111 protein-coding genes and 1 riboswitch (2 of these 112 running past the window's edge) are annotated in these 112563 nt (G+C 66.0%); of the genes, 51 read left to right on the top strand and 60 right to left on the bottom strand.

Annotation, left to right across the window (positions count from 1 at the left end; genetic code table 11):
- Nucleotides 1-209 carry the 3' end of an NAD-dependent succinate-semialdehyde dehydrogenase gene (locus H0A72_RS11510; protein ID WP_180155364.1) on the top strand. 1258 nt of this gene lie to the left of the window's left edge, so only the last 209 of its 1467 coding nucleotides appear in the window; its start codon lies beyond the left edge, outside the window; the stop codon is at nt 207-209.
- Between the two features lie 45 nt (nt 210-254).
- Here the strand turns inward: H0A72_RS11510 and pdxR are convergent, their stop codons facing one another.
- The gene (pdxR, locus tag H0A72_RS11505) at nt 255-1811 is read right to left on the bottom strand and encodes a MocR-like pyridoxine biosynthesis transcription factor PdxR (protein WP_180155361.1); all 1557 of its coding nucleotides are present in this window, start codon (nt 1809-1811) and stop codon (nt 255-257) included.
- 109 nt (nt 1812-1920) lie between these two features.
- On the opposite strand from pdxR, the gene H0A72_RS11500 reads away from it, so the two are divergent.
- From H0A72_RS11500 to H0A72_RS11455, 10 genes are all read left to right on the top strand, one after another.
- The gene (locus H0A72_RS11500; RefSeq protein ID WP_281389283.1) at nt 1921-3222 is read left to right on the top strand and encodes an ArgE/DapE family deacylase; all 1302 of its coding nucleotides are present in this window, start codon (nt 1921-1923) and stop codon (nt 3220-3222) included.
- A gap of 86 nt (nt 3223-3308) precedes the next feature.
- On the top strand, nt 3309-4877 hold the full coding sequence (locus H0A72_RS11495; RefSeq protein WP_180155357.1) for an ABC transporter substrate-binding protein: 1569 nt from the start codon (nt 3309-3311) through the stop codon (nt 4875-4877).
- 78 nt (nt 4878-4955) lie between these two features.
- Entirely contained in the window at nt 4956-5960 is a 1005-nt protein-coding gene (locus tag H0A72_RS11490; protein ID WP_180155355.1) for an ABC transporter permease, read from the top strand.
- Complete coding sequence (locus tag H0A72_RS11485; protein WP_180155554.1) at nt 5960-6799, top strand: ABC transporter permease; 840 nt, start codon at nt 5960-5962, stop codon at nt 6797-6799. Before H0A72_RS11490 ends, H0A72_RS11485 begins: the two co-directional genes overlap by 1 nt.
- A gap of 10 nt (nt 6800-6809) precedes the next feature.
- On the top strand, nt 6810-8441 hold the full coding sequence (locus tag H0A72_RS11480; RefSeq protein ID WP_180155353.1) for a dipeptide ABC transporter ATP-binding protein: 1632 nt from the start codon (nt 6810-6812) through the stop codon (nt 8439-8441).
- Nucleotides 8442-8494: 53 nt separating this feature from the next.
- On the top strand, nt 8495-8782 hold the full coding sequence (locus H0A72_RS11475; RefSeq protein ID WP_180155351.1) for a cupin domain-containing protein: 288 nt from the start codon (nt 8495-8497) through the stop codon (nt 8780-8782).
- A gap of 12 nt (nt 8783-8794) precedes the next feature.
- Entirely contained in the window at nt 8795-9856 is a 1062-nt protein-coding gene (locus H0A72_RS11470) for a histone deacetylase family protein (RefSeq protein WP_180155349.1), read from the top strand.
- A gap of 35 nt (nt 9857-9891) precedes the next feature.
- Nucleotides 9892-11154, top strand: coding sequence for a Zn-dependent hydrolase (locus H0A72_RS11465; RefSeq protein WP_180155347.1), 1263 nt, complete (start codon nt 9892-9894; stop codon nt 11152-11154).
- Nucleotides 11155-11158: 4 nt separating this feature from the next.
- Complete coding sequence (locus H0A72_RS11460; RefSeq protein ID WP_180155345.1) at nt 11159-12058, top strand: DMT family transporter; 900 nt, start codon at nt 11159-11161, stop codon at nt 12056-12058.
- Nucleotides 12059-12078: 20 nt separating this feature from the next.
- Nucleotides 12079-13575, top strand: a complete 1497-nt coding sequence (locus tag H0A72_RS11455; RefSeq protein ID WP_180155343.1) for an aldehyde dehydrogenase — start codon at nt 12079-12081, stop codon at nt 13573-13575.
- A gap of 45 nt (nt 13576-13620) precedes the next feature.
- Here the strand turns inward: H0A72_RS11455 and H0A72_RS11450 are convergent, their stop codons facing one another.
- From H0A72_RS11450 to H0A72_RS11425, 6 genes are all read right to left on the bottom strand, one after another.
- A complete protein-coding gene (locus H0A72_RS11450) occupies nt 13621-14553 on the bottom strand; it encodes an NAD(P)-dependent oxidoreductase (RefSeq protein WP_180155341.1) in 933 nt (310 codons plus the stop codon).
- Nucleotides 14554-14607: 54 nt separating this feature from the next.
- A complete protein-coding gene (locus H0A72_RS11445) occupies nt 14608-16311 on the bottom strand; it encodes a thiamine pyrophosphate-binding protein (protein WP_180155339.1) in 1704 nt (567 codons plus the stop codon).
- Nucleotides 16312-16329: 18 nt separating this feature from the next.
- Nucleotides 16330-17118: an aldolase/citrate lyase family protein gene (locus tag H0A72_RS11440; protein WP_180155338.1), complete on the bottom strand. Its 789-nt coding sequence runs from the start codon at nt 17116-17118 to the stop codon at nt 16330-16332.
- Between the two features lie 34 nt (nt 17119-17152).
- A complete protein-coding gene (locus tag H0A72_RS11435) occupies nt 17153-17875 on the bottom strand; it encodes a FadR/GntR family transcriptional regulator (RefSeq protein WP_180155336.1) in 723 nt (240 codons plus the stop codon).
- Between the two features lie 125 nt (nt 17876-18000).
- Entirely contained in the window at nt 18001-19506 is a 1506-nt protein-coding gene (locus tag H0A72_RS11430; RefSeq protein WP_180155334.1) for a tripartite tricarboxylate transporter permease, read from the bottom strand.
- 10 nt (nt 19507-19516) lie between these two features.
- Entirely contained in the window at nt 19517-19972 is a 456-nt protein-coding gene (locus H0A72_RS11425; protein WP_180155332.1) for a tripartite tricarboxylate transporter TctB family protein, read from the bottom strand.
- 243 nt (nt 19973-20215) lie between these two features.
- Between H0A72_RS11425 and H0A72_RS11420 the strand changes: the two genes are divergently transcribed.
- On the top strand, nt 20216-20914 hold the full coding sequence (locus H0A72_RS11420; RefSeq protein WP_180155330.1) for a response regulator transcription factor: 699 nt from the start codon (nt 20216-20218) through the stop codon (nt 20912-20914).
- Complete coding sequence (locus H0A72_RS11415; protein ID WP_180155327.1) at nt 20911-22299, top strand: sensor histidine kinase; 1389 nt, start codon at nt 20911-20913, stop codon at nt 22297-22299. The genes H0A72_RS11420 and H0A72_RS11415 overlap by 4 nt, the downstream gene beginning before the upstream one ends.
- 28 nt (nt 22300-22327) lie before the next feature.
- Here the strand turns inward: H0A72_RS11415 and H0A72_RS11410 are convergent, their stop codons facing one another.
- From H0A72_RS11410 to H0A72_RS11385, 6 genes are read right to left on the bottom strand one after another with little or no spacing between them, the layout of a single operon-like run.
- On the bottom strand, nt 22328-23305 hold the full coding sequence (locus tag H0A72_RS11410) for a Bug family tripartite tricarboxylate transporter substrate binding protein (RefSeq protein WP_180155325.1): 978 nt from the start codon (nt 23303-23305) through the stop codon (nt 22328-22330).
- A gap of 28 nt (nt 23306-23333) precedes the next feature.
- On the bottom strand, nt 23334-24284 hold the full coding sequence (locus tag H0A72_RS11405) for an SMP-30/gluconolactonase/LRE family protein (protein WP_180155323.1): 951 nt from the start codon (nt 24282-24284) through the stop codon (nt 23334-23336).
- Nucleotides 24268-25068: an SDR family NAD(P)-dependent oxidoreductase gene (locus H0A72_RS11400; protein WP_180155321.1), complete on the bottom strand. Its 801-nt coding sequence runs from the start codon at nt 25066-25068 to the stop codon at nt 24268-24270. Before H0A72_RS11400 ends, H0A72_RS11405 begins: the two co-directional genes overlap by 17 nt.
- On the bottom strand, nt 25069-25635 hold the full coding sequence (locus tag H0A72_RS11395; RefSeq protein ID WP_180155319.1) for a carboxymuconolactone decarboxylase family protein: 567 nt from the start codon (nt 25633-25635) through the stop codon (nt 25069-25071).
- A gap of 1 nt (nt 25636) precedes the next feature.
- Complete coding sequence (locus tag H0A72_RS22165; RefSeq protein ID WP_246436937.1) at nt 25637-26233, bottom strand: DUF4286 family protein; 597 nt, start codon at nt 26231-26233, stop codon at nt 25637-25639.
- The gene (locus H0A72_RS11385) at nt 26230-27156 is read right to left on the bottom strand and encodes an amidohydrolase family protein (RefSeq protein WP_180155317.1); all 927 of its coding nucleotides are present in this window, start codon (nt 27154-27156) and stop codon (nt 26230-26232) included. The genes H0A72_RS22165 and H0A72_RS11385 overlap by 4 nt, the downstream gene beginning before the upstream one ends.
- An 83-nt stretch (nt 27157-27239) precedes the next feature.
- On the opposite strand from H0A72_RS11385, the gene H0A72_RS11380 reads away from it, so the two are divergent.
- Complete coding sequence (locus H0A72_RS11380) at nt 27240-28139, top strand: LysR family transcriptional regulator (RefSeq protein ID WP_180155315.1); 900 nt, start codon at nt 27240-27242, stop codon at nt 28137-28139.
- 10 nt (nt 28140-28149) lie between these two features.
- Here H0A72_RS11380 and H0A72_RS11375 read toward each other — a convergent pair whose 3' ends face one another.
- The 4 genes from H0A72_RS11375 to apaG are packed head-to-tail and all read right to left on the bottom strand — an operon-like array spanning nt 28150 to nt 31832.
- On the bottom strand, nt 28150-28971 hold the full coding sequence (locus H0A72_RS11375) for a DsbC family protein (protein WP_180155313.1): 822 nt from the start codon (nt 28969-28971) through the stop codon (nt 28150-28152).
- Between the two features lie 13 nt (nt 28972-28984).
- Entirely contained in the window at nt 28985-30157 is a 1173-nt protein-coding gene (locus tag H0A72_RS11370; RefSeq protein ID WP_180155311.1) for an FAD-dependent monooxygenase, read from the bottom strand.
- Complete coding sequence (gene mltA / locus H0A72_RS11365) at nt 30154-31443, bottom strand: murein transglycosylase A (RefSeq protein WP_180155309.1); 1290 nt, start codon at nt 31441-31443, stop codon at nt 30154-30156. Before mltA ends, H0A72_RS11370 begins: the two co-directional genes overlap by 4 nt.
- Before the next feature lie 14 nt (nt 31444-31457).
- The gene (gene apaG, locus H0A72_RS11360; protein WP_180155306.1) at nt 31458-31832 is read right to left on the bottom strand and encodes a Co2+/Mg2+ efflux protein ApaG; all 375 of its coding nucleotides are present in this window, start codon (nt 31830-31832) and stop codon (nt 31458-31460) included.
- A gap of 89 nt (nt 31833-31921) precedes the next feature.
- Between apaG and rpe the strand changes: the two genes are divergently transcribed.
- The gene (gene rpe / locus H0A72_RS11355; RefSeq protein ID WP_180155305.1) at nt 31922-32644 is read left to right on the top strand and encodes a ribulose-phosphate 3-epimerase; all 723 of its coding nucleotides are present in this window, start codon (nt 31922-31924) and stop codon (nt 32642-32644) included.
- 22 nt (nt 32645-32666) lie between these two features.
- On the opposite strand, the gene H0A72_RS11350 is transcribed toward rpe, so the two are convergent.
- Nucleotides 32667-34559 (bottom strand): GGDEF domain-containing protein, encoded by a 1893-nt coding sequence (locus tag H0A72_RS11350; protein ID WP_246436938.1) that lies wholly within the window; start codon nt 34557-34559, stop codon nt 32667-32669.
- 153 nt (nt 34560-34712) lie between these two features.
- Here H0A72_RS11350 and H0A72_RS11345 point away from each other — a divergent pair, with 153 nt between their 5' ends.
- The 10 genes from H0A72_RS11345 to H0A72_RS11300 all read left to right on the top strand — a co-directional run bounded on the left by H0A72_RS11345 (nt 34713) and on the right by H0A72_RS11300 (nt 45132).
- Nucleotides 34713-35384, top strand: a complete 672-nt coding sequence (locus H0A72_RS11345) for a phosphoglycolate phosphatase (RefSeq protein WP_180155303.1) — start codon at nt 34713-34715, stop codon at nt 35382-35384.
- Between the two features lie 250 nt (nt 35385-35634).
- On the top strand, nt 35635-37155 hold the full coding sequence (gene trpE / locus H0A72_RS11340) for an anthranilate synthase component I (protein WP_180155300.1): 1521 nt from the start codon (nt 35635-35637) through the stop codon (nt 37153-37155).
- A 31-nt stretch (nt 37156-37186) separates the two neighbouring features.
- Nucleotides 37187-37750 carry an anthranilate synthase component II gene (locus tag H0A72_RS11335; protein ID WP_180155298.1) on the top strand — a complete coding sequence of 188 codons (564 nt, stop codon included), beginning with the start codon at nt 37187-37189 and terminating at the stop codon, nt 37748-37750.
- A 31-nt stretch (nt 37751-37781) separates the two neighbouring features.
- On the top strand, nt 37782-38816 hold the full coding sequence (gene trpD, locus H0A72_RS11330) for an anthranilate phosphoribosyltransferase (RefSeq protein ID WP_180155296.1): 1035 nt from the start codon (nt 37782-37784) through the stop codon (nt 38814-38816).
- Nucleotides 38813-39607, top strand: coding sequence for an indole-3-glycerol phosphate synthase TrpC (trpC, locus tag H0A72_RS11325; RefSeq protein ID WP_180155294.1), 795 nt, complete (start codon nt 38813-38815; stop codon nt 39605-39607). The genes trpD and trpC overlap by 4 nt, the downstream gene beginning before the upstream one ends.
- Nucleotides 39608-39632: 25 nt before the next feature.
- The gene (gene pap / locus H0A72_RS11320; RefSeq protein ID WP_180155292.1) at nt 39633-41114 is read left to right on the top strand and encodes a polyphosphate:AMP phosphotransferase; all 1482 of its coding nucleotides are present in this window, start codon (nt 39633-39635) and stop codon (nt 41112-41114) included.
- Nucleotides 41111-41584: an HIT family protein gene (locus tag H0A72_RS11315; RefSeq protein WP_180155290.1), complete on the top strand. Its 474-nt coding sequence runs from the start codon at nt 41111-41113 to the stop codon at nt 41582-41584. Before pap ends, H0A72_RS11315 begins: the two co-directional genes overlap by 4 nt.
- Before the next feature lie 363 nt (nt 41585-41947).
- Complete coding sequence (locus H0A72_RS11310) at nt 41948-43567, top strand: DEAD/DEAH box helicase (RefSeq protein ID WP_180155288.1); 1620 nt, start codon at nt 41948-41950, stop codon at nt 43565-43567.
- 219 nt (nt 43568-43786) lie between these two features.
- A complete protein-coding gene (locus H0A72_RS11305) occupies nt 43787-43954 on the top strand; it encodes a hypothetical protein (protein ID WP_180155286.1) in 168 nt (55 codons plus the stop codon).
- Nucleotides 43951-45132, top strand: a complete 1182-nt coding sequence (locus H0A72_RS11300) for a class I SAM-dependent methyltransferase (RefSeq protein ID WP_180155284.1) — start codon at nt 43951-43953, stop codon at nt 45130-45132. The genes H0A72_RS11305 and H0A72_RS11300 overlap by 4 nt, the downstream gene beginning before the upstream one ends.
- On the opposite strand, the gene H0A72_RS11295 is transcribed toward H0A72_RS11300, so the two are convergent.
- Both H0A72_RS11295 and H0A72_RS11290 read right to left on the bottom strand, forming a co-directional pair.
- Nucleotides 45127-46269 (bottom strand): tRNA nucleotidyltransferase/poly(A) polymerase-related protein, encoded by a 1143-nt coding sequence (locus H0A72_RS11295; protein ID WP_343060176.1) that lies wholly within the window; start codon nt 46267-46269, stop codon nt 45127-45129. The genes H0A72_RS11300 and H0A72_RS11295 overlap by 6 nt on opposite strands.
- On the bottom strand, nt 46266-48428 hold the full coding sequence (locus H0A72_RS11290) for a lytic transglycosylase domain-containing protein (protein WP_180155282.1): 2163 nt from the start codon (nt 48426-48428) through the stop codon (nt 46266-46268). The genes H0A72_RS11295 and H0A72_RS11290 overlap by 4 nt, the downstream gene beginning before the upstream one ends.
- Nucleotides 48429-48456: 28 nt before the next feature.
- Here H0A72_RS11290 and H0A72_RS11285 point away from each other — a divergent pair, with 28 nt between their 5' ends.
- Nucleotides 48457-49086 carry a 5-formyltetrahydrofolate cyclo-ligase gene (locus H0A72_RS11285; protein WP_180155280.1) on the top strand — a complete coding sequence of 210 codons (630 nt, stop codon included), beginning with the start codon at nt 48457-48459 and terminating at the stop codon, nt 49084-49086.
- Nucleotides 49087-49177: 91 nt separating this feature from the next.
- Here the strand turns inward: H0A72_RS11285 and metF are convergent, their stop codons facing one another.
- The 5 genes from metF to metK form a co-directional block, all read right to left on the bottom strand.
- Complete coding sequence (gene metF / locus H0A72_RS11280; RefSeq protein ID WP_180155278.1) at nt 49178-50059, bottom strand: methylenetetrahydrofolate reductase [NAD(P)H]; 882 nt, start codon at nt 50057-50059, stop codon at nt 49178-49180.
- A complete protein-coding gene (locus H0A72_RS11275) occupies nt 50056-50394 on the bottom strand; it encodes a phage holin family protein (protein WP_180155276.1) in 339 nt (112 codons plus the stop codon). Before H0A72_RS11275 ends, metF begins: the two co-directional genes overlap by 4 nt.
- 23 nt (nt 50395-50417) lie before the next feature.
- Entirely contained in the window at nt 50418-51836 is a 1419-nt protein-coding gene (gene ahcY / locus H0A72_RS11270) for an adenosylhomocysteinase (protein WP_180155274.1), read from the bottom strand.
- Between the two features lie 70 nt (nt 51837-51906).
- A riboswitch (S-adenosyl-L-homocysteine riboswitch) is annotated at nt 51907-51992 on the bottom strand.
- 34 nt (nt 51993-52026) lie between these two features.
- The gene (locus tag H0A72_RS11265) at nt 52027-52248 is read right to left on the bottom strand and encodes a DUF1289 domain-containing protein (RefSeq protein WP_180155272.1); all 222 of its coding nucleotides are present in this window, start codon (nt 52246-52248) and stop codon (nt 52027-52029) included.
- A gap of 1 nt (nt 52249) precedes the next feature.
- Entirely contained in the window at nt 52250-53413 is a 1164-nt protein-coding gene (gene metK / locus H0A72_RS11260; RefSeq protein WP_180155548.1) for a methionine adenosyltransferase, read from the bottom strand.
- Nucleotides 53414-53658: 245 nt separating this feature from the next.
- Here metK and H0A72_RS11255 point away from each other — a divergent pair, with 245 nt between their 5' ends.
- From H0A72_RS11255 to xerC, 5 genes are read left to right on the top strand one after another with little or no spacing between them, the layout of a single operon-like run.
- Nucleotides 53659-54513 (top strand): lysophospholipid acyltransferase family protein, encoded by an 855-nt coding sequence (locus H0A72_RS11255; protein ID WP_180155270.1) that lies wholly within the window; start codon nt 53659-53661, stop codon nt 54511-54513.
- Nucleotides 54510-55400 carry a lysophospholipid acyltransferase family protein gene (locus tag H0A72_RS11250; RefSeq protein WP_180155268.1) on the top strand — a complete coding sequence of 297 codons (891 nt, stop codon included), beginning with the start codon at nt 54510-54512 and terminating at the stop codon, nt 55398-55400. The genes H0A72_RS11255 and H0A72_RS11250 overlap by 4 nt, the downstream gene beginning before the upstream one ends.
- Before the next feature lie 49 nt (nt 55401-55449).
- On the top strand, nt 55450-56343 hold the full coding sequence (dapF, locus tag H0A72_RS11245; RefSeq protein WP_180155546.1) for a diaminopimelate epimerase: 894 nt from the start codon (nt 55450-55452) through the stop codon (nt 56341-56343).
- Nucleotides 56340-57029, top strand: a complete 690-nt coding sequence (locus tag H0A72_RS11240; protein WP_180155266.1) for a DUF484 family protein — start codon at nt 56340-56342, stop codon at nt 57027-57029. The genes dapF and H0A72_RS11240 overlap by 4 nt, the downstream gene beginning before the upstream one ends.
- Complete coding sequence (gene xerC / locus H0A72_RS11235) at nt 57020-57994, top strand: tyrosine recombinase XerC (RefSeq protein ID WP_246436953.1); 975 nt, start codon at nt 57020-57022, stop codon at nt 57992-57994. Before H0A72_RS11240 ends, xerC begins: the two co-directional genes overlap by 10 nt.
- Before the next feature lie 75 nt (nt 57995-58069).
- On the opposite strand, the gene H0A72_RS11230 is transcribed toward xerC, so the two are convergent.
- Genes H0A72_RS11230 through H0A72_RS11220 form a run of 3 tightly spaced genes read right to left on the bottom strand, consistent with a single transcriptional unit; the run spans nt 58070 to nt 60755 of the window.
- Nucleotides 58070-59131 carry a metal ABC transporter solute-binding protein, Zn/Mn family gene (locus tag H0A72_RS11230; protein ID WP_180155262.1) on the bottom strand — a complete coding sequence of 354 codons (1062 nt, stop codon included), beginning with the start codon at nt 59129-59131 and terminating at the stop codon, nt 58070-58072.
- A complete protein-coding gene (locus H0A72_RS11225; RefSeq protein WP_180155544.1) occupies nt 59131-59982 on the bottom strand; it encodes a metal ABC transporter permease in 852 nt (283 codons plus the stop codon). The genes H0A72_RS11230 and H0A72_RS11225 overlap by 1 nt, the downstream gene beginning before the upstream one ends.
- Nucleotides 59983-60029: 47 nt before the next feature.
- Nucleotides 60030-60755, bottom strand: coding sequence for a metal ABC transporter ATP-binding protein (locus tag H0A72_RS11220; RefSeq protein ID WP_180155260.1), 726 nt, complete (start codon nt 60753-60755; stop codon nt 60030-60032).
- A 243-nt stretch (nt 60756-60998) separates the two neighbouring features.
- Between H0A72_RS11220 and H0A72_RS11215 the strand changes: the two genes are divergently transcribed.
- The 5 genes from H0A72_RS11215 to hslU all read left to right on the top strand — a co-directional run bounded on the left by H0A72_RS11215 (nt 60999) and on the right by hslU (nt 65217).
- On the top strand, nt 60999-61463 hold the full coding sequence (locus tag H0A72_RS11215; protein WP_180155258.1) for a Fur family transcriptional regulator: 465 nt from the start codon (nt 60999-61001) through the stop codon (nt 61461-61463).
- Nucleotides 61464-61558: 95 nt separating this feature from the next.
- Nucleotides 61559-62641, top strand: a complete 1083-nt coding sequence (locus H0A72_RS11210; RefSeq protein WP_180155256.1) for a CobW family GTP-binding protein — start codon at nt 61559-61561, stop codon at nt 62639-62641.
- Nucleotides 62642-62716: 75 nt separating this feature from the next.
- Nucleotides 62717-63160 carry an RNA polymerase-binding protein DksA gene (gene dksA, locus H0A72_RS11205; RefSeq protein WP_180155254.1) on the top strand — a complete coding sequence of 148 codons (444 nt, stop codon included), beginning with the start codon at nt 62717-62719 and terminating at the stop codon, nt 63158-63160.
- 175 nt (nt 63161-63335) lie between these two features.
- Nucleotides 63336-63869 (top strand): ATP-dependent protease subunit HslV, encoded by a 534-nt coding sequence (gene hslV, locus H0A72_RS11200; RefSeq protein ID WP_180155252.1) that lies wholly within the window; start codon nt 63336-63338, stop codon nt 63867-63869.
- Between the two features lie 16 nt (nt 63870-63885).
- The gene (hslU, locus tag H0A72_RS11195; RefSeq protein ID WP_180155250.1) at nt 63886-65217 is read left to right on the top strand and encodes an ATP-dependent protease ATPase subunit HslU; all 1332 of its coding nucleotides are present in this window, start codon (nt 63886-63888) and stop codon (nt 65215-65217) included.
- Between the two features lie 54 nt (nt 65218-65271).
- On the opposite strand, the gene H0A72_RS11190 is transcribed toward hslU, so the two are convergent.
- Entirely contained in the window at nt 65272-65574 is a 303-nt protein-coding gene (locus H0A72_RS11190) for a copper-binding protein (RefSeq protein ID WP_180155248.1), read from the bottom strand.
- A gap of 40 nt (nt 65575-65614) precedes the next feature.
- Between H0A72_RS11190 and H0A72_RS11185 the strand changes: the two genes are divergently transcribed.
- Together H0A72_RS11185 and H0A72_RS11180 are read left to right on the top strand one after the other, a co-directional pair.
- Nucleotides 65615-66130 (top strand): GNAT family N-acetyltransferase, encoded by a 516-nt coding sequence (locus H0A72_RS11185; RefSeq protein WP_425502514.1) that lies wholly within the window; start codon nt 65615-65617, stop codon nt 66128-66130.
- An 18-nt stretch (nt 66131-66148) separates the two neighbouring features.
- Entirely contained in the window at nt 66149-66679 is a 531-nt protein-coding gene (locus tag H0A72_RS11180; RefSeq protein WP_180155246.1) for a cob(I)yrinic acid a,c-diamide adenosyltransferase, read from the top strand.
- 55 nt (nt 66680-66734) lie between these two features.
- Here the strand turns inward: H0A72_RS11180 and H0A72_RS11175 are convergent, their stop codons facing one another.
- Nucleotides 66735-67259 carry a carboxymuconolactone decarboxylase family protein gene (locus tag H0A72_RS11175; protein WP_180155244.1) on the bottom strand — a complete coding sequence of 175 codons (525 nt, stop codon included), beginning with the start codon at nt 67257-67259 and terminating at the stop codon, nt 66735-66737.
- A gap of 22 nt (nt 67260-67281) precedes the next feature.
- Nucleotides 67282-68607 carry an aspartate aminotransferase family protein gene (locus H0A72_RS11170; RefSeq protein ID WP_180155242.1) on the bottom strand — a complete coding sequence of 442 codons (1326 nt, stop codon included), beginning with the start codon at nt 68605-68607 and terminating at the stop codon, nt 67282-67284.
- Nucleotides 68608-68762: 155 nt separating this feature from the next.
- Between H0A72_RS11170 and H0A72_RS11165 the strand changes: the two genes are divergently transcribed.
- Entirely contained in the window at nt 68763-69656 is an 894-nt protein-coding gene (locus H0A72_RS11165) for a MurR/RpiR family transcriptional regulator (protein WP_343060177.1), read from the top strand.
- Nucleotides 69657-69735: 79 nt separating this feature from the next.
- Here H0A72_RS11165 and H0A72_RS11160 read toward each other — a convergent pair whose 3' ends face one another.
- The 8 genes from H0A72_RS11160 to nirK all read right to left on the bottom strand — a co-directional run bounded on the left by H0A72_RS11160 (nt 69736) and on the right by nirK (nt 79303).
- The gene (locus H0A72_RS11160) at nt 69736-70938 is read right to left on the bottom strand and encodes an MFS transporter (protein ID WP_180155240.1); all 1203 of its coding nucleotides are present in this window, start codon (nt 70936-70938) and stop codon (nt 69736-69738) included.
- A 192-nt stretch (nt 70939-71130) separates the two neighbouring features.
- The gene (locus tag H0A72_RS11155) at nt 71131-71991 is read right to left on the bottom strand and encodes an N-formylglutamate amidohydrolase (RefSeq protein ID WP_180155238.1); all 861 of its coding nucleotides are present in this window, start codon (nt 71989-71991) and stop codon (nt 71131-71133) included.
- 97 nt (nt 71992-72088) lie between these two features.
- A complete protein-coding gene (locus H0A72_RS11150; RefSeq protein WP_180155236.1) occupies nt 72089-73141 on the bottom strand; it encodes an ABC transporter ATP-binding protein in 1053 nt (350 codons plus the stop codon).
- On the bottom strand, nt 73138-74163 hold the full coding sequence (locus tag H0A72_RS11145) for an ABC transporter ATP-binding protein (protein WP_180155234.1): 1026 nt from the start codon (nt 74161-74163) through the stop codon (nt 73138-73140). The genes H0A72_RS11150 and H0A72_RS11145 overlap by 4 nt, the downstream gene beginning before the upstream one ends.
- Nucleotides 74164-74171: 8 nt before the next feature.
- Nucleotides 74172-75077, bottom strand: a complete 906-nt coding sequence (locus H0A72_RS11140; RefSeq protein ID WP_180155538.1) for an ABC transporter permease — start codon at nt 75075-75077, stop codon at nt 74172-74174.
- 29 nt (nt 75078-75106) lie between these two features.
- Nucleotides 75107-76078: an ABC transporter permease subunit gene (locus H0A72_RS11135; RefSeq protein ID WP_180155232.1), complete on the bottom strand. Its 972-nt coding sequence runs from the start codon at nt 76076-76078 to the stop codon at nt 75107-75109.
- A 15-nt stretch (nt 76079-76093) separates the two neighbouring features.
- Nucleotides 76094-77677: an ABC transporter substrate-binding protein gene (locus H0A72_RS11130; RefSeq protein WP_180155230.1), complete on the bottom strand. Its 1584-nt coding sequence runs from the start codon at nt 77675-77677 to the stop codon at nt 76094-76096.
- Between the two features lie 156 nt (nt 77678-77833).
- Entirely contained in the window at nt 77834-79303 is a 1470-nt protein-coding gene (gene nirK / locus H0A72_RS11125) for a copper-containing nitrite reductase (protein WP_180155229.1), read from the bottom strand.
- Nucleotides 79304-79572: 269 nt separating this feature from the next.
- On the opposite strand from nirK, the gene H0A72_RS11120 reads away from it, so the two are divergent.
- The gene (locus H0A72_RS11120) at nt 79573-80316 is read left to right on the top strand and encodes a Crp/Fnr family transcriptional regulator (RefSeq protein WP_180155227.1); all 744 of its coding nucleotides are present in this window, start codon (nt 79573-79575) and stop codon (nt 80314-80316) included.
- A gap of 4 nt (nt 80317-80320) precedes the next feature.
- Here H0A72_RS11120 and H0A72_RS11115 read toward each other — a convergent pair whose 3' ends face one another.
- The 8 genes from H0A72_RS11115 to H0A72_RS11080 all read right to left on the bottom strand — a co-directional run bounded on the left by H0A72_RS11115 (nt 80321) and on the right by H0A72_RS11080 (nt 87098).
- Complete coding sequence (locus H0A72_RS11115; protein ID WP_180155225.1) at nt 80321-81229, bottom strand: formylglycine-generating enzyme family protein; 909 nt, start codon at nt 81227-81229, stop codon at nt 80321-80323.
- Between the two features lie 146 nt (nt 81230-81375).
- The gene (gene lipA, locus H0A72_RS11110) at nt 81376-82371 is read right to left on the bottom strand and encodes a lipoyl synthase (RefSeq protein ID WP_180155223.1); all 996 of its coding nucleotides are present in this window, start codon (nt 82369-82371) and stop codon (nt 81376-81378) included.
- Between the two features lie 165 nt (nt 82372-82536).
- Entirely contained in the window at nt 82537-83322 is a 786-nt protein-coding gene (locus H0A72_RS11105; RefSeq protein ID WP_180155221.1) for an enoyl-CoA hydratase, read from the bottom strand.
- Nucleotides 83323-83335: 13 nt separating this feature from the next.
- A complete protein-coding gene (gene lipB / locus H0A72_RS11100; RefSeq protein ID WP_180155219.1) occupies nt 83336-83983 on the bottom strand; it encodes a lipoyl(octanoyl) transferase LipB in 648 nt (215 codons plus the stop codon).
- 7 nt (nt 83984-83990) lie between these two features.
- On the bottom strand, nt 83991-84266 hold the full coding sequence (locus tag H0A72_RS11095) for a DUF493 family protein (protein ID WP_180155217.1): 276 nt from the start codon (nt 84264-84266) through the stop codon (nt 83991-83993).
- Between the two features lie 5 nt (nt 84267-84271).
- Nucleotides 84272-85135, bottom strand: a complete 864-nt coding sequence (locus tag H0A72_RS11090; protein ID WP_180155215.1) for a D-amino acid aminotransferase — start codon at nt 85133-85135, stop codon at nt 84272-84274.
- Between the two features lie 42 nt (nt 85136-85177).
- On the bottom strand, nt 85178-86422 hold the full coding sequence (locus H0A72_RS11085; RefSeq protein ID WP_180155213.1) for a D-alanyl-D-alanine carboxypeptidase family protein: 1245 nt from the start codon (nt 86420-86422) through the stop codon (nt 85178-85180).
- 31 nt (nt 86423-86453) lie between these two features.
- Nucleotides 86454-87098, bottom strand: coding sequence for an alpha/beta hydrolase (locus H0A72_RS11080; protein WP_180155211.1), 645 nt, complete (start codon nt 87096-87098; stop codon nt 86454-86456).
- A 71-nt stretch (nt 87099-87169) separates the two neighbouring features.
- Between H0A72_RS11080 and H0A72_RS11075 the strand changes: the two genes are divergently transcribed.
- Together H0A72_RS11075 and H0A72_RS11070 are read left to right on the top strand one after the other, a co-directional pair.
- Nucleotides 87170-88045 carry a biotin--[acetyl-CoA-carboxylase] ligase gene (locus H0A72_RS11075; RefSeq protein WP_180155209.1) on the top strand — a complete coding sequence of 292 codons (876 nt, stop codon included), beginning with the start codon at nt 87170-87172 and terminating at the stop codon, nt 88043-88045.
- Entirely contained in the window at nt 88045-88878 is an 834-nt protein-coding gene (locus H0A72_RS11070; protein WP_180155207.1) for a type III pantothenate kinase, read from the top strand. The genes H0A72_RS11075 and H0A72_RS11070 overlap by 1 nt, the downstream gene beginning before the upstream one ends.
- Here the strand turns inward: H0A72_RS11070 and H0A72_RS11065 are convergent.
- Entirely contained in the window at nt 88857-89045 is a 189-nt protein-coding gene (locus H0A72_RS11065) for a hypothetical protein (RefSeq protein WP_180155205.1), read from the bottom strand. The two genes, H0A72_RS11070 and H0A72_RS11065, sit on opposite strands and share 22 nt — an antisense overlap.
- Before the next feature lie 9 nt (nt 89046-89054).
- Nucleotides 89055-90116 carry a LacI family DNA-binding transcriptional regulator gene (locus H0A72_RS11060; protein WP_180155203.1) on the bottom strand — a complete coding sequence of 354 codons (1062 nt, stop codon included), beginning with the start codon at nt 90114-90116 and terminating at the stop codon, nt 89055-89057.
- A 177-nt stretch (nt 90117-90293) separates the two neighbouring features.
- Here H0A72_RS11060 and H0A72_RS11055 point away from each other — a divergent pair, with 177 nt between their 5' ends.
- Genes H0A72_RS11055 through H0A72_RS11030 form a run of 6 tightly spaced genes read left to right on the top strand, consistent with a single transcriptional unit; the run spans nt 90294 to nt 97204 of the window.
- Nucleotides 90294-91724: an ABC transporter substrate-binding protein gene (locus tag H0A72_RS11055; RefSeq protein ID WP_180155201.1), complete on the top strand. Its 1431-nt coding sequence runs from the start codon at nt 90294-90296 to the stop codon at nt 91722-91724.
- 7 nt (nt 91725-91731) lie between these two features.
- Nucleotides 91732-92676: a carbohydrate ABC transporter permease gene (locus H0A72_RS11050; protein WP_180155199.1), complete on the top strand. Its 945-nt coding sequence runs from the start codon at nt 91732-91734 to the stop codon at nt 92674-92676.
- The gene (locus tag H0A72_RS11045) at nt 92673-93506 is read left to right on the top strand and encodes a carbohydrate ABC transporter permease (RefSeq protein WP_180155197.1); all 834 of its coding nucleotides are present in this window, start codon (nt 92673-92675) and stop codon (nt 93504-93506) included. Before H0A72_RS11050 ends, H0A72_RS11045 begins: the two co-directional genes overlap by 4 nt.
- Nucleotides 93503-94567 carry an ABC transporter ATP-binding protein gene (locus tag H0A72_RS11040; RefSeq protein WP_180155195.1) on the top strand — a complete coding sequence of 355 codons (1065 nt, stop codon included), beginning with the start codon at nt 93503-93505 and terminating at the stop codon, nt 94565-94567. The genes H0A72_RS11045 and H0A72_RS11040 overlap by 4 nt, the downstream gene beginning before the upstream one ends.
- 40 nt (nt 94568-94607) lie before the next feature.
- Entirely contained in the window at nt 94608-96245 is a 1638-nt protein-coding gene (locus H0A72_RS11035) for an arylsulfatase (RefSeq protein ID WP_180155193.1), read from the top strand.
- Nucleotides 96242-97204 (top strand): formylglycine-generating enzyme family protein, encoded by a 963-nt coding sequence (locus H0A72_RS11030; protein WP_218953273.1) that lies wholly within the window; start codon nt 96242-96244, stop codon nt 97202-97204. Before H0A72_RS11035 ends, H0A72_RS11030 begins: the two co-directional genes overlap by 4 nt.
- 7 nt (nt 97205-97211) lie before the next feature.
- On the opposite strand, the gene H0A72_RS11025 is transcribed toward H0A72_RS11030, so the two are convergent.
- Entirely contained in the window at nt 97212-97859 is a 648-nt protein-coding gene (locus H0A72_RS11025; RefSeq protein WP_180155191.1) for an FCD domain-containing protein, read from the bottom strand.
- 270 nt (nt 97860-98129) lie between these two features.
- Here H0A72_RS11025 and galU point away from each other — a divergent pair, with 270 nt between their 5' ends.
- Nucleotides 98130-98966, top strand: coding sequence for a UTP--glucose-1-phosphate uridylyltransferase GalU (gene galU / locus H0A72_RS11020; protein ID WP_180155189.1), 837 nt, complete (start codon nt 98130-98132; stop codon nt 98964-98966).
- On the opposite strand, the gene H0A72_RS11015 is transcribed toward galU, so the two are convergent.
- The 4 genes from H0A72_RS11015 to H0A72_RS11000 form a co-directional block, all read right to left on the bottom strand.
- Nucleotides 98917-100287 (bottom strand): 3-deoxy-D-manno-octulosonic acid transferase, encoded by a 1371-nt coding sequence (locus H0A72_RS11015; RefSeq protein WP_180155187.1) that lies wholly within the window; start codon nt 100285-100287, stop codon nt 98917-98919. The two genes, galU and H0A72_RS11015, sit on opposite strands and share 50 nt — an antisense overlap.
- Nucleotides 100288-100375: 88 nt before the next feature.
- Nucleotides 100376-101362, bottom strand: a complete 987-nt coding sequence (gene waaC / locus H0A72_RS11010; protein ID WP_180155185.1) for a lipopolysaccharide heptosyltransferase I — start codon at nt 101360-101362, stop codon at nt 100376-100378.
- A 54-nt stretch (nt 101363-101416) separates the two neighbouring features.
- The gene (locus tag H0A72_RS11005) at nt 101417-102322 is read right to left on the bottom strand and encodes a DMT family transporter (protein ID WP_180155183.1); all 906 of its coding nucleotides are present in this window, start codon (nt 102320-102322) and stop codon (nt 101417-101419) included.
- Nucleotides 102322-102843, bottom strand: a complete 522-nt coding sequence (locus tag H0A72_RS11000; RefSeq protein ID WP_180155182.1) for a gamma carbonic anhydrase family protein — start codon at nt 102841-102843, stop codon at nt 102322-102324. The genes H0A72_RS11005 and H0A72_RS11000 overlap by 1 nt, the downstream gene beginning before the upstream one ends.
- Before the next feature lie 173 nt (nt 102844-103016).
- Between H0A72_RS11000 and H0A72_RS10995 the strand changes: the two genes are divergently transcribed.
- A complete protein-coding gene (locus tag H0A72_RS10995; protein WP_180155179.1) occupies nt 103017-103229 on the top strand; it encodes a hypothetical protein in 213 nt (70 codons plus the stop codon).
- A 9-nt stretch (nt 103230-103238) separates the two neighbouring features.
- Here the strand turns inward: H0A72_RS10995 and H0A72_RS10990 are convergent, their stop codons facing one another.
- From H0A72_RS10990 to H0A72_RS10965, 6 genes are all read right to left on the bottom strand, one after another.
- Nucleotides 103239-104672: a TolC family outer membrane protein gene (locus H0A72_RS10990; RefSeq protein ID WP_180155177.1), complete on the bottom strand. Its 1434-nt coding sequence runs from the start codon at nt 104670-104672 to the stop codon at nt 103239-103241.
- Nucleotides 104673-104676: 4 nt separating this feature from the next.
- Complete coding sequence (locus H0A72_RS10985) at nt 104677-106023, bottom strand: HlyD family type I secretion periplasmic adaptor subunit (RefSeq protein WP_180155174.1); 1347 nt, start codon at nt 106021-106023, stop codon at nt 104677-104679.
- A gap of 2 nt (nt 106024-106025) precedes the next feature.
- The gene (locus H0A72_RS10980; protein WP_180155172.1) at nt 106026-107780 is read right to left on the bottom strand and encodes a type I secretion system permease/ATPase; all 1755 of its coding nucleotides are present in this window, start codon (nt 107778-107780) and stop codon (nt 106026-106028) included.
- 215 nt (nt 107781-107995) lie between these two features.
- Nucleotides 107996-108775, bottom strand: a complete 780-nt coding sequence (locus H0A72_RS10975; protein ID WP_180155170.1) for a SapC family protein — start codon at nt 108773-108775, stop codon at nt 107996-107998.
- 296 nt (nt 108776-109071) lie between these two features.
- Nucleotides 109072-110616 (bottom strand): FAD/NAD(P)-binding protein, encoded by a 1545-nt coding sequence (locus tag H0A72_RS10970; protein WP_180155168.1) that lies wholly within the window; start codon nt 110614-110616, stop codon nt 109072-109074.
- Nucleotides 110617-110671: 55 nt separating this feature from the next.
- Nucleotides 110672-111640, bottom strand: coding sequence for a Bug family tripartite tricarboxylate transporter substrate binding protein (locus H0A72_RS10965; RefSeq protein WP_180155166.1), 969 nt, complete (start codon nt 111638-111640; stop codon nt 110672-110674).
- Nucleotides 111641-111794: 154 nt separating this feature from the next.
- Between H0A72_RS10965 and H0A72_RS10960 the strand changes: the two genes are divergently transcribed.
- Nucleotides 111795-112563, top strand: the 5' portion of a protein-coding gene (locus H0A72_RS10960; RefSeq protein ID WP_180155164.1) for an IclR family transcriptional regulator domain-containing protein. 2 nt of this gene lie beyond the right edge of the window; only the first 769 of its 771 coding nucleotides appear in the window; it begins with the start codon at nt 111795-111797; its stop codon straddles the right edge of the window (only 1 of its three bases is visible, at nt 112563).

Raw genomic sequence — 112563 nt, 5'->3', positions numbered from 1 at the left:
CGTATTTCTATACGCGCGACTACGCCCGCATCTGGCGCGTGTCCGAAGGCCTGGAATACGGCATCGTGGGCATCAACACCGGCATCATCTCCAACGAAGTCGGCCCCTTCGGCGGCGTCAAGCAGTCCGGCCTGGGCCGGGAAGGCTCCAAGTACGGGATCGATGAATACCTGGAACTGAAGTATCTGTGCATCGACCTCGGCGCCTAGGCGCCGCGCCCGTTGCGTGGCCGGGCGCCGGCCCGGCCCGCCGCCTCATGCGCCGCTCCAGGCGCCTTCGTTGATCATGTTGCTGCTGGGCCTGCGAGGCTGCTGCTGGCGCGAGCGCCTGAGGTGCTCCAGGGCCGGCATGATGGCGGGCACCAGCTTCTGGAACACGGGCCCGATGGCATCGTCGGGCACGCAGGCATACCCGAAAATCAGGCCCGGCCGGCCGCCGCCCCCGGCGTAGTAGCGGGACAGCGGCCTGACCGCGATGCCCAGCGAGCGCGCCACCAGCACGATGCCCACGTCGTCCGCGCCTTCGGGCAGGTGCATCACCAGGTGCAGCCCAGCCTCGTGCGTGGAAATGGGCCAGTCGGCGCCGAAGTGCTCCAGTATCGCATCGCGCAACAGGGCCTGCCGGCGCGCGTATTGGGCGCGCATCCGCCGTATGTGCGCGGCATAGTGCCCGTCGTTCATGAAATCCGCCAGGACCGCCTGGTCGATCAGTCGGCCTTCCCGGTACAGCTCCGACAAGCCCGTGCCGAAATGCGCGCTCAATACCTTGGGCAGCACCATGAAGCCCAGCCTGAGCCCGGGAAACAGCGTCTTGGAGAAAGTGCCCAGATAGATGACGCGGTCGTTGCTGTCCAGCCCCTGCAGCGATGCGATCGGCCGCCCGTCGAAGCGGAACTCGCTGTCGTAATCGTCCTCGATGATCCAGATGTTGTTGCGATGCGCATATTCCAGCAGCATGCGGCGGCGGCTCAGGCTCATGACCGTGCCCAGCGGATACTGGTGCGAAGGCGTGACGAACATGAAGCGCGGCGGCGTCTGCATCTGCTCTTCGCTGGGCGCCATGCCCTCGTCGTCCACGTCTATGGGCAGGACGCGGATGCCGTTGGCCTTCAGCACGGTGCGCGCGCCCCAGTAGGCGGGGTTCTCGATCCAGGCCACTTCATTGCCGTCGCCCAGCAGGACCGAGATCAGGCTCAGCGACTGGTGGATGCCGTTGGTCACGACGACCTGGTCCGGCTCGCAGTCCACCGAGCGCGCCAGCCGCAGGTGCTGGGCCAGGGCGGTCCGCAGGGGCAGGTAGCCCGGCCCGTGCGAATAGGTCAGCAGCCCGGGATCCGTCTTGCGCCAGCGCCGCCTCAGGAGGCGCGACCAGACCTCGTGCGGGAACAGCGAGACGTCGGGCACGCCGGGGGTGAACGCGCCCCACTGCATGCTGGACGCCTGGGCGTTGCGCACCAGCTCTGCGCCCCGCCGCGACAAGGCCAGATGCGGCGGCACCACCGCCGCGGCATCGGTCCGGCCGGCGTCGCGCACGGGCAGGGAAGGCACCGTATCGGAAACGAAGGTGCCGCTGCCGGTCGTGGACACCACGTAGCCTTCCGATTGCAGCTGTTCGTATGCGCCCAGCACCGTGTTGCGCGACAGCCCGGTTTCTTTCGACAGCACGCGGCTGGCCGGCAATTTGGTGCCTGCGCGCAGATCGCCGGACAAAATCAGCTGGCGCAGGGTGTCGTACAGCTGCCGGGCCAGCGATACGGTTCCATTGCGCTCCAGTTTTTGCAGCAAAAACTCTGACAAAATCACTTCGCGCATAATGGCACCCTAAATAATTTAATTAATGGACCTTTATAGAGTACCAAATGTCATCTACCTTTGCGTCTCGGCATCGCAACACGAAGAACAATTTTTTTGGGGACAGGCATTGAAGCTGGAAACCACACAAATCACGGCCGCCATCGAGGCGCTCGAGCCCTACATGATCGACACGCTCTCGGCCTTCGTCAGGGCGGAAAGCCCTTCGGGCGCGGAAGAGCCCGCCGCGGAATTCATGGAACAGGCCCTGCGCGATCTGGGGCTCGAGCCCGAGCGCATCAAGCTCGACAATGAATTGCTCAAGGACCTGCCGCTGTTCGCCTGCCCGTGCTCGCCGGACAACGGCCGCTACAACCTGCTGGCCCGCTACGTGCCTGAAAAGGCCACCGGCCGCTCCGTGCTGTTCAACGGCCACCTGGACATCGTCCCCACCGGCCCCGAGAAGATGTGGTCCAACCCGCCGTTCAGCCCGGTGGTCAAGGACGGATGGCTCTACGGCCGGGGCAGCGGCGACATGAAGGCGGGCATCGTCTGCTCGCTGGCCGCGTTCAAGGCGCTCAGGAACCTGGGCGTGGAACCGGCCGCCACGGTCGGCTTCAACGCCGTCCTGAACGAGGAAGACGGCGGCAATGGCTCCCTGGCCACCATCCATGCGCTCAAGAACGCCCTGGCCAAAGCCAAGCTCCAGGACTTCGACGCGGCCATCATTCCCGAGCCCTTCGGCGAAACCATGCTGTCGGCCCAGGTGGGCGTGTTCTGGATGTTCGTCGAACTGACCGGCCGTCCCGCCCACGTGGCCTACATGACCAAAGGCGTCAATCCCATCGAAGCGGGCATCGCCGTCATGGCCGACCTGAAGGAGCTGGAAGCCGAATGGAACGCGCCGGAGAACCGCCCCGCCCTGTTCAAGGACGAACCCCACCCCATCAACTTCAACCTGGGCAGGATAGAAGGCGGCGAATGGAACTCATCGGTTCCGTGCACCTGCACGCTCGGCACCCGCATCAGCTTCTTCCCGGACATGGATCCCGAAGAAGCCAAGCGCATCGTCAGTGAACGCGTGCGCGCAACGGTCGCGCGCCTGAACAGCTCGCTGGACCTCAACCTGCGTTTCGAAGGGCAGTTCGCGCCCGGCTGCGAATTCGACCTGGAAGCGCCCGCCATGCGCACGCTGGCGCAGGCGCATGCCAAGATCACCGGCGCCGAGCCCAAGCGCATCGCCTGCACGGCATGCACCGACGCGCGGCACTTCCGGCTCATGACCGACATGCCCGTCACCTGCTATGGCCCGCTCGCCAAGGACATCCACGGCATCGACGAGTGCGTGTCGCTGGACAGCATGAAACGCGTCGCCGCCGCCATGGCCCAGTTCATCGTCGACTGGTGCGGCGTCCAAGAATTGAAAAATTGAAACACAGCTGAAACCCTTACTCGAAGTACCGCAACAAGCTGTCTTATCCACCCACACCACTTGCTGGATTCCAGAAGGAGACCTCCATGAGAATTAAAAAATGGTTCAAGCTAAGCCTGGGCGCCCTGGCGATGAGCCTGGCCGTCAACGGCGCGATCGCCCAGACGCAGGGCGGCTCGCTCCGCATGATCGTTCAACCCGAACCGCCGATACTGATCCCCGCGCTCAATCAGCAGGCCCCGACCCAATACGTGGCGGGCAAGATCTATGAAAGCCTGCTGACCTACTCGCACGACCTCAAGCCGCAGCCCGGGCTGGCCAAGTCCTGGGAAGTCGCGCCCGACGGCATGAGCTACACCTTCCACCTGAATTCGGGCGTGAAATGGCACGACGGCAAGCCGTTCACGGCCGACGACGTAGTGTTCTCGCTGTCCGACATGCTGCCCAAGACGCACGGGCGCGCCCGCGTCATCCTGGCCAAGTATGTGGACTCGGTCGAAAAAGTCGACGACCTGACCGTCAAGATCAAGCTCAAGAGCCCGTTCTCGGCCTTCATGATCATGTTCGAGCCCGGCTTCGCCCCGATGATGCCCAAGCACATATACGCGGGCACCGACTACGCCACCAATCCGGCCAACCAGAAGCCCGTCGGCACCGGCCCCTTCATGTTCAAGGAATGGAAGCGCGGCGAATACATCAAGCTGGAACGCAATCCCAACTACTGGAAGCAGGGCAAGCCCTATCTCGACGAGCTCATCTTCAACGTGATCCCCGACTCGGCCTCGCGCGCCGTCGCCTTTGAACAAGGCACGGTCGACGTCCTGCGCGGCGGCGACGTCGACAACGTGGACATCAAGCGCCTGCGCGCCCTGCCCAACGTCGACTACACCACCAAGGGCTGGGAAATGTTCTCGCCCCAGGCCTACCTGATCTTCAACGAGCGCAAGCCGCCCTTCGACAACGTCAAGGTAAGGCGCGCGGTCATGGCCGCGATGAACCGCAAGCTCATCGTGAACAACATCTTCTTCGGCCTGGGCCAGATTTCCACCGGCCCCTTCGTCGCCACGGAAATGTTCTACGACAAGAACATGCCCTCGTTGGACTTCGACATGAAGAAGGCGCGCCAGCTCATCAAGGAATCCGGCATCAACCCGGGCGACTACACCATCCGGCACCTGAGCTTCCCCTACGGCGCCACCTGGGAGCGGCTGGACGAATACACCAAGCAGAGCCTGGAACAGCTGGGCTTCAAGGTGAACCTGGAAGCCACCGACGCCGGGGGCTGGGCCAGCCGCACGGGCAACTGGGACTTCGACCTGACCACCACCTACGCCTACCAGTACGGCGATCCGGCGCTGGGGGTCGAGCGTTTCCACATCACGTCCAACATCGTGAAGGGCTCGCCTTTCGCGAACGTCCAGGGCTATAGCAACCCCGAACTCGACAAGGTCTGGAGCGCCGCCGCATCGGAAACCGATCCCGCCAAGCGCCAGGAGCTCTACACCCAGATCCAGAAGAAACTGGTCGAGGACGTGTCGCTGGGCTATCTGGTCGACATGGAGTTCCCCACTCTTTCACGGAGCAAGGTCAAGAACCTCGTGAAGACCGCCATTGGCCTGAACGAGTCCTTTGACGATGTGTATATAGAGAAGTAAGCCCTTCCCGGCCGGCTGCGCCATGGCTGCGCCGCCGGCCGGGAATACCCGCCTTCCTCGTATATCGGTGCCTCGCCCATGAAATTTCTTTTGTTCCTTGCTTCCCGGCTTTCCAAGGCGATCTTCGTGATCCTGGGCGTCGTGGTCGTCAATTTTTTTCTCATCCGCCTCGCGCCCGGCGATCCCGCCGCGGTCCTGGCCGGCCAGGCCGGCGCCAGCGACCCGACCTACGTCGCCAGGCTGCGCGAATCCTTCGGCCTGGATGAGCCCGTCCTCACCCAGCTCTTTCTGTACCTGAAAGGCGTCGTCCAGCTCGATTTCGGCTTTTCGTACCGCAACCACGTGCCGGTCCTGGACCTCATCCTGGAAAGGCTGCCCGCCACCTTCCTGCTCATGATCTGCGCCTTCCTGTTTTCCATCACCCTGGGCGTGCTGCTGGGCGTCGTGGCCGCCAAGGCCCGCTACAGCAACAAGCGCCGGTGGCTGGACAGCACCGTCATGACGGGCGCGCTGATCCTGTACGCCACGCCGCTGTTCTGGCTCTCGCTCATGGGCATATTGCTGTTCTCCGTCCTGCTCGGCTGGCTGCCCGCCTTCGGCATGGAGTCCGTCGGCTCCAACCTGACCGGGCTGGCGCGCGCGCAGGACATCGCCATGCACCTGATTCTTCCCACCGTCACCCTGGGCTGCTTCTTCATGGCTTTCTACGTGCGGCTGACGCGCGCCTCCATGCTGGAAGTGATCGGCATGGATTTCGTCAAGACCGCCCGCGCCAAAGGCGTGCCCCCGGGCAGCATCATCCGCATCCACGTGCTGCGCAACGCCCTGCTGCCGGTCATCACTTTCGCGGGCATACAGCTCGGCCAGATGGCCGGCGGCGCCGTCCTGACTGAAACGGTGTTCGCCTGGCCCGGCATCGGCCGGCTGATGTTCGATGCGCTGCTGCAGCGCGACTACCAGCTGCTGCTGGGCATTTTCCTGGTCACTTCGACCATGGTCGTCGTTTTCAACCTCCTGACCGACATCACGTATCGACTCGTCGATCCGCGCATCTCGGCGGGCGGCGAACCGGGAGCCGCATGATGAAAAAATTCGCGAAGCGTTATGCGCGCAACTACGGCGCCGTATTCGGGCTGTGCATCATTCTGGTGGTGGCCGCCCTGGCGGTGGGCGCGCCCTACATCTACGAAGACTCGCCCTGGATGATGGTCGATGCGCCGCTCATCCCGCCGTTCACCGACCCGGCCTACCCCTTCGGCACCGACATGCTGGGCCGCGACATCACCGCCGGCCTGGTCTGGGGCGCGCGCGTCTCCCTGATCGTCGGCCTGCTGTCCACGGCCATCGCCCTGGTCTTCGGCATTGCCATCGGCGCCACCGCCGGCTATTGCGGCGGCCGCATCGACGACGCCCTGATGCGATTCACCGAGTTCTTCCAGACCATTCCGCAACTGGCGCTGGCGGTGGTGATCGTGGCCGTGCTGAGCCCGTCCATCTATTCCATCATGGGCGCCATCACGGCGGTGTCCTGGCCTCCCGCCGCGCGCCTGGTGCGGTCGGAGTTCATGACCCTCAAGCAGCGCGAGTTCGTGCTGGCCGCCATCGTGATCGGCCAGAAGCCGGCCCGCATCGTGTGGTCCCAGATCCTTCCGAACGCCATGTCCCCCATCATCGTGTCCGCGTCCTTCATGGTGGCCACCGCCATTCTGACGGAATCGGCGCTGTCCTTCCTGGGGCTGGGCGACCGGAACATGATGAGCTGGGGCTTCATGATCGGCGCTTCGCGCACCATGATCCGCGAAGCCTGGTGGATGAGCGTGTGGCCCGGCGTGGCCATCCTGCTCACGGTGCTGGCCATCAATCTCATCGGCGAAGGCCTCAGCGACGCCCTGAACCCGCAACTGCGCAAGCGCGGCGAATAAGGAGCGCGACATGGACAGCAAGAAACCACTGCTTTCGATACAGAATCTTTCCATTCCGCTGCCCGCCGGCGGCGACCGCCCCTACGCCGTCGAGAACGTTTCCTATGAAATCTTCCCGGGCGAAATCCTGTGCATCGTCGGCGAATCGGGCTCGGGCAAATCCATGAGCGCCAACGCCATCATGGGCCTGCTGCCCGATTACCTGAAGCCCACGGGCGGCCGCATCCTGTTCAAGGGCACCGACCTGCTCACCCAGCCGGAAAGCCGGCTGCAGGCGATGCGCGGCCAGGAGATCGGCATGATCTTCCAGGAGCCGCTATCGGCCCTGAACCCGCTCATGACCGTCGGCAAGCAGATCGGCGAAGTCATGCAGGTGCACGACAAGTACCCCGGGGAACAGCGCAAGAAGCGCGTGCTCGATCTCCTGAACTTCGTGGGCCTGCCCGATCCCGAGACGCTCTACGGCGTCTATCCCTTCCGCCTGTCGGGCGGCCAGCGCCAGCGCGTGATGATCGCCATGGCGCTGGCGCTGGAGCCCGACCTGCTGATCGCCGACGAGCCCACCACGGCGCTCGACATGACGACCCAGGCGCAGATACTCGCGCTGATCGCCCGCATCCAGAAGGAAAAAGGCATGGGCGTCATGTTCATCACGCACGACTTCGGCGTGGTCGCCGAGATCGCGCATCGCGTCGCCGTCATGGAGAAAGGCATACTGGTCGAGCAGGGAACCGCCGAGCAGGTGCTGAACCGGCCGGCGCACCCCTATACCAAGCGGCTGATTTCCTCGGTGCCCCATCGCCGCATGGATGAAAGCGCGCAGGCGGAAAAGCCCGCGCCCGTGCTGGAGGTGCGCAATCTGCGCAAGACCTACGTCACCGGCGGAGGCATGCTGGGCAAGAAGCGCGTCGTCAACGCGGTCGACGACGTCAGCTTCACGGTCGGCCACGGCGAGACCCTGGGCATCGTGGGCGAGTCCGGGTCGGGCAAGTCCACGATAGGCAAATGCCTGCTCAAGCTCATCGGCCTGGACGGCGGACAGATGCTGTTCCAGGGCAAGGACATCGCCCCGCTGTCCGAAGGCGAGTTCCGCCCCATGCGCAACAACATCCAGATGATCTTCCAGGATCCGTTCGCGTCGCTCAATCCGCGCCACACCATCGGCAAGATATTGACCGACGGCCCGGTCGCCAACGGCAAGCCGCGCGCCCAGGCCGAGGCGCGCGCACGCGAGCTGCTGAACCTGGTCGGCATGGACGCCTCGGCCTACCATCGGTATCCCAACGAATTCTCGGGCGGCCAGCGCCAGCGCATCGGCATCGCGCGGGCCCTGGCCCTCGATCCGAAGCTGCTGGTGGCCGATGAATCCGTATCGGCCCTGGACGTCTCCGTGCAGGCGCAGGTGCTGGAGCTGCTGCGCACCCTGCAGCAGAAGCTGCAGATCGCCATGATCTTCATCACGCACGACTTGCGCGTGGCCGCCCAGGTCTGCAACGCCGTCGTGGTCATGCACCGCGGCAAGATCGTCGAATACGGGCGGCCGTCGCAGATTTTCGATGCGCCCCAGAATCCTTATACACAGCAATTGATCGCGGCCGTGCCGGGCAAGCACTGGGATCCGACCCAGGCGGAAACGGCATAGCGGTATAGGGCTTAGAACCCACCAGTATTACGCTTGAACATCAGGAGTGAACCATGACGCGCCCAGCAGCAATTCCCACCGTGCAGATAGACAACGACACCGTCAAGGTGACGGAATGGCGCTTTCCGCCCGGCGGAGAAACCGGGTGGCATCGCCACGGCATGAATTACGTGGTGGTGCCGCAAACCAGCGGCCCCTTGCTGCTGGAGACTCCGGACGGCGAAGTCACCAGCCAGCTGACGGCGGGCGTCTCCTACTTCAGGCCGGTGGGCGTGGAGCACAACGTCATCAACCCGTCGAAAGAAAGCGAATTCGTGTTCGTCGAGGTCGAAATCAAGTAAACCGGAACCGACATGAAAGCATTTTTTTCCGAAGAACAACTGCTGCACCAGCCCCAGCAGTTCATGCGCGCCGGCCGCATCTGCGCACCCGCCGACGTGCCCGCGCGCGCGCAAATCCTGAACGGCATGCTGGCCCAGGCCGGGATCACCAGCGAAACCCCGCCGGACTATGGGCACGCCATGCTGGCGGTGCACAGCCTGGAATACGTGGAGTTCCTGAAGAACGCCTATTCCCGGTGGCAGGCCATGAAGCAGCCGGGGCTGGAGCCCGGCCCGGAAGTCCTGCCCAACATGTCTCCGTACCATAACGGGCGCGTCGAACAGGCCGGGCGCCCCCCCTGCCCTTCGGACTCCATCATCGCGCAGGCCGGCTATTACATCAGCGACCTGGCCTGCCCCATCGGCCCGCACACCTGGCAGGCCGCCCTGCGCTCCACGCACTGCGCCGTGGCCGCGGCCGACTGGGTCAGCGCCACCAAGGACATCGCCTATGCGCTGTGCCGCCCTTCCGGGCACCATGCGCACTACGACCGGGCCGGCGGCTTCTGCTATCTGAACAACAGCGCCATCGCGGCCCAGCGCCTGCGCGAGACCTTCTCGTCCGTCGTGGTGCTGGACGTCGACGCCCACCACGGCGACGGCACGCAGAACATCTTCTACCAGCGCTCGGACGTCATGACCGTGTCCCTGCACGCCGATCCCGCCGGCTACTACCCCTTCTACACCGGCTACGCCCACGAGCGCGGATACGGCAGCGGACACGGCTACAACGTCAACGTGCCGCTGCCCCACGGCACGACCACCGCGGGCTTCATCGGCGCCCTGGACGAAGTCCTGGTCACCTTGCGCGACTTCCGGCCGCAGGCGCTGGTCGTGGCGCTGGGCTTCGACACCTACCGCGACGATCCCATCAGCGTGCTGAAGCTGGACCTGGACGCCTACCGGCAGATCGGCGAACGCATCAGCGCGCTGGGCCTGCCCACCGTCGTGGTCCAGGAAGGCGGCTACATGGTGGACATCCTCGGGCAAGCCCTGGGCTCGCTGCTGCGCGGCCTGAAGGCCAAGCAGTCCTGAGGCCCGTCAACATCAACATTCGAAAGGAAACCGGCATGAGCGATATTTCCCAATTGACGATAAACGGCGAGCGCCTGTGGCGCTCGCTGATGGAACTGGCCGAGATCGGCGCCACGCCCAAGGGCGGCAACTGCCGGCTCGCGCTGTCGCCGCTGGACGGACAGGGGCGCGACCTGGTGGTGGGCTGGATGAAGGAAGCCGGCCTGGAGATCACCGTCGACCAGATCGGCAACATCTTCGGGCGCCGCCCCGGGCGCCGGCCGTCGCTGCCGCCCGTGGCCACGGGCAGCCACATCGACACGCAGCCCACCGGCGGAAAATTCGACGGCTGTTTCGGCGTGATGGCGGGACTGGAAGTCATGCGCACGCTGAACGAAAAAGGCATAGAAACCGACGCCCCGCTGGAACTGGTCATCTGGACCAATGAAGAGGGCACGCGCTTCGTGCCCGTCATGATGGGCTCGGGCGCGTTCTGCAAGGTCTTTCCGCTTGAAACCGCGCTGTCCGCGGTGGACGTCGACGGCAAGGCGGTGCGCGACGAACTCGTGAACATCGGCTATGCCGGCACGGCGCCGGTTCCTTCGCACCAGATCGGAAAATACTTCGAGGCGCACATCGAGCAGGGCCCCATCCTGGAAGCGGAAGACAAGGTCATCGGCGTGGTCACGGGCTCGCTCGGCCTGCGCTGGTACGACGTGACCGTGACCGGCATGGAAGCGCACGCGGGCCCCACGCCCATGCCCCTGCGCCGCGACGCGCTGTACGCCGCCACCCACCTCATGCAGGAAGTCGTCAAGATCGCGCTGGACTTCGCGCCGCAAGGGCGCGGCACGGTCGGCGTGGCCAACGTCTTCCCGTCGTCCCGCAACGTGATCCCCGGCCGCGTGTCGTTCACGGTCGACTTGCGGCACGAGAACGCCGACCGCCTGGCCGAGATGGACGCCCGGCTGCGCCGGGCCGTCAAGGCCTTGTCCAGCGGCGATCTTTGCGGCTATGCGGTCCAGGTCGACCTGCAGGACGTGCAGCATTTCCCGCCCACGCCTTTCGCGCCGGAACTGATAGACGCGGTCAGGGAACAGGCGCAGGCGCGCGGCTACGCGCACATGCCCATCGTCACGGGCGCCGGCCACGACGCGGTCTACATGGCCACCGTCAGCCCCACCGCCATGATCTTCGTTCCCTGCAAGGACGGCATCAGCCACAATGAAGTGGAAGACGCCAGGCCCGAGCACCTGGAAGCCGGCGCCAATGTGCTGCTGGGCGCCATGCTGACGCATGCCGGCGTGGCGTCGGCCTGAGTCCATGAGCTCCGTCCCCGCACCGGCGCTGTCGCCGCCCGCCTCCCAGAAGGCGGGCGTCCTGCTGTTTCTGTGCGGCTTGATGACCTTCGCCATTTTCGATGCGTCGTCCAAGCATCTGCTGGAAACCTACCCGGCCCCCTTCCTGAACATCATGCGCTATGCGACCGTGGCCTTGCTGGCCGTGGCGATGCTGGTGAGGCACGGGGGGCCCAGGCTGCGCGATGCGCCGCACAAGGGGCTGCTGATCTGGCGGGGCGTGGCCCTGGGCACGGTGGGCACCTGCTTCATGACGGCGCTCATCTGGATGCCGCTGGCCGAGGCCACGGCCATCTACTTCACGTCGCCGCTCATCGTCGTCGTGCTGTCCCCCTGGTTTCTGCAAGAAAAAGTCGGGCTCGCGAAATGGCTGGCCGTCTTCGCCGGCTTCGGCGGCATGCTGCTGGTCGTGCGGCCCGGCAACGACCTGCCGGCGCTGGGCACGGCGCTGATGGTGGCGTCCGCCATCTGTTTTTCCATATTCCAGCTGCTGACGCGCAAGCTTGCGGGCAAGGTCCCCGGCCACATCCAGTACAGCTACACCGCCTTCGTGTGCGTGGTGATCACCGGCCTGCCCGCGCCCTTCTTCCTGCCGGACCCTTGGCCCGACCTGGCCGACTTCCTGTTCATCCTGAGCCTGGGCGTCTGCAACGGCGCCGGCCATCTGCTGCTGATCGCGGCCTTCCAGCGCGTGGCCGCATCCACCCTGGCGCCGCTGAACTACTGCCAGCTGCTCATGGCCGTGGGGTTCAGCACCTTTCTATTCAATCAGCCACCCGACGCACTGGCCATGACGGGCATCGCCCTGATCACCGCGGCGGGTGTTTTCCTCGCCCTGCCGCGCGGCAATAAGCCGCCGGCTTGATCCCGATACGGAGCGGACACATGACATCGACCCTCACGCTGCAAGACTGGCAGGCCCGCGCCAGCAAGCTCAAGCCGAGCACTCAGGCCATCATCGACGGCCGGACGCACGCCGGCTGCGGCGCCCCGCTGGACGCGGTCAACCCCGCCACGGGCCGGACGCTGGCGCAAGTGGCGTCGTGCGACGAGCACGACATCGACCAGGCCGTCCGCGCCGCCCGGCGCGCTTTCGAATCCGGCGTCTGGTCCGGCATGCCCCGCGCCGAGCGCAAGAAGCGGCTGCTCAAGCTGGCCGAACTGATCACGCTGCATGCCGAAGAACTGGCGCTCATCGAAACGCTGGACATGGGCAAGCCCATTTCCGACACCTTGGGATACGACATTCCGGAAGCCGCGCGGACCTACGCCTGGTATGCCGAGACCATAGACAAGCAGTACGATGAAATCGCGCCCACCGACGCGCACGCGCTCGCCACCATCACGCGCGAGCCCCTGGGGGTGATCGCGGCGGTGGTGCCCTGGAACTACCCCTTGCTGATGGCCACCTGGAAGGTGGCGCCGGCCCTGGCGATGGGCAACAGCGTCGTGCTGAAGCCCGCCGAGCAATCCTGCCTGTCCGCCATCCGGCTGGGCGAGCTGGCGCTCGAAGCCGGCATCCCTCCGGGCGTGCTGAACATCGTCCCGGGCACCGGGCCGGTGGCGGGCCAGGCCCTGGGCCTGCATCCGGACGTCGACTGCCTGGCCTTCACCGGCTCGACCGCGACGGGCAAGCGCTTCATGCAATATTCCGGCCAGTCCAACCTGAAGCAGATCTGGCTGGAATGCGGCGGCAAATCGCCCCACATCATCTTCGACGACTGCCCCGACCTGGACCGCGCTGCGTTGGCCGCGGCCATCGGCATTTTCAACAATCAGGGCGAAGTATGCATCGCCGGTTCCCGGCTTTATGTGCAGTCGGGCATTTACGATGAGTTCATGCGCAAGCTGGAGCGGCACGCCGCCGCCATGCAGCCCGGCGATCCGCTGGACCCGAACGCCAAGATGGGCGCCATCGTCGATGAGCGCCAACTGGCGCGCGTGCTGCAGTACGTCGACAGCGGAAAGCGTGAAGGCGCGACGCTGCGCGTCGGCGGCGGCCAAGTGCGCAGCGAAACCGGCGGCTATTATGTCGAGCCCACCATCTTCGAATGCGGCACGCAGTCGCTCACGATCGTCCGCGAGGAAATCTTCGGCCCGGTCCTCGCCGCCAGCCGTTTCGACACGGAGGAAGAGGCGCTGGCCCAGGCGAATGCGTCGATCTATGGTCTGGGGTCGGGCTTGTGGACGGCCGACCTGTCACGCGCGCACCGGGTGTCGCGCAGGCTGCGCGCGGGTCTGGTGTGGGTGAATTGCTATTTCGACGGGGACGTGACCGTACCGTTCGGCGGGGTGAAGCAATCGGGTTTTGGCCGCGACAAGTCGCTGCACGCGCTGGACAAGTACAGTTCGCTGAAGACGACCTGGATCAGCCTAGGGTAGTCGGCTGGGCGGCCGCCGGGGTGCCAGGCCCCCGGCGGCCGGAAATCAATACCCCTTGTCCCGCGCCACGACGCCGGTCAGCGGCTCGCCGCGCAGATAGCGATTGATCTTGTCCGACACCTGCTCGATGGTCTCTTCCCGCAGGCTGGCCGCCGCCACATGAGGCGTGATCGTGATCCGCGGATCCGACCAGAACGGATGATCCTCCGGCAGAGGCTCCTGCTGGAAGACATCGAGCGTCGCGCCCAGCAGGTGGCCCGAGTCCAGCAGCGGCTGCAAGTCCTCTTCCACCAGATGGCCTCCGCGCCCCATGCTGATCAGATAAGCGCCCGGCTGCAGCTGCCGCAGCGTTTCGCGGCGTAGGATGCCGCGCGTCTCGTCCGTGAGCGGCAACGTGTTGATCAGCACGCGCGTGCGCGCCAGGAAAGCCGGGAGCTCGTCCATGCCGGCGAACTTTTGCACGCCGGGCAAATCCTTGCCGCTGCGCGACCAGCCCGCCACGGGGTAGTCCAGGCCAGCGATCGCCTGCGCCACGCGCGTCCCCATGACGCCCATGCCCAGCACGCCCACCGGCCATTTCGAACGCTGGATGTCGGGCTGGGGCTCCCAGCGCTTCTGCTTTTGCAGGCGCTCGTACTCGTCGAAGTTGCGCGATGCCCGTACCAGCGCGTACACCGCGTATTCCGCCATTTGCACGGCCATGCCGGCGTCCTCGACGCGCACCACGGATACGTCCGCGCCCAGGCCGGGCAGGCGGAACAGCGCGTCGACGCCCGCGCCCAGATTGAATACCGCTTTGATCCCGGGTTCGCGCTGGAACAGGTTCTGGGGCGGATTCCATGCAATGGCCAGTTCCGCGCCCACGGAGGCGCCCTGGTCGGACCAGGCGTGGATGCGGGCGGAAGGGATGGCCGCCTGCAGCGGATTGATCCAGGCGTCGTCGTCCAGGTCCAGGGTAGAGGCAAAAATGATGTTCACGTCGATCTGCAATCCAAGGTTTCAGGTTAAAGGACGGAGGGTCATGGAATCATGTCACCCGGCGGCGCGCGCAAGCGCGGCCGCGCGTATCGCCGACAAGGTCTCGCCCGGCGCGATGCCGTCGGCGTCATAGCGGATTTCGAGCAGGGCCGGCAGGTTTTCGGTTTGCGCGAATGCCAGCGCGCGGTCCAGCGCGGCAGGGAAATCCTCGGTTTTTTCCACCGCGATGCCCAGCCCGCCGTAGGCCCGGACGACCTGGGTGAAGTCCGGGTTCTCGAAATCGAGCGCGATGGGGCGCGCCGGGAATTCGCGTTCCTGGTGGGCGCGTATGGTGCCCCACATGCCGTTGTTGAACACCAGTACGACGATGCCCAGGCGATACTGCATGGCCACGCCGAGTTCCTGCATGTTCATCTGGAAGCAGCCGTCGCCCGCCCCGCACACCACGATGCGGTCCGGGTGCTCGAGCTTGGCCGAGATGGCGGCCGGCAGCCCATAGCCCATGGAGCCCACCGTGGGCGCAAGGCTGGTACCCAGTCCGTTGAACGAGCGATAGCGATGCAGATAAAGCGCATAGTTGCCCGCGCCCACCGTGAGGCATGCGTCGTCGGGCAGGCTGCGCCCCAGGTGCCCGGCCGCGGCGTCCAGGCTCATGGGGCCGGGGAAGTCGAGCGCCCTGAGGCTGTCCAGGTATTGGGCGTGCGCCTCCTGGACCGCCGCGCCGCGCGGGACGGCATGCCCGGGCTGCAGGGGCTCCAGCGCCTGCGCGAAGCCAGCGACGCCGGCGACGATGGCCTGGGTGGGCATGAAGACCCGGCCGAGCTCGGCGCTGTCGGGGTAGACATGCACCAGTTTCTGGCGCGGCCGCGGGCTTTCGACCAGCGTATAGCCCAGCGTGGTGGCCTCGCCCAGACGTGTGCCTACGGCCAGAATCAGGTCGGCATCCAGGATGCGGTTCCGCAGTTCGTCGGTCATGCCCCAGCCGACGTGGCCCGCCGCGTTGGGATGGCGCTGGTTGAAGCATTCCAGCCGGCGCCAGGCGGTGCCCACCGGCAGCTCGAAGCGCTGCGCGAAAGCGCTTATGCGCTCGACGGCGTCCTGGGTCCAGCCGCTGCCGCCGACCAGCAGGAACGGACGCTCGGCTTCGTCCAGCAAGGTTTTCAGCCGCGTCATGTCGCCCACGCCCGGATGGCTGAGCGCCCGCTGATACCTGGGCAGGTCTTCGACCACGGCGCGCCCCCACAAGGTGTCTTCCGGCAGCGCCAGGACCACGGGCCCCGGCCTGCCGCTGGTCGCGACCGCGAACGCCCGGGCGATGTATTCGGGTATGCGGTCGGTACGGTCGATCTGGGCGACCCACTTCGCCATCTGCCCGAACATGCGCCGGTAGTCGATTTCCTGGAACGCCTCGCGCTCGTAGAAATCGTTGCCCACCTGGCCGATGAACAGAATCATGGGCGTGGAATCCTGGAAGGCGGTATGCACGCCGATGGAGGCGTTGGTGGCGCCGGGGCCGCGCGTCACGAAGCAGATGCCGGGCTCGCCGGTGAGCTTGCCGTACGCTTCGGCCATGTAGGCCGCGCCGCTTTCCTGGCGGCAGACCACCGCCTGGATGGCGTCCACGTGCTCGTTCAGGGCGTCGATGCAGGGCAGATAGCTTTCCCCCGGCACCATGAACAGCCGGCGCACCCCCTGAATGCGAAGCTGCTGCATCAGAATCTGGCCGCCGTTGCGTTCCACGTCAGACCGAGCTTTCATGCTGATTTCTCCTTTGTTTCATATGGACGGCGACAGCGCCCGATTGAGCGCGGCCACCTGGTCTTCGAAGACCGCGCACTTTGATTTGATGCCGGCGCCGCGCGCCCAGGCGAGATCGTCCGCCTGCGCCCGGGCGTCCGGGTATGCATGCCCGCTGTCGACGGCCAGGCAGCCGGCCGCCGCGCATTCCAGGGCGAAACGGCCGCGGATGGGCCTGAGCGCCGTCGCGTCGCCCGGGTCTTCCATTCCCAGGGCCGCGCCCAGCCTGCCGCCCGCCAGCACGGCCGCCTTGATGCGGGCGCTGGCCGTGAGCACGTCGAAGGTGCGCACGATGGCCAGGGGCGAGGCCAGCACCGGAACGACGGCCGTGCGGCCCGGCGGCAGCCGCAGCCGCGTTTCGCACGCGGCCAGCAAGGCATCGAGCTCTTCGATATGCCGCGCCGCGTCGGCCTGCGACGTCAGCACCGCGTCGGGAGCGCCTTCGATGATTTTCTCGAGCTCGACCTGGCCGCCATGCCGCAGCGAATTGATGCGGACCGCCGCCGCCACGCCCGCCTGGCGGCATTCCCCCAGGAAGTCGACCACCCGTATGCACGCGGCCGCCCTGTCTTGCGGCGCCGTCAGCTCTTCCAGGTCGGCGACCAGCACGTCCGCGCCCGAAGCCAGCGCCCGGCGCTGCGCGGCGCTGTCCAGCCCCGGCACGAACAGCCAGCTTCGGCGCCTGGATGCCGGAAATGCGGGCGGGCGGGCGCGGGCCTCTTGGCAGAGGAGGCTGGAATGATTGCCGGAGGGATTAGGAAGCGGCATGATTCGGATCCATGTGTCGGGGTGAATACACGCTTTACAAGGACGTTCGGCCGAAGTCCGCCCGCAGGCGGGCCAGGATGCCGACCAAGTGGTCGTGCATGGCATGGCGCGCCCGCCCGGCATCGCGTTCCGAGATGGCGCCGAGTATCTGTTCGTGTTCCCGCCGCGCCTGTTCCCATATGTGCTGCGTCACGAAATGAGCTTCCATGCGGGAATAGACGGGGCTGCCCTGGCTCAGGTTCCATAGGTGGGCGATCGCGGACGCCAGCGCGGCGTTGCCGCAAGCGTCGGCAATCGCCAGATGGAACGCGCGATCATGGCGCCCGGGTTCGTCTACGGTGTTCATGGCCCGGTGCGCGGCCTCGATCGCCGCGATTTGCGCCGGCAGCGCCACCTGCGCCGCCAGCGCGGCGCACTCGGGCTCCAGCAGCAAGCGGGTTTCGAGCAGGTCGAAGGGCCCGATGTCGTCGCCGCCGGGATCGGGGCTGGGCGGCGCCGGCTGCGGCTCGGCGCGCTCCGCCGGCGCATGGGTGACGAACACGCCGGTTCCGACGCGGACTTCTACATACCCTTCCAGTTCGAGCGCGATCAAGGCTTCGCGCACGGAGGCGCGGCTGACTTGAAGGTGCTCGGCCAAGTCTCTTTCGGAGGGAAGTCGTTCGCCGGGCGCGAATTCGCCCGCGCGGATCCGGCCGGCGATTTGTCCGGCGATGACCCGATACAGGCGCGGCACGCTGACGGCTTGGAGAGGAATCATTCGATTGACGGGCAGTGGTCTAGTGGTCAGGCCAGTCAATGTAAATGAAAATTCTTGCGGGTGCCAGCCTTTGCGAGGGGAATTAGGTGTAAACCCCAGGTGCGGCCGGCAACCCGTCAAGCCACTCAGTCTTCTTCCACGAAAGTCTCTTCCCGCTTCTTCCGTATCGACGGCAAGGCCACGATCAGTACCAGAATGAGCGCAAGGACCAGCAAGGACGCCGAGAGCGGGCGCGTCACGAAGGTGGTGTATTCGCCCCTCGCCAGCAACAGCGCCCGCCGGAAGTTTTCCTCCATCATCGGACCCAGCACCAGCCCCAGCAACAACGGCGCGCCCTCGCACTTCAGCTTCGTCCACAGATAGCCGATCACCCCGAACGCCGCCGTCATGTAGATGTCGAACACGTTGTAATTGAGCGAATAGACGCCTATCGTGCAGAACACCAGTATCGCCGGGAACAGGATGCGGTACGGCACCTTGAGCAGCTTGATCCACAGCCCGATCAGAGGCAGGTTCAGGACCAGCAGCATCAGGTTGCCGATCCACATCGACACGATCAGCCCCCAGAACAGCTCCGGATGGCTGCTCATGACCTGCGGGCCGGGCTGGATGTTGTGTATCGTCATCGCGCCGACCATCAAGGCCATCACCGCGTTGCCCGGTATGCCCAGGGTCAGCAGGGGAATGAACGAAGTCTGCGCCGCCGCATTGTTCGCCGACTCGGGTCCCGCCACGCCCGCCGGGTGGCCTTTGCCGAAGCGCTCGGGCTCGCGGGAGAGCTTTTTCTCCAGCGTATAGGACGCGAACGACGACAGCACCGCCCCGCCGCCCGGCAGGATGCCCAACGCCGACCCCAGCGCCGTGCCGCGGAGGACCGCGGGATAGGCTTCGCGGAACTCCTTGCGGTTGGGGTAAAGCGTGCCGACCTTGTCGGTGATGTCGACCCGGTTCTCGCGCTGCTGCAGGTTGTTCATGATTTCGGCGAAGCCGAAGACGCCCATGGCGACGATGGCGAAGTCTATGCCGTCCTGCAGTTCGGGGATGCCGAAATCGTAGCGGGCCACGCCGGAGTTCACGTCCGTGCCTATCATGCCCAGCAACAGGCCCAGGAGAATCATCGCGATGGCCTTGGGCAGCGAGCCGGAAGCCAGCACCACGGCGCCGACCAGCCCCAGCACCATCAGGGAAAAATACTCGGCGGGGCCGAACTTGAAGGCGACTTCGGCCAAGGGCGGGGCGAAGGCCGACAGCAATATCGTCGCGACGCAGCCGGCGAAGAAGGAGCCCAGCGCCGCGATCGCCAGGGCCGAGCCGGCGCGACCATTGCGCGCCATCTGATGGCCGTCCAGCACCGTCACCACCGCAGAGGTCTCGCCCGGCAGCGCCACCAGTATGGCCGTCGTCGAGCCGCCGTACTGCGCGCCGTAATAGATGCCGGCCAGCATGATCAAGCCGGCGGTCGGCGGCAGGATGTAGGTGATGGGCAGCAGCATGGCGATGGTCGGCACCGGCCCGATGCCCGGCAGCACGCCGATCAGGGTTCCCAGCAGGCAGCCCATGAAGGCGTAGATCAGGTTTTCGGCCGTGAAGGCGACCGACAAGCCCAGAGACAGATGTTCAAGCAGTTCCATGGCCGGCTCCTCAGCTGAAACTCGGCCAGAGGGGGAAGATCAGACCTAGCCCCCTGATGAACGCCAAATAGGAAAAGAACACCAGGAAGGCGCCGTTGGCCACCGCCACTTTCCAATTGAAATCGTGGCCCGCGATGCTGCTCACGACCACCAGGATGAAGGTCGACAGATACACGCCGAGAAAGTTCAGCAGCACGCCGAACAGCATGACGGACCCGATGATGAGCGCGGTGACGCGCCAGTCGAACTTCTCCACCCGGGTTTCCTGGGCCTTGATCGACAGCGCGCCCAGCGCCACGCCGGCCCCCATCACCGCCAGGATCACGCCCAGCCAGAACGGGAAATAGCCCGGCCCCATGCGGGCCGCCGTGCCCATCTGATAGTGGGTCGCCTCCAATGCGAAAAACAGGCCGATGCCCACGAACATCAGGCCCGACCAAAAGTCCTGCTTAGAGCGTATTCTCATCCTTTCCTCATCCCCTCGCTGCTTGCTGAATCGGCGCGGCGCCTCTTCTTCGCGAACGCCGCGCGGCACGCCATCACCGCGATGGGGCCAGTGCCAAATGGTAGGTAAAAAGCGCGGCGCCCAGGATTACCGGGGCATTACCGTTTGGTAATCTTGCGCGCTTGACCATTCCGCGCCCGCATAGCATTCTTTAAGACCGTCCGTACCCGAAAGAGGAGTGCCTGCCGCGCAGGCATACGAGCCATGTGGCGCTGCCTGATCATTGAAGACGACATCGACAACGCGCGATACATCGCGGCGGGGCTGAAAGAGCTCGGCCATTCCGTCACGACCTGCGCCGACGGCGCGTCCGGCCTGCAGCGCGCCACCGGCGAATACTGGGACGTCATCGTGCTGGACCGCATGCTGCCCAACGACGTGGACGGCCTGTCCATACTCGCCACCCTGCGCGGCCTGGGCAAGCAGACGCCGGTGCTGGTGCTCAGCGCCCTGACCGCGCTGGACGAGCGGGTGCGCGGCTTGAAGGCCGGCGGCGACGACTACCTCAGCAAGCCTTTCGCCTTTCCCGAACTCGCCGCCCGCCTCGAAGCCCTGGTGCGGCGGGCGTCGGCCGATTACAACCTGCGGCAGCTGCAGGTGGCCGACCTGTCGCTCGATCTGATCAGCCGCCGCGTGAGCCGCGCCGGCCGCAACATCTTGCTGCAGCCCCGCGAATTCAAGCTGCTGAGCTACATGATGATGAATTCCGGCCAGGTGCTGACCCGCACCATGCTGCTGGCCGCGGTCTGGGACTACCACTTCGACCCGCAAACCAATGTGATCGACGTCCACATCAGCCGCCTGCGCCAGAAAGTCGACGGCCCCGCCGACCGTTCCCTCATCCATACGGTGCGCGGCACAGGCTACATGCTCGCGCAGGACGAGCCGTCCGGCGCCGCATGAAGCATCGCCTGCGCAACGCCCTGCATGCCGTCTGGAATTCGGTCGCATTCCGCCTGACGCTCAACTACAGCCTGTTCGCGCTGTCCACCTCGCTGATCCTGCTGAGCATCGTCTATTACCAGACCACCGGCATACAGGCTTCGCAGTTCTCGCGGCAGGTCGCCATCACGGCCCAGCGCCTGGGCGCCCATTACAACCAGGGCGGCCTGCAGGGCCTGGTCCGCGAGATCGAGCTGGAACTCGCGGACCAGGTCAATACCGACACCGAGATGTTCCTGCTGCTCGATCCGGCGGGCCGGGCGCTGGCCGGCAACATCGAGCCGGCTCCGGCGCTGGATGCGCTGGGCCCCGAAGGAACCGACCTCACCGTCCTGCTGCGCGGCCGGCCGGCCCACGGCTATGTGGTGGCGCACGCCCTGCCGGACGGATCCCGCCTGATCGTCGGCCACGATCTGCGCGACCTGCACGAGATCACGCAGCTGATCAAGCATGCCAGCCTTGCGGCCGTGGGCGTGACGGCCGTGCTGGTGCTGCTGGGCGCCCTGCTGTTCCGGCGCGCCATGCAGCGCCGGGTGGAGGTCATCCGCCGCACCGCGGCCAAGGTCGGCGCCGGCCAGATCACGCAGCGCGTGCCCATGGAGCGCAAGCCCGACGAATTCGCCCTGCTGACCCACGACATCAACAACATGCTCGACCGCATCGAACTCCTGATGCTGGGGGTGCGCAACGTGTCGGACGCCGTCGCGCACCAGCTGCGCACGCCGCTCACGCGCATGCTGGCGCGCTTGCGCACCATCGATCTCGCGCAGGCCGAACGCCGGGAACTCGAAGCCAGCATCGCCTGCCTGGTCACCGAGATCGAAGACCTGGCCAAGGTGTCGGAAAAGCTGCTGCAGATATCCGAGCTGGAATCGGGAGCGATGCGCAAGCGGTTCGAACCGTCCAGGCTGGACGTCATCGCGTCCGACGTCGTGGAGCTCTATGAAGCGCTGGCGGAAGAAAAAAAGGCCAGGCTGGTGGTCGCGTCGGCGGCGCCGGTGACCGTCCATGGCGACCCCGACCTGCTCGCCGGGGCCATCGCCTGCATGGTCGACAACGCCCTGAAATACGCCGGCAGCCCGGCGCGGATCAAGGTTTCCATCGAACGGCAGGGCGACGAGACCGTGCTCACGGTCGCCGACAACGGGCCCGGCATATCGCCCGACAAGCATGCGCGCATCGGCGAACGCTTCTACCGGCTGCGCCCCGACGTGCCGGGCTACGGCCTGGGCCTGACCACGGTCATGGCCATCGCCAGGCTGCACGGCGCGCGCTTCGAGCTGGCCAACGGCAACCCCGGGCTGCGCGTCAGCCTGCGTTTCGGTCCCGCCGACGCCCAGGGCTAGCCGGCGCCGGCGCGGCGCGCCGGCACGCTCATTCGTTGACCGTGATGCCTTCGGACTTGATGACCTCCGCCCACTTCCTGGTGTCGGCGTCTATGATGGCGGCGAATTCCTCGGGCGAAGTCGGCGTGGCCTCGATGCCGGTGGAACCGACGTATTTACGCAGCGGCTCGCTGTCCATCACCTCGCGCAGCGCCTTGTTCAGGGCCTGGACCTTGTCGGCCGGCGTGCCCATGGGAGCGAACATGCCGTACCAATTGTTGGCGTACACGTTCCGGTAGCCCAGCTCGTCGAAGGTCGGGACCTCGGGCAGCAGGGCCGACCGCTTGGGCGCCGCGATGGCGATCGGCAGCACGCGCTTGTCCTTGATGAAAGGCATGAGCCCGGAGATATCGCCGAAGAAGCCGCCCACCTGGCCGCCCACGGTGTCGTTGATGGCGGGCGCCGCGCCGCGATAGGGCACGTGCAGGATCTCGGCCTTGGTGGCGGCCTTGAGCAGCGAAATCGCCATGTGCGGCATGCTGCCGATGCCGGACGACGACAGGGTCGCGGACCCGGGCTTCTTCGCCGCGTTGTCCAGGAACTGCTTCAGGTCATTGACCTTGCCGTCGGCGGGCACCACCAGCACCTCGGGCGTGGACACCAGCATGGTGATGGGCTGCAATTCCTTCTTCGGGTTGTAGACCAGCTTGGGATACAGCGGCGGATTGATGGCAATGGCGCCCGCCGAGCTCAGGAACAGCGTATTGCCGTCGGGCGCCGCGCGCCCGACATAGCTGGCCGCGATGGCGCCGTTGCCGCCCGGCTTGTTTTCCACGACGACGGGAGACTGCAGCCTGGCTTCCAGTTCCTTGGCGACGACGCGCGCCAGCGTGTCCGCCGGCCCGCCCGCGGGAAACGCCACGACGATGGTCGTGGGCGTGCTGGCCGCCGCGGCGGCCGTGGCGGCAAAGCCCAGCGCAAGCGCCAGAATCGATTTGATCACTACTGTATTTTTTAGAATGGACATGGATGACTCCTTGGTTCTCCGGTCCGCTTCAGCCACCCGCGACACCTTGCGTATTGACATAAAGCGAATAAATCGACGTGCAAGACGCCATGAATAATCGGTTCCGGTGCTTGCCACCGAAACACAGGTTTGCGCAGCGCTCGGGCAGAGCGATCCTGCCTATCAGCTTTCCTTCCGGCGAAAAAACGCGCACGCCGTCCAGCTCCGGGGTGCCCATGCCCCAGCCACACCAAAGATTGCCTTCCACGTCGACGCGCAAGCCGTCGGGCGTGCCGTCCTGCGCATCGAACAGCACGCGTCCGCCGGCCAGCGTCCGGCCGCCGGGCTGCACGTCGAACACCAGCACATTGCGCGGCCGCGCCCGGGACTCCACCACATAAAGCCGGCTTTCATCGGGCGAGAACGCCAGGCCGTTGGGCCCTTGCACGTCTCCCGCCACCACGTCGAGCTCCCCGCTGTCCGGGTCCAGGCGGTACAGGTTGGCCGGCAGCTCCTGCTCCGCCTTCTCGCCCTGGTAGAAGCCCACGATGCCGAAGGGCGGATCGGTGAACCAGATCGACCCGTCCGACTTCACGACCACGTCGTTGGGCGAATTCAGCCGCTTGCCCTGGTAGCGGTCCGCCAGCACGGTGATGCGTCCGTCATGCTCGGTGCGCGTCACGCGCCGGCCGAGATGCTCGCAGGTGATCAGCCGGCCTTGGCGGTCCCGCGTATTGCCGTTGGCGTGATTCGAGGCATGGCGGTACACGTGGGTCTGGCCGGAGATCTCGTCCCAGCGCATGATGCGGTCGTTGGGAATGTCGCTCCAGAGCAGATAGCGCCCGTCGCCCACCCAGACCGGCCCTTCGGCCCAGCGCGATCCGCCCGCGATGCGCTCGACGGCGGCCAAGGGCAGCACGAGCCGGTGGAAGCGATCGTCCAGCGCGACCACGGCGGGATCGGGATAGCGATCGCTCAGGATGTCAGCCGCAGCGCGCACTCATGCCTCCGTCCACGATGAGTTCCGTTCCCGTGATGAAGCGGGCTTCGTCCGACGCCAGGAACAGCGCGGCGTTGGCGGTGTCGATGCCGTCGCCCATGAAGGGCAGCGGGATGCGGGCCTGCCTTTCGGCCAGCAGGCGCTCGACGTCGCCGCCGGCGCGCTGGCCGGCCAGCCGGGTTTCGACCATGGGCGTATGCATCTGCCCCGGAATGACGGTGTTGCAGCGTATGTTCCTGGCCGCATATTCGATGGCCACCACGCGGGACAGCTGTATGACGCCCGCCTTGGCGCTCGCATAGCCCACCTGGGCGGACCCGGTCCAGCGTATGCCCGAGGTGGACGATATGTTCACGATCGCCCCCCTGCCCCGTTCGGCCATCACCGGCAGCACATGCCGGCATCCCAGGTAGACGCTCTTGAGGTTGTAGTCGATCTGGCGGTCCCAGTCGGCCTCGTCCAGCTGCACCGGGCCGCCTTTCATCGACCCGCCCACGTTGTTGACGAGGATGTCCACCGTGCCGAATGCTTCGACGCAGGCCCGCACCATGCCGCGCACGGCCTCGCCGGATGTGACGTCGGCCTTCCAGGTGGCGATCTGCCCCCCGGCTTCCTTGGCGCGCTCCACGGTCTCGACCATGGCGTGCTCGTTCAGGTCCACGGCGAATACCTTGGCGCCTTCTTGCGCGAAGCGATAGGCGATCGCCCGGCCGTTGCCCCAGCCCGGGCCCACGCTGCCCGCGCCCGTGACGATCGCCACCTTGCCCTGCAAACGTCCTTTCATTCAAACCTCCCCATCCTGCGATTCGAAACGCGGCGCCTCGCCTTCGGGCGCCGGTATGCGGAAAACATTGAGCGTCATGGAAATGAGCGTGTAGTAGCCGCAAACGCCCACCAGGTCGACCACGCGGTCGCGGCCCAGCAAGGCGAGCGCGCGCTCGTACAGCTCGTCGGGGATTTCGCGGCGGCGCAGCAGCGTGCTCGCGAACTCGTGGACCATGGCCTGCTCCGCATCCGGAAACTGCGGCCGGATGCCGCGGCGCATGGCATCGACGGCTTGCGTCGGCACGCCCGCCTGCACCGCGATGGGCGCATGGGCCCACCATTCGAAGTCCGACTTCCACCAGGCGGCGATCGTGAGTATCGCCAGCTCGGACAAGGCCGGCGACAGGCTGGAATCGTAGCGGCAGTACCGGCCCAGCGCCTGGGCGTGCTCGGCCAGCCCGGGGCGGTGCAGCCAGACCGCCAGCGGCCCGCGCACCCGGCCGCGCGGGCCCGCCACGATGGCGTCGTGCACGCGGCGCTGGTGGTCGTCCATTTGTTGCGGATCGGGGGGAAGCAGTCGTGGCATTTCAGTTTCCTTGCACATCGGCGCGCTTGAACATGATGCGCCGGGTATTGGTGAAATTCGGCCGCACGCGCGAGCTCCAGTCCGTCGCGCGCACCGCCAGCCAGGGCTCGGAGCCGAAGGTCTCGCGGCTGGCGAGGTCGTAGGCGGCGTGATAGCGGGGCGAGGCGTCCGCCGCCAGATAGCGCCGCGCCCGCACCGTTCCGGGCACGGCAGCCAGGCCGGGCAGGTGCTCGGTGTCATACCATTGGTTGAAATCGTCTTCGGCCGCGGGCAGCACGTCCGTTTCGACCACGTAATGCCAGGGGGCCGGCTGGTCCGCCGACGCCCCGGGCAGGTCCAGCGTGGCTCGCAGCGCAAGCAGGCTCGCCCGCGGGAACAACGCGCCCAGCTGGCCGGCGACGATGCGCCGCAGCGTGTCGAGCGACGGCCCGCCGGCGGCGGCGAGAGGCTCCAGATACGCATAGGTCTCGACGCCGTCGACGGCATGCATCACGTCGAGCGCACAGGCGTCCAGCTCGGGCACGCCCAGGCGCAGCATGCCGGCGATCCGGTCCCGGTCCACGGCCAAGCCGGGAAACTTCATCAGCAAGACGTTCATGGCCGGCGCTCCGCGGTGTGTTCATCGGCGATCTCGGCGAAGCGGTACAAGGCCTGGGGATTGCGCACCAGTATCGCTTGCAGCAGGCCGGGGTCCGGGCACAGTTCGGTGAACGCGTCCACCAGTTCGCCGTCGTCCGGCATGTCGCCGCGCACGTTGGGGTGCGGCCAGTCGCTGCCCCATAGCAGTTGGTCGGCCATGGTGTCGATCAAGGCCCGCAGGAACGGCCGGCCGTCGTCGTAGGGGCGCCGCCCGGTCGAAGAGATGCGGTCCATGCCCGACACCTTCACCCAGGCGCGCGGGTGGCCGGCCAAGCCGAGCACTGCGCGGAATTCGGCGCCATCGACGCCGTCGGCGGCGGACACCCTGCCCATGTGGTCCAGCACGAAAGGCAGGCCCAGGTCCTTGAGCAAGGGAAGCAGGCCCGGGAGCGACCGGCCGTCGCTGTGCATGCACAGGTGCCAGCCCAGCGGCTCGATCAGGCGGGCGACCCGCCGGACTTCCGCCCATGGCGTATTGCGCAGATGGGCCACGAAATTGAAGCGCACGCCCCGCACGCCCGCCGCATCGAGCGCCCGGACGTCCTCGAGCCCCGCGCCAGGCCCGAGCAGGCACACCGCCCGATACCGCCCGCCGCCTTTTTCCAGGGCGTCCAGCACCGCCGACATGTCGAAGCCATGGCAGCCCGGCTGAACGATGACGCCCCGGTCGATGCCCAGTTTCCGGTGCAGGGCGCGCAGGTCTTCGAACGACGCATCCGGAGGCGTGTAGGGGCGGTCGGCGGCGAACGGGAAGCGGCTCGCCGGCCCGAAGATATGGGTATGCGTATCGCAGGCGCCGGCGGGCAGGCGGCGGGCGGGCCGGCGTATCCGGTCCAGGGACAATGGGGGCGGACAGTCCGCCGTGGTGCTGTGCTGGTTCATGCGGCCATGATGGGCCGCGCCGGCTTCCGGAACAAGACCGCCATGCTGACTTCAGATATAGAATTTTCGTATATCATGAAGGCATGAACCTCAAGCAGATCCGCTACTTCATCGTCGTGTGCGAGCAGCGCAGCTTTTCGCGCGCGGTCGACGTCCTGGACGTCGCCCAGCCTTCGATCAGCCGCCAGGTTCAATTGCTGGAAACCGAGCTGCAACAGCACTTGTTGCGGCGCACCGGCCGCGGCGTCGAGCCCACCGAGGCCGGGCTGCGCTTCCTGCACCACGCCAAGGCCATCCACAGCCTGGCGGTCCATGCCAAGCAGGACTTGCTGGATTTCCGCTCAACCGTGCAGGGCCGCGTGAAGCTGGGCCTGCCGCCGCGCATCGCCCGCCGGCTGACGCCTCACATCGTCAAGCAGTTCCGGCTGCTGTTCCCGAACTCGTCGATCACGATTGCGGAACGGCTCAGCACGGAAATGCGCGAATGGCTCATCAGGGATCGCATCGATCTCGCCCTGCTCTACGAGCCGCCGCCGTCGGTGCTCATGACTTGCGAGACCATCTACCGGGAAGAGCTGGTGCTGGCCTATACCCGCGACTGCCGGCCCGCGCCGCCCGCCCAGGTGAAGGTGGCCGAGCTGGCCCGCTATCCCCTGGTGCTGCCCAGCGCACCCAACACGATACGGGCGCTGGTCGACAGCACCTGCGGGGACTTGAACGTGGAATTGAATGTGGTGGCGGAGGTGGACGTGGTGCATTCCATCGTGGAGACCACGGCCCAGGGCAATGTGTTCACCATCATTCCCCGTTCCGCCGTCACGGATTCCGCCGGCCACGTGGAGCTCAGCTATTCACGCATCGTCGAGCCGGTCATACGCAACAACCTGACGCTGGCCCTGCCGGTGAACGGCAGCAACCAGCGCCTGGCCCATGCCACGGCGGACATCATCCGCGGGCTGGATTTCGCGCGGCACATGCAATAGCGGCGCTTGCCTACAGCGCGTCCAGCTTCTTCTGGAGCGCGTCCAGCGGCAGCGCGCCGTTGACCCGGCTGCCGTCGGCGAAGATGATGGCGGGCGTGCCCTGCACCATCAGCTTGCGGCCCAGGGCCAGCACGGTGTCGATCGGCGTGTCGCATTGGGCTTCCGGCGGCGTCTTGCCGTCGAGTATCCATGCCCGCCAGGTGGCCGCCCGGTCCTTGGCGCACCAGATGTTCCGCGCCTTGACCGACGAATCGGGGGACAGGATGGGGAACAGGAAGGTGTAGACCGTGGTGTTGTCGACTTCTTTCAGGGTTTGATGCAGCCGCTTGCAATACCCGCAATTGGGGTCTTCGAAGACGGCCATCCGGCGCGAACCGTCGCCCTTGACCTGCTTGATCGCCAGTTCTAGCGGCAGGTCGGCGAAGGCCACGCGCGAGAGCTCCTCGCTGCGCTCGGCGGTCAGGTCGCGGCGCGACTTGGCGTCGATCAGCGAGCCTTGAAGAATGTACTCGACCTGGGCGTCGGTATAGACGAAGTCCATGCCGATGCGCACTTCGAACAAGCCCGGGAAGGGGGTGCGTTCGACCGACGACACCTCTATGCCGGGAAAGCGCTCGCCAAAAGCCGCGCGCACGGCGTCGGGCGAAGCCGCGTCGCGCGTCGAGACGGCCGCGGCGGGGGCGGCGCCTTCATTGCCTTGCGTCGACAACGCCCGCGCCGGAGCGGCCGCTTCGCTGCCGGCGGTGGAAACGGCGCTCTGGGCCAGGACCGGCCCGCTCATCCACGATAGCCCGACCCACGCCGCCACCGCCAAACATTGCTTCAAATGCATAAGATCTCCTGTATCAGCGCCCCGCGGCGCCGCTTATCAAAAACCGCTTCGCCAGAGGCAGGCGGTCTACGCAAGCCATGCCCAGATTGCGCGCCCACACGGCGGGCGCCGACCGGGCGGCGAACAGGCCGTGCAAGCCGTCCGTCGCCAGCCTCATGGCCAGTATGGGTTCGGCGCGGGCGCGCCGATAGCGCGACAGCACCCTCGGGTCGCCCGCCTTGCGGTAGGGCTCTTTGCTTGCCAGCACCCGCAGCAAGGCCTGCACGTCGCCCAGGCCCAGATTGAGCCCCTGGCCCGCCAGGGGATGCACCCGGTGCGCCGCGTCGCCGACCAGGGCCACGCTGGGCGCCACCATGCCGCTGTGTTCGATGAACAGCGGAAAGCCGAACATGGGGCTGCGCACCGCCAGCCTGCCCAGGCGCCCGCCCGTGGCGGCCGCCAAGTCGGATTCCAGCTTTTGCCTCTGGACCGGCTCGGGCAAGGCCAGGAGCGCCTGCGCCGCCGCCTCGGGCATGGACCAGACCATGGACACCTGATGGCCTTCCGCCGTGTCGGGCATGGGCAGCAAGGCCAGTATGCTGTCCCCGGTGAACCACTGGACCGCGATGTTCTGGTGCGGCAGCTCGGACGTCAGGTGCACGACCACGCCGGTATCGCCATAAGGACGCGAATGATGCGGTATGCCCGCGGCATGGCGCAGCGCCGAGCGCGCGCCGTCGGCGCCGACCAGCAGGTCCGCGCGCAGCACGGCGCCTTCGTCGGTATGGACGCGGCCGGCCTCCAGGCGGTCGAATTTGTGCGTGTGCCAGGGAATGCCGTACACCCGCAGCGCCTGCTGCAGCGCCCTTTCCATTTCGCTGGACTCGACGATCCAGGCCAGGGCGGGTTCGGCCGCCTGCCATGCGTGCAGGGTGACCGCGCCGCTGGCGTCCCCGTAGACCTCCATGGTGTCGATGCGCGTCAGGCGGCGTTCGTCCATCATGTCCCAGACGCCCAGGCCGGCCAGAAAGGCCTGGCTCGCCGCCGATATCGCGTACACGCGCGGGCAATAGACGTCGCCGGACGGAAACTCGCGCATGCCGCGCGGCCCCAGCAGCGCGGCGTCGAAGCCGGCGCGGCCCAGCCCGAGCGCCGTGGCCAGGCCGGCGATGCCGGTGCCGCAGACCAGTATGGATTCTTTCTTCATCGCGCCGAGGGAGCTCCCGCCTGTTTGGGCCACAGGACCCACATTTCGCCGCGCTGCTTCATGCGGCCCGCCATGGCCCCGGCCTCGTCGCCGAAGCCCCAGTAGAAGTCGGTGCGCGCCGCCCCCTTGATCGCCGCGCCGGTGTCCTGCGCGAAGACCAGGCGGGCCAGAGGCTGGCTGCTGGCCGGATGGGTGGTGGACAGATACAGCGGCGCGCCCAGCGGCACGAAAGCCGTATCGATCGCCACCGCGCGCCCGCCGATCAGCGGAATGCCATAGGAGCCCTTGGGCCCGAGCTCCGGGTCGCGTATCGGTTCTTCATTGAAGAACACCATGGCGGGATTGGCGTTGAGCATTTCCTGGACCCGCGAGGGGTTGTTCTTGGCCCAGGCCTTGATGTTCTGCATGGAAGCCTGCGCCAGGGTGATTTCCCCTTTTTGCGCCAGCCATTGGCCGATGGATTTGTAGGGCCTGCCGTTGTGGTCGGCATAGGCCAGCCGAATGGTGCTGCCGTCCGGCAGCTGCGCCCGCCCGGACCCCTGGATTTGCAGGAAAAAGGCCTCGACCGGGTCGTCGACCCAGGCGATGACGGGCGGCTGCCGGTCCGGCGAGGCGGCGATCTCGGCCCGGGTGTCGTAGGGCACCACCCGCTTGCCCGCCAACTTGCCCCTGACCCGCTTGCCCGCGAGCTCCGGATACACGGCGCCGAGGTCTATGGTGAGCAGGTCGTCGGGCGCCGAGTACAGCGGCCATTGGTAATTGCCGCCGCGCTTGCGCGAGGCCCTGACCAAGGGCTCGTAGTATCCCGTCACGGTGTTTTGGGCCGGCTTGCCCGTTGCGTCCAGCAAGCGCCAGGGCGACAAATGCTGTTCCAGGAAGCGGCGCACCGGCTCGCCGGCCGCGTCCACCGGCAGGCCCGACTGCTGCGCCGCCGCGCACACCGGCTGCCAGACCCGCGGGGTGGCTCGCGCCTGCATGGCGAGCGAGCCCGAAACCGGCCGCATCAGCCCCTTGCAGTTGTTGATGAACGCTTTCCAGACGTGGTCCAGGCCGTCGCCGCGCCACCCGGGCAGCGCCGCCCAGGACGCCTGCTGGAACTTCCCGGACAAGCCGCGCGGCGGCGTGTCGCGCATCGATTCCAGGGGCGGGACCACCAGGGGCAGTTCGGCGATATTGGGCTCGGGCGCGGCGGGCGCCGCGGCGCCGGGCGCGCCGGTATCGGGAGGCACCGTGCTGCAAGCCGCCAGGATGGCGAGCAAACAGCTTGACAACAGAATTCTTTTCATAAACTCACGAGAAACTAGTGCAAGGTGCGGGGCACGGCCAGGACGAATTCCGGTATGGGGACGTCGAAGGGCAGGCCGTCTTCGCCCACGCAATGATAACTGCCGCGCATGGTGCCGATGGGGGTCGGCAGGGGACAGCCGCTGGTGTATTCGAAGCTTTCGCCGGGCCCGAGCAGAGGCTGCTGCCCGACGACCCCCAGCCCGCGCACCTCGTGGGTCTTCTGCCCGCCGTCGGTGATGATCCAGTGCCGGCTGACGACCTGGGCCGCCTGTTTCCCGTTGTTGGTGATGCGCACGGTATAGGCGAACACGTACTGCTGCCTGGCCGGATCGGACTGTTCGGGCAGATACTGGGGCACGACGGTGACGGCGATGTCGGAGGGATTCATGGCGTTTCCAGAAAATTGCGGCACTCACCTACAATAATGACATATTCCCCGCCGCGATTTTTGCTCAACGCATACCAGTCTTTCATATCATGCCTTTTACCAAGCCAACCCGCATCGCCCCCAGCCTGCTGTCCGCCGACTTTTCAAGATTGGGTGAAGAGGTCCGGAACGTCGTCGCCGCCGGCGCCGACTGGATACACTTTGACGTCATGGACAACCATTATGTTCCCAACCTGACGATAGGCCCGATGGTGTGCGAAGCGATTCGTCCGCACACCGACGCCCCCATCGATGTCCATTTGATGGTGGAGCCGGTCGATGCCATTATCCCGCAATTCGCGAAGGCGGGCGCCGACATCATCACTTTCCACCCGGAGGCCTCGCGCCATCCGGACCGCAGCCTGTCCTTGATCCGGGAACACGGCTGCAAGGCGGGGCTGGTCTTCAATCCGGCCACCTCGCTGGACTGGATGGACTACGTGATGGACAAGCTCGACATCGTTCTGCTGATGTCGGTGAACCCCGGTTTCGGGGGGCAGAAGTTCATCCCGGCCACGCTGTCCAAGCTGCGCCGGGCGCGCGGCAAGATCGACGCCTGGCGGCAGGCGGGCGGCCAGGCGATCGCGCTGGAAGTGGACGGCGGCGTCAAGGTCGACAACATCGCGGAGATCCGCGCGGCCGGGGCCGACACCTTCGTGGCGGGGTCGGCGGTGTTCGGGCACGATGACTACCAGGCGGTGATCGACGCCATGCGGCAGGAAATCGCCAGGGGCGAGTCGGGAGACTGGGGGCGGGAGACTGTGTCGCTCTAGGCGTCGGTACGGGGCATGGCCATCAACCATGGCCATTGACGAAAGTATGCGCCCGCCGCCGATTCCCGTCCGTATACACCGACGGCAATAGCGAGCGGCGCTCCACGAAAAGCGTATTGCCCGCGATCTTCTTCGCCTCCGACTTCGCCGACGCCGCGAACTCCGCGATCTGATGGCTGGAAAACGGCACGGCCGCGTCCACCTGCACCGCGCCGATCGACAAGCTGATCAGCGGGTGGAACATCTCCAGCCCCTGCCGATTCTCCGTCATGTAACCGCCGGCCTCCCGGTGGCTCTTGCGGTACAGGCCGGATGTCGCACCCGAAAAAGCGTCCAGAATGTCCTGGCAGCGCTCGTGCCAGTCCCGGCTGCGGAACACCACGATGAAATCGTCCCCGCCGATGTGCCCGACGAAATCGAGGTCGGGATCGCAATGCTGGCGCAGCAGCTCCGCCGTGATCTGTATGGCCTCGTCGCCCTTGCGATAGCTGTACAAGTCATTGAACGGCTTGAAATTGTCCAGGTCCGCATAGCAGACGACAAAGGATTCCCCGTTCGTGAGCAGCGCCTCGATGTGCTCGTTGATGGGAACGTTGCCAGGCAGCTGCGTGAGCGGATTCGCGTAGCGCGCGGCATGTATCTGCATCTGCGTGATCTCGCGGATCAAGTCGAAACCCGTGCCCACGCCGCGGTACTCGCCGTCCGCCGTGATGATGAAGCCCTCCGACAGATGATGCGGGTTGCCTTCGGTGATCAGGTAGCTGAGGTCGCGCAGGCTGGTCCCGATGTCCACCACCAGCGGCTCGTTCTCGATGAAGTGCGAACAAGGCTTGTTGCCGTACAGCTCGCGATGGTAGGGGCGGGCCAGCCGGTCCAGCATGCGCAGGCGCTGGATGAGCCCGATGGGGACTTTCTCCCGCAGCACGGCCAGCACCTGCAGCTCGGGCTGCTGCTCGAAGATTTCGTAGACGGCGTTGGTGGGCGTTGCATCGGCCACCGCCGGGATCGCGCGCAGGATCTTGCGCACCGTGAGATCGGCCTTGAAAGGCTGGAGCTCGTGGCGCTGCCCGGCGCCCGACCGCTTGGCCATGAGCGACAGCGTTTCCGCGGGCAGCCGCAGAATGGGCGGCATGGCGGGGCGGCCCAGCCAGTACCCCTGGCCGTACTGTATGCCCAGTTCGCGCACGGCCGCGTACTCCGTCTCGGTTTCTATGCCCTCGGCGATCACCTTGGAATGCGACTGCCGGGCGATTTCGAAAATGGAGCGGGCGAACTGGCGCTTGACGGGGTCCTTGTCTATGCCCTGGATGAAATACTTGTCGATCTTGACGAATTCGGGCCGCAGTTCGGACCAGAGCCGCAAACTGGAAAAGCCTTCGCCCAGGTCGTCGATTGCAACCTGGAAGCCATAGGCGCGGTAATCGGAAGCCGCCTGCTTGATGCGGTTGTAGCTGGCGGCCGAGCTGGATTCCGTGAGCTCGATGACGATGTTCTCCGGCGATATCCCATGCACCCGCTCTGAAAAAAAACAAGTGTCCGTCTGGAGGTCGGGGTTGACCAGGACGTCGGGGCTCATGTTCAGGAACAGCCTGCCTTCCAGCCCATGGCGGGAGAACTGCTCGATGTGCACTTTGCGGCACAGGCGTTCGAGCTCGACCGTGGCGCCGCACATGCGGGCCACGTTGAACAAAGTGTAGGGCATGTGCAAGGGCGTATTCGACGGCCCGCGTATCAGCCCTTCATACCCCAGAATATTTCCCGACTGCAAATCCACGATAGGTTGAAACAACGGCGTGACCGACTCTTCCGTCATCACCTTACGAAAACTCGCCAGCATCTTCAGACTCTCGCTGTATTCCTGGCCCAGGATCGAGCCTGGCTGTCCCGGACACTTCAGTATCGCTATCACTCGCATCAACCTGTCATGGCGCGCGTGCGCACACCCGCGCACGTTCCCGACGGCCAATTTAAGGCCACCATATTACAGGCAAGTGTCCGGGCGAACATCTGGATTTTTTCACGCATACAATATTGCAACACCGGGCTGAATCCCGAACAGGAATCTCGTATGCGTTTCTCCGCTGTACTGCTGGATCTGGACGGCACCCTGCTGGACACCATACCCGACCTCGCGCGCGCCTCGAACGCCATGCGCGCCGAACTGGGCATGCCCGAACTGCCGGTCGCCACCGTCGCAACCTATGTGGGCAAAGGCACGGAGAACCTGGTCAAGCGGCTGCTGGCCGACAACCCCGAAGGCAGGCAGCCGAGCCCCGAAGAAACCGCCCGGGCGCTGGAGATCTTCCATCGCCACTACCATGAGGTCAACGGCGACGAAGCCTCGGTATACCCCGGCGTGGTCGAAGGCCTGGAAGCCTTCTCCAAGGCGGGCGCCGCGCTCGCCGTCGTCACCAACAAGCCCACCCAATTCACCCTGCCGCTGCTCGAACGCATGGGGCTGGCCGGCTACTTCAGCCAAGTGGTCTGCGGCGACACCTGCGCCCGCAAGAAGCCCGACCCCATGCCCTTCCTGCACGCCTGCGAACTGCTGGGCGCGGACCCGGCCGCGTCCCTGGCCATCGGCGATTCCATCAACGACGCCCTGGCCGCAAGGGCGGCGAACATGACGGTCCTGGCGCTGCCGTATGGCTACAACGAAGGAATGGACGTGCGAAATCTTCCCGTCGATGATATAGTTATGTCCATCGCGGAAGCCGCCCAATGGGCGGCGGCTCGCTGAAACCGAATTTTTCAAAGCCGAATACACACGAATGTTTGCCGCCCCTTATTACACGACCACGCCCCGCGCCTATTGGCGCTGGTGGCGTTTGTGTTCTGGGTAGCGGTAATCCACGCCCGGCGCCAAGACCCTCGAGTTTTCGTGCCGCCAGCATTTACCAGTCGTAAGCGAAGCCCGGAACCCTCAAATGGCCGGGCTTTTTTTTGCATCCCTGTCCCGGCCTGTATGCAACCCCCACACAGAGACCACTATGACAGAGATCGAATTCAACGCCCTGGCGGCGCAAGGATACAACCGCATCCCCCTGATCGCGGAAACCTACGCCGACCTCGACACGCCCCTGGCGATCTACCTCAAGCTCGCCCACAGCGGCCCCGAAGGCGGCCGCAACAGCTGCCTGCTGGAATCCGTGGTGGGGGGCGAGCGTTTCGGGCGTTACTCTTTCATTGGTCTTCCGGCCAAGACCGTGATCCGGTCCACCGGCGCGCTGACCGAAGTCCTGCACAAGGGCCAAGTGGTCGAAACCCACGAGGGCGACCCGCTGGACTTCATCGAATCCTTCCAGGCCCGGTTCAAGGTCGCCCTGCTTCCGGGCATGCCCCGCTTCGCGGGCGGCCTGGCGGGATACTTCGGCTACGACACCGTGCGCCACATCGAACCGCGCCTGGGCCCGGCGGTCAAGCCTTTTCCGGCCGGACAGGAAGAAGGCACGCCCGACATCATGCTGCTGCAGGTCGACGAACTGGTCATCGTCGACAACCTTGCGGGCCGCACCTACCTGATGGTCTATGCGGACCCCGCCCAGCCGGAAAGCTACGCCCTGGCCAAGCGGCGCCTGAAGGAATTGCGCGAAAAGCTGCGCACGCCGGTGGTGATCCCCTACGCCTACGCCAGCATGCAGACCAACAGCCGGCGCGATTTCGATAAAAAGGACTACATCGACGCGGTGCTCAAGGCCAAGGAATACATCGCCGCCGGCGACCTGATGCAGGTACAGATCGGCCAGGTCATCGCCAAACCCTTCCGCGACTCCCCCCTCTCCCTCTACCGCGCCCTGCGTTCCCTCAATCCCTCGCCCTACATGTACTACTGGAACTTCGACAACTTCCAGGTGGTGGGGTCGTCGCCGGAAATCCTGGTCCGCCAGGAAATCGTCACCGAGGCGGACCGCAAGAAAACCATGGTCACCATCCGCCCCCTGGCCGGCACCCGCAAGCGCGGCGCCACGCCCGAGGAAGACGCGGCGCTGGCGGCCGAACTCACGGCCGATCCCAAGGAGCGCGCCGAGCACGTCATGCTGATCGACCTGGCGCGCAACGACATCGGCCGGGTCGCCAGGACCGGCACGGTCAGCGTCACCGACACCATGACGATAGAGCGCTATTCCCACGTCATGCACCTGGTGTCGAACGTCTCCGGCGAACTGAACGAAGGCATGAGCAACATGGACGTCCTGCGCGCCGCCTTCCCGGCCGGCACCCTGACCGGCGCTCCCAAGGTGCGCGCCATGGAAATCATCGATGAGCTCGAACCCGTGCGCCGGGGCATCTACGGCGGCGCGGCGGGCTACATGAGCTACGGCGGCGAAATGGACGTGGCCATCGCCATACGCACCGGCATCATCAAGGACGGCATGCTCTACGTGCAGGCGGCGGCGGGCATCGTCGCCGACTCGGACCCTGAAAAAGAATGGCAGGAGACCGAAGCCAAGGCGCGCGCGGTGCTGCGCGCGGCCGAGCAGGTCCAGTACGGCCTCGACGAACCCATCTAACGGACGCATAGCGCGCCCCCAGGAGAACCCCATGCTACTGATGCTCGACAATTACGACTCGTTCACCTACAACCTGGTGCAATACTTCGGCGAGCTCGGCCAGGACGTGCGCGTGCTGCGCAACGACCAGGTGACGGTGGATGAAATCGCCGCCATGAATCCGGACCGGATCTGCATTTCGCCCGGCCCCTGCTCCCCCGCGGAAGCGGGGATTTCCATAGAGCTGATCCAGCGCTTCGCGGGCAAGCTGCCGATACTCGGCGTCTGCCTGGGCCACCAGGCCATCGGCGCGGCCTTCGGCGGGGACATCGTCCGCGCCAAGCAGATCATGCACGGCAAGGTGTCCCGCATCACCCACGCGGGCACCGACGTTTTCGCCGACCTGCCCTCGCCCTTCACCGTGACGCGCTACCACTCGCTGGCGATCCGGCGCGACACCCTGCCCGACTGCCTGGAAGTCACCGCCGAAACCGACGACGGCGAGATCATGGGCATCCGCCACAAGACGCTGCCGGTCTACGGCGTGCAGTTCCATCCAGAATCGGTGCTCAGCGAACACGGCCACGCCTTGCTGAACAATTTCCTGAAAATCTGAAACCTCCAAGATCGAGACAAAGGATACATCCATGCCCCCCATCACTCCCGCCGAAGCCCTGACCCGCTGCATCGAGCACCGCGAAATCTTCCACGACGAAATGCTGGAACTGATGCGCAGCCTGATGCGCGGCGAGATGTCGCCGCAGATCGCCAGCGCCCTCATCATGGGGCTGCGCGTGAAGAAGGAGACCATCGGCGAAATCACCGCCGCGGCCCAGGTCATGCGCGAGTTCGCCTTGAAGGTCGACGTCCCCGACAAAAACGAATTGCTCGACATGTGCGGCACGGGCGGCGACGGCGCCCACACCTTCAATATCTCGACGGCGGCCATGTTCGTGGCCGCATCGCAGGGCGTGAAGATCGCAAAGCACGGCAACCGCAGCGCCTCGTCGTCCTCGGGCAGCGCGGACGTGCTCGAAGAGCTGGGCGCCAACGTCATGCTCGGGCCCGACCAGATCGCCGAAAGCATACAGCGCACCGGCATCGGCTTCATGTTCGCGCCCGCCCACCACGGCGCCATGAAGAACGTGGCCGCCGTCCGCAAGGAGCTGGCGGTCCGCACCATCTTCAACATTCTGGGCCCGCTGACCAACCCCGCCAACGCGGGCAACCAGCTGATGGGCGTATTCCACCCCGACCTGGTCGGCATCCAGGTCCGCGTGCTGGAACGCCTGGGCTCCAACCACGTGCTCATCGTCCATGGCAAGGACGGCATGGACGAAGCGTCGCTGGGCGCGGCCACCCTGGTCGGCGAGCTCAAGGACGGCGTCGTCAAGGAGTATGAAATCCATCCCGAGGACTTCGGCATGAGCATGGTGTCGAACCGGTCGATCAAAGTGGCCAGCCGCAGCGAATCGGCCAAGCTGGTGCTGGACGCGCTGAACAACATCGAAGGCCCCGCTCGTGATATTGTTGGCTTTAACGCCGGCCTGGCCATTTATGCCGGCAACAAGGCAGACTCCATCGAGCAAGGCCTGAAAATGGCTTTCGACGCCATAGCCAGCGGCGCCGCCCGTGCCAAGCTCGAGGAATTCTGCACCTACACACGGACGCTGACGGTATGAACGACATCCTTGCCAACATACTCGAAACCAAAAGAACCGAAGTCAAGACGGCTCGACAGATGCGCAGCGAATCCGATCTCCTGCGCGAGGCCAAAAGCCGCAAGGATCTGCGCGGGTTCGCGCGCGCCATCGAAGACAAGATCGCGCAAGGCAAGCCGGGCGTCATCGCTGAAATCAAGAAGGCCTCGCCGTCCAAGGGCGTGATCCGCGAAAATTTCAACCCCGTCGAAATCGCGACCTCGTATGCGGCCCATGGCGCCGCCTGCCTGTCCGTGCTGACCGACGTCCAGTTCTTCCAGGGATCCTACGACTACCTGCGGCAGGCGCGCGCCGCCTGCACGCTGCCCGTGCTGCGCAAGGACTTCATGATCGATCCCTACCAGATCATCCATGCCCGCGCCCTGGGCGCCGATTGCGTGCTGCTCATCGTCGCCGCGCTCAGCCCGCAGCAATTGCGCGAATTCGAATCCCTGGCCACCGAACTGGGCATGGACGTCCTGGTCGAAGTCCACGACCGCGCCGAACTCGATCTCGCGCTCGATCTCCACACCACGCTGGTGGGCATCAACAACCGCAATCTGCGCAGCTTCGAGACCTCGCTGCAGACCACGCTGGACCTGCTGCCGCACATTCCCGAAGGCAAGCGCGTCATCACCGAAAGCGGCATCCTGGCGCCCGAAGACGTCAAGCTCATGCGCGATCACGGCGTGCACGCCTTCCTGGTCGGCGAGGCCTTCATGCGCGCCGAAGAGCCCGGCGCCGCCTTGCAGCAGCTCTTTTTCCCGTCCTGATCGCCGGCCCCCTTCCCGCAGGCCCATGTTCACCATTGCCGAAACCGATCCGGCGCTCACCAAGGATCAGGCCAAGCCCATCGAGGCGCGGCTGCGCACCGCGCTGCTCAAGGCCCAGTACAAGCGCCTGCAGCAGAACGGGCGCGCGCTGCTGGTCGTCATCGCCGGCATGGACGGCTGCGGCAAAGGCGCCGCGGTCAGCCTGCTGAACGAATGGATGGACGCCCGCCATATCCGCACCCTGGCGTTCGGCGAACCCAGCGCCGAAGAACGGGCCCAGCCCTTTTTCTGGCGCTATTGGCGCAGGCTGCCGCCGCGCGGGCGCACCGGCATCGTCTTCGGTTCCTGGTACAAGCCGCTGCTGGCCGAAGCCGCCAGGAAGTCGCCGAACCTGCGCAAGCTGTCCGCGTTGGCCCAGGAGATCCGGCGCTTCGAAGAAACCCTGAACGACAACGGCGTGCAGATCGTCAAGCTCTGGTTCCACCTGTCCCGCGAGGCCCAGGCGCGGCGCACCGACCAGTTGCTGGCGGATCCCGACACGGCCTGGCAGGTCATGCCCGAAGACATCAAGGTCCGGAAGAAATTCGATCGCCTGCGCAAGGCCGGGGAATTGGCCATCCGCCTCAGCAACGACCCGTCCCGGCCGTGGCAGATCATCCCCGCCGCCGACCCGCTCATGCGTGCCGCCTGCACCGGCAAAGCGGTGCTGGCGGCGCTGCGAACCGCGCCGGCCAGGCCGCCGGCCTTGCCGGCCGCGCCCGGCGGGGCGCCCGTGCCCACCGTGCTGCAGGACCTGGACTATTCGCTGTCCCTGCCCCAAAGCGCCGATTACGATCGCGAGCTCGCCCGCCTGCAGGCCAGGCTGGCGCAGCTGACCCGCCACGACAAATTCCGCAAGCTGCCCCTGGTGCTGGTTTTTGAAGGCCAGGACGCCGCGGGCAAGGGCGGCGCGATCCGGCGCATCACCCATGCGCTGGACGCCCGCCAGTTCCACGCCCTGCCCATCGGCGCGCCGAACCAATACGAACAGGCCTTCCCGTATCTTTGGCGGTTCTGGCAGAACCTGCCCTTGCCGGGCGCCATCGCCATCTTCGACCGCTCCTGGTACGGGCGCGTGCTGGTCGAGCGCGTCGAAAAGCTGTGTACGCCGGCCGAATGGCGGCGCGCCTACGGCGAAATCAACGAATTCGAATCCCTGCTGCGCGACAACGGCGCGCTGGTGCTGAAATTCTGGCTGGCCGTCAGCAAGGAAAAGCAGCTGGAGCGCTTCCATGAGCGCGAGCAATCCCCGTTCAAATCGTTCAAGATCACGCCGGAAGACTGGCGCAATCGCGAAAAATGGGACGACTACCTGGACGCCGCCAACGAAATGTTCGAACACACCAGTACGGACGCCTGTCCGTGGCATATCTTCCCCGCCGACGACAAGCGCTATGCGCGCATCAAGGTGCTACAGACCATCGTCGACGCGCTGGAACACGCCATGAAGCTCAGGACCGCGCCATGACCGCGCCCGGCGGCTGCCCCCTGTGCCTGCAGCCCGGCGGCCCCGTGCTGTGGCGCAACGACGCCTTCCGGGTCTTGCGGGTCGACGACGCGGACTACCCCGGCTACACCCGGGTGGTCTGGAACGCCCATGTGGCCGAAATGACCCAGCTGTCGTCCCGGGAGCGCGGCGAATTCATGGATGCCGTCTGGCTGGTCGAGCAAGCCCAGCGCGGCATACTGCGCCCCGACAAGATCAACCTGGCCCAGTTCGGGAACATGGTGCCCCACCTGCATTGGCACGTCATTCCGCGCTGGCGCGGCGACAGCCGCTTCCCGGAGGCCGTCTGGGCGCCGCCCGTGGCGCGCGGCGCCGCCGCGCAGGCGGGCTGGAACCGGCAGCGCGGCCAGCTTGCCGAGCTGCTGCCCGAATACCACGCGGCGCTCATCGCCAGCCTGGATCTCCGCTGGAGGCCACACGGCCCGGCTTGAACCGCGTTGCGGCCGGGGCGTCCCGGCGCCCGGCGGCCGGCAGGCCTGAGCGCGGGTGTTGCAAATCGACAATACAGGGATTTCCCTTAATTCGAAATCACAGTATAATCCTTCGACTGCATTTTCACGCGTCGACATTTTCATACAGCCTACCCTTGCTGTCGCATAGCAGTTGACTGATTCATCAGCACCCATGTCGAACGCCATCGCTCCCTGACCCCCGAGCCTTTCGCCGCGTCTTCAAGACACACTACGCTGCACTTTAGGTTGATTCGGTCGGCACGATGCTCCAATCAACCAGCGCTCCGGGCTCACTTTTCCGCCCCCGCCATGTGTATGCCGTTTTGCCGGCAAAGGATATTCATGTCTTTCGATTCTTTAGGTCTCGTGCCTACCCTGCTGTCCGCCGTCCAGAAAGCGGGCTTCACCGACCCCACTTCCGTACAGGCGGCCGCCATCCCCAAGGCGCTCGCAGGCCACGACCTGATGGTCTCTTCGCAGACCGGCAGCGGCAAGACCGCCGCCTTCATGCTGCCCGCCCTCAACCGTATTTCGCAGATGCCGCCCAACAAGGGTTCGGGCGTGCAAGTGCTGGTGCTGACCCCCACGCGGGAACTCGCCATGCAAGTCGCCGACGCCACCAAGCTGTACGGCGCCCATATCAAGGACCTGCGCATCGCCACCGTCGTGGGCGGCATGCCCTACGGCGCGCAGCTCAAGGCCTTGTCGCGCCGCGTCGACGTGCTGGTCGCCACGCCGGGCCGACTGATCGACCACCTGCAGGCCAAGCGCGTCAATCTTTCCACCGTCCACACCCTGGTCCTGGACGAAGCCGATCGCATGCTGGACATGGGCTTCATCGAAGACATCGAGCACATCGTCAGCCGCACTCCCGAAAGCCGCCAGACCCTGCTGTTCTCGGCCACGCTGGACGGCAGCATTGCGCGCCTGGCCGCCAAGATGATGCGCGATCCCCAGCAGATCGAGATCTCCGGCCAGAAGCAGAAGCACAACAACATCACGCAAAGCCTGCTCTATGCGGATGACAGCAGCCACAAGATGCGTCTGCTCGACCACCTGCTGCGCGACGCGAACCTGGACCAGGCCATCGTCTTCACCTCCACCAAGCGCGGCGCGGACGATCTGGCGGACCGCCTGAACGACCAGGGTTTCGCGGCGGCGGCGCTGCACGGCGACATGAACCAGCGCCAGCGCACCCGCACGCTCGGCCTGCTGCAAAACGGCCGGCTGCGCATCCTGGTCGCCACCGACGTGGCCGCGCGCGGCATCGACGTGCAAGGCATCAGCCATGCCGTCAACTACGATCTGCCCATGCAGGCCGAAGACTACGTCCACCGCATCGGACGCACCGGGCGCGCGGGCCGCAACGGCCTGGCCTTCACCCTGGCCACGCATTCCGAGCGCCACAAGGTGCGCCGCATCGAGCATTTCATCGGCCAGCCCATTCCCGCCGAGGTGATCGAAGGCCTGGAGCCCAAGAAAACCGTGCGCCCCACCTACACCGACCGCAAGGGCAAGGGCTTCGCGCCCCGCGGCGGCTTCGGCGGCGGCAAGCCGGCCCACGGCCGCAAGCCCAATGGCGACCGCGCGCCTTTCGGCGATCGTCCGGGCTACGAAGGCAAGCCGCGTTTCAGCGACAAGCCGGCGTTCGAAGGCAAGCCGCGTTTCGCGGACAAGCCCGCGTTCGAAGGCAGGTCGCGTTTCGGCGACAAGCCGCAGCATGAAGCCAGCCCCTGGCATGGCCGCGGCGAGGCCCGCCGCGGTTTCGGCGACAAGCCCGCTTACGAAGACCGCAAGCCCTTCGGCGACGACCGCGGCGGCTACAAGGGCCGCAGCGAGCGGCCTTCCTTCGCCCACAAGGCGGCGGACAAGCCCGCCGGCCATGGCAAGGCTCGTCCGGGCTTCGGCGGCAAGCCGGCCTCGGCCGGCAAAGGCTACGCCCGGCGCGGCGACTTCGCCTGATCCAACAGGGCCTGTTGACGTCAACAGGCCCGAGGGCCCGACCCGGCCGGGCCGGGTCCTGGCCGGGTCTGTCCTGGCCAGGCCGGATCCTCATCCCTCATCCTCATGGCGCCACCGCTATCTGAAAGGTCGGCCGCCGCGGCCTTCGTTGGCTTCTCGCGTACCGGTTGGCCGGTGGGCCGCATCGTTTGCAGGACCCCGAACCCTTACAATACCGGCATGAAACAGCTCATCACCAGGCCTTTTCTCCTGTCGATCCTGTTGTCCATTCCATTGTGGATCGTGTTCGACAACTTCATCGTGGCCGTCTCCGTCGCCCTCATCACAGCCTTCCTGCTGTCCATGTGCCACACCCTTTACCTGATGAACAAGAAGAAGCGCCCATGAGCCGCGCCGCCAGCCCGCCCTCCGGCCTGCCGCCCCTGGATGCGGAATCCGCCGCCCACGCCCGGACCGTGCGCGACCACCTGGCGCGCGAGATCGCCGAGGCGGAAAATGGCTTCATGCCGTTCGAACAATGGATGCAGCTGGCGCTGTATGCGCCCGGGCTGGGCTATTACGCCGCCGGAAACACCAAATTCGGGGCGGATCTGCCGTCCGGCGACTTCACCACGGCGCCCGAACTCACCCCGCTCTTCGGCCAGACGCTGGCTCGCCAGGCGGCGCAGATCCTGGCGCTCAGCGGCGGCGACGCCATCCTGGAATTCGGCGCGGGCTCGGGAGCGCTTGCGGCGTCGATCCTGCCCGCGCTGGCCGGCATGGGCGTTTTCCCGCGCTACCTGATCCTGGAGGTCTCCGCGGATTTGCGCGCCCGCCAGCAGGAAAGGCTCGCGGACCATCGAGACCGCGTCACCTGGCTGGACGCCCTGCCCGAGGACTTCTCGGGCTGCATCCTGGCCAACGAAGTGCTGGACGCCATGCCCGCCACCCTTTTCCAATGGGACGAAGCCGGCCGCTTGCGCGAGCTCGGCGTCCGCCTCGAAGGCCCGGACTTCGCCTGGGCCGAACGCCCCGCCCCCGCCGGGCTGGCGAGCATCGTCGCACAGCGCATGCCGCCCCTGCCCGGCTATCGCTCCGAAATCAACCTGCGGGCCGAAGCCTGGCTGCGGCAGATGGGCGGCTGGCTGCGCAAAGGCGCGGCGCTGCTCATCGATTACGGGTTTCCCCGGGCCGAGTACTACCACCCGCAGCGCGCGGAAGGCACGCTGATGTGCCACTTCCGCCATCATGCCCACGCCGACGCGCTCGCTCACCCGGGGCTGCAGGACATCACCGCGCATGTGGACTTCACCGCCATGGCCGACGCCGCCCTGGAGGGCGGCCTGGACGTCCTGGGCTATGCCTCGCAGGCGCGCTTCCTGATGAATGCCGGCTTGCCGGAACTGCTCATGGCATGCGCGGGCAACGGCGCCGGCACGGCGGCCGCCGGGCGCGCCATGTCCGCCGCGCAGAAACTGCTGTCCGAAGCGGAGATGGGCGAGCTCTTCAAAGTGCTGGCCGTCGGGCGCGGCATCGATGCGCCGCTGATGGGATTCACGCGGGGCGACCGCCGCGGCCGCCTATGAGGCCCGCAGCGCGAGCATGCGGGCTTCGCGCAAGGCGGGCTTGATCCGCTCCGGCCGCCCCTGCTCGGCCCGCGCGATGGCGCCCGCGTCGACCGAGCGTATGGCGTCCACGCGCCTCCGCCAAGCATCGACATCGACGGCTCGCACGCAATCGGCGGCCGCGATCAGGTCCATGAACCGCTCCGGCTTGCGCAGGGCGTCGCAGCGTTCCATCAGGTCCAGCCACGCCGCCGGCTCGGCGCCGTTTCCGGGCTGGGCGCCCAGGGCATCCAGCACCGCGGGCAGCAGGCGCGCATAATCGACGCATTCGCCGGGCGCCCGCACATGCCGGCCGATGGCTCCCGGGTCATCCGCCTGGCGGCAAGCGAGCGCAAACCGGGGCGCCAGCCCCAGGCCGCGGCGCGCGGCGCAGGCCAGATCCGACTCCAGCGTCGAGGGATCATAGACGAAGCCCGGCATGATGCGCGGCAGGGCGCCGGTTTCATGCAGCACCTGGAACATCCGGCCCGGCTCGTCGCAAGCCAGGCCTTTGGCCATTTCGCGCCAGACGCGCTCGGACACCAGGGCGTCCACCTCGCCCTCTTCGACCAGCCGGCGCGCGAGATCCATGGTTTCCGGCGCAATGGAAAAATCCGGAAAGCGCGCAGCGAAGCGCGCCAGCCGCAACAGCCGCACGGGATCTTCGGCGAATGCCTGGCCCACGTGCCTGAGCACCCGGTCGCGGAGATCGCCGCGCCCGCCCAGCGGGTCGACCAGGCGGCCGTCGGGCGCCTGGGCGATGGCGTTGACGGTCAGGTCGCGGCGCCGCAAGTCGTCTTCCAGGCTGACGTCCGCGCCGGTATAGAAGGTGAAGCCCTTGTAGCCGCGGCCGGACTTGCGCTCGGTGCGCGCCAGCGCGTATTCCTCTTTGCTGCGCGGATGCAGGAAAACCGGGAAATCCCCCCCGACGGGGATGAACCCCCGGGCGGCCATCTGTTCGGGCGTGGCGCCGACCACGACCCAGTCCCGGTCGCCGTCCTTGGCTTCCCGGCCCAGCAAGGCGTCGCGCACCGCGCCGCCGACGACGTAGACGTCCAGCCCCGCGATGGCGGGGTCGGCCCCCGGCCGCCCTGCGCCGTCCGGCTTGCCGGCGGTCACGGCAGGTCGACCTTCTTGCGCGGCGCGGGCGCGATCGTGCCCAGGCGTTCCTTCAGGGACTGCGGCTTGCCGGTGAACATCATGGCATAGTAGGTGGCGTTGGACATGACGTTCTTGACGTACAGCCGCGTTTCGGTGAAGGGGATGGTTTCGGCGAAGATCGCGCCTTCCACCGGCGCAGCCAGCTTGGAGCGCCACTGCACCGGCCTGCCCGGACCCGCGTTGTAGCCGGCCGTGGCCAGGACTTCCGAGCCGTTCAGGTCGTTGAGCACCATGCGCAGGTAGTTGGTGCCCAGCACCGTATTGGTGTCGAAGTCGTTCACCGAGGCGGGATTGAAGTCCTTCATGCCGATCTTGCGCGCCACCCAGCGCGCGGTGGCCGGCATGAGCTGCATGAGCCCCGACGCCCCCACCCTGGACCGCGCGTCGATGATGAAACGGGATTCCTGGCGGATGAGGCCGTACACCCAGGCCGGATCGAGGTTGATCTGGCGGGCTTTTTCCGTGACGCGCCCTTCGAAGGGCGCGATGAACCGCTGGGAGAAGTCCACTTCCTGCTTGGTCTGCAGGGACGTGTTCACCACCCGGTCATAGATGTGTTCGGCGCGCGCGAGTTCGGCCGCGGCCAGCAGCTGGCGGTCGCTCATGCCGCGCAAGGCGAAGTTCCATTCCGGCACCGCCTCGGGGCGCCACCCCAGGTCGAACAGCGCGATGGCACGCTGCAGGCCGGGGTTGGCGCGGGCCTCGGCGAGCTCGGCGCGGGTGACGGGCATGGGCGCGGGCGGCAGGGCCGGCGTGATGCCGAGCTCTTCGCCGGCCAGCTGCCCATAGAAATTGAGCTCGCCGGCGATGGATTGATAGTACTGGGTCGCGGCGGCCTTGTTGCCCTGGGCGGCCAGGGCGCGCGCATACCAGTACACCCACACCGGCTCGGCCGCCTGGCGCGACGACATGCGGCGTATGGCCTTGGCGACCCAATCCCAGTCGATGCGAGGCTGCCGCAATTCAGCGCGCACCTGCCAGGCATGGTTGTAATCGGTGAGCCGGGTGTTGCCGGAACGGCGATACCATTCGGCCGCCTTCAGGTCGACGTTCAAGGCCGCGACCAGCCCGAACTGACTCCATACCCAATGCAGGTTGTCCTTGGGCAATGCCTTGGACCAGTGCTGTTCGATGTAGGCCGCGTTCTGGTCGCGCTTGTCGCCATACGCCAGGCGCGACAAGGCGATCGTCGTCAGTTCGACCTCGGTGTTGGTGCGCGGCGGCTTGCGCCCTTCCAGCCATTTGCGCGGGTTCTTCATGATGGCCGCGTACTGCACCATGCCGGCGCCGTCGAACATGATGGCCGCCATGCGCTGGGCATTGGCCGCCTTGTTGGTTTCCAGCGTGGCCCGCAAGAGCTGTTCGAGGTCTTTTCTTGCCAATACCTTGCTGTCCGCCAGCTGGTCCAGCATGGTCCAGCAGGCGGTGTTGGGCTGGAAGGCGTCGATGGCGTCGAGCGCCTTCACACGCTGACCCGACATGTGCTGCGCCATGATCATGGAGCAGCTTTCGGCGGCGTTCATGTTGGCCGGCGGGCCCAGCCTGGCCGGCAGGGCGTAATCGCCCGCCCGCACGGCCGCCACGATCCAATCGCCTTTCAGGCGGTCCGCCAGATGGGTGCCCGCGTTTTCTTGCATGAAGCGCGCAATGGCTTCGTCGGCGACCGGCAGGGTCGGATCCTGGAGCCTGCGCCGCAGGGACCAGTATTCGGCGTAGACGCCGAGTTGCGGATCGGCCTTCGCCGCGGGCACGAACTGGTCCAGCAGCGCCCATTGCTTCTTCTGCATCGCCTCGCGGGCGTCGATCACGAATTTGCGCGCCGGGGGCGGCGGGACGACCTGGATGGTGTCGCCGGACGAGGTCGCATGCCGGGGCGGCACGTACCCTTGCAGCGACGCCACCTGGACCGCGCCGCCCATCCGGGGGTCGGGGGACGCGCCGGCGCCTTCCTTGGCGGCTGCCGCGCCGTCGCCGGCCACCAGCACCGGTTTCTCGGCGCCGGCGCAGGCGACCAGGCCCATCGTCAAGGCCAGCCATAGGCTCAGGCGCGCCGGCAAGACCAACGCCGAGCCACACACGCCGCGGGATTTCTGATACCGTTGTCGATTAGCTAACATTTTGAATCGGTCCCACATAACATCGCTCATGAATAACAGCATAGAGAATACCGCAGCGCCGCTGCGCGCGCGCCTGAAGCAGCGCAGGGCCGCCCAGAACGCGGTGGACAGCAACCGGGGCGCGCTGCTTATCAGGGGGCGCCTGTACACCTGGCTGGCCACGACGCGCACGCGCCTTCGCGAAGAGGGCCGCCGCGCGCCGGAGAACATAGCCGCTTTCTGGGCAATGGAAGACGAACCCGCGCTGCAGCCTTTGCTGCAGCAATGGGTGGAAGAGGAAGGATACCGCGTCTCGCTGCCTGTCGTCACCACCCGGGATGCGCCGCTGGAGTTCCGCCTGTGGACGCCGGAGGCATCCTTGCGGGCGGGCGCCTATGGGATCATGGAACCCGTGGGCGAGCCCGCGCCGCCGCCGGACATCATCCTGGTTCCGACGCTGGGGTATACGCGGCAGGGCGACCGCGTCGGCTACGGGAAGGGCTATTACGACCGTACACTGGCGGCTTTGAAGGCGCAGGGGCATGTCTTCACGGCGATCGGCATCGCCTGGGCCACCGGCGATCTGTCCGGCGAGGGCTACACGCCCGCCGCCCATGATTTCCAGCTGGACGCGATCCTGACGGACAAGGGCTGGGCCAAGCCGGCGCCCGTGCTCTGAGGGCGGCGGGGCATGGGCGTGGCCACGCAACAACCATGAGGCGGAGCCGCGGCAAGCCGCCGCCGGCGGCCTGCGCGTACCCTTTGCGGCATCAGGCGCTTCTCAGCGTAGCGCCCTGAAGCTCCGCCTGCTTCGGCCCCACATCCAGTTGCCGCCAGATGGCCGTGGTGACTTCGGCGTTGTTCAGCGTATAGAAATGCAGCCCCGGCGCCCCGCCGTCCAGCAAGCGCTGGCACATGCGCGTGATGACGTCGACGCCGAAAGCCCTGATCGACGCCTTGTCGTCGCCGAAATCCATCAGGCGCAGACGCATCCAGCGCGGGATCTCCGCGCCGCACATATTGGAAAAGCGGGCCAGCTGCGCATAATTCGTGATCGGCATGATGCCGGGCACGATGGGAATGTCCACGCCCTTCGCATGCACGCGTTCGACGAAATCGAAATATGCGTCCGGATTGAAGAAATACTGCGTGATCGCGCTATCGGCGCCGGCATTCACCTTGCCGATGAAATGATCCAGATCGGCCTGCGCGCTGCTTGCCTGCGGATGCATTTCCGGATACGCGGCGACTTCGATGTGGAACCAGTCGCCGCTGTGCTCGCGGATGAAGGACACCAGGTCCGACGCATAGTGCAGCTCGCCCGGGTCGCCGCCCATGCCCGAAGGCAGGTCGCCGCGCAGGGCGACGATGCGCCTTACCCCTTGCTCGCGGTAGGAATCCAGGATATTGCCCAGCACCGCCCGTGCCGACCCGATGCAGGACAAATGCGGCGCCGCCTCGCAGCCCAGCTTCTGCATCATGCGCACGGTATCGGCCGTGCCGGTGCGCGTGGAGCCGCCCGCGCCGAACGTCACGCTGACATACGCGGGCCGCAGCGCCAGCAGCTTGCGGGCGGATTCCGCCAGCTTTTCCTGGGCGGCCGCGTCGCGCGGTGGAAAAAATTCCAGACTTACAACCTTCTTGCTACTCATGAAGTCAATAACCTCGACAGGAGTCCCGACACGATGCTATAGACGAATGCCCCCAGCAGCGCCCACCAGAACCCATTGACCTGGAAGCCTTTCAGTATCGAACCGGCGAACCAGAAGACCAGCGCATTGAGCACCAGCAGAAACAAGCCCAGCGTGACGATGGTGATGGGCAGCGTCAGCAGGATGAGCACGGGCTTGACCAGTGTGTTGAGCAGGCCCAGGACCAGCGCCGCGATCAATGCGGAACCGAACGAGGCCACGGTTATGCCGGGCAGGATGTATGCAACGATGAGCAGTGCGACGGCATTCAGTATCCAGACCAGGATGAGTTCCATGGGCCATTCTCCTTTGTTTGAGCTTAGTAGCGATAATGGTCGGGCTTGTAGGGGCCCGCGACCGGAACGTTGATGTAGTCGGCCTGCGCCTGGCTCAGGGTGGTCAGTTGCGCGCCCAGCTTCTTCAGATGCAGGCGGGCCACTTTTTCGTCCAGATGCTTGGGCAGCACATAGACCTGGCCTTTTTCATAGGCGTCGCCGCGGGTGAAGAGCTCGATCTGGGCGATGGTCTGGTTGGTGAAGGACGCCGACATCACGAAGGAAGGATGGCCGGTGGCGCAGCCCAGGTTCACGAGCCGGCCCTTGGCCAGCAGGATGATGCGCTTGCCGTCGGGGAAGATCACGTGATCGACCTGCGGCTTGATCTCTTCCCAGGGCAGGTCCTCGATGGCCGCGACGTCTATTTCGTTGTCGAAGTGGCCGATGTTGCAGACGATGGCCTGGTCTTTCATGCGCTCCATGTGTTCGCGCGTGATGACGTGGTAATTGCCGGTGGCGGTCACGAAGATGTCGGCCTTGTCGGCGGCTTCATCGAGGGTCACGACCCTGTAGCCTTCCATGGAGGCCTGCAGGGCGCAGATGGGGTCGATTTCGGTGACCCACACCTGGGCGCGCAAGGCGGCCAGCGCCTGGGCGCAGCCTTTGCCCACGTCGCCGAAGCCGCAGACCACGGCGATCTTGCCGGCGACCATGACGTCGGTCGCGCGCTTGATACCGTCGACCAGGGACTCGCGGCAGCCGTACAGGTTGTCGAACTTGGACTTGGTGACCGAATCGTTGACATTGATGGCGGGGAAGGCGAGCTCGCCTTTCTTCGACATCTGATACAGGCGGTGCACGCCGGTGGTGGTTTCTTCGGTTACGCCGCGGACGGCCGCCAGGCGTTCGGAATACCACTTGGGATCGGCGGCGAGCCTGGCCTTGATGGCGGCGAACAGAATGCGCTCTTCTTCGCTGCCGGGATTGGCCAGCACGGAAATATCGGACTCGGCCTTCGCGCCCAGATGCAGCAGCAGCGTGGCGTCGCCGCCGTCGTCCAGGATCATGTTGGCATGGTTGCCATTGGGCCATTCGAAGATTTCATGGGTGTACCGCCAATAGTCTTCAAGCGTTTCGCCCTTGACGGCGAAAACGGGCGTGCCGCCGGCGGCGATGGCGGCGGCGGCATGGTCCTGGGTGGAGAAAATGTTGCACGACGCCCAGCGCACGTCGGCGCCCAGCGCCTTCAGGGTCTCGATGAGCACCGCGGTCTGGATGGTCATGTGCAGGCTGCCGGCGATGCGGGCGCCCTTTAGCGGCTGGCTGGCGGCGAATTCCTCGCGGGTCGCCATGAGGCCGGGCATTTCGGTCTCGGCGATGGCGATTTCCCGGCGGCCCCATTCGGCCAGGGCGATATCGGCGATCTTGTAGTCGGTGACGGTGGCTTCAGCAACAGTATTCATGGTGGTATTCCAATAAACCTGTAGCAGCCGAAGCGCCTTTGCAACGTGAGCTCATCTTCGCCTGTACAGGGAACGATGAGCGCCGTTGGGTGAAGAAGGCTTCCCGAGCCTAGCGGTGGATCATGGATCGACACCGTTGCAGCGCTCCTCGGGAAGCCTGGATTGTAGCATGGGGACAGGCGCCGGCGCCCTACCCTTTTCGCTTCGGATACCCCTGGGCGGTGATGCGTTCCCAGATCTCGCGCTTTTCGTCGTCGTCCAGGAGCACCCAATTGGCGACCTCCATGGCCGTGCGCCCGCAACCCCGGCAGACATCGTCGTACAGAGTGGAACACACCGCCACACAAGGCGAATCGCTGGGATTCAGGCTGCGCGCGTCGTCGCGCTCGCGTTTCGCCTCGCGCTCTTCCATGTCAGGCCGCCTGCTTCAGCGCCAGCGCCTTGTCGGTGGCTTCCCAGCTGAATTCCGGCTCGCTGCGGCCGAAGTGCCCGTAAGCGGCGGTCTTGGCGTAGATGGGGCGCAGGAGATCCAGCATGTTGATGATGCCCTTCGGACGCAGGTCGAAGTGCTCGCGCACCAGGCGGGCGATCTGCTCGTCGGGGATCACGCCGGTGCCTTCCGTGTAGACGGTGATGTTGATGGGGTCGGCCACGCCGATGGCGTAGCTGACCTGCACCTGGCATTGGCGCGCCAGCCCCGCCGCAACCACGTTCTTGGCCACATAGCGCGCCGCGTAGGCCGCCGAGCGGTCCACCTTGGAGGGATCCTTGCCCGAGAACGCGCCGCCGCCGTGCGGGCATGCGCCGCCATAGGTGTCGACGATGATCTTGCGGCCCGTCAGCCCGCAATCGCCCTGCGGCCCGCCGATGACGAAGATGCCGGTGGGGTTGATCAGGAACTTGGTCCTGGGCGTCAGCAGGCCGTCGGGGAAACTGGGCTTGATGATTTCCTCGATGACGGCTTCGCGGATGTCGGACTGGGAGATGTCGGGCGCGTGCTGCGTGGACAGCACCACGGTGTCGACCTCCGCCGGCTTGCCGTTGATGTAGCGGAAGGTGACCTGCGACTTGGCGTCCGGGCGCAGCCACGGCAGGCGGCCGTCTTTGCGCAATTCGCTCTGGCGCTGCACCAGGCGGTGCGCATACCAGATGGGCGCCGGCATGAGGTCCGGGGTTTCATCGCAGGCATAGCCGAACATCAGCCCCTGGTCGCCCGCGCCCTGGTTCAGGATTTCGTCTTCGCTGCGATCGACGCCCTGGGCGATGTCGGGCGATTGCTTGTCGTAGGCGACCAGCACCGCGCAGCCCTTGTAGTCGATGCCGTATTCGGTGTTGTCGTAGCCGATGCGCTTGATGGTGTCGCGCGCGACCTGGATGTAGTCGACGTTGGCGGTGGTGGTGATTTCACCGGCCAGGATGACCAGGCCGGTATTGCACAGGGTTTCGGCCGCCACGCGGGCGTTCGGGTCCTGGGTGAAGATGGCGTCGAGGATGGAATCGGAGATTTGGTCGGCGACCTTGTCGGGATGGCCTTCGGAGACGGATTCGGAAGTGAAAAGAAAATCGTTGTTTGCCACGGCGATGCGTCCTTGTGTTGCCGGCTGCCCGGCCTGGAGGTTGAACGAAACGCGTTGCACCTCGGACACCTGCGTAGCAGTGGAAATCGGGCGCGACGCTTTAGCGGATTAGTTGCACGCCGCCCGCAGGCAGCGCTGTATCGCCCCGCAAGTTGTCGGTTAACTCAGCGATAAACGCCATTTTAAGCGAAAATAGGCCCGGACACTATTTACGCCATCTCCTGTAAGGGTTATTTCCGCCGTCTATGTTCCGGGCTTTGTTTCATTTGCTGGCCTCGCTGCCACTTCCTGTCCTGCACAGGATCGGACGCCTCGCCGGCATGCTCGTCTATGCCTGGCCCGGCCGTTATCGCAGGCGCCTGCGGCAGAACGCCCGGCAGGCCGGCTATGCCGACCCGTCGTTCGCGCGGCGGGCGGCGGCGGAAACCGGCGCGATGATCCTGGAAACGCCGCGCATCTGGCTGCATACGCAACAATGCCTGGCCATCACCGACGACGGCAACGACGAAGTGGTGCGCCAGGCCATGGCCGAAGGCCGGAGCATCCTGTACTTGACGCCGCACCTGGGCTGCTTCGAGATCACCGCCCGCAACGCGACGCAGTACGGGCCGCTCACCGTCATGTACCGCCCGCCCCGGCAGGCGTTTCTGGAACCCATCATGCGGCATGCGCGCGACATGCCCGGTCTCAGGGCCGTCCCCGCCTCGCTCCAGGGCGTGCGCGAGTTCGTGCGCGCCCTGAAACGCGGCGAAGCGGTGGGCATGCTGCCCGATCAGGTCCCGGGCGCCGGCGACGGCGTCTGGGCGCCGTTCTTCGGCAAGCAGGCCTACACCATGACCCTGGCGGGCAAGCTCGCGCTGCAGACCGGCGTGGCGGTCATCCTGACGGCCGGCGAGCGGCTGCCCGGCGGCAAAGGCTGGCGCATGCACTATCTGCGGCTGCCGGAACCCCTGCCGGCCGATCCGCAGGCCTTGGCGGCCGCCATCAACGGCGCCATGGAAACGCTCATCCGCCGCTTTCCGCAGCAATACCTGTGGAGCTACAACCGCTACAAGATTCCCAAAGAGGCGCCGCCGCGCCCCGCCGATCCGCTCCAATGAAATTCAACAAGCTTTCCCTGCTGCGCGGGGTATTTTCCTACTTCGGCCGCAGTTCCTATGCCACGCGGCGGCGCTGGGCGCGCGCGCTGGGCTGGCTGGCGCCCGGGCTGATGCGCTCCAGGGCGCACATCGTGCGCACCAATCTCGCGCTGTGCTTTCCCGAAAGATCCCCCCAGGACCGCGAAATCTGGCTCAGGCGCCACTTCCAGCTGCTCGCCCAATCCGTCGTCGACCGCGGCCTGCTGTGGTTCGGCGCCCCGTCCACCATCCTCGACACCACTCCCATCACCGGGCTGGAGCATCTGGACGAACTGATCAAGTCCAGGCGCCGGATCCTGATGCTCGCGCCGCACTTCATCGGGCTGGACGCCGCCGCCACCAGGCTGACGCTGTTCCTGCGCGAATCGGCCACCATGTACACGCGCCAAAGCGATGCCGACGTGGACGAGATCGTCCGCCAGGGCCGCGGCCGCTTCAATACCGTGCACCTGATCAGCCGCCACGACGGCGTCCGGGGGCTCATCCGCCACCTGCGCAACGGCGTGCCCACGTATTACCTGCCGGACATGGATTTCGGCACGACCGGGGCCGCCTTCCTGCCGTTCTTCGGCGTGCAGGCCGCCACCCTGCTGGCCACCGCCCAGATCGCGAAAAGCGTCGATGCGGCCGTCGTGCCCATCGTGTCTCGGCTGGACCTGGCCACCGGCAAGTATCATGTCCAGGTCCTGCCGCCGCTGGACGACTTTCCCGGCGATGACACGCCCGAGGCGGCCACGGCGCGCCTGAACCGGCTCATCGAAGACTGGGTGCGCCGCGACCCGCCCCAATACTACTGGGTGCATCGGCGCTTCAAGACCCGACCGGAAGGCGAAGCCCGCATCTACTGAGGCCGCGACACCGCAGTCAAACCCTATGAATCGGGGCATAATCACTCCCATGATCTGGAACTTCGTAAAAATGCATGGCGCGGGCAATGATTTCGTCGTCCTTGACGGCGTCCGCCAAGCCATAGAAATGACGCCCGAACGGGCGCGCGCGCTCGCGCACCGGCACTTCGGCATCGGCGCCGACCAAATCCTGCTCGTCGAGGCCCCGCATCATCCCGAGGCCGACTTCCGCTACCGCATCTTCAACGCCGACGGCGGCGAAGTCGAGCACTGCGGCAATGGCGCACGCTGTTTCGTGCGCTTCGTGCACGAACAAGGCCTGTCGCGCCGCAACCCCTTGCGCGCCGAAATCCGCACCGGCCTGATCACCCTGGACAACACCCCCGAGGCCGGGGTCTCGGTCGAAATGGGCCAGACCCGCTTCGGCCCCGACGACGTCGGCTTCGACACCACGGGCCTGCAATCGCAGGCCTGCGGCGAAGACACCCTGTGGGTGCTGCCCCTGCCCGGGCAAGCCGACGCCCTGCTGTCCCTGGTGGCCATCTCCAACCCCCATGCCGTCCAGCTGGTGGATGACGTGGACCGCCACCCGGTGGAACAGGCGGGCCCGCTGATCGAGTCGCATCCGCGCTTCAGGCAGCGCGTCAACGCGGGGTTCATGCAAGTGGTCGACCGGCACACCATACGTTTGCGCGTCTACGAGCGCGGCGCCGGGGAAACCCTGGCTTGCGGCACGGGCGCCTGCGCCGCCGCCGTCGCCGGCATACGGCGCGGCCTGCTCGACAGCCCCGTGCGGGTGCATACGCGCGGCGGGCCGCTGACGGTAGCCTGGGACGGCCGGGCGCTGCGCATGAGCGGCCCCGCCACCACCGTCTATTCCGGCCAGGTCGACATCGACCGGCTCGTTCAACAGTTTCCTTCCAAGGACCTTACGCCACCATGACCGCAGAGAGCCTCTCCGCCGACACGATCGCGCGCTATCTTCAAGAGCATCCTTCCTTCTTCCAGGATCATGCCGAGCTCTTCGCCAACCTGCGTGTCCCCCATCCCAATGAAACCCGCGCCATATCGCTGGGCGAGCGCCAGATCCTCACCCTGCGCGCCCGGGTCAAGGACCTGGAATGGAAGCTCTCCGGCCTGGCGCACAACGCCAGCGGCAACGAGCGCACCAGCAAGACGCTCACCAGCTGGTGCTGCCGCATGCTGGCCGAAGACGATGCCGCCGCCCTGCCGCGCCACATCGTCGACAGCCTGCGCGAGCTTTTCGACCTGCCCGGCGTCGCCCTGCGCGTATGGGACCTGCCCGGGCTGGGCGCCGGCAGCCCGCACCTCCGGGACGTCACCCCGTCCGTGCGCGACTACGCGCGCGAATTGCCCCGGCCCTATTGCGGCCCCTACAAAGACCAGGAAGCGGCGGGCTGGCTGGGCGAACGGCCGGCGTCGCTGGCCGTCATCCCCCTGGCGCCGGCCAAGGGCGCGCCGCCCATCGGGCTGCTGGTCCTGGGCTCGAACGACCCCGAACGGTTCGCCCCCGACATGGGCACCGCCTTCCTGGAGATCATCGGCGAACTGGCCGGCGCCGGCCTGTCGCGCCTGCAGGGCCGCGCCGCCGGCGGCGACTGCGCATAGGGCCCGCCGCCATGCATGCGCTGCCGCCGCCCATGGAGCAATGGCTGGCCCATCTCCAGGCCCATCGGCGCTATTCCCCGCATACCCTGGCGGGGTACCGCCAGGACCTCCACCACCTGGCGCAGTGCCATCCCGGGCTGGCGCTGGAACGCTACGCCGAAAGCCACATACGCCAGGCCATCGCGCGGCTCCACGGCCAGGGGCTGCAGCCCCGCAGCCTGGCCCGGGCGCTGGCGGCATGGCGCGGGTTCTTCCAATGGTGGGCGCCGGCCGCCGGCCTGGACGCCAATCCGGCGGCCGGCATCCGCGCGCCCAAAGCGCCGCGCAGCCTGCCCAAGGCACTCTCCGTGGACCAGGCGCAGGCGCTGCTGGACCACCCCGGCCTGCCCCCGCCCTCCACGCCGATAGACTGCCGCGACCAGGCGATGTTCGAAGTGCTCTATTCCAGCGGATTGCGGCTGGCCGAACTCATCAGCCTGGATTGGCGATACACGCGCCAGGACGGCTACGAGTCCGTCAGCTGGCTGCAACTGGATGAAAAAGAAGCCGTGGTGCGCGGCAAAGGCGGCAAGTCGCGCGCCGTGCCGCTAGGCGGCAAGGCGATCGAAGCGCTGCAACGCTGGCTGCCCTTGCGCACCGGCTTGCTGCACGCCGACGCCGGCCCCGGCGACGGCGCCGCCCTGTTCCTGGGCGCGCGCGGCAAGCGCATATCGCCGCGCGTCGTGCAGCTGCAGCTGGAACGCCTGGCCGCCAGGATCGGGCTGCCGGTGCATGCGCACCCGCACGCGCTGCGCCACAGCTTCGCCAGCCACATGCTGCAATCCGCCCAGGACCTGCGCGCCGTCCAGGAAATGCTGGGCCACGCCAACATTTCCACGACCCAGATCTACACCCGCCTGGACTTCCAGCACCTGGCCAAGGTCTATGACCAGGCCCACCCCAGGGCCGGCCGGCGCCGCGGCTGAACCGCCGGGCGCGGTGGTCGATCAACAAGCCGCGCGGAAACCGAACAACGGGCGCGGCGGCCCGCCCAACCCGCGCTAGCCGCCTCCCGGCTTGATGACATCCGACTTCAAGACATAAATGAGCTGCCCGGCATTCCAGGTGAACATGCCCAGATAGCTGGACGCCGGCTGGTCCGCCTTCGCCAGCGCGTCGGAATAAAGCGTGCCGCCCACCTTGGCGCCGGTTTCCCTGGCGATCTGCTCAACCAGCTTGGGGCTGGCCGCATTCTCGATGAACACCCCCGCGATGGACTCCCGCCTGACCCGGTCTATCAGCGCCGCCACCTCGCGCGCCGAAGGCTCCGCCTGATTCGATATGCCCGTCACCGCCAGGAACTGAATGCCGTAGGCGTCGGCGAAATAGCCGAAGGCGTCATGAGAACTGATCACCTTGCGCTTGTGCTTCGGCACATCGGACAGCGCAAGCTTGATCTCGGCGTCCAGCTTCTTCATTTTTTCGATGTACAGTCTCGCGCGGTTCTTGTAATACGCCCGGCGGGCCGGGTCCGCCGCGCCCAGGCCGTCGGCGATGTTGGCGGCATAGATCATGCCGTTGCTCAGGCTTTGCCAGGCATGCGGATCGACGTCTCCGTGCGCATGGCCGTGCCCGGGCGCTTCATCGTGATCCTCGTCATCGTGGTCCTCATCATGATCGTGCTCCGCATGGCCGGCGTGCTCCCGCGGGCCCTCGGTGCTCAGATGCCTGACCGGGACGCCCTTGCTCGCCAGCACCTGCAAGCCCTTGAAGCCGGCCGATTCGACCAGGCGCGGCAGCCATGGCTCGAAGTCCAGCCCGTTCAGCACCAGCACCTGCGCCTTGGCCAGCGCCTGCACGTTCTTGGGCGAGGGCTCGAACGTATGCGCATCGGCGTCGGGCCCGACGATGGTCGTCAGGGAAACGTGCTCGCCCCCGATCTCGCGCACCATGTCGCCCAGGATGGAAAAACTGGCCACGACCTTCAGCGGCGGCCCCGCCAGGCCCGCCGGCTGCGCGAGCGCGGATGCGGGCGCCAGCCCGGCGACGAAACCCGCCGCGATCGACGTGAGCGCGAGGCGGCGCAAAGGCCGGAAATCATGGAAAGCGCTGATGCGGGACATTATGAGTGCTCCAGGACCCGGGACAGGCGCCGCCGCCGCGCGCGAGCCTGCCTCGCCGCCTGCAACAACCCGCCGTGAGGCCCGATAAGTACCGAGACGAAATACAGGCATCCTGCCGAAAGAATGATGGCGGGTGAAGCCGGCACATTGGCGTAATACGAAAAAAGCAGGCCGGCGTAGGACGCCGCCGTGCCCAGCGCCGCGGCCAGCACCATCTGGCGCCCCGCCGTGCCCGTCCAGAATCTGGCGGCCGTGGCCGGCAGCATCATGATGCCCACCACCATCAGCGTGCCCAGCACCTGGAAGCCGGCCACCATCGTGGCCACCAGCAGCAGCAGGAACACCAGATGCACCAGCGAGGCGGAGGCGCCCTGGGCGCGCAGGAAAAGAGGATCCAGGCATTCCAGCACCAGCGGCCGGAAGATCAATGCGAGCGTCAGCAAGGCGATGCTCGCGACGGACGTCACCAGCAGCAGAGCCGCGTCGTCCAGCCCCAGCACCGTGCCGAACAGCACATGGATCAGGTCCATGTTGGAGCCGCGCAGCGACACCAGCAGCACGCCCAGGCCCAGCGAAACCAGGTAGAAGGCGGCGAAGCTGGCGTCCTCGCGCTGCGGCGTGAGCCGCGACACCGCCCCGGCCAGGGCGGCGACGAGCAGGCCGGTGATCATGCCGCCTATCGTCATGGCGCTCAGTGAAAGCCCCGCCGTCAGGAAACCGACCGCCACGCCCGGCAGAATGGCGTGGGCCATGGCGTCGCCCATCAGGCTCATGCGGCGAAGCACCAGGAACACGCCCAGAGGCCCGGCCGCGAAAGCCAATGCGAAGGACCCCGCCAGCGCCCGCCGCATGAATGCGTAGTCCAGGAAGGGCCCGACGAGCAGGTCGAATATCCAGCTCACAGAAAGTCTCCCGCGCACAGGTGGCGCGCCAGGTGCAGGTTCTCCGGCGTCAGGACGTCATCCGTCCGGCCCCAGGCGACCAGCTGGCCCGCCAGCAACAGGCACTGCGGAAAATGCCGGCGCACCAGATCCAGGTCGTGCAGGACCGCGACCACCGTGCGGCCCTCGTCATGCCAACGATGCAGCAAGGCCATCAAGTCCTCCGTGGTCGCCATGTCGACCGCGGCAAAGGGTTCGTCCAGCAGCAAGGTGTCGGCGTCATGCAGCATCAGGCGCGCGAACAGGGCGCGCTGCAGCTGCCCGCCCGACAAGGTGCCGATGATGCGGTGTCCGAAATCCGCGAGCCCGACGGCCTCCAGCGCCGACCGCACGCGCTCGTGCTCCTGGGCGCTGAAGCGCTTCCAGGCCCCCACGCGGCGCCAGGCGCCCATGGCCACGAGATCGTAGGTGGAGATTGGAAAACTGCGGTCGAGCTCGCCCAGCTGCGGCAGACAGGCGATATGCGAATCGGCCCGGCCCGACGTGCGGATCCGGCCGCGCAACGGGCTCACCAGGCCGGTGATGCCCTTGAGCAGCGTGGACTTCCCGGCGCCGTTGGGCCCCACGATGGCGGTCAGCGAACCGCGCTCGAAAGCGCCGCTGACGTCGCGCACGGCCACGCGGTCGCGCCACCCCAAGGAGACCTGGTCCAGCTCGATGACGGCCACGTCCCGCCCTACCATCCCATCGCCCATCCCGTGAGCGTCCACAACAGCGCGACCGCCGCCAGCACGCATGCCATGCGCCGCGTGCTGGAAGCCAGGAGGGCCGAACCGCGATACCGTCGGGAGGAAGTGGGAGGCAAAGAAAGCATGATTGCGTTAGGATCGAAGAAAAGCACGACTGCGCATGGACGCCGGCAAGCAGTGCCATGCGCCAATACGTTATGTTATAACATAACTTGAACGTTTTCCCGATCCCATACCATGCCTGCCAACCGTTCGACACAGCAAACCGCCCTGGCGGCCCAGCTGCGCACCGCCGAATCGCTGTGCATGCAGCGTGGCAAACGCCTTACCCCCATCCGCCGCAAGGTGCTGGAGATCCTGCTCCAGCAGCGCCGCAGCGTGAAGGCCTACGAACTGCTCGACCTCATCCGGGCGGTCCAGCCGGGCGCCGCGCCGCCCACGGTGTACCGCGCGCTCGACTTCCTGGTCGATGAAGGCCTGGTCCACCGGCTGGACGCCATCAACGCCTGGACCGCCTGCATGGACGCCGCCGGCGAGCCGCACGACCTGCTGGTGGTCTGCACGCAATGCGGCGCCGTGGCCGAACTGAGCGACCCGACCCTCAGCCGGCAGCTCGCCCATAAAGTCGCCCACGCCGGCTTCAAGCTGTCCGGCCACGAGACCGAATTGCGCGCGATCTGCGCCGATTGCCGGGCCCATTAACACTTTAGAAACATATGTTTGCGCTAAAACGCTTGCTGTGATGTAATCGCACGTTGAGTTTTTTTTTGCGCAGCGATTGCGCAGCGAGGCATGCAATGAAAGGCGCTGACGACCTGAATAAAATGGTACCCGTCACCATACTTACCGGTTTTCTGGGCGCGGGTAAAACGACCTTGCTCAAGCGTATTCTGACCGAATACCATGGGCGCCGAATTGCCGTCATCGAAAACGAGTTTGGGCCCGAAGGCATAGACAACGACCTTCTCGTGCAAGACAGCGAAGAAGAAATCGTCGAACTCAGCAACGGCTGCGTGTGCTGCACGGTGCGCGGCGACCTCATGCGCACCCTGAACGACCTGCGCACGCGCCGGCAGGCGGGCGACCTGAACTTCGAGCGGGTCATCATCGAGACCACCGGCATGGCCAACCCCGGCCCGGTCTGCCAGACCTTCTTCATGGACGACGAAATCGCCGACTACTACCGGCTCGACGCCGTCATCACGGTGGTCGATGCCAAGCACGGCATGGGCACGCTGGACAAGCAGGAAGAAGCGCAGAAGCAGGTGGGCTTCGCCGACAAGATCCTCATTTCCAAGAAAGACCTGGTCACCGAAGAAGAATACCAGGCCTTGCGATCGCGCCTGGTGCGCATCAATCCGCGCGCTTCGATCATGCCGGTGCATTTCGGCGAAGCCGATATCAAGCAGCTGCTGGACATCAGCGGCTTCAACCTGAACACCATTCTTGATATCGACCCCGAATTCCTGGCCGAAGAGCATCCCGACGCCGCTCACGATCATCATCACGGCCACGACCACGGCCATGAATGCGATGAGCACTGCGGCCACCATCACCACGACCATCATCACGCCCACCACGACGACCAGATCGGCGCTTTCGTCTTCCGTTCCAACAAGGCTTTCGACCCCGAGCGCCTGGAAGAATTCCTGGGCGGCATCGTCCAGGTGTACGGCCCCGATCTCATGCGTTACAAGGGCATCTTGTACTTGAAAGGAATCAACCGCCGCATGCTCTTCCAGGGCGTGCACATGATGATGGGCGCGGAACCCGGCAAGCCCTGGCTATCGGGTGAAAAGCCTAGTACCAAAATGGTGTTCATTGGCCGTAAACTTCCCCAGGAGATCTTCACCCGGGGGCTAGAACAATGCTTGGTCTGATCGCGAACCTCGCCGCCCGCCGCTGACGCGGACGGTACGGATTCCAGCACCAACACCACAAAAAGAGGACACATCATGGCAAGCAAATCCGCAGCCGTTAAGAACCAGGGTCAGTTGCTGACCGAAAAGGAACTGTTGGCAATGCCAGAGGCTGACTACATGAACCAGGCCCAGCTGGCGTTTTTCCGCAATCGCCTGAAGGAACTGGAACAGGAAATCCTCAACAACGCCGACGCCACGACCGAAAACCTGCGCGAAACCCAATTCGTGCCCGATCCGGCCGACCGCGCCACCATCGAAGAAGAGCACGCGCTGGAATTGCGCACCCGCGACCGCGAGCGCAAGCTGCTGAAGAAAGTCCAGCAAGCCATCTCGCGCATCGACTCCGGCGAATACGGCTGGTGCGAAGAAACCGGCGAACCCATCGGCATCGCGCGCCTGCTGGCGCGCCCCACGGCTACCCTGTCCCTGGAGGCCCAGGAACGCCGCGAAATGCGCCAGAAGCTCTACGGCGACTGACCGCCCCCCGGCCATGGCCTTTCCTAACCGGGGCCAGATCCTCTTGCGGGGTCTGGCCCCTTTTGCTTTTTGGGCAAGCATCCAGCGGGCCGGCCGCGTACGGGGCCAGGGCCCCGAAACCCCATCTTGAATCCGCTGATTCCATCCCCATATGGAATCTTCAAAGGAAGAATCCATGGAACAATTTCACGCCACCACCATTATTTGCGTACGCCGGGGCAATGAAGTCGCCCTGGGCGGCGACGGCCAGGTCACCCTGGGCAACATCGTCATCAAAGGCACCGCAAGAAAGATCCGGCGGCTGTACCAGGACAAGATCCTGGCGGGCTTCGCCGGCGCCACCGCCGACGCCTTCACCCTGCAGGAGCGCTTCGAGGCCAAGCTCGAGAAGCACCAGGGCAACCTCATGCGCGCCGCGGTCGAGCTCACCAAGGACTGGCGCACCGATCGCGTGCTGCGCCGCCTCGAAGCCATGCTGATCGTGGCCGACAAGGACCACACCCTGGTGCTGACCGGCAACGGCGACGTCCTCGAACCCGAGCACGGGCTGGCCGCCATCGGCTCGGGCGGCGCCTATGCCCAGTCGGCCGCGCTGGCCTTGCTGCAGAACACCGATCTGGCCCCGGCGGACATCGTGAAGAAGTCGCTGGAAATCGCCGGCGATCTGTGCATCTACACCAACCAGAACCACATCGTCGAAACGCTGTAACGAACACCAGATCATTATGTCCGCTACCAACATGACCCCCGGGGAAATCGTCTCCGAACTCGACAAGAACATCGTCGGCCAGAACCGCGCCAAGCGGTCGGTCGCGGTCGCCCTGCGCAATCGCTGGCGCCGCCAGCAAGTGCCCGAGCCGCTGCGCAACGAGATCGTCCCGAAGAACATACTCATGATCGGGCCCACCGGCGTGGGCAAGACCGAGATCGCGCGCCGGCTGGCCAAGCTGGCCAACGCGCCCTTCATCAAGATCGAGGCCACCAAGTTCACCGAAGTCGGCTACGTGGGCCGCGACGTCGACACCATCATCCGCGACCTGGTCGAAATCTCCGTCAAGCAAACGCGCGACCTCGAAATGCGCCGCGTCCGCACGCAGGCCGAAGACGCCGCCGAGGACCGCATCCTCGACGTGCTGATTTCCCCGCCCCGCAACGTGCACGGCGAACCCCAGCGCGAAGAGAACACCGCCCGCCAGACCTTCCGCAAGCGCCTGCGCGAAGGCAAGCTGGACGACATGCAGATCGAGATCGAGGTCGCCCAGATGGCGCCGCAGATGGAAATCATGGCTCCTCCGGGCATGGAGGAAATGACCGAACAGCTCAAGGGCATGTTCGCGGGCCTGGGCCGCGACAAGAAGAAGGTCAAGAAGATGTCGGTCAAGGAAGCCTTCAAGCTCCTCACCGAAGAAGAAGCCGCGCGCCGCGTCAATGAAGAAGACTTGCGCACGACGGCGGTCGCCAATGCCGAGCAGAACGGCATTGTCTTTCTCGACGAGATCGACAAGATCGCCACCCGGCAGGAACATGCGGGCGGCGACGTGTCCCGCCAGGGCGTCCAGCGCGATCTGCTGCCGCTGGTCGAAGGCACCACGGTCAACACGAAATACGGGGTGGTGCGCACCGACCATATTCTGTTCATCGCCTCCGGCGCTTTCCATCTGTCGCGGCCGTCGGACCTGATCCCGGAACTGCAGGGCCGTTTCCCGATACGGGTCGAGCTCGATTCGCTGACGGCGCAGGATTTCGTCCGCATTCTGCGCGAGACGGATTCGTCGCTGACCAAGCAATACAGCGCGCTGCTGGGCACGGAGGACGTCACGCTGAATTTCACCGACGAGGGCATACAGCGGCTGGCGGAACTGGCTTATGAGGTGAATGAGCGCACCGAGAACATCGGCGCGCGGCGGCTGTATACCGTGATGGAGAAGCTGCTGGAGGACTTGTCGTTCGACGCGACCGCGAGCAGCGGCCGGACGGTGACGATCGATGCGGCTTATGTCAACGACAAGCTGCAGGAGGCCGCCAGCAGCCAGGATCTGGCGCGCTATGTTTTGTAGGGTGCCGCCCGTCAGGCCGGCGAACGCGCCTCCGCCGGCCGAACACCGCCCCGGCTATTTCGAAATCGCCGTCACCACGTAACGCCCGCCGTCACGCCTGGCCTTGAAAGACACCTTGTCGCCCGGCTTGATGTCCGCCAGCAGCGCCGGATCCACGTGATAGACCAAGGTCATGGCCGGGAGGTCCAGCGCCGCGATGGCGCCGTGCTTGATCGTGATCTTGCCCGCCTGCGCGTCCACGCGGCGCACCTCGCCCGTCGCGCTGGCCTCCTGGGCCAGCGCCTGAACCGAATAGAACGAGCATGCCGCCAGCGCGGCCGCGGCCGCCGGCAGCAACACCCTGCTTCGCTTACCCATACGCTAAACTCCTGAAAGATACGTTTAAAGCATAACGCCAATCGAAGGAACACGTTTGAACGACGCAGCCTCCCCATACCAACTGCGGCCCGCGCGCATCGAAGACATTCCCCATATCCACCGGCTCATGCTCGACATGGCGGAGTTCGAGAACCTGACCGGCATTTTCAAGGCCACGCCCGACAGCCTGCGCCGGAGCCTGTTCGGCGAACAGCCCGCCGTCAACTGCCTGGTCGGCGCAAGCGCCGCCGATCCCGGCACACCCGTCGCCTACATCATGTGGTTCCACAATTACTCCAGCTTCCTCGACAAGCGCGGCCTTTATCTGGAAGACCTCTATGTCGATCCCGAACACCGCGGCAAAGGCCTGGGCGGGCTCGCCCTCCGGCATCTCGCCCGGCTCGCGGTGGAGCTCGATTGCGGGCGGTTCGAATGGTCGGTGCTCGACTGGAACAAGAACGCCATCGACTTCTACGAACACCTGGGCGCGCAGATATTGCCCGACTGGCGCATCGTGCGCGTCACCGGGGACGCCCTGAAAAAACTCGCCAACTAAACAGCCGAGGACACTCCAATGGCCACCAGACTTTCCGTCATCACCACTCGCGGCGGCGACCAGGGCACGACCGGCCTGGGCGACGGCACGCGCGTCGCCAAGAACACGCCCCGCATCGACGCCCTGGGCGACGTGGACGAACTGAACAGCGTCATCGGCCTGTGGCGCTGCGAAGACCTGCCCGAGGCCATCGACGCCTTGCTCGGCCGGATACAGAACGACTTGTTCGACCTGGGCGCGGAATTATGCATACCGGGCCATGTGGCGCTGAAGGAAGAGCACGTGCTGTTCCTGGAAGAGGCGCTGGCCCGCCACAATGCGGACCTGGGCAAGCTGCGCGAATTCATTCTTCCCGGCGGCACCCGCGCCGCGGCCATGGCGCACCTGGCGCGCACCGTATGCCGGCGCGCGGAGCGCACGGTGGTCGGCCTGGAAGCGAACCGGCCCGTCGTCCAGTACCTGAACCGCTTGTCCGACCTGTGCTTCGTCCTGGCCCGCGCGCTGAACAAGCATGCGGGCCGAGGCGACGTCTTGTGGCAAAGGGACTGAGCGGCCCTCTTCCGCACGCGGCCGAGCTAGGCCCGGCGCATGGCGCGCCGGCCGCTCAGCGTTCGTCGTGCGTATGGATCTGCAGCGCTTCCAGGAACCGCGACACCATGTTGTAGGTCGCGATGGTGGCCGTCAATTCGACCATCTCGCGCGCTGAAAAATACTGCTTCGCGCCGTCGAAGACCGCGTCCGGCACCTGCACGTGGCGCGTCATGGCGTCGGTGTAGGCAAGCACCGCGCGTTCTTTGTCGCTGAACAGCGCCGAGCCTTCCCACTCGCCCAATGCATCCAGCTGCGCCTGGCTCATGCCTTCCTTCAGGGCGATGGGCGCGTGCTGGTCGGCTTCGTACGGCGCGCCATTGAGTATGGCGATGCGCATGATGACCATTTCGCGGATGTCGCCCGCCAGCGAGCTGTGCTGGCGTATGCCCGTCAGGTGATTGAGCCAGCCGCGCGCCACGGGCGGACTTTGCAGCAGCATTTGGTACAGGTGCAGGACGCTGCCGCGCTCCGCGACGATTTGGTCGACCAGTGGGCTGACTTCGGGATGGGTCAGGTCGGCATAAGGCAAACGGGCCATGTGGGGATCCTACTATCAGGGTTCAGGCGGGCAGAATCTGCTGGACCGTGTCGACGAAACGCGCCACGATTTCGCTGATGTCCTGCGCGGTGCAGATGAAAGGCGGCGCGAGCAATACGTGGTCGCCCAGCACGCCGTCGATCGTACCGCCCATGGGGTACATCATCAAGCCGTTCTGCATGGCCTGCTTCTTGAGCCGGGCATGGGTCTTGAGCGCGGGATCGAGCGGCGACTTGGCGGCTTTGTCGCCTACGAATTCCACGCCCACGAACAGGCCGCGCCCGCGGACGTCGCCCACGTTGGGGTGCGCGGCCAGCGCGCTGCGCAACTCGCCGCGCAGCTGCTCGCCGCGCGCCAGCACGTTGGCGAGCAGGCCGTCTTGTTCGATGACGCGCTGGACCGCCAGTGCGGCGGCGCACGCCGTGGCATGGCCCATATAGGTGTGCCCGTGCTGGAAGAAGCCGCTGCCCGCCACGATGGCATCGTAGATGCGGCTGCTTGCGATCATCGCCCCAATCGGCTGATAGCCGGCGCCCAGGCCTTTGGCGATGGTGATGATGTCGGGCACGATGCCGTCTTCGGCGCAGGCGAACAGATGGCCGGTGCGGCCCATGCCGGACATGACCTCGTCCAGGATCAGCAAAACGCCATGCTGGTCGCAGACCCGGCGTATGCGCTGCAGATAGGTCTTGACTGGCGCCAGCGCCCCCGCGGTGGCGCCGACCACGGTTTCCGCCACGAACGCCGCGACGTTCTCGGGCCCGAGTTCGCGGATCTTCTGGTCCAGTTCCTGGGCCAGGCGCTCGGCGTATTGCTCTTCGGTTTCGCTGGGAAGCTGGTCGCGGTAGGCGTAGCAGGGCGACACATGATGCGCGGGCACCAGAATGGGCAGGAAGGGCTCGCGGCGCCACGCGTTGCCGCCGATGGCGAGCGCGCCCAGCGTATTGCCATGGTAGCTTTGCCGGCGCGCGATGAAATGGCGGCGCTGGGGCTGGCCGGCTTCGACGAAATACTGGCGGGCGAGCTTGAGCGCGGCTTCGACCGCTTCGGACCCGCCGGATACGAAATAGACATGGTCCAGGTCGCCGGGCGCGCGCTCCGCCAGGAAATCCGCCAGGTCTTCGCAGACCTGGGTGGTGAAGAAGGAGGAATGCGCGTACGCGACCTGGTCCAGCTGGTTCTTGATGGCCTGTATGACGGCCGGATGCCCATGCCCCAGGCAGGAAACGGCCGCCCCGCCGGATGCGTCGATATAGCCTTTGCCGTTCTGGTCGAACAGCCGGATGCCTTCGCCGCGCACGGCGAATTCCAGCTGCTGTTTGGGGTTGCGATGAAAAACGTGTGTCATGGCGCCTTAGCCCTAGATTTCAACAAATGTTGTATTAATCATATACCATGCAACAAATAAATCAATATAATCATGCTTGAGGCGACTCGCGCGTTCAAAACTGTTGCGGTTTTAGAACGCACCCTGCAACCCCAGCCACCGGACCATACCTTCCAGTGACCGACACCCATTCCCCCGCGTCCGCGCCCTCCAGCCTGGACGCCCTGAGCGCACGCATCCAGCGCGGCTTCGCCGCCATGACGCCCCAGTTCCAGGTGGGCGCCAAGTATCTGCTGGATTTCCCCGACGAGATCCCGGTCTCGTCCATGCGCAAGGTGGCGGCCCGGGCCGGCGTGCAGCCCGCCACCCTGGTCCGGCTGGCGCAATCGCTGGGGTATCGCGGCTGGGAGGACTTGAAGCAGGTCTTCGTGTGCTCGCTCCAGCGCCCGCCGCGCCGTTACGCGGACCAGGCGCGGGAGCTCATACGCGGCAAGAATCCGCGCAGCGCGCTGGAGCGCGCCGTCATGGCGCAAACCGACAACATCCGGCAACTGGGGGCCGACAACGCCGACCGCATTCCCGAAGCCGTGAAACTGCTGACGCGCGCAAAGCGCGTCTATGTCGCCGGCTTTCGCGCGTCGTTCGCGCCCGCCTTCAGCTTCCAGTACCTGTACCGCCTGTTCCGCCCCTCGGTCGCCATGCTGCGCGGCGACGCCGGCACCCTGGAAATGGAATTGCGCGCCCTCACCGCCTCGGATGCCGTGGTGATCATCGGTTTCGAACCCTATTCGCAGGAAACCGTTCGCGTGGCCGACGCCGCCCGCTATGCGGGGTGCCGCGTCATCGCCATTTGCGACAGCGTCCTGGCCCCGCTCGCGCGCGTCGCCGACAGCACCCTGCTGTTCTCGACCAAGACACCGTCTTTTTTTCCATCCAGCGCCGCGGCGACCGCGCTGGTCGAACTGCTGATCGAACAGCTGCTGGCCAAGGCCGGCAGCCAGGCCGTCAGCGGCATCGAGCATGCCGAGGAACAGCTGCACCGGACCGGCGCATACGTCAGCGGCAAATGAACGGCGGCTGCCGCTGGAAGCGGCGGCCTTTCAGCCGCACGCCGGGACTTGCCGACGCCGGAAGGCGGGCGGCATCGGCCTAGCCGGCCGCCCCCGCCGCCCTGCTGCGCCGCAGGAACAGCCCCAGCAGCGCAAACCCGATGATCGCGGCCGGAACCAGCGACCCCACGTTCAGCCAGTACCAGCCCTGCGTCGTGACCAGGGCGCCGGAGCTGAACGATGAGACGGCCATGACCATGAACACCGCGAAATTGATGGCGCCCTGCGCCTTGTCGCGCTCCTGCGGCGTATGGGCCTGGGTGGCCAGCGTGGTGGCGCCCGTGAACAGGAAGTTCCAGCCCACGCCCAGCAGGAAGAGCGCAATGAGGAATTGCTCGAAACTGCTGCCCGACAGCGCGACGGCGATGCACGCGATGTTGATGAGCAGCCCCGCCGCCATCACTTCCAGGACGCCGAAACGCTTGATGAGCGAGCCCGTGAAAAAACCGGGCGCGAACATGCCGATCACGTGCCACTGCAGCACGGTCGCGGTATTGCCGAATTCGAAGCCGTAGACTTCCATGGCCAGGGGGGTGGCCGCCATCAGCAGATTCATGATGCCGTATCCCAGCGAAGCGCCCAGCGCCGCCACGATGAACACCGGCTGGCGCGCGATCTCCGACAAGGGCCTGCCGCTGTCCTGCGGCGCGCTCTTGCGCGCGTCGTCGGGGAAGCGGATGAACTGCATGATCAGCAAAGCCAGCAGCCCGACCACGGCCAGGGCCAGGTACGCCCCCATGAAGGGATGCGACGCCGCGTCTTTGGCGTATTTCGCCAGATTCGGCCCGATGATGGCGCCGATCAGCCCGCCCGCCAGGACCCATGAAATCGCTTTCTCGCGGTGTCCCGCTTCGACGAGCTCGGTCGCCGCGAAGCGGTAGAGCTGGCCGTTGGCGCTGTAGTACCCCGCGATCAGGGTGGACAGGGTCAGCAGCCAGAAATTCTGTATCCACACCGAAGCCGCGCACAGCAGGGCCGAGCCGATGGCCGTGAGCAGCCCCAGCTGGAACGATTTCTTCCGCCCATACCGGCTCTGGGTATGCGCGACGATCCCGGTGGACAGGGCGCCGCCCACCACATACCCCATGACCGGCAGCGTGGCCATCCACGGCACCGGCGTAAGGCCCATGCCCACCAGCCCATTGATGGCGATGAAAGTGACGTTGTTGGTAAGGAACAGACCTTGGCAGATGATGAGGAGGATGAGGTTCTTGTTGAAGAATCGTTGCGATGGGGAGGGCATGGTGTCAGCAATGGGCGTCGGCGTCCGCCGATGGGGATCCGGAGGCCGGATCCGGGGTTTTGGCTCAAATTTCAGTAATAAGCATATAGCAAGAAGAAATATAACTCCACTTGCCGATGCCGTGTGGATTTTTGGCAAGCCAGAAACGCCGGCTGATCAGCATGCCCGCGCCGTCATCGGTTCAATCCCCCATCACAGCACGGATCGCACAAATTCCGACACCTTCCCGCACAGCCCCGTCAAATCCCTCTGCAAGACCGAGAAGTTCGCGCTCTTCTCATAGGACTCCTCGTCCATGTACAAACTGCGATTCACCTCGATCTGCAGGCTATGGCGGTTTTCCTCCGGGCGCCCGATCCGCGCAATCAACGCCACGCCCTTGAATGGATCATTGCGCGCCACCGTATAGCCGCAGTCCACCAGATAGTCCTCGATGATGCCGATCAAAGTCGGATCGCAAGTCGTGCCGTCCCGGTCCCCCAGCACAAAATCCGCCAGCGGCTTGTCCGTATCGATCTCGAGCACCTCGTAGGAATTGGCCGGCATCGAATGCAGGTTCAAATGCCAGACCACCCCGAAACGCTCATGCGCGGCATCGATCTGCTTTTGCAGAGCATCGTGGTACGGTCGGTGATAGCTTCCGATGCGGTTCTCGACCTCGCCCACCCAGAGCTTGCGGTCATAGATGGGCTGGTTGCGCGCGCGGCTCCAGATCAAGCCGTGCCCCAGCCGCGATTTCTCGGTCGGATTGAGCTCCGTCGTCCAGGGTTCCGCCAGAATGTTCGGATCGATGTCGTCCTCTTCGCGGTTCGGATCGATATAGGTGCGCGGGAAATTGGCCGCCAGCAGCGTGCCGCCCACGGACGGAATCGCCTGCCACAATTCCTCGACAAAGGTGTCCTCGCCCGAACGCAGCACCGAGATCGGTATGGCGTACTGAAAATCGGCGGGGTAGATCACGCCGCTGTGCGGCGAATCGCAGACCAGCGGGATGGCGCTGGCCTTGGGCAGGGACAGGACATAGGGTTCGAATTCCGTGTCGGCGAATTTCATGGCGTCTCCAATAAGTGAACTGCTCGGTGCCCAGCGCATGGGTGTCCAGGGTCATGGCGGCATTTCCGCCGCGGATCGCGCCGGCTGCCGCATGGCCCTACATATCATCCAGATGGCAGGCGCTCAGGTGGCGCTTGCCCGCGTCCATGCCCGCCGCGGTCGTCCCGGAAGCGGCAGCCGGCGCGGCCTTCACCGGCTTTAGCACGGGGCGTTCCCGGGTGCAGCGCTCCATCACGAAAGGACAGCGCGGGTGGAACGGACAGCCCGAGGGCGGATTCAGCGGGGACGGAAGCTCGCCCTTGATCGTGTCGAATTGGCGCCGGTCGGTGCGCAGCACGGGCAATTCCTTGATCAGCGCCTGCGTATAGGGGTGGCGCGCGCGGCTGAAGATGGTGTCGGTGTCGGCGATCTCGACGATGCGGCCCAAGTACATGATGGCCACGCGGTCCGATAGGTGGCTGACCACGCCCAGGTTGTGGCTGATGAAGAAATAAGTCAGCGAATATTCCTTGCGCAGCTGCATGAACAGATTCAGCACCTGCGCCTGGATGGAGACGTCGAGCGCGGCCACGGCCTCGTCGCAGACGATGACCGAAGGCTTGACGGCCAGCGCGCGCGCCACGCCGATGCGCTGGCGCTGCCCGCCCGAGAACTGGTGCGGGTAGCGATAGCGGTAGGAGGGATCGAGCCCCACCTTGTGCATGAGCTGCGACACGTAGGCTTCTTTTTCGCCGCGCCGGATCATGCCGTGCACCACCGGGCCTTCGCCGATGATGTCGATCACGCGCATGCGGGGATTGAGCGAGGAATACGGATCCTGGAAGATCATCTGCACGCCGAGCTCGTATTCGCGCCGCGCCGCGCCGCCCAGCGAAGCCACCGGCTTGCCCTTGTAGCGGATCTCGCCGGCGGTGGGCGGCAGAATGCCGGTGAGCATGCGGCCCAGGGTGGACTTGCCGCAGCCCGACTCCCCCACGATGCCGATGACTTCGCCGGCGATGACGTCCAGGTCGACGCCGGCGACGGCATGCACCGCGCGCGGCTTGACCCCGCCTTTCAGCGCGCCGCCGAGGCGCGACAAGAGATCCACGGGCTGGGTATAGACGCGCTGCACGTTGCGCAAGCCCAGTATCACTGCCGGTTCGCTCATGCCTGCACCCCCTGGTGCCAGCAGCTGGCCCAGTGGCCGGGGCCGACCTCTGCGAAGGGCGGCGCCCGCAGGCACTGGCTGTCGGCGCGATAGCAGCGGGCCTGGAAGGGACAGCCTTCCGGCAGATTCAGCAAGGACGGCGTCGAACCGGGAATCTGGAAGAGCTCCTTGCCGCGCGTGTGTATGGAGGGGATCGAGGAGATCAGGCCATGCGTATAAGGGTGGCGGGCGCCGCCGACGATCTCGGGCGTCGGCGCGGTTTCGACGATGCGCCCCGCATACATGACCGCCAGGCGGTCGGCCAGGCCCGAGACGATGGCCAGGTCGTGGGTGATCCAGATCAGCGCCGTGCCCAGCTCGCGGCACAGCTTCTGGACCTCGAACAGGATCTGCCCCTGTATGGTGACGTCCAGCGCCGTCGTGGGCTCGTCGGCGATGATCAGCTTGGGGGAGTTCAGCAGCGCGATGGCGATGGCGATGCGCTGCCGCATCCCGCCCGACAAATGGTGCGGATACACCAGCAGCCGTTCCTCGGGCGAGGGGATGCCCACCTTGACCAGCACGTCGATGGAACGCGCGCGCGCCGCCTTGCGCGAGACCTTGTCGTGCGCGAGCACGGCTTCGATCATCTGCGTATCCACCCGCAGGGTGGGGTTGAGCGTCATCATCGGGTCCTGGAAGATCATGGCCATGTCCTTCCCGCGCAGCTGGCGATACTGTTCGGGCGACAGTGACAGCAGGTCCCGGCCGCCGAACATCAGGCGGTCGGCCCGCAGCCTTCCCGGGGCGTCGACCAGGCCCATGAGCGAGAAACCGGTGATGCTCTTGCCGGAGCCCGACTCGCCGACCAGGCCCAGGATCTCGCCCTCGCGCAGCTGCAGCGACACGCCGTCGACCGCCTTGACGATGCCGTCGCGCGTGTGGAACCAGGTCCGCAGGCCCCGGACGTCGAGCAGCAGCTTGGCTTCCTGCGCATCGTGGCGGGGCGTCCGGGCTGGGGCGAGGGTCGCGGTTTCAGTCATGGCGGGCCCTAGATCTCGTTGCGCGGATTGAGGATGTCGCGCAGGTGATCGCCCACCAGGTTGATGGCGATGACGATCAGCGCAAGGGCGATGCCGGGGAAGAAGGAGATCCAGTAGTTGCCCGACAGCATGAATTCGAAGCCGTTGGAAATGAGCATGCCCAGGGAGGGTTCGGTGACGGGCACGCCCACCCCCAGGAAAGACAGCGTGGCTTCGAGCGCGATGGCGTGCGCCAGGTCTATGGTGGCGATGACCATGAGCGGCGGAATACAGTTGGGGAAGACATGCCGCCACAGGATGCGATGCCAGGAAAGCGACATGCAGCGCGCCGCCTCGACGTATTCCTTGTTGCGCTCGACGATGGCGGCGCCGCGCGCCGCGCGGGCGAAATAGGCCCACTGCACCGCGATCAGCGCGTAAATGACCTTGTCCACCCCTTTGCCCAGCACGGCCAGCAGGATGAGCGCCAGCAGGATGGAGGGGAACGACAGCTGGATGTCGACGATGCGCATCAGCAGGGCGTCGATGCGCCCGCCGAAGTATGCGGCGATCAGCCCGGCCGCCGCGCCGATGAGGAACGCCACGATGACCGACACGAAGCCCACGAACAGGCTGGTGCGCAGGCCGTACAGAATGGCCGACAGGACGTCGCGCGCCTGGCCGTCGGTGCCCAGCCAGTAGGTGAGCGTGCCGTCGAAATTCTTGGCGCCCGGCGGCATTTTGGAATCCATGATGTCCAGCGACCCGATGTCGTACGGGTTCTGCGGGGAAATCCAGGGCGCCAGGATCGCCAGCAAGATGAACGCGATCAGCATGACCAGGCCCAGCACGGCCACCTTGCTGGACAAGAACTGGGCGACGAAGACGCGCAGCAGGCTTTCATGCCGGGGCACCGCGGGCGCGGCGTCGGGCATGGCGGGCGTCAGCGATTTTTGCAGTTCCATCAGGCGGCTCCCAGGCGCACGCGCGGATCGAGTATGGTGTAGGCGATGTCGACCACCAGGTTGAGCATGGCCAGGAACACCACGGTCAGCATCAAATAGGCCACCACCACGGGCCGGTCCAGGGTGATGATGGAGTCGATCAGCAGCTTGCCCATGCCCGGCCAGGAAAATACCGTTTCCGTCACCACGGCGAAGGCGAACACCTGGCCGTATTCCAGCCCGCCTATGGTCACGATGGGGATCATGATGTTCTTCAGCAGGTGCACGCCCAGCACCCGCTTTTCGCGCAGGCCCTTGGCCCGGGCGAACTTGATGTAGTCCTGCGGCAGGCATTCGCGGGTTGCGGCGCGGGTCACCCGTATGATGAGCGCGCACTTGGCCACGGCGATGGTGCTGGCCGGCAGGATCAGGCTTTTCAGGCCCTCCCAGTTGAATATGCTGAGCTGTATGGGGCCGAAGGTTTCCACCGGGCCGCGCCCGCCCGCGGGCATCCAGCCCAGCATGACGGCGAACAGCATGATCAGCATCAGCCCGACCCAGAAATTGGGCAGCGAGAACCCCAGGACCGAGCCCGACATGATGCCGCGCGCGGCCAGGCTGCGCGGCCGCAGCCCCGCGTAGATGCCCAGCGGCACGCCGATCAGGACGGACAGCAGCATGGCCAGCGTGGCCAGTTCGAGCGTCGCCGGCATGCGCTCCAGGATCAGGCGCATGGCGGACTCGCCGTTCAGGAAGCTGTTGCCGAAATCCAGGTGGACGGCCTTGGACATGAAAATGGCGTACTGCTTCCACAGCGGCAGATTGAGCCCCAGCGTTTCGCGTATGGCCTCGCGCTCCAGGTCGCTTGCCTCGGGGCTGGCCAGCATCAGCACCGGGTCGCCGATGACGTACAAACCGGCGAACACCAGCGCTGACATGATCAGCACGACGACCAGGGTTTGCAGCAGGCGACGGACGATGGTCGATAGCACCGCGCGACCGCCCCGCTACTTGGCCAGGGTCATGTACTGGGCGAGCGTCATCTGGTCGGCGCGGCCGCCGTAGCGGATGTCCTTCTTCATGGCCCACACCGAGAGCTCGAACTGCAGCGGCAGCAGCGCGTAGTCGTCCATGGCCATGTCGCCCGCCTTCTGCAGCAATTCGGCCCGCTTGGCGTCATCGAGGGTCTTGGAGGCTTCGAGCACGAGGTTGTCGACGTCCGGATTGGAGTATTTGCTCCAGTTGGTGGTGCCGATGCCGCGCGCCGGATCCTTGGTGACGATGAGCGAGGTCATGGGATTGAGCATTTCGCCCGAGCTCGCGGCCCAGCCCGCCAGGTAGGCGCTGAAGGCGAAGGCGTTGCGCTGCTTGAAGAACACCGGCGGCGCCATGGTTTCGACCGCGGTCTTGACGCCGATGCGCGCCCACATGGAAGCCACGACCTGCGCGATGCGCTTGTCGTTCGTGTAGCGGCCGTCGGGCGAGCCCAGCGACAGGGTGAAGCCGTTGGGATAGCCGGCCTCGGCCAGCAGCTTCTTGGCCTTCTCGGCGTCGGCCGGCGCAACCTTGGAGTATTTTTCGGACGTGCCGAAGGCCGGATAGGCCAGCACGTTGGCGGCGGGCAGGCCCACGCCGTCCATCACGCGGTCGACGATGGCCTTGCGGTCGATGGCGAGCGACAAGGCCTCGCGCACGCGCCGGTCGGTCAGCGGATTCTTGCCGTCGGTGCCCTGCATGCCGGCGGGCGGCTCCTTGCCCTGGTTCAGGGCGATGTAGATGACCCGCACGGAAGGCGTTTCCTGGATGTACAGGTTCTTGTCCTTCTTGAGCTTGGGCAGGTCGTCGGTTGGAGGGTCTTCGATGACGTCGACGTCGCCGGCCAGCAGGGCGGCGACGCGGGCCGCGGAATTGGTGATGGGCCGATACGTGACCTTGTCCCACACGGGCTTCTCGCCCCAGTAGTGCTCGTTGCGGTCGAGCACGATTTCGGCGCCGCGCTTCCAGGATACGAACTTGTAGGGGCCGGTGCCGATCAGGCCGTCGCCGCGGTTGAGCTCGACCGTGGTCTTGCCTTCAGGGGCCGGGCCGGACGCCGCCTTCTTGGACATGATGGGCACCATGGACAGATTGGCCAGCAGGACCGGCGACGGGCCCTTGGTGGTGATCTTGACGGTGTGCGGATCGGGGGCCTCGACCTTGTCGACCGTGCTGAGGTAGAGCGCGTAGGACGAGGGGCTGTTGGGCACCTTGGGCACGCGATCGTAGGTGAACAGGACGTCGTCGGCCGTGAAGGGCGAGCCGTCCGAGAACTTGACGTCCTTGCGCAGCTTGAAGACCCAGACGTTGCCGTCGGCGGTCCAGGATTCCGCCAGCGAGGGGATGGGCTTGGCATTGCCGTCGGTGCGCACCAAGGGATCGAAAATGGTCTCCGACATTTGCGTGTTGGGGGTCAGCGAATGGAACTGCGGATCCATGGAACTGGGTTCGGAGCGCAGCGCGATGGTGAGGTCGCGGGCCTGGACGAGGCCGGATCCGGCCAGGAAACCAACCGCCAGCGCGGACAGGAGAACGGTTTTGCGAATCAACTTCATGGTCATGCTGCCCCTTTTTAGGATTGAGTTAAACGGGTGACGCATTAACGCTGCCGTGGCACAAAAGAAATCGCTCCATGCCTTTTGGACATGGAGCGAGTGTAGCCAGCTAAGTCGATTTCAAAGATCGGTATTTTCCCGATGCAAGGTTACTACCTATCTCACCGCGCTGAGCATGTATTCCACAGCCGCCTTCAGGGTCGCATCGTCGGCCGTCGTGGCGCCCCGCGGAGGCATGGCGCCCTTGCCCTTGATGGCCACTTCCATCATGGCGTCCATGCCCCGGGCGATCAGCGGATCCCATGCCGCCTTGTCGCCCAGCTTGGGCGCGTTGGCCACGCCGGTGGTGTGGCAGGCCACGCAAGCCGACTTGTACAGCTTCTCGCCGCTGGCGTGCGCGGTCGTCTTGGCGGCCGGCTTCGCGTCCTTGGCCGCGTCCTTCGCGGGTGTCGCCGCGGCCACCTTCTTGGGAGCCGCCGCGGCCTTGGCGGGCGCCAGCATGTGCTTGGTCTTGGCCGCGTTTTCTTCCGAGAGCTTCACGTTCTCGGGCGTGATCGGACCGGCCGCCTTGATCTGCTTCATCAGGTTGTCGTTCCATTTGCCCTCGACCACGAAGTGGCCGGCGGCGCCCAGTTCGAAAGCCTCGATCAGGTTGTGGTTGACGTAGGCGTACACACCCGGCTGCTTGAAGGTGTACAGCGCCGCGCCGGCCGACCCGCCGCGGATGAACCAGGTTTCAAGGTCTTTCTCGGGCGGGTTGTTGAACTTGCCCGTTTCCCAGACCCAGTCGCCGTGGCCGCCGATCAGGTGGGGACGGGTGTCGCGGTTAGCCTGCGAGTGGATCATCAGCACGGTCTCGCCGACCTTGGCCTTCAGTGCGCCCGCGCCGGTCAGCGCGCCGACCTTGCCGTTGAACACGACGTGCGTGGGCGTCAGCTTGCGCATGACCTCCACCGTGTCGGCGTAGCTTTCCGCCAGCGATGCGTAGTCCTTGTACTTGCCGTCTTCGTCCTTGGGAATGTACAGGTCGAACTCGCCGATGGTGTAGGCGATGTCGTACTTCAGTTCGTTGCCCTTCGGATCCTTCAGGCCGTCGCGCGGCAGCACCATCATGGTGCCGCTCATGCCCGACACCACGTGCCAGGGCACCATGCCTTCGGGCGCGCAGTGGTAGACGAACACGCCGGCGCGGTCGGCCTTGAAGCGCAGCGTGGCCTGTTCGCCGGGATGCACGTCGGTCAGCTTGGCGCCGCCCAGCGCGCCGGTCGCCGAGTGGAAATCGACGTTGTGCGGCATGGCGTTGGTCGACGGATTGACCAGGGTGATTTCAAGGTAGTCGCCTTCATGCACCACGATGGTGGGGCCGGGCATGGAGCCATTGAACGTCATGGCCTGCATCGTCGTGCCCTTGTCGTCGATGACGATTTTCTTTTCTTCGATCGTCATGGTGACTTCGACGATCTTGGGGCCCGAGCTTGCCTTTTGCTCATGCGGATGGACCATGGGCGGCGGGACCAGATCGACCTTGACGCGATCCAGCTTGTCCGCGGTGTCGGCCATCACGGGAACGCCCGCCATCAGCGCGGTCATCACCACGGCAAAGAGGGTAGGACGGAACGCTTTCATTTGCAACTCCCTTCTTTCTATTTACGTTGTCAATTTCAACACCCTCATTTGACTCCTCGGGAGGCTCCGCTTCTTTGCTGCAGAACAAACTTCTGGACACATTTTTCCGGGTTTACCCCTATTCTTGATGCAGGTTGGATCAGGGTCCGCCAAGGGGGCCCAGGGAGGAGCGGCGGACGCCCCGCATGGCTGTTGTTGCCTTTGCATACCGGCCGCCGGAAACCGGGGTGTTAGAATCGAAAGTCCTGGTTCCTAGCGTGGATATCCCAATGAGCTCTCTTCTCAACCGCTCGCTCATCAAGAATCTCGATCTGTTCCGGTCCTTGTCCGAAGCCGAACTCGATCAGGCACTGAAAAGCGCGCAGTCCATCCTGCTCCAGGAAGGAAGCACGGTGTTCACGCAGGGCGAGGCAGCCGACCGTTTCTTCGTGCTGCTGCACGGGCACCTGAAGGTCGTCCAGGTCACGCCCGACGGCGAACAGGTCACCGTGCGCTACGTCAGCCCCGGCGAGGTCTTCGGCATCGCGCGGGCCATGCGGCGCAGCCACTACCCGGCCACGACGCTGGCGGTCCAGGAAAGCATCGTGCTGGCCTGGCCCTCTTCCGAATGGGACCAGTTCATCGCCGGCAACCCCCAGTTCGCCTTCAACGCCCTGCAGACCGTCGGCCAGCGCCTCCAGGACGCCCATTCGCGCATACGCGAGCTGTCCACCGAAGAAGTCGAACAGCGCGTCGCGCGCGCCATCCTGCGCCTGGTGGACCAATCCGGCGCCAAGACCAGCGAAGGGATAGAAATCAGCTTTCCCATCACCCGGCAAGACATCGCCGAAATGACCGGCACCACGCTGCATACCGTCAGCCGCCTCCTCAGCCAATGGAAAGACCGCGGCCTGGTCAACAGCGGCCGCAAGCGCATCACCGTCCGCTCTCTGGACGAACTGATCCGCCTTGCCGAAGGCCCGCAAATCCAGACCGACCAGGGCGACCCGGTACGAGGCGTCACCCCTTCCTGAAGCACTAGCCGATACCCAGTTTTTCACGCAGGGAGCCCGATCCGCCGCGCGGCTTGGCGCCGGAGTCGTCCCGCACGAGCCTGAAGCCCAGGTTGCTGGGGGGAACCCCCACCGAGCACGCGCCGCTTTTCGGATCGCGTATGAAGTCGGTGATGTAGCTGCGATGCGGGCCGGCCACCACGCGCACGCCGCAGTTCTCCGACCCGGCCGCGGCGCCGGAACCCGCGACCAGGTCCAGGTTCACCCGCACGCTGCAGGTGTCCGTCCAGTCCCAGACGTTGCCGGCCATGTCCTGCAAACCGTTGTCGTTCTGCCCGAAGCCGCCGAAAGGCCGCAGCGTGCCGTCCACCGTGGTTTTCCGCTGCGTTTCCAGGGCGTACTCGGCCAGCCAGCGCTGGGCCGGATCGCTGGAATCGAATTCTTCGAGTATGACGTCTTCCTTGTAGGCCGCGCCGGCCGCATACACCCATTCCGCGTAAGTCGGCAGGCGATAATGGTGGCCGGTTTCCCGCGACAGCCACTGCGCGTAGTCCGTGGCGTCGCGCCAGCTGATGCCCACCGCCGGCAGGTCCGGGTCGGCGTCATCGCGGTGGTCGCGGTCCAGGGGCTTGCATGCCTTGGCCGCCACGCAGGCGGCGTACTCGGCCTGGCTGACCTGGCGCTTCATCATCCGCAGGCCGCCGGGCAAGGCGTCCGTGGCCTGGGCGGGCGTGACGGGAAAGCCGTTGCGCAGGAATTCCCCGGGAGGATAATACTTGACCGCGCCGGGCGGCAGCGACACGAGTTCCGTGGCGTCCGAATCGGCGGTTTGTTCAGAGGGCTTGGGCCCTTCCTGCACGCAGCCGGCTACGAATGCCGCCGCGAGGGCGATGGCGGTGAGTCTGGATAATGTCTTGACTGCTGGGGCACGCATGGTTCTGCACCTGGTTCGTCGGCTGGCTTCCAGCCCTACAGGCACATTGAAGCACCCATGGCGCGCGCCGTCTTTGTGCTGGGACAAAGACGGCCATCTATATATAGGGATATCGCGAGCCGCGGCGCCCTGGCGCCGTGCGCGGCCTAGGCTACGCCGGCGGAATGCGCCTGCTGGTCGGCGTGGTAGGACGAACGGACCATCGCGCCCACGGCCGCATGGGTGAAGCCCATGGCATAGGCTTCGCGTTCCAGCATGGCGAAGGTGTCCGGGTGCACATAGCGCAAGACCGGCAAATGGTGTTCGGACGGCTGCAGGTACTGGCCGATGGTGAGCATGTCTATGTTGTGCGCGCGCATGTCGCGCATGACTTCCAGGACTTCCTCGTCGGTTTCGCCCAGCCCCACCATGATGCCGGATTTGGTCGGCACATTGGGCTGCAGCGCCTTGAACTCGGCCAGCAGCTTCAGCGAATGCATGTAGTCGGCCCCGGGACGGGCCTGCTTGTAAAGGCGCGGCACGGTTTCCAGGTTATGGTTCATGACGTCGGGCGGGCATTCGTTGAAGATGTCCAGCGCGCGCTGCAGCCGGCCGCGGAAGTCGGGCACCAGCACTTCGATGCGGGTGGACGGCGACTTGACGCGGACCTCGCGGATGCAATCCGCGAAATGGCCGGCGCCGCCGTCGCGGAGATCGTCGCGGTCGACCGAGGTGATGACCACATAGGACAGCTTCATGAGCGCGATGCTGCGCGCCAGGTTGGCCGGCTCGCTGGCGTCCAGCGGGTCGGGGCGGCCGTGGCCGACATCACAGAAGGGACAGCGCCGGGTGCACTTGTCTCCCATGATCATGAAGGTGGCCGTGCCTTTGCCGAAGCATTCGCCGATATTCGGGCAGGAGGCTTCCTCACAGACGGTGAAGAGATTGTTTTCGCGCAGTATGCGCTTGATGTCGTGGAAGCGCGAGCCCGGCGCGGCGGCCTTGACCCGTATCCACTCGGGCTTCTTCAAGCGTTCGGCCTGGACGACCTTGATGGGAATGCGCGAAGTCTTGTCCCCGGACTTCTGCTTCTGCGTGGGGTCGTAGGGCGCGGGGCGCACGGTGGGTTTACGGACTTCGGGCTGGTCAACGGGTGTAGTCATACAGGTCCCTGCCACGAAACGGCATCGCTTCGCGCTGTAAGCGGCGGCATGCTTCATACCACCGGCTATGGATGGAGGAAAACGGTATTTTACCGCGCGGTCCGGCGCTTCGCCTAATTCCCCTACAGGGGACGCTTGTTGCATTGCCGCACAGCAACCGAGCCGTCAGCGCCCCTTCCACACGGGATGCCGCTTCTGCATGAACGCGTCTATCCCCTCGGCCACGTCCTCGGCCATCATGTTCTGCGCCATCACCCCCGCCGCATAATCGTAGGCGTCCGCCAGCTGCATCCCCCGCTGCCGCTGGAACATGCTCTTGCCGGTGCGCACGGCCAAGGGGCTTTTCGCGCAAATCGCCGACACCAGCTCCGCCACCTTAGCGTCCAGCTCATCGAGCGGCACCACGTGGTTCACCAGGCCGTTGTCGCGCGCGTCCTGCGCGCTGATGAACTCGCCCGTCACCAGCATTTCGAAAGCCTTCTTGGCCGCCACATTGCGCGTCAGCGCGACCGCGGGCGTGGAGCAGAACAGGCCGACATTGATGCCCGACACCGCGAACCTGGCCGCATCGGCCGCCACGGCCAGATCGCAGCTGGCCACCAGCTGGCAGCCCGCCGCCGTGGCCGTGCCGTGCACCCGCGCGATCACCGGCACCGGCAGGCTGACGATGCTTTGCATGACCTGGCCGCATTGCTGGAACAGCTGCCGGTAATAGCCGTGGTCCGGCTTGGAGCGCATCTGCTTCAAGTCGTGCCCCGCGCAAAACGCGCGCCCATTGGCGGCCAGGACCACGCAGCGCGCGTCCTCGTCCCGCGCGATTCCGGCCAGCGCATCCTGCAGCGCGTCCAGCAATTCCTCGGACAGCGCATTGAACTGATCGGGACGATCGAGCGTCAGCGTGACCACGCCGCCGCTGCGCTCGGCCAGCAGCACATCACCCGCATTTGCCATGCATGCCTCCTTTCTAGCATTGACCGGCCTGGCCGAGCCGGGCCGCCAGCCGCCGCGCCAGCGACTCGCCGGTTTCGGTTACGGTAGCGCCAATCCCGCGGGACCGCAAATCCACCGTCTTCAACCCTTCGTAGCCGCAGGGATTGATGCCCAGGAAAGGGGCCAGATCCATGTCGACGTTGAGCGCCAGGCCATGATAGGCGCAGCCGTTGCGCACCTTGATGCCCAGGGCGGCGATCTTGGCCAGTTCGCCGCCGGCCGAACCGCCCAGCGGCACGTAGACGCCGGGCGCCCCGGGCTTGCGGCAGGCGCCCCGCACGCCCATGCCCGCCAGCAGATCGATCAGCACGTCTTCCAGCAAGGCCACGTATTCCTTGACGAACAGCTTCATGCGCCGGAGATCGACCAGGCAATAGGCCACCACCTGGCCGGGGCCGTGATAGGTGACCTGGCCGCCGCGGTCGCAGCGGACAATTTCGATGTCGCCGTGGTTCAGCACGTGCTCGGGCTTGCCCGCCTGCCCCAGGGTATAGACCGGCGCATGCTCGGCCAGCCAAATTTCATCGGGCGTATGTTCATCGCGCGACTCGGTGAAGTCGCGCATCGCCTGCCACGCCTGCAGGTAGGGCGTGGGCCGGGGCAGCCATTTGTACGGGATCATGGGCGCGTCAGAGGACCACGGACACCATGTGGTGGCCGTGCAGCGCGCGGTACAGGGCGTCCAGCTGCTCGCGCGAGGTGGCGCGGACGATGAAAGTCAGCCCGATGTAGTTGCCGCTTTTGCTGGGCCGCATTTCCACGGTGGACGGATCGAAGCCCGGATCGAACTGCAGCACGACCTCGGTGAGCGCCTGGGCGAAGTCCGGGTGCGACTTCCCCATGACCTTGATGGGGAAGTCGCTGGGGTACTCGATGAGCGATTGCTCGGGTGGAATTTCCCGCATGGCAGTCAAAGTGCGGCGATGGCCCGGTCGTAGCCTTCGCGCAGCTTGGCGTACACGGGGCCGGGCTTGCCCGACCCCACGGGCTTGCCGTTGTAGGTGGTGATGGGCAGCAGTTCCTTTGTGGCCGAAGACAGCATGAGCTCGTCGGCCTGGTCGACTTCCTGCTGCGAAATCGGGCGGGCGTTGAACGGGATGCCCGCGGCCTCGGCCAGCTCTTCGAGCAGGCCGTAGCGGATGCCTTCCAGGATCAGGTTGCTGCGGGGCGGCGCCAGCAGCACGCCGTCTTTCACCATCCAGATATTGCAGGACGACCCTTCCGACATGTAGCCGTCGCGGAACTGGATGACTTCGTCGACCCCGTTGTCGACCGCGTGCTGCTTGGCCAGCACGTTGCCCAGCAGGGACACCGACTTGATCTCGCAGCGCAGCCAGCGCATGTCGGTCATGCTGACCACCGACATGCCTTGTTCGCGGACCTGCGCGCCGGGCCGGACGAACGGCGAGACCATGCAGAAGATCGTGGGCGCGACGCCCTTGGGGAAGGCGTGGTCGCGCTTGGCCACGCCGCGCGTGACCTGGATGTAGACCATGCAGTCGCCCAGCCCCGAGCGGCCGATGAGGTCATGGACGATGCGCTCCCAGTCGGCGCGCTTCAAGTCCACCTTGATATCGATGGCGGCCAGGCTGCGTTCGAGGCGGGCCAGGTGGCCGTTCATGCGGAACGGCTTGCCCTCGTAGGCGGGAACGACGTCATAGATGCCGTCGCCAAAGATAAAGCCACGATCCAGCACGGAAATCTTGGCATCGCCCAAACGAACGTAGTCTCCGTTCAGGTAGACGATACTGTCGTTATCGACATCAGGAATCATTATTGCACCCGGTGAAATAGTAGGGAGACGGCGCCCGCGCCGTCATTCGAACAGCATGAGGATCTTGTCGTAGATACGGCCGAAGAAGCCCGCCTCGGGGACGTCCTGCAGCACGTACAGGGGTTCTTCGCGCAGCACCTTGCCGTCCAGCGACAGGGACAATGTGCCGACGCGGTCGCCTTTCTTCAGCGGCGCCACCAGGGGCTGCGCGTACTGCGCGACCGGCTTCACCTGCGCCGACTGCCCGCGCGGCACCGTCACCCAGGTGGCGCCCCGGGAGCCCAGCCCGACCGAATCGATCTGGCCTTCCCAGACCCTGGCCGTGACCGCCGGCTTGGTGTCGTCGAACAATTTGACGGTATCGAAATTCTGGAAGCTCCAGTTCAGCAGCTTCAGGCTGTTTTCGCTGCGCGCGGAATCGCTGGTGGAACCGACCACCACCGACAGCACGCGGCGGCCGTCGCGCACCGCCGTGGCGACCAGGCAATACCCCGCCGACTGCGTGTGGCCGGTTTTCAGGCCGTCGACCGTCGGGTCCGTCCAGAGCAGGCGGTTGCGGTTGTTCTGCTTGATCTTGTTGTAGGTGTATTCCTTCTGGCTGTAGTAGTGCAGGTATTGCGGGAAACGCGTGATCAGGTTTTGCGCCAGGACGGCCAGGTCGCGCACCGTGGTCAGGTGGGTGGGGTCCGGCAGGCCGGGGGAATTGGTGAAATGGGTATCCTTCAGGCCCTGGCGCGCGGCCTCGTCGTTCATGAGGCTGACGAAGGCGTTCTCGCTGCCGGCCACGGCCTCGGCCAGCGCCACGGTGGCGTCGTTGCCCGACTGCACGATCACGCCCTGCAGGAGCTCGTCGATCGTGACCTGGCTGTTGGGCTTGATGAACATGCGCGAGCCTTCGGTCTTCCAGGCCTTTTCGGACACCGTCACGGACTGCTCGAGCGTCAGGCGCTTGTTCTCCAGCGCGTCGAACACCAGGTAGGCGGCCATGAGCTTGGTGAGCGACGCCGGCTCGACGCGCTCGTCGGGGTTGACCGAAGCGATGATCTGGCCGCTGTTCACGTCCATGGTCAGCCAGGCCTTGGCCGTGAGACTGGGCGCGGGCACCGTGGCCAGCGCGCCCACCTGCACCCGGCCGTCGGCGGCGGGCGCCGCGGCGGCGGCTTCGGGAGCGGGCGCGGCGGCCTGCTGCGACCAGGCCGGCGCGGGCGACAAGGCCGCGGCCAGGGCCAGCGCGGCGGCAAAACGGGAGATCCGGGAAAAATGCAAGGAGGAAGGTCTGTATGTCATCGGCATATCGTAAAGGAATTTTTCCGGGCCGTCACACCGCCGCCAGGCGCAGCTGCAGCAGCTGCTTGAGTGCGATCAGCTTGCCATGGAAGAAGTGGCTGGCGTCGGGAACGACCACCATGGGAAGGCCGTGGGCGCGCGCGAATTCCATGGATTCGGAAAGCGGCACGACCTCGTCGGCCTCGCCGTGAACCAGAAAGGTATCGGCCGGCACCTCCACCGTGCGAAAGCGGAAGCGCTCGACCGCCGAGCCGAACAATAATAAGGCATCCGGCACTTTTTGCGATTGCTCGGCCAGCACGGAATACAGCTGCGCCGCCACCGACGTGCCGAAGGAAAAGCCGGCCAGCACCCACTTGCCTTGCGACAGTTCGGGATACGCCTGGCCGAATTGCCGCAGCAGAAGTTCCATGTCGGAGGTTTCGCCGACGGCGGCGTCGAACTCGCCCGCCGAAGCGCCCACGCCGCGGAAGTTCGGGCGCAGCGCGGCCAGCCCGTGCTGGACGCAGGCGCGCGCGATCGTCGTGACGATTTTGTTGTCGCGCGCACCGCCATGCAGCGGATGGGGATGCAGGACCAGCGCCCAGCCGCGCGGCGCCGACATGGGCAGATCGAGCGCGCAGTCTATGGGGCCGGCGGCGCCCTCGAAGGTTATATTCTGGGTGCGAGCAAGCATATCGGCAGATTAAGATATAAACGAAGCGTGCCTATTTTACGCCACGCATTCCGACACAACACGCAACAGTCATGAACACCCAAGCCCCTTCCTTTTTGCCCGACCCGGAACCGCTGCAGGCCGAACTCCGTTCCTGCCTGCCGCAGTTCAAGCAGGTGCTGTGGGTCGAACAAACGGATTCGACCAACGCCGACCTGCTGTCCAGGGCGCGCGCGCCGCAAGGCCCGCTCGCCCGTCCCTGGCTGCTGGGGGCCCATTTGCAGAATCGCGGCCGCGGACGAGCCGGCCGAAGCTGGCAGAACCGCCGCGGCGCCAACCTGATGTTCTCCTGCGCGTTCGACCTCTTCCTGCCGGCGCATCAATTGCCGACGCTCTCGCCGCTGGTCGGCCTGGCCGCCTGCGTCGCCATGCGCGGGCTGCTCGACCCCGCCAACCGGCCGCTGCTGACCATGAAATGGCCCAACGACCTGCTGTGGAAGTCCGCCAAGCTCGCCGGCATATTGGTGGAAGCCACCCGCGCCGGCACCTCGCGCCTGGCGCCCGACCACTACGTCGCCATCATCGGCATGGGCGTCAACCTGGACGACGCCCGCTCGCTCAGCCAGTCGCTGAACCGGCAAGTGGCCGACTGGTCGGAGATCGCCCGGGAAGACGCCGCGGCGCAAGCCGTTTCCGCCTGCGCCATGGTCGCAGCCCTGGCGCAGGCCTGGTACGACAGCCTGAATCAAGTCACGGCCTACGGCTTTGGCTCCCTGCCCGAACGCTATGCCCAGGTCGATGCGCTGGCCGGTCGACGGATCGACGTCCTGGACGGCGGCCGCCTGCTGCATGCCGGCATCGCCTGCGGCGTCGACACGCAGGGCCGCCTCATCCTGCGCTCGCCCGAAGGGGAAACCGCCGTGTCGGTGGGCGAAGTGTCCGTGCGGCCGCAATCGGAGGCGCGCTGATGCAAGTGCTGATCGACGCGGGCAATACCCGCATCAAGTTCGGCTGGACGCGGCGCGACACCGGCGAACGCGAAAACCAGGTCCTGGCGCTGGAACACAACAACATCCAGCAGGTGGCGGCCTGGCTGGCCGCGCTGCCGGAACCGCCGCGCGCCGCCATCGGCGTCAACGTGGCGGGCCAGGCGCTGGCGAGGGAACTCGAATACATATTCAGCTTCAGCCAGGGCCTGGCGATAGACTGGGTGGACGGCGCAAGAACGGCGCCGGAAGTCGTCAACCTGTACGACCAGCCCGCGCAGCTGGGGCCGGACCGCTGGGTGGCCATGATCGGCCTGGCCCGACGCCTGCCCGAGGCGCCCGCCATCCTGGCCAGCTTCGGCACCGCCACCACCATCGACACCCTCGCGCCCGCGGATCCCGACGGCGCCGCGCAGACCGGCGGCTATGCTTTCCAGGGCGGCCTGATCCTGCCCGGCTTCGACCTCATGCGCGCATCGCTGGCCAACGGCACGGCCAACCTGCCGCACGCGGAAGGCGGCGCCGTCCCCTTCCCCACCAACACCCACGAGGCCATCGGCAGCGGCATCGCCGCCGCGCAGTCCGGCGCGCTGCTCAGGCAATGGCGTGCGGGCCTGGCGCATTTCGGGCGGGCGCCGCGCATATTCTGCAGCGGCGGCGGCTGGCCCATGGTGGAAGACGAAGCGCGGCGCGCCCTTGCGCAAATGCAGCGCGACCTCGGCCTGCCCGAGCAGGCCATGGAATGGCTGGGCACCCCCGTACTGGACGGGCTGGCGCGGCTGGCGCTGCTGGATCAGGAAGCGCTGGGGCTCTGACCGCTTACCTTGGATTCGGGCGCACCCAGCTGGATGGCGTGCTGGTTGCGTTCGGACAGCATGCGCGGCTCGCGCCCGCGCTCGCTGGGCGGCGGGCCGAAAAAGCCCTGGCCGAAACCCAGGACGGCGACATTGGCCAGCAGAACGACGATGAAGAGGAATCTCATGCGCGCAGTTTACCGCAAGGCGCCCCCGCCCGGCGGCGCCGTGCTGCCCCGGTAGACCACCTCGATGGGGAAGGACTGGAAGGCCTCGAATTCCTTTCCTTCCAGCCGCGCAATGAGCTGTTCCGCCGCCGCATGGCCGATTTCTATGATGGGCGTGCGGACGCTGGTCAAGCCCGGCGTCTGGGTGGCGCCCAGGTCGGTATTGTCGATGCCCGTGATGGACATGTCCCGAGGAATGCGCAGCCCCGCCTTCCGGCAGGCGATCATGCCGCCGACCGCGAAAATGTCGTTCGTGGCCACCACCGCCGTCGGCCGGTCCGGCAGCGAGATCAGCCTGGACATCCCCTGCTCGGCCGTGCCCAGGTGGATGGGCGCGTACTGCACGTGGCGCGGATCCAGCGCCAGCCCCGCTTCCGCCAGCGCCGCCCGCATGCCCTGGCCGCGCGCCATGGCCCGGTCGTTGCCTCCCAAGGGCGCGCTCAGCAGCCCGATGCGCCGGTGGCCCAGTTCGATGAGATGGCGCGTGACCTGGTAGGCGGCGGCCTGGTTGTCGAAACCGACGCTGGGATGCCGCCGCAGCGGGTCCACCCCCCAGGTCAGCACATACGGCCGCCCGTAGTCTTCCAGCAGTGAAAACAAGGCCGGGTGGTGATCCAGGCCCACGAACACGAAGGCGTCCATCCCGTGCTGCACCAGCTGCGAAGCCACGCGCAATTCCGCGTCCAGATCGTAATGGTGCTCCGCCAGGACCAGGGCGTAGCCCTGCGCATTGACCCGCTGGTGCACCGCGCTGGTGGTGCGCGCATACAAGGCGTATTCCATCGAAGGCACCACGGCGCCGATCATGCGCGTGCGGTGGCTGCGCAGGGACCGCGCGCCGCCATGGGGCACGTAGCGCAGCTTGTCGGCCGCCGCCCGCACGCGCGCCAGGGTTTCGGGGTCGACCGCATCCGGGTTGTTCATGGCCCGGGATACCGTGGCGGTCGACACGCCCGCCAGCTGCGCGACGTCTTTCGAGCTTGAGCGCGACCGCGGCGTGGCGGCGCGGCGGCTGTGGGGGGAGTCGGGCATCTGGCTAGGCGATATGGAAGCGTGCGTTTAGTAAACGATTACAAATGGCGATGGAGGCGATCATATTACGGGTTTACACCTAATTCAAGGGCATTGTTTAACATAGATCAAGCTGCTATATTACCACAATGTAAACGTTTACATAGACCGGTGGCCGTATTCTAGTCAGGAGACATCATGAATAAAACGCCAGGCTTCATGCAAAAGAACGGTAAAGTCGACCAAGCCTCGCGGCGCAAAGTGCTCAAGCAAGCGGCATCGGCAACCGCGCTGGCCATGGTCGGCCCCGGCTTGCTGCCGCGCGCCCACGCCCAGGGCAACGGCGACCTCGCGCCCTACCAGTCCGCAAAGATCAACTGGCGGCAGGCGGAAGGCAAGCAGATCACCGTGGCGGTCATCCCGGCCAGCTATTTCGAAAACCTGATCTCCCTGGTGCCCCAGTTCGAGCAGCTGACGGGCGTGAAGGTGCGCATGGAAAAAGTGCCGCCCGGGCAGATCCGGCAAAAAGCCATGCTGGACCTGTCTTCCCGCACAGCCACCTACGCCACCCATGCCGCCGACCCCATGTACTACCCGCTGTACGTCGCCAATAAATGGGTCGACCCGCTGGACGGCTACCTGAACGACCCGGCGCTCACCGACCCGGCCTGGTACGACTACAACGACATCCTGCAGGCCTGGCGCGATGCGGATTCGGTCGGCGGCAAGCCCTACGGCATACCGTACGACGGCGAGGTCACCGTGCAGGTCTACCGCAAAGACCTGTACGACGCCAAAGGCCTGAAGCCGGCCGACACGCTGGAAGAACTGCTGTCCAACGCCCAGGCCTTGAACGACCCCGGCAACCGGCTGTATGGCCTGGCCTTGCGCGGTTTCGCCGGCGCCGGGCAGAACATGTACATCTACCCGTCCATCTTCCGCAGCTTCGGCGGCCAGTGGTTCAACGGCGATAAAGTCGTGGTCAATTCGCCGGAAGCCGTCAAGGCGCTGGAATGGTACGTGAACGCGCTCACCAAGTATGCGCCGGCGGCCGTGCGCAACTGGAACTGGCCCGACATCGCCGACGCCTTTTCACAAGGCACCGTGGCCTGCTATATCGATGCACACTCTTCCGCCGCCGTCATCACCAACCCGCAGAAATCGCGCGTCGTGGGCAAGGTCGCCTATGCGCGCTGGCCCAAGGGGCCGGGCGGCAAGCGCGTCACCTCGATCTGGAACTGGGGCTTCCCCATCAACGCGGCGCTCAAGCCCGACCTCAAGAAAGCGACCTGGCTGTTCATCGCCTGGGCGACCTCGGCCGAAACCCAGGCCCGCACGTCCTGGAAGTCCAGCAGCGCCACGCCGCGCTCCGGCCTGAATCGCGCCTCGCTGTGGAAGGCGCCCGAATTCGCCGAGGCCATGAAAGGCGCGGGCGACAACTTCATTCCCGCCGCGCTCGAATCCCTGGAACACGACACCGATGTGGAATGGCGCCCGCGCGTGCCGCAATGGCCGGCCATCGGCGACACCATGGCCGTCGCCATCCAGGCCGCCCTGGTGGGCGAGCGCAGCGCCAAAGACGCCCTGGACCAGGCGCAAGCCCGCATCGACCAGATCATGAAGGCCTGAGCGCCTCATGGCAGCCACCGCCTCGATGCCCGGCAGCGATTCCAAAGGAGGCCCCCAACGCGCCGCGGCCAGGGGCCGCTCGCTGGCCGACCAGGAACGCCGCTTCGCGCTGGCCCTGCTGGCGCCGGCCCTGCTCTTGCTGTTCTGCGCCACCACCATACCCCTGGTGTACCTGGGCTGGAGCAGCCTGCAGCGGCTCGACCTCGCCATGCCGTACATGTCCGGCTTCGCCGGCCTGGACAACTACCTTCACATGGGCCGGGACCCCCGCTTCTGGAACTCGCTGCTGCTGACCGTCATCTACACGGCCTCCACGGTGTTCATGCAGGTGGCCCTGGGGCTTGCGCTGGCGCTGCTGGTGCTGCAGATACCAAGAGGCCAGGGCCTGCTGCGCATCGCGGCCATCCTGCCCATCGTGCTGGCGCCCGTGGTGGTCGGCCTGTTCTGGCGCACGCTGGTGCTGGCGCCCGACGTCGGGCTGGTCGACCTGGTCACGCGCCAGCTGGGCCTGGGCAGCTACAACTGGCTGGGCGACCCGCAGCTGGCGCTGATCTCCGTCATCGCCATCCACACCTGGCAATGGACGCCTTTTGCCTTCCTGGTGCTGCTGGCCACGCTGTCCACCCTGCCGCCCGACATCTACGAGGCCGCGCGCCTCGATCGCGCCGGGCCGTGGCAGCGCTTCCATTACATCACCCTGCCGCTGATCCGCCCCGCCCTGGTCATGGTGATGATCCTGCGCATGGTGACGGCGCTCTCGGCGTTCGCGGCCATTTTCGCGGCCACCGGCGGCGGCCCCGGCTCGTCGACCGAAATCCTGAATCTGTACGCCTACCGCACGTCGTTCTCCGAACTGAACATCGGCTATGGGTCCTCGCTGGCCGTGGTCCTGCTGGCGCTGACGCTGGCCATCGCCTGGGTCATATTCCGCCTGCGCAGGAGGCCCGAATGAAAGCGGCCAGGAAAATCCTGCTGTGGCTGCTCGCCGCCTGCCTGCTGTCGGTCTGGGTGTTCCCGGTGCTCTGGGGCCTGCTGACGTCTTTCAAGACCGAACGCGACGTGCTGGCCTACCCGCCGCTGCTGATCTTCGAGCCCACTCTCGGCAACTACCGCGACGTCATCTTCGGCTCGTCGTCCATCCTGCCCAACCTGTGGTCCAGCACCCTCATCTCGGTGTCCACCACCGTGCTGACCATGCTGTTCGCGGTGCCCGCCGCCTACGCCATGGCCAGGCTCCGGTACCCCGCCAAGCGCGGCAGCGGGTTCTACGTGCTGGCCACCCAGATGCTGCCGCCGGTGGGGCTGATCATCCCCTACTACCTGGTGCTGCAGAAGATCGGCGGGCTGGACACCTATGGCGGCATCACCGCCATATACCTCACGTTCTCGCTGCCTTTCGCGATCTGGCTGATGGTGTCGTACTTCGAAGACATCCCCTTCGAAATGGAAGAGGCCGCGCTGCTCGACCGGGCCGGGCGCTTCCGCACCCTGTGGTACGTGATCCTGCCGCAGGTGCGCGGCGGCATCGCCGTCACCACGGTCTTCGTCTTCCTGAACGCCTGGAACGAATTCCTGTTCGCCGTGGTGCTTACCGGCAACAACGTCCGGCCCGTCACCGTGGCCATGTTCAATTTCATTTCCGTCGAGCAGACGCAATGGGCCAGGCTGGCGGCCGGGGCCATGCTGGCCATGGCGCCCGTCATCATCGTGGGCCTGCTCGCTCAACGCCACATCGTCAAGGGGCTCACCGTGGGCGCAGTCAAAGGAGGGGGCCGCCGATGAGCCAGTCCGGATCCGTAAAGCTGGAAAACGTCGTCAAGCGCCATGGCAGCTTCACCGCGCTGCAAGGCATCAGCCTGGACATCCGCCCCGGCGAGTTCTTTGCGCTGCTGGGGCCGTCGGGCTCGGGCAAGACCACCACGCTGCGCATCCTGGCCGGCCTGGAATCGGTGAACGAAGGCAGGGTGCTGCTCGACGACGTCGACGTCACCCATGCCCAGCCCGGCGAGCGCGACGTCGCCATGGTGTTCCAGAGCTATGCCTTGTACCCGCACATGACGGTGGCCGAGAACATCGCCTTCCCCCTCAAGATGATGGGCACGCCCGCGGCCACCATCGAGGACGCGGTGCAGGAAGCCGCGGCCAAGGTCGGCATCGGGCGCCTGCTGTCGCGCCGCCCGGGCCAGCTGTCCGGCGGCCAGCAGCAGCGCTGCGCCCTGGCGCGCGCCATCGTCCGCAAGCCGCGGCTGTTCCTGCTGGACGAGCCCTTGTCCAACCTGGACGCCAAGCTCAGGGTCGACACGCGGGCCGAACTGCGCCGGCTGCAGCGGTCGCTGGGGGTCACCACGGTGTACGTCACCCACGACCAGGAGGAAGCCATGACCGTGGCCGACCGCATCGCCGTGTTCATGGAAGGCAGGATCGTGCAGGTGGGCACGCCCAAGGAAGTCTTCCTGCGCCCGGCCAACGCCGTGGTGGCGGCCTTCATCGGCACGCCGCCCATGAACCTGATGCCCGCGAAACTGGCCGGCGGGCAAGTGCGCGTGCACGGCGCCGGCCTGCCCGCCGGCGGCGCCCATGGCCTGGGCGAGCGCGACGTCACCCTGGGCCTGCGGCCGGGCGACCTGCGCATCGCCGACCAGGGCATCCCCGCAAGAGTGGAGTTCATCGAAGACCTCGGCGACAGCGTGATCGCCATCGTCACGGTGGGCGACCAGCACATGAAAATGCGCCTGGACCAGCACGCCGTGCCCCAGGAGGGGCAGCAGGTCTTCCTGTCCTTCGCCCCCGCCGCCGCCCACCTGTTCGACCGGCAAACGGGCGAGCGGCTGCCGTCCGACTGATCCTCCGCCCCATTCCCCGACCCCCCATCCCAAGACAGCCATGAATCAAAACGACACACGCAAGCCCGACATCGTGCTCATCCTGAACGACGACATGGGCTATTCCGACCTGGGCTGCTACGGCGGCGAGATTCAAACCCCCAACCTGGACCGGCTGGCCGCGAACGGGCTGCGCTTCACCCAGTTCTACAACACGGCCCGCTGCAGCCCGTCGCGCGCATCCCTGCTGACCGGCCTGCACCCGCACCAGACCGGGGTCGGCGTGCTGACCTACGACATGGGGCCGGAGGGCTATGCCGGCAACCTGGGCAAGAACTGCGTGACCATCCCCCAGGCGCTGAAAGCCGCACAGTACAAGACCTACATGAGCGGCAAGTGGCACGTGGCCAGCAATCTGACCGAGCCCACCGACACCTGGCCCATGCAGCGCGGCTTCGACGAATTCTTCGGCACCATCATCGGCGCCGGCAGCTTCTACGATCCCAACACCCTGACGCGCGGCAACGAGAACATCGAGCACGAGGCCCGGGACGACAAGGACTTCTTCTACACCGACGCCATCAGCGACCAGGCGGCGGACTACATACGCGAGCACGCCCGCCTGCACCCCGACCAGCCGTTCTTCGAATACGTGGCATACACCGCGCCGCACTGGCCTTTGCACGCGCACGACGAAGACATCGCCAAGTACAAAGGCCGCTTCGACCAGGGCTGGGACGCGCTGCGCGCCGAAAGGCTCAAGCGCCTGATCGGCGCAGGCATCCTCAAGCCGCAATGGGCGCTGTCGGAGCGCGACCCCACCCAGCCGCCCTGGACGGAAGCCCAGGAGAAAGCCTGGCTGCTGCGCTGCATGGAGGTCTACGCCGCCCAGGTCGACCGCATGGACCAGGGCATCGGGCGCATCATCGATGCGCTCGAAGAAACGGGCAGGCTCGACAACACCTTCATCATCTTCCTGTCCGACAACGGCGCCTGCGCCGAGGACATCCCCGAGGGCGTCACGGTGGACGAGCTCGTCAACAAGCTGATGATCGCCAAGGCCCGCACGCGCGCCGGCGACGAGATCCATTTCGGCAACAACCCCGCCATCATGCCCGGGCCGGAGAACACCTACCAAAGCTACGGCGTCGCCTGGGCGAATCTTTCGAACACGCCGTTCCGTCTGTACAAGCACTGGATCCACGAAGGCGGCATATCCACCCCGCTGATCTGCCACTGGCCCCGGGGCATCAAGGAAAAAGGCGGCATACGGCATGCGCCCGGCTACCTGCCCGACATCATGGCCACGCTGCTGGATATCGCCGGCACGCCCTACCCGCAATCATGGGAGGGCAATCCCGTCGCTCCGCTGGAAGGCAGCAGCCTGCGCCCGCTGTTCGACGCGGACGGCCTGGACCGGCCGCCCATGTTCTGGGAGCACGAAGGCAATGCCGCCGTTCGCATCGGCAAGTGGAAGCTGGTGCGCAACTACCCCGGGCCCTGGGAGCTGTACGACATGGAGGAGGACCGGACCGAACTGCATGACCTGGCCGGCCGGCATCCCGACCGCGTGCGGGACATGGCCGCGCAATACGAGACCTGGGCCGCCCGTTGCGGCGTCCTGCCGCGCGAGAAGGTCCTGGCCATCATGAAGGCGCAGAGTTCGGCGCCCGCCTTCTGGGAAAAAGAAGGCGAATGACGGCCATGGGCGGAAACGGGGGCAAGACGTGCTGCACCCCTTTGTGGGGGGACTCCGGCGCGGGCGCCCGCATGCAGGCGCCGCCCGGGCCCGCGGCGGCGGCGCCGAAAACCAGGCCGCGCGCCGGCATGGTGTGGATACCCGCGCAGCAATTCCTGATGGGGTCCGGCGACCCGGACGGCTTTCCCGACGACGGCGAAGGCCCGCCGCGGCTCGTCACCGTGGACGGCTTCCACATCGCCGCCACCACCGTCACCAACCGGCAGTTTTCCGATTTCGTGCGCGACACGCGCTACGTCACCGACGCGGAACTGCTGGGCGCGTCATTCGTGTTCCAGGGCCAGCTCGGGGCGGGCGCCAACGCCTGGGCCAGCCCGCGCGGCCTGCCGTGGTGGCGCATCGTCGAAGGCGCGTCATGGCAGCGCCCGGAAGGGCCGGGGTCGCACATCCATGAGCGCCCCGAGCATCCCGTCGTACACATTTCCTGGTTCGACGCCCAGGCCTATTGCGCCTGGTCCGGGCAGCGCCTGCCCACCGAGGCGGAATGGGAGTGCGCCGCGCGCGGCGGCCTGCACAGCAAACGCTATCCCTGGGGCGATGCGCCGCCGCAGGACGGCAGGACCCGCTGCAATATCTGGCAAGGCGCGTTTCCCGACCGGCCCGCGCCCGGCTGGACGCCGGGCCCCTTGTCCGCCCGCTCCTTCGAGCCCAACGCCTACGGCCTGTACAACATGGCCGGCAATGTGTGGGAATGGTGCGCCGACGCCTTCACGCCGCACTATCACCGGCTGACCGCCGCGCACAATCCCGCCTTCCTGCGGGACAGCGGCCGCCGTTCCATGCGCGGCGGCTCCTTCCTGTGCCATGCCTCGTACTGCAACCGGTATCGGGTGGGCGCCCGCAACGGCAACACGCCGGACAGCGCCGCCGCCAATTCGGGCTTCCGCGTGGCCCGATGAAGGCGCGTCAGGGAGCCAGCGTCTCGGCCTGCGCCGGCGCGGCCTCCCCAGTCTCGATCAAAGGCAACGCGTTCATTTGCATGTGGCGCGAAGCCACCTGCACGGCCGAGGCTTCGTCGCCGCGCTGCAACGCATCGAGCAGGACTTGATGGTCGTCCCATGAGGCCTGGCCCTGTTCGAACGTGAATTGCCCGTGCAGCCGGCAATAGGGCCGCGTGCGCTTGTGCAGATAGACCAGTTGCGACCGCAGGTAGCCGTTGCCGCAACCATCGTAGATGCATTGGTGGAATTCCGTGTCGTACCGGCGGAAGGCGTCGACGTCCCGCCGGGCCAGGGCGTCGCGGCCCAGTTCCTGCAGCCGGCGCGCCTTGTCCAGTTGCGGCTTGGTGATGCGCTGCGCCGCCAGGCCGGCGCACATGCCTTCGAAATACGCCAGCGATTCGAACATTTCCCGCAGCTCATCGGGTGAAAGCCGCACCACGTAGATGCCCGCCCTGGGCACGATGCGCACATAGCCTTCCGCGGAAAGCCGGAGCAGGGCCTCGCGCACGGGCGTGCGGGATACGTCGAACATTTTGCACAGCAATGGTTCGTCCAGCGTCGTACCGGGCGGCAGCGCACCGTCGACAATGCGGCTTTCGAGTTCCGCACGCACTCGGTCTGTATGGGTGACGAACATATATCGGGATACAAAAAATTATGCCGGCGGCGCATGGGTCCGCAAGGGCCATCCCGCCGTTGATAGTAGTTTTCATTGATTTTATCGGCCGGTATCCGGGCCACAAGCGCGGATTACGCGGCATAAGCGGCCTTATTAATTGGTTTTACTGTCTACAGTCCTGGGCGCTCCATGAGCCGGGCACGGCGATTGCTGCCCGCGGCCGGAGTATCATTCCAGCAGTTCAATCCCATTTCCGCGAGCCTCATGAAACCAATACGCAAAGCTGTTTTCCCCGTTGCCGGGCTGGGCACCCGCTTTCTTCCCGCCACCAAGGCCATGCCCAAGGAAATGCTTCCCATCGTCGACAAGCCATTGATCCAGTACGCGGTCGAAGAAGCCATCGCGGCGGGCATCACGGATCTCATCTTCATCACCGGCCGCAACAAGCGCGCCATCGAAGACCATTTCGATCGTGTTCCCGAACTGGAAGCCGAACTCTCGGCCAAGCACAAAGACGCATTGCTGGATGCCGTGCGCAACGTCATCCCTTCCCACGTGAACTGCATCTATACCCGCCAGCCCGCGCCGCTGGGCCTGGGGCATGCCGTGCTGTGCGCGGCGCCCATCGTCGGCAACGAGCCCTTTGCCGTCCTCCTGGCCGACGACTTGATCGACGCCGGGACCTCGGTCACCCAGCAGCTGGTCGAAGCGGCCCACCAGCAGAACGGCAGCGTGCTCGCCATCCAGAACATCGCGCGCGAAGACACCAACAAATACGGGATCATCTCGGGCGAATCCGTCAACGGCAACACCATGCGCGTCTCGGGCATCGTGGAAAAGCCGGCGCCCGAGGCGGCCCCCACCACGCTGGCGGTGGTCGGCCGCTACGTTCTGGAGCCGGAAATCTTCGATCACCTGCGCCAGACGAACGCCGGCGTCGGCGGCGAAATCCAGCTGACGGACGGCATCGCCGGCCTGCTCGAAGCCAGGCCGGTGTTCGGGCTGGAATACGAGGGCCTGCGCTACGACTGCGGCAACAAGGAAGGTTTCTTCAAGGCGACGGTCGAGCTCGGGATGAAATATCACGGCCTGACGCTGTAAGGCTCTCGATCTCGTTCAGGCCGCCCAGCACGCGGGCCACCGCTCCCGTGTGCTTCTGCACCCAGTGCGAGCCCGCCTCGCCCATGCGCGCCAGGCGCTGCGGCTCGTCCAGCAGCTGCAGCGCCGTCTGCACGGCGGCGTCGGCGTTCTGGACGCGCAGCGCCGCGCCTTCGTCCATGGCGTCGACCACCGCCTGCTCGAAATTGCGGGTATGCGGCCCCACGATCACCGGCACGCCCACCGCGCAGGCCTCGATCAGATTCTGCCCCCCCAGCGGCTCGAAGCTGCCGGCCACGATGGCCACCTGGCTCATGGCGTAATACCAGGGCATTTCGCCCAGGGTGTCGCCCAGCAGCACCGTGACGCCCTCGCAGGCATGCAGCGCCGTCGAGCTGCAATCGCCCGCCTCGATGAGGTCGGAACGGCGCACGAAGGACAGCCGCGCCTGCTTCAGCAGCTCGGCGGCCGCGTCGAAGCGTTCGGGGTGGCGCGGAATCAGGCAGAACAGCACGCGGTCGGTGATGTCTTTGCCATGGCTTTGCGCGCGCTTGATCTGCCGGTCGATCGCGGCGATGAAGAGCGCGTCCTCGCCCTCCCGGGTGCTGGCGACGGTCACGACCTTGCGGGCCAGGCTCGCCGCGAATTCCTCGCCGCGCTGTATCTTGTCGCTCGGCAAGGAGATGTCGAACTTGAAGTTGCCCGACACGCGCACCGCCACCGCGCCGGCCTGCTCCAGGCGCTGGGCGTCATGCAGGGTCTGCGCATACACTGCATACAAGCCGGCATAGGCCTCGCGCATGACGCTGCCCACGCGCAGGCTTTGCCGCAGGGCGTGGTCGGAAAAGCGCGCGCTGGCCAGGATCATGGGCACGCCGTGGCGGCGCGCCGAGGCCAGCAGATTCGGCCAGACCTCGCGTTCGATCAGGATGCCCGCGCGGGGGCGGTAGTGCGCCATGAAGCGGCTGGTGGCGCCGGGGAAATCATAAGGCAGCCATTGCTGTTCCAGCCGCCCCTGCGCAATGGCGTCGGCGAACGCGCGCGCGCCCTCGGCGCGGCCGGTGACCGTCATGTGGGTGAGCAGCACCGGCACGCCCTGGTCCAGCAAGGCCTGGATCAAGGGCTGGGCCGCGCGCGTTTCCCCCAGGCTGACCGCATGCACCCATACCGGCCGGCCGACTTGCGCCGGCTGCGCGTAGCGCCCGAACCGCGGGCCGGCGCACACGCCCCAGTCGCCGCCGGCACGGCGCGCGCGCAGAGCCATCCAGCCCAGCAGGCCGGGGGACAGGAGTCTGACGAGCGCGGTATAGAAAAAACGATTCAAAAAAGGCCTGTGGTGGACGGAATATGAACTATTTTAAGCATGAAATAGAAAAGTCACCTACGGCGGGCGCGGGACGGCGGCGCGGCCTTCAGGCCGGCACGTCGCCGCCCAGCGGCACGGCCTGCGTCGCCAAGGCCTGGTCGACCGCGCTCAGCACGGTTTCCGCCGAAGGCGCGTTGCCGCGTTCGCCCAGGCTGGCCGTATAGGCCGGCCCTTCCAGCGGCGTCCGGACCGGAGTCGACGCCTTGTAGATGCCTATGGTCGGCCGGCCCAGGCCGGCCGACAGATGGGTGAGGCCGCTATCGAGCCCGACCATGATGCGCGCCGCGGCCAGCACCTTGGCCACTTCGGTCAGGCTCATGCGGGGCAGGACTTCGGCATCCGGATGGCCCTGCACCAGCTTCTGGGCGCGGGCGGTCTCCGCGGGGCTGCCCGACAGCAGCTTCAGGCTCAGGCCCTTTTCCCGCAGGCGGCCGAACACCTTGTGCCAGTCTTCCTCGGGCCATAGCTTGTCGTCGCGGCTGGCCGAAGGCATGATCACCGCGTACGGCTGGATCTCGACCCCGTCGGTGATGCGTTCCAGGCCGAAATCCGGCGGGCCTTCGTAGGTGTAGCCGAGCGCGGCCGCGGCCAGCTTGCGCTGGCGCGTGACGGCGGGCTGCCAGAATTCCACCGTATGCTTGACGTCGTAGAACAGCGAAGCCAGGGGCTCGCGCGCGGAGCGCATGTCCAGCCCGTGCCGCAGGCCGTGGGTCTGGCGCACCAGCCAGATGGATTTCATGAGCGCCTGCATGTCGAGCACGATGTCGTACTGGCGTGCATCCAGGTTCCGGCGCAGCGCGGCGCGCGCCGCGCGGGTTTCCGCCGACCACCAGTGCTTGCGCCAGCGCCGGTGGGCCACGGGTATGGTCTCCCTTATCGCCCGGTGCCAGCCTGGAATTTCGGCGAAATTCTCTTCGACGATCCAATCGATTTGCGCGCCTGGCACATGGGCCGCGATGTCGGACATGGCGGGCAGCATATGGACCAGATCCCCGAGCGAGGAAGTGCGGACGATCAGGATTTTCTTGCTCATGGCGCCATTATAAATACATCGCGCCAGGGGTGTATCGGCCGCAAAACCGTAGCTTCAGGCGGGCTTGCGGCCGCGCCATTCGACCAGGGCGATCGTGACGCCGCTGGCGCAGATCACGGCGATGCCCAGCCAGGTGAGCGGATCCGGGAACTGGCCCCAGATCAGCCAGCCCAGTGTCGCCGCGCTGACGATCTGCAGATACAGGAAGGGCGCCAGCATGGACGCGGGCGCGTAGCGATACGCCTGGATCTGCAGCAGATGGCCCAAGGCCCCCCAGAAGCCGGTTGAAAGCAGGATCAGCCACTGCCAGGCATCCAGCGCCGCCAGCATGGGGCGTATGGTGGGCCACACGAAGGGCAGCGCGATCGTGAGCAGCACGCTGCCCACCGCGCCGCTCCATACCAGCGTCGTGAAGGGGTCCTCGGCGGCCAGGCGCCGGGTGGCGATGAACTGGGTGGCGAACAGGCAGGCGGTGAGCAGGCCGAACACCGTGCCCAGCGGGTGCAGCCCGGCGTCCGGGCGGATGATGATCAGCACGCCCAGAAAGCCCACGCCCGCCGCCAGCCAGCGCGACAGGCGCGCGGGTTCCTTGAGCACCCAGGGCGCCACCGCCAGCATGATCAGCGGCGCCAGGAAATTGATGGCCGTGGCCTCGGCCTGGGGCAGATAGCGCAGCGTGGTGAAGAAGGACAGCGTGGCCAGCAGCATGACCCCGCCCCGGGTGATCTGGGCCGCCGGGCGCTTGGTGCGCAGCACCTTGGCCCCGCGGGCCGGCAGCACCAGCCCCAGGACCAGGAACAGATGCACCACATAGCGCACCCAGCAAAGCATGAGCAGGGACACCCCGGCGCCCATCACCCATTTGCCGCTGGCGTCCAGGCCCGACAACGCCCAGGACGACAGCACGAGCACGCCTATGCCCAGGAAGGGCCGCCCGGCACCACTGGTTGACGGTTTCATCAGAGGGCGACGAGATCTTTCTTGTAGCGCGCGGCGCGGTCTATGTAGGTTTGGGTGTTGCGGCGCATGCCGGCGACGTCTTCGTCGGACAGCGTGCGCACCAGCTTGGCCGGCGCCCCCAGAATGAGCGATCTTTCGGGAAACACCTTGCCTTCGGTGACCACGGCGCCGGCCCCGACCAGGCTGTCCTTGCCGATGACGGCGCGGTTCAGCACCACGGCCTGTATGCCGATGAGGGCGCCGTCTTCGACGGTGCAGCCGTGCAGCATGGCCTGGTGGCCGATGGTGACGTTTTCGCCGATGTGCACGGGGCAGCCCGGGTCGTTGTGCAGCACCGCCCCTTCCTGGACGTTGGAGCCTTTGCCGATGACGATGGGTTCGTTGTCGGCGCGGATCACGGCGCCCGGCCACACGCTGGTGTTTTCACACAGCGTGGCCTGCCCGATGATGGTGGCCTCGGCCGCGATGAATGCGGACTCGTGGATGTCGGGGGCCAGATTGCCAAGCTTGTAACAGGTCATGATGAACGCCGTGTCTCGATGTTGAAATGCCCACAGATCGTAGCAGGAAAATCGCCGGTGGAAAACCGGCCGGCATCGCGCGGGGGCGGCTTTCATGGAGGCGCCCGCCGGTTTCTTGCGTGGCATGGCCGGCAGCGCCCCGAGATCGGCGAGATCCCCGCTACAATGCCCGAATGAGCACTTGGTATATTCTCCCGAACGGCAACGTCAAGCATCCAAGCGGCCTGGAGCTCCAGCCCGAACAAGACTGGTTCCCCACCCAGGAAAGCATGGAAGCCATGTTCGCCGCCCAGCGCGCGCTGGGCGCCCCCGACGAACTCATCGTCAAACGCATCATGGACATGGCCGCGGACGCCGAACGCTGGCTGCGGGACAACGTAGGCTGAACCGCCGGACTACTTGCGCGCCACCACCGGCACCAGTTTCTGATCGATATTCACCGGCGCGCGGCCCCCATCGAAATAGGCATCGGTAACCGTATCGATCGCCGCCGCATCCAGCGTGCCCGCCGCGCCCGCCAGCATCAGGCGGGCCAGCACATACTGCAGCCTGGCCTTGGTCAGTTCCAGCCGCGAACGATAGAGCTGGTCTTGCGCGTCGAGAATATCGACGATGCTGCGCGTACCGGCCTGGTAGCCGCGTTCGACCGCCGTCAATGCCGCCGCGCTGGACTCCACCGCCACCACTAGCGCCGCGATGCGCTCCGCCCCGCTGACCACCGCCTGATACTGGCGCGTGACTTCCACCGCGATGCGCTCGCGCGTGGCCGCCAGTTCTTGTGCCGCGCGGTCGCGATTGTGGCGCGCTTGTTCCACCTGGGCGGAAGTGAGCCCGCCCGAAAAAATCGGCAGCGAGATCTGGACGCCGAAGGAAGTCGTGTTGCTGTCCTGGTCGCGCGTCGAAATGGTTTCGTTTTCGACCAGCCTGCGCGATGCGACGATGTCCAGCGTGGGCAGATGCCCGCCGAACGTGCGGTCGATTTCGCGCTCGGAAATCCGCAGGCCTTCGATGCCGGCGCGGATTTCCGCATTGTTCGACATCGCGGCCGACAGCCAGCCTTCCAGCGTGGCCGGGTCCAGCGGCCGCGTCTTGAAGCCGCTTTGCAAACCGACGATGGCCGACGGGGCGCTGCCCACCATTTCCTGCAGTTCGCGCCGCGCCACCACCAGCGCATCCTGCGCCTGGATCAGGTCGGCCCGCGCCAGGTCGCGCCGGGAACTGGTTTCCCGGACGTCCGTGATCGTGCCTTCGCCGCTGTCGAAACGGCGCCGGGCAGCCAGGATCTGCTTTTCGTTGGCTTCCAGGTAGCTTTGCGACAGCACCACGTTTTCGTAGGACAGCAAAGTCTGGAAATAGCGGTTGATCAGGCGCACCGCCGTATCCTTGGAGCGCGTATCGAACACCGCCAGGCTGTAGTCCGCGCGCGCATTGCTCTGCCGGTATTCGGCGATGCGGCTCCAGTTGAACACCGACTGCGTGGCGCGGATTTCATTCGTCTTGGACATGTAGTCCAGGTCGGTCGTCGTCACGCCCCCGAAAGCCGTGGGGCTGTCGAGCGTGCCCCGGATCTTGTTGCGCCCCAACGCGGCGCTGACCTGGGGCAGCAGCCCGGCGCGGCCCATGGCGCGATTCGTCTGCCCGGCCTCGCGCTCGCTGATGGCCGCCTGATAGGTGGGATCGTTCTGCAACGCGGCGCGCCAGGCGTCGGACAGGGTCAGCACCGAACCCGGCGCAACGGCGGCGGGCGCGGCGGCGCTTTGCTGGGCCTGGGCGCCGCCCTGCGCGGCCGCCAGGCAGACCGCGCTTGCAAGAGCCAGGATCACCCGCATGATGCTATTGCTCCTTGAAGGATTTATCGAGCCGTTCCAGGAAGGGCTTGAGCAGATAGCTGAGCATAGTACGCTCGCCGGTGCGGATCAACACCGACGCCGGCATGCCCGGGCGGATGGCGTTGCCCGCCAGCATCTCCATGCCCTTGGGCGTGACCTTCACCTGCGCCAGGTAGTACGGCATGTGCGTGGCCTGGTCCACCAGCCGGTCGGCCGACACCGTCAAGACCTTGCCGGGAATGTTCGGCGTCTGGGCATGGTTGAAGGCGGGAAAGGTGATTTCGACGTCGAGGTCGGGGTGAACCTTGTCGATGGCCTGCACCGGCACCTGCGCCTGTACGATGTAAGTGTGGTCCAGCGGCACCACTTCCATGACCTCGGTGCCCGGGCGGATGACGCCGCCGACCGTGTGCACGCTGAGATTCTGCACGTAGCCGTCGATGGGCGCGCGTATCTTGGTTTCGCGCACGGTGTAATCCAGCGAGGCCAGCCGGTCGCCCAGCGCGGACGCTTCCTTCTGGACCTCGGAAAGCTGGGACTGGACTTCCTTTTGGTAGTCCTGGCGGCGCTGCAGGATGCGCAGCTTCAGTTCGGCCACCTGGTTGCGGGTCCGCCCGGCTTCGACCACGTCGTTGGACAGGGCGGCCTGCAGCTGCGCCGCGTCGCGTTCGAGCTCGAACATGCGGTTGCGCGGCAAATAGCCTTCTTTGGCCAGCTCGCGCACGCCCTTCAGTTCGCGCTGGATGAAACTGATCTGGTTCTTGCGATTGGCCTGCACCTGGGCCAAGCCCTTCAATTGCTGCTCGGCGCCGTGCAGGTTTTCCTGCAGGATGGCGATTTCGCCTTCAAGCGCTTCGCGCCGGGTCGTGAACAGCATGTCCTGCGTGCTGGTGGCGCTGATGTAGCGCGGATCGTTCTGGAAGCGCTCGGCCACGGCCGGATCGTACTGGATCTTGGGCAGGCCGTCGCGCTCGGCCAGCAGGCGGGCTTCCGTGGTCTTGGCCAGTATGTATTGCGAGCTGATCACGCCCTGCTCCGCCACGGCGCGCGTGTCGTTCAGGCGGATCAGGATCTGGCCGGCCTTCACCTGGTCGCCTTCGCGCACCAGGATTTCCTCGACCGTGCCGCCTTCCAGGTGCTGCACCGACTTGCGGTTGCCGAAGACCTGCACGGTGGCGTTGGCGGGCACGCCCGCGTCCAGCGGCGCGAACGCCGCCCATGCCGCAAAGCCGCCGAAGCCCAGCAGCAGCACCGCCAGCCCCCAGCGCAGGGGGGCGCCGAAGTTCGTATCGACCTTGCCGCCCGGCATGTCCAGGCTGCTGTCGGAGTCTTTCTTGTTCAACCAATTCATGTTCAAGCCTGGCCTTTAGCGACGATCTGCAAAGGGGTCGGCCCCCCCGGCTGCGCGGCGGCCGACGCGGCCGCCTGAATCTGCTGCTGACGCAGCGCCTTCAGGACCTCTTCGCGCGGGCCATACATGGTGGGCGTGCCTTCGCGCATGACCAGCAGCTTGTCGACCGCGCTGAGCACGTTCATGCGATGCGTGATCAGGATGACCGTGGCGCCCCGCTTCTTCAGATCCAGAATGGTCTGGACCAGCGCGGCCTCGCCGACGTCGTCCAGGTTGGAGTTGGGCTCGTCCAGCACCACCAGGGCGGGATCGCCGTAGATGGCCCGGGCCAGCGCGATGCGCTGCTTCTGGCCCCCCGACAAAGAGGCGCCGTCCATGCCCAGGCGGGTATCGTAGCCCTTGGGCAGGCGCAGAATCATTTCGTGCACGCCGGCGCGCTCGGCCGCCTGGATCACCTTGGCCGGGTCGGGTTCGCCGAACCGCGCGATGTTCTCGGCGATGCTGCCCTCGAACAGCTCGATGTCCTGGGGCAGATAGCCGATGTGCGGGCCGAGTTCGTCCTTGTTCCACAAATAGACGTCGGCGCCGTCCAGCCGCACCTTGCCCGCCTGGGCCGGCCACACGCCCACCAGCAGGCGCGCCAGCGTGGACTTGCCCGAAGCCGACGGCCCGATGATGCCCACGACTTCACCCGCCTTGACCCCGAAGTTCAGCCCCTTCAGGATGGCCGTCTGGCCGCCGGGGGCCGATGCGTACACGTTTTCGAGCAGGAGCTCGCCCTTGGGCGCCGGCAGGCTGAGGGTTTCGCCGCGCGGCGGCGCCGACTGCAGCATTTCATCGAGGCGCGCATAGGCCTGGCGCGTGGACAGCGCCTGCTTCCAGGTCCCGATGGCCAGCTCGACCGGGCCCAGCGCCTTGCCCATGAGGATGGAGCAGACGATCATCATGCCCGCCGTGATCTTGCCTTCGATGACCAGCAGCGCCCCCGCCCCCAGGATCAGCGACTGCAGGGAGATGCGCACGAAACGCGTGATCGTGCTGATGCGCGCGTTGCGGTCGGACGCCAGGGTCTGCAGCGACAGCACCCTGCTGTGCTGGCCGAACCAGCGCGAACGCAGCCCGGGCAGCATGCCCATGGCCTCGATGACCTCGGCGTTGCGCAAATGGTTGTTGGCGAACGCGCCCGCCGCGATGGACGCCTGGTTGGCTTCGGCCAGCGGTTTCTGGGTGGCGATGTTGGTGATGTAGGCCAGCACGAACAAAATGATGGAGCCGCCCAGGGTGATCAGCCCCAGCAAGGGGTGCACCATGAAGGTGACCACTATATATATAGGCGTCCAGGGCGCGTCGAAAAAAGCGAACAGCGCATTGCCCGTCAGGAACTGGCGCAGATTGGTCAAGTCGTGGATGGCCTGCGAGGGGTTGCCGCCCTGGCGGCGCAGGTTGCGCTCGAATGCCGCGGTGAACACACGCTGGTTGAGCATCATGTCGAACCGGTTGCCCACCCGGATCAGCACGGACGAACGGGTGAATTCCAGCAAGCCCGACAGCATGAACAAGCCCACGACCAGCAATGTCAGCATCAACAGCGTGGTCTCGTTACTGCTGGCCAGCACGCGATCGTACACTTGCAGCATGTAGATGGAAGGCGTGAGCGCCAGAATATTGATGACACAACTGAATGCGGCCAGGCTATAGAACGTCTTGCGAAAGCGGTACAGCGCCTCGCCCAGTTCGGTGCGACGGGTTGACTTCATGAATTAACCTGTAAGCATCACACAGCGGCGGGGTGCGCCGCATGTGAAGAGGAAAGACCAAAGAACTGCTGATTTCTTGAAAAAGCTTTTTACTATAGCACGTTAAGAGGATTTCCCAAGGGTTCCGGCCCCTGCGGAGCCGGCCCTTTACATCTCTTAAATTCAGCTTAAACCTCGGCGGCTCCGTCCGGGTCCAGACTCCCGCCGGACCCATTTCAGCTGAAACGGATGGTGCCGCCGTCGTTCAGAAACTCCAGATCGAGTTCGCCGTCCGCCGTCTGCAGGGACGAAGCTTGCGCCGCCGCGTGCTGCTGGGCGAGCTGGCCGAGTTTCTGCAGATGCTGCATGGACAGCAGCTGGCAATACACCATAGGCAGCGCGCCCGCCTTGCGGACTTCGTCCAGCGCTTCGGCGGGAAGCGCGTTCAGCGCGGCCTCGTCGATGCGGAACAGGCCCTGGACCGCCTGCTCGCCCGCCTCGGTCTGTAATTTGATGGGCCATGGCTGGATAAGTTCATGCTTTTGCAGCACCGCGCATATGTTCTGCGTGGCCTGCCGATTGGCCGCCACCTGGCTCAGGAAATTGAGCACGTCGCCCACCGCCTTGGACGGCTGCCCGCTCTCATCGAAGAACGCCTCGCCGCCCGTTTCGGAAACCAGCCCGCTGTCCTCGATCACGCACAACACCTGCCGGCCGTCTTCCGCATTGGCCAGGACGAAGGGATAGCCGCGATAGCCGGCCGGCACGTAGCCGCCCAGCCAGCGGCCGTCGGGCGCCACCAGCAGATTCTTGCCGCTCGCCAGCCCCTGCACCGCCACCGGCACGTAGCGGCCTTCCACCGAAATGAAGCCGATGGGCAAAGTCATGCAGGCCTTCGGCAGTTCCTGCACGACGAGCGCCGCCACCGCGTCGTTGGCGGCGAATGAATACGAGGAATAACGCTGCCAGCGCTTGCCGGCATGCCGGTCCTTGGTCACGGCTTGTAGATTGGCCATACAGCAGTCCTTTGAACGAATGAGGCCCGCCGGCAATGCAAATGCAGCGGCAGGCCTGGAATGGGGCTATTGTAAAGCAGGAGGCGGTTCGTGATGGAACCGGGCGCACCACGCCCGCATGCGGCCTGCGTGATGCAATCCGTGTTACAAAACGACAAAGACCACCATCCAGATGGACGCCCGCTTTTGGCTGAACCTGCAGACCGAATACGATATGCGGGTCGCTTCGCGCACGATGTTATCGAAGACCAGCCCACGGGTCAGGGTGTTTCACCAGGCCGAATGAAAACAGCGGCTCACGCCGCAACACCGGCCACCGACAGCTCGCCGGCCATTCTCCTGGCCTGCTCCAGGGCCAACCGCGCATTCACGTCCAGGGACATCGTCCAGAAATACGTGCCCACGGCAAGGCTGCCCAGCACACTGATGTTCTCGACGACGCCCCCCTTGGCATCCAGCAGGCAGCCGGTATCGAAATCCAGGCCGAATCCCCCGTAGGGATCGGCCTTGGCGATGCCGCGCGCGAGCAGCGACTGCACCAGGGGATCCCGCGATGCCTTGACGTCGGTGGACATGCCCGTGGCGTTCACGACGAAATCGACGCGGTGGACCGCCGTGCCGCCTTGCGCGCCGGGCAGGCGGATCTCGAACCCATCGCCGGCGGCGTGGATATCCAGGCCGCTGTTGCCGGCATGTATCCGCAGGCCGCCTTCGTCCAGATAACGCTTGATCTTGACCGCGTTGACCATGGGAAAAGTGGCGCGGCGCGTCATCCATAGCGCGCGCCAGTCGGCATGGAAACGGCGTCTCTCGGCGTCGGGCATCAGTCTCCATGCATGCTCGATGGCTTCATTGAGCGATATGGCGATGGCCTGCCAACTGCGCGGCAGCGTGGACGACGCCTCGATCTCGCGGCCCAGCGCTTCCTTCGGGCTGCCTCCGTACCCCAGGATGTCGGCCAGATCGAGCGCGTCGCCCGTGGCGGCCAGGCGTTCGCTTAAAAACGCGTACAGGTCTTCCAGCGTCAGCCCGCGCTCCGGGCTCCGGACCAGGGCGGTGATTTCTTGCGCCGTGGGCGGAACGATGGGCGTCGGCGGCGCCATGGTGCTGCGCACGGCGGGCAGCCGGCCGCTGCGGGATACGGCCAGCATGGGCCCGGCATGGCCGGACTCCTTCAGCGCGACGATGGCGTCGATGGCGCTGAGGCTGGAACCGATGATGCCCACGCGGGCATCGCGCCCCACCCGGCGCACCAGGTCGGCGACGGGATAAGGACTATTGAAATACCCCTTGCGCCCTTGCAGCCCGGCGTAGCTGACGGTAGGCAGATTGCCGTTGCACAGGACGGCCCGCCGGGCCTGGAATTCGCCCGCCGAAGTTTCAAGGCGCAAGCGCCCGCCCGCGGGATCCAGGGCCATGCCATCGACACGCGCCCGCAGCCGGTCTATCCGTATCCCCAGTTCGCCGGCCCGTGCGCACAGCTTGCGCCAGACGTCGGCCAGATATTCGCCGAACAGCGGCCGGGGCAGGAAGGCGCCGGCATCCGGCTCGTGGATTCCGTACCGGTCCAGGACTTCCGGCCCCCGGCTGTTGATCCACTCAAGAAAATCGCCGCGGCGCTCGGCGTATGCGGACATCCGGCCTGCGGGGATGTTGAGCAGATTGGTGGGCAGGTCCCGGGCGTAAGGCTCCCCCGGCCCGACTTCGCCCAGCGGCTCGAACACGGCGACCCGCAGCGCGCCGCCGTAATCCGCCCGATCCAGCTCCGCCACGAATTGCGCCAGAAACGATACCGCGGTGGAGCCTCCGCCCACCACGGCCAGGTCTATCGGTTTTTCCATGTGCGCTCCTGTGCGAGACGGGCGGCGGCACCCGCCGCCCGTTCCCATGACGTCCTTACTTCAGGTCGGCGTTCTTCACGACGTCGGCCCAGATGGCGACTTCGGCGGCAAGCGCCTGGTAGGTTTCGTCGGGCGCGGTCGGCACGGCGTCGGCGCCCTGGCCGGCCATGGCTTTCTGGACGGAAGGCTCGGCGGCGGCTTTTTTCATGGCGTCGGACACCAGCTGGCGGATGGGCTCTGGCGTGCCCTTGGGCGCCAGCAGCACATAACGCGTGCTAACGTCGAAATTCTTCACGCCTTCCTCCTGCAGCGTCGGCACGTTCGGCAAGGTCTTGGCGCGGTCCTTGGTCGTGACCGCCAGGAAGCGCAGCTTGCTGTTGCCCACATGGCCCATCAGGGTTGGCATGGTGTCGAACACCATGTCGACCTGGCCGCCGATGAGGTCGGTGAGCGCCGGCCCGCTGCCTTTGTAGGGCACGTGCAGCAGCTTGATGCCGGTCGCCTGCTGGAATTTCTCGGCCGTCATGTGCTGCGACGAGCCATAGCCGGCTGAACCATAGCTGACCTGCCCGCTGTTTTTCTTGGCGTAGGCGATGAGTTCCTGGATGTTCTTCACCGGAAGATCGGCGCGGACCACCACGGCCAGCGGCGTGGACGTCGCCATGGACACGCCCTCGAACGCCTCGGGGAATTTGTATGGCTGCTTCTTGGACGGCAGCAGCGAATTGATGGCCATGCTGCCCAGCGCGCCCAGCAGCAAGGTATAGCCGTCGGCCGGCGCGGCCGCCACGAATTGCGAGCCGATCTCGCCGGCGGCCCCGGCCTTGTTTTCCACCACGATGGGCTTGCCCAGGATCTTGCCCAGGTGTTCCGCATAGACGCGGGCGGAAAAGTCGGTGGCTCCGCCGGGCGGGTAGGGCACGATCATGCGCACCGGCCCGTCGGGCCAGGGCGCGGCGGCCGCGAAGGAAGCGGTGGTCGCCAGCGCAGCGGCGACGAACAGGCGGCAGACTTTCTTGAACATGGCTTATCTCCTATAATTTCCTAAATATTGGAATGTTGATTTTAATATTTGATTTTTTGTAGGCGAATATATAACATACATCTAGCGGAAATTGAGGCAAATCATCTATAAAAAGCGGTAGAATCCCTTATATTTCCCAATAATTAGGATTGAAGTGGACAAAACTTTACTGAAAGGGCTCACTGTGCTGGAAACCATCAGCCGGCTCGACGGCGAGGTCCTCACGCTGGACCAGATCGCCGCGGAAGTCGGCCTGACCCGCAGCAACACCCACCGCACGCTGCAAACGCTGACGCATGCGGGGTACGTGCGCCGCGATCCCGACACCGGCGCCTACCGCTGCACGCTCAAGATGTTCGAACTGGGCGCGCGCCAGCTCGCCGGCATGGACGCCCGCCGGCTCGCGCCCCCGTTCATGCGCGATCTCGCCCGCGAAACCCGGGAAACCGTCCACCTGTCGGTCCTCGACGGGCTCGACGTGGTCTACGTCGACAAGATCGACAGCGCCCAGCCCCTGCTGGCCTATTCCACCGTGGGGGGGCGGGCTCCCGCCTACGCCGTGGCCACCGGCAAGGCCCTGCTGGCCTTCCAGGCGCCCGACTACATCGAGCACTACGGCAATTCGGTCCGCAAGCACACCGAAAACACCCATATCTCCATTCCTGCGCTCAAGCACGAACTGGCCGACATCGCCCGCATCGGCTATGCCATCAACCGCGGCGAATGGCGCCAGGGCATAGGCGGCATCGCGGCCCCCGTCTTCAATGGGCTCGACAAGGTCGTGGCCGCCCTGGGCATCTCCGGGCCTCTGGAACGGCTCACCAATCAGAAAATGGCGCAATTCGCGCCGCTCGTACAACAAGCCGCAAGGGACCTGTCCGCGCACATGGGTTATCGCGGCGGCTATTTCGGCATCGCAACAT

This window comes from Parapusillimonas granuli (genome assembly GCF_013416525.1).
Classification (GTDB): domain Bacteria; phylum Pseudomonadota; class Gammaproteobacteria; order Burkholderiales; family Burkholderiaceae_B; genus Parapusillimonas; species Parapusillimonas granuli.
Note: the sequence above shows the minus strand (reverse complement) of the source record. Positions and strands in the feature narration are given on the sequence as shown.

Excerpts from the sequence above, each read along its gene's own strand:
- pdxR (WP_180155361.1), bottom strand. The coding sequence starts at position 1,811 with ATGCGCGAAGTGATTTTGTCAGAGTTTTTGCTGCAAAAACTGGAGCGC.
- H0A72_RS11495 (WP_180155357.1), top strand. The coding sequence starts at position 3,309 with ATGAGAATTAAAAAATGGTTCAAGCTAAGCCTGGGCGCCCTGGCGATG.
- H0A72_RS11490 (WP_180155355.1), top strand. The coding sequence starts at position 4,956 with ATGAAATTTCTTTTGTTCCTTGCTTCCCGGCTTTCCAAGGCGATCTTC.
- H0A72_RS11485 (WP_180155554.1), top strand. The coding sequence starts at position 5,960 with ATGAAAAAATTCGCGAAGCGTTATGCGCGCAACTACGGCGCCGTATTC.
- H0A72_RS11480 (WP_180155353.1), top strand. The coding sequence starts at position 6,810 with ATGGACAGCAAGAAACCACTGCTTTCGATACAGAATCTTTCCATTCCG.
- H0A72_RS11475 (WP_180155351.1), top strand. The coding sequence starts at position 8,495 with ATGACGCGCCCAGCAGCAATTCCCACCGTGCAGATAGACAACGACACC.
- H0A72_RS11470 (WP_180155349.1), top strand. The coding sequence starts at position 8,795 with ATGAAAGCATTTTTTTCCGAAGAACAACTGCTGCACCAGCCCCAGCAG.
- H0A72_RS11465 (WP_180155347.1), top strand. The coding sequence starts at position 9,892 with ATGAGCGATATTTCCCAATTGACGATAAACGGCGAGCGCCTGTGGCGC.
- H0A72_RS11460 (WP_180155345.1), top strand. The coding sequence starts at position 11,159 with ATGAGCTCCGTCCCCGCACCGGCGCTGTCGCCGCCCGCCTCCCAGAAG.
- H0A72_RS11455 (WP_180155343.1), top strand. The coding sequence starts at position 12,079 with ATGACATCGACCCTCACGCTGCAAGACTGGCAGGCCCGCGCCAGCAAG.
- H0A72_RS11445 (WP_180155339.1), bottom strand. The coding sequence starts at position 16,311 with ATGAAAGCTCGGTCTGACGTGGAACGCAACGGCGGCCAGATTCTGATG.
- H0A72_RS11440 (WP_180155338.1), bottom strand. The coding sequence starts at position 17,118 with ATGCCGCTTCCTAATCCCTCCGGCAATCATTCCAGCCTCCTCTGCCAA.
- H0A72_RS11435 (WP_180155336.1), bottom strand. The coding sequence starts at position 17,875 with ATGATTCCTCTCCAAGCCGTCAGCGTGCCGCGCCTGTATCGGGTCATC.
- H0A72_RS11430 (WP_180155334.1), bottom strand. The coding sequence starts at position 19,506 with ATGGAACTGCTTGAACATCTGTCTCTGGGCTTGTCGGTCGCCTTCACG.
- H0A72_RS11425 (WP_180155332.1), bottom strand. The coding sequence starts at position 19,972 with ATGAGAATACGCTCTAAGCAGGACTTTTGGTCGGGCCTGATGTTCGTG.
- H0A72_RS11420 (WP_180155330.1), top strand. The coding sequence starts at position 20,216 with ATGTGGCGCTGCCTGATCATTGAAGACGACATCGACAACGCGCGATAC.
- H0A72_RS11415 (WP_180155327.1), top strand. The coding sequence starts at position 20,911 with ATGAAGCATCGCCTGCGCAACGCCCTGCATGCCGTCTGGAATTCGGTC.
- H0A72_RS11410 (WP_180155325.1), bottom strand. The coding sequence starts at position 23,305 with ATGTCCATTCTAAAAAATACAGTAGTGATCAAATCGATTCTGGCGCTT.
- H0A72_RS11400 (WP_180155321.1), bottom strand. The coding sequence starts at position 25,068 with ATGAAAGGACGTTTGCAGGGCAAGGTGGCGATCGTCACGGGCGCGGGC.
- H0A72_RS11395 (WP_180155319.1), bottom strand. The coding sequence starts at position 25,635 with ATGCCACGACTGCTTCCCCCCGATCCGCAACAAATGGACGACCACCAG.
- H0A72_RS22165 (WP_246436937.1), bottom strand. The coding sequence starts at position 26,233 with ATGAACGTCTTGCTGATGAAGTTTCCCGGCTTGGCCGTGGACCGGGAC.
- H0A72_RS11385 (WP_180155317.1), bottom strand. The coding sequence starts at position 27,156 with ATGAACCAGCACAGCACCACGGCGGACTGTCCGCCCCCATTGTCCCTG.
- H0A72_RS11380 (WP_180155315.1), top strand. The coding sequence starts at position 27,240 with ATGAACCTCAAGCAGATCCGCTACTTCATCGTCGTGTGCGAGCAGCGC.
- H0A72_RS11375 (WP_180155313.1), bottom strand. The coding sequence starts at position 28,971 with ATGCATTTGAAGCAATGTTTGGCGGTGGCGGCGTGGGTCGGGCTATCG.
- H0A72_RS11370 (WP_180155311.1), bottom strand. The coding sequence starts at position 30,157 with ATGAAGAAAGAATCCATACTGGTCTGCGGCACCGGCATCGCCGGCCTG.
- mltA (WP_180155309.1), bottom strand. The coding sequence starts at position 31,443 with ATGAAAAGAATTCTGTTGTCAAGCTGTTTGCTCGCCATCCTGGCGGCT.
- apaG (WP_180155306.1), bottom strand. The coding sequence starts at position 31,832 with ATGAATCCCTCCGACATCGCCGTCACCGTCGTGCCCCAGTATCTGCCC.
- rpe (WP_180155305.1), top strand. The coding sequence starts at position 31,922 with ATGCCTTTTACCAAGCCAACCCGCATCGCCCCCAGCCTGCTGTCCGCC.
- H0A72_RS11350 (WP_246436938.1), bottom strand. The coding sequence starts at position 34,559 with ATGCGAGTGATAGCGATACTGAAGTGTCCGGGACAGCCAGGCTCGATC.
- H0A72_RS11345 (WP_180155303.1), top strand. The coding sequence starts at position 34,713 with ATGCGTTTCTCCGCTGTACTGCTGGATCTGGACGGCACCCTGCTGGAC.
- trpE (WP_180155300.1), top strand. The coding sequence starts at position 35,635 with ATGACAGAGATCGAATTCAACGCCCTGGCGGCGCAAGGATACAACCGC.
- H0A72_RS11335 (WP_180155298.1), top strand. The coding sequence starts at position 37,187 with ATGCTACTGATGCTCGACAATTACGACTCGTTCACCTACAACCTGGTG.
- trpD (WP_180155296.1), top strand. The coding sequence starts at position 37,782 with ATGCCCCCCATCACTCCCGCCGAAGCCCTGACCCGCTGCATCGAGCAC.
- trpC (WP_180155294.1), top strand. The coding sequence starts at position 38,813 with ATGAACGACATCCTTGCCAACATACTCGAAACCAAAAGAACCGAAGTC.
- pap (WP_180155292.1), top strand. The coding sequence starts at position 39,633 with ATGTTCACCATTGCCGAAACCGATCCGGCGCTCACCAAGGATCAGGCC.
- H0A72_RS11315 (WP_180155290.1), top strand. The coding sequence starts at position 41,111 with ATGACCGCGCCCGGCGGCTGCCCCCTGTGCCTGCAGCCCGGCGGCCCC.
- H0A72_RS11310 (WP_180155288.1), top strand. The coding sequence starts at position 41,948 with ATGTCTTTCGATTCTTTAGGTCTCGTGCCTACCCTGCTGTCCGCCGTC.
- H0A72_RS11305 (WP_180155286.1), top strand. The coding sequence starts at position 43,787 with ATGAAACAGCTCATCACCAGGCCTTTTCTCCTGTCGATCCTGTTGTCC.
- H0A72_RS11300 (WP_180155284.1), top strand. The coding sequence starts at position 43,951 with ATGAGCCGCGCCGCCAGCCCGCCCTCCGGCCTGCCGCCCCTGGATGCG.
- H0A72_RS11290 (WP_180155282.1), bottom strand. The coding sequence starts at position 48,428 with ATGTTAGCTAATCGACAACGGTATCAGAAATCCCGCGGCGTGTGTGGC.
- H0A72_RS11285 (WP_180155280.1), top strand. The coding sequence starts at position 48,457 with ATGAATAACAGCATAGAGAATACCGCAGCGCCGCTGCGCGCGCGCCTG.
- metF (WP_180155278.1), bottom strand. The coding sequence starts at position 50,059 with ATGAGTAGCAAGAAGGTTGTAAGTCTGGAATTTTTTCCACCGCGCGAC.
- H0A72_RS11275 (WP_180155276.1), bottom strand. The coding sequence starts at position 50,394 with ATGGAACTCATCCTGGTCTGGATACTGAATGCCGTCGCACTGCTCATC.
- ahcY (WP_180155274.1), bottom strand. The coding sequence starts at position 51,836 with ATGAATACTGTTGCTGAAGCCACCGTCACCGACTACAAGATCGCCGAT.
- H0A72_RS11265 (WP_180155272.1), bottom strand. The coding sequence starts at position 52,248 with ATGGAAGAGCGCGAGGCGAAACGCGAGCGCGACGACGCGCGCAGCCTG.
- H0A72_RS11255 (WP_180155270.1), top strand. The coding sequence starts at position 53,659 with ATGTTCCGGGCTTTGTTTCATTTGCTGGCCTCGCTGCCACTTCCTGTC.
- H0A72_RS11250 (WP_180155268.1), top strand. The coding sequence starts at position 54,510 with ATGAAATTCAACAAGCTTTCCCTGCTGCGCGGGGTATTTTCCTACTTC.
- dapF (WP_180155546.1), top strand. The coding sequence starts at position 55,450 with ATGATCTGGAACTTCGTAAAAATGCATGGCGCGGGCAATGATTTCGTC.
- H0A72_RS11240 (WP_180155266.1), top strand. The coding sequence starts at position 56,340 with ATGACCGCAGAGAGCCTCTCCGCCGACACGATCGCGCGCTATCTTCAA.
- H0A72_RS11230 (WP_180155262.1), bottom strand. The coding sequence starts at position 59,131 with ATGTCCCGCATCAGCGCTTTCCATGATTTCCGGCCTTTGCGCCGCCTC.
- H0A72_RS11225 (WP_180155544.1), bottom strand. The coding sequence starts at position 59,982 with ATGCGGCGGGCGCTGGCGGGGTCCTTCGCATTGGCTTTCGCGGCCGGG.
- H0A72_RS11220 (WP_180155260.1), bottom strand. The coding sequence starts at position 60,755 with ATGGTAGGGCGGGACGTGGCCGTCATCGAGCTGGACCAGGTCTCCTTG.
- H0A72_RS11215 (WP_180155258.1), top strand. The coding sequence starts at position 60,999 with ATGCCTGCCAACCGTTCGACACAGCAAACCGCCCTGGCGGCCCAGCTG.
- H0A72_RS11210 (WP_180155256.1), top strand. The coding sequence starts at position 61,559 with ATGAAAGGCGCTGACGACCTGAATAAAATGGTACCCGTCACCATACTT.
- dksA (WP_180155254.1), top strand. The coding sequence starts at position 62,717 with ATGGCAAGCAAATCCGCAGCCGTTAAGAACCAGGGTCAGTTGCTGACC.
- hslV (WP_180155252.1), top strand. The coding sequence starts at position 63,336 with ATGGAACAATTTCACGCCACCACCATTATTTGCGTACGCCGGGGCAAT.
- hslU (WP_180155250.1), top strand. The coding sequence starts at position 63,886 with ATGTCCGCTACCAACATGACCCCCGGGGAAATCGTCTCCGAACTCGAC.
- H0A72_RS11190 (WP_180155248.1), bottom strand. The coding sequence starts at position 65,574 with ATGGGTAAGCGAAGCAGGGTGTTGCTGCCGGCGGCCGCGGCCGCGCTG.
- H0A72_RS11180 (WP_180155246.1), top strand. The coding sequence starts at position 66,149 with ATGGCCACCAGACTTTCCGTCATCACCACTCGCGGCGGCGACCAGGGC.
- H0A72_RS11175 (WP_180155244.1), bottom strand. The coding sequence starts at position 67,259 with ATGGCCCGTTTGCCTTATGCCGACCTGACCCATCCCGAAGTCAGCCCA.
- H0A72_RS11170 (WP_180155242.1), bottom strand. The coding sequence starts at position 68,607 with ATGACACACGTTTTTCATCGCAACCCCAAACAGCAGCTGGAATTCGCC.
- H0A72_RS11160 (WP_180155240.1), bottom strand. The coding sequence starts at position 70,938 with ATGCCCTCCCCATCGCAACGATTCTTCAACAAGAACCTCATCCTCCTC.
- H0A72_RS11155 (WP_180155238.1), bottom strand. The coding sequence starts at position 71,991 with ATGAAATTCGCCGACACGGAATTCGAACCCTATGTCCTGTCCCTGCCC.
- H0A72_RS11150 (WP_180155236.1), bottom strand. The coding sequence starts at position 73,141 with ATGAGCGAACCGGCAGTGATACTGGGCTTGCGCAACGTGCAGCGCGTC.
- H0A72_RS11145 (WP_180155234.1), bottom strand. The coding sequence starts at position 74,163 with ATGACTGAAACCGCGACCCTCGCCCCAGCCCGGACGCCCCGCCACGAT.
- H0A72_RS11140 (WP_180155538.1), bottom strand. The coding sequence starts at position 75,077 with ATGCCCGACGCCGCGCCCGCGGTGCCCCGGCATGAAAGCCTGCTGCGC.
- H0A72_RS11130 (WP_180155230.1), bottom strand. The coding sequence starts at position 77,677 with ATGAAGTTGATTCGCAAAACCGTTCTCCTGTCCGCGCTGGCGGTTGGT.
- nirK (WP_180155229.1), bottom strand. The coding sequence starts at position 79,303 with ATGAAAGCGTTCCGTCCTACCCTCTTTGCCGTGGTGATGACCGCGCTG.
- H0A72_RS11120 (WP_180155227.1), top strand. The coding sequence starts at position 79,573 with ATGAGCTCTCTTCTCAACCGCTCGCTCATCAAGAATCTCGATCTGTTC.
- H0A72_RS11115 (WP_180155225.1), bottom strand. The coding sequence starts at position 81,229 with ATGCGTGCCCCAGCAGTCAAGACATTATCCAGACTCACCGCCATCGCC.
- lipA (WP_180155223.1), bottom strand. The coding sequence starts at position 82,371 with ATGACTACACCCGTTGACCAGCCCGAAGTCCGTAAACCCACCGTGCGC.
- H0A72_RS11105 (WP_180155221.1), bottom strand. The coding sequence starts at position 83,322 with ATGGCAAATGCGGGTGATGTGCTGCTGGCCGAGCGCAGCGGCGGCGTG.
- lipB (WP_180155219.1), bottom strand. The coding sequence starts at position 83,983 with ATGATCCCGTACAAATGGCTGCCCCGGCCCACGCCCTACCTGCAGGCG.
- H0A72_RS11095 (WP_180155217.1), bottom strand. The coding sequence starts at position 84,266 with ATGCGGGAAATTCCACCCGAGCAATCGCTCATCGAGTACCCCAGCGAC.
- H0A72_RS11090 (WP_180155215.1), bottom strand. The coding sequence starts at position 85,135 with ATGATTCCTGATGTCGATAACGACAGTATCGTCTACCTGAACGGAGAC.
- H0A72_RS11085 (WP_180155213.1), bottom strand. The coding sequence starts at position 86,422 with ATGACATACAGACCTTCCTCCTTGCATTTTTCCCGGATCTCCCGTTTT.
- H0A72_RS11080 (WP_180155211.1), bottom strand. The coding sequence starts at position 87,098 with ATGCTTGCTCGCACCCAGAATATAACCTTCGAGGGCGCCGCCGGCCCC.
- H0A72_RS11075 (WP_180155209.1), top strand. The coding sequence starts at position 87,170 with ATGAACACCCAAGCCCCTTCCTTTTTGCCCGACCCGGAACCGCTGCAG.
- H0A72_RS11070 (WP_180155207.1), top strand. The coding sequence starts at position 88,045 with ATGCAAGTGCTGATCGACGCGGGCAATACCCGCATCAAGTTCGGCTGG.
- H0A72_RS11065 (WP_180155205.1), bottom strand. The coding sequence starts at position 89,045 with ATGAGATTCCTCTTCATCGTCGTTCTGCTGGCCAATGTCGCCGTCCTG.
- H0A72_RS11060 (WP_180155203.1), bottom strand. The coding sequence starts at position 90,116 with ATGCCCGACTCCCCCCACAGCCGCCGCGCCGCCACGCCGCGGTCGCGC.
- H0A72_RS11055 (WP_180155201.1), top strand. The coding sequence starts at position 90,294 with ATGAATAAAACGCCAGGCTTCATGCAAAAGAACGGTAAAGTCGACCAA.
- H0A72_RS11050 (WP_180155199.1), top strand. The coding sequence starts at position 91,732 with ATGGCAGCCACCGCCTCGATGCCCGGCAGCGATTCCAAAGGAGGCCCC.
- H0A72_RS11045 (WP_180155197.1), top strand. The coding sequence starts at position 92,673 with ATGAAAGCGGCCAGGAAAATCCTGCTGTGGCTGCTCGCCGCCTGCCTG.
- H0A72_RS11040 (WP_180155195.1), top strand. The coding sequence starts at position 93,503 with ATGAGCCAGTCCGGATCCGTAAAGCTGGAAAACGTCGTCAAGCGCCAT.
- H0A72_RS11035 (WP_180155193.1), top strand. The coding sequence starts at position 94,608 with ATGAATCAAAACGACACACGCAAGCCCGACATCGTGCTCATCCTGAAC.
- H0A72_RS11030 (WP_218953273.1), top strand. The coding sequence starts at position 96,242 with ATGACGGCCATGGGCGGAAACGGGGGCAAGACGTGCTGCACCCCTTTG.
- galU (WP_180155189.1), top strand. The coding sequence starts at position 98,130 with ATGAAACCAATACGCAAAGCTGTTTTCCCCGTTGCCGGGCTGGGCACC.
- waaC (WP_180155185.1), bottom strand. The coding sequence starts at position 101,362 with ATGAGCAAGAAAATCCTGATCGTCCGCACTTCCTCGCTCGGGGATCTG.
- H0A72_RS11005 (WP_180155183.1), bottom strand. The coding sequence starts at position 102,322 with ATGAAACCGTCAACCAGTGGTGCCGGGCGGCCCTTCCTGGGCATAGGC.
- H0A72_RS11000 (WP_180155182.1), bottom strand. The coding sequence starts at position 102,843 with ATGACCTGTTACAAGCTTGGCAATCTGGCCCCCGACATCCACGAGTCC.
- H0A72_RS10995 (WP_180155179.1), top strand. The coding sequence starts at position 103,017 with ATGAGCACTTGGTATATTCTCCCGAACGGCAACGTCAAGCATCCAAGC.
- H0A72_RS10990 (WP_180155177.1), bottom strand. The coding sequence starts at position 104,672 with ATGCGGGTGATCCTGGCTCTTGCAAGCGCGGTCTGCCTGGCGGCCGCG.
- H0A72_RS10985 (WP_180155174.1), bottom strand. The coding sequence starts at position 106,023 with ATGAATTGGTTGAACAAGAAAGACTCCGACAGCAGCCTGGACATGCCG.
- H0A72_RS10980 (WP_180155172.1), bottom strand. The coding sequence starts at position 107,780 with ATGAAGTCAACCCGTCGCACCGAACTGGGCGAGGCGCTGTACCGCTTT.
- H0A72_RS10975 (WP_180155170.1), bottom strand. The coding sequence starts at position 108,775 with ATGGCCAATCTACAAGCCGTGACCAAGGACCGGCATGCCGGCAAGCGC.
- H0A72_RS10970 (WP_180155168.1), bottom strand. The coding sequence starts at position 110,616 with ATGGAAAAACCGATAGACCTGGCCGTGGTGGGCGGAGGCTCCACCGCG.
- H0A72_RS10965 (WP_180155166.1), bottom strand. The coding sequence starts at position 111,640 with ATGTTCAAGAAAGTCTGCCGCCTGTTCGTCGCCGCTGCGCTGGCGACC.